We start from the raw sequence: 113,344 nt of genomic DNA, 5'->3' as shown, positions 1-113,344 counted from the left end.
GGAGATGCGGCGCACGCGCCGTTGCCGACATCGGGCCAGGGCGCTTGTCAGGCGTTGGAAGACGCTTGGCACCTTGCTAGATGCCTGGAAGGAACGAACGGCCTTGATGAAGCCTTGCAGCGCTTCGCGGAGATCCGCGGGCCGAAGACCGCCAAGCTGGCCGAGCAGGGTCGAGTCTTCGCTCGAGGTCTGTTTGCCACTGATCCTGAAACCTGCCGCATTCGCAATGAACGCGCCAAGGCGTCCGATCCCTTGCGTGACGTGCAGGCCTTGGCGACAGGATGGTCACAGGGTTTGCCGATGACGGGCTGCATGGACAGCACGCCGATGGATGGCGCTGACTTCGGCAGTCTGTACCGCCTCTGAAAGACTGTGGCAATCTGGACACCGCATGGCGTCTCCGGCCCCGAGACGCCTCACTGTAAACCGTGGCCCATGACATTGCCCGCCGCGCTGGAGCGCCAAGTCTGGCAGCTCACACTGATGCTCTTCATATGTCGGCTTCTGGCCGGTTAGCGACCGTTGCTCTGATTAGTCATCCTTGTCCTTCACCACGTGGAGGACTTGTCGTGAACATCATCGCTACCTGCAGCCGTCAGCCCTGGAACAAAGGAAAACTGGTCGGGCAGAAAACCCCACTCCGACTGAGCGATATCTGGGCCATCCGAGTAAGGCTTCAAATTGCGGAAAGAACCCGAGATCTGGCTCTCTTCGATCTGGCCATCGACAGCAAGCTTCGAGCCTGCGACTTAACCAAGCTCCGCGTGCGCGATGTCGCTCATGGCGAGCACGTATCATCACGAGCCATGGTGATGCAGCAGAAAACGCAGCGGCCTGTGCAGTTTGAGATCACTGAGCAAACACGGTCTGCTCTCGCGGCCTGGATACACCGGGCCCAGCTACACAGCGAGGACTGCCTTTTTCCTAGCCGGCTGCATACTTCAGACCATCTATCTACTCGTCAATACGCTCGTATCGTCAAAGGCTGGGTTAAAGCCGTAGGCCTTGATCCTGCGATGTATGGCACACACACAATGAGACGTACGAAAGCATCACTGATCTATCGCAGGACGAAGAACCTGCGGGCGGTTCAGTTGCTGCTCGGACATACAAAACTGGAGAGCACTGTGCGATACCTGGGGATTGAGGTCGATGACGCCCTGGAAATGGCGGAACAGACTGAGGTTTGACCATGTATAGCGACGGTCGAAGTCAGACCGTCGCGAACCGGCCAAAAGCTGACGTCACCCAAGCCGCTTCCGCTAACGTCGGACGGTCAGCCTGGGTGGCCGCGCTAACAAATGGTTATATGATCTGCCTACTAAATGAGAGCCGATTCAGGCCTATGCTTCTTCAACAACCACCTGTATGAAAAGAGCACGGCACGATGATAAATGATTCAGATTTGGCCGAAATGATTCCTTCCGCGCTAACAGGTGTAACTGTCGGGATCGGTTCGCAGATCCTGCTTTTTGGCGATATGGCTAGCGTGTTAATTCAGTGCCCATTCGCTTGTGATATCAATAGGGTATGCAAGTGGGGGCATGGTGAAGATGCTGCCACAAGCCCTTTACTTTTCGACTTTCTAAACCACGATGTAGAAGCTTTTTCAATTGATAGTTTTGGGGTTTTCACCATCACCTTCAGTACGCAAATGATCTTGCAAATCCATCCTGAGAAAAATGGATTGGAGTCTTATGTCGTGAGTACGCGGCACGATATATTTCCCATCTTGGTGTGGTAGCCAGGAACGCGATGGCTATACGACGCGAGCCCCGGCCTCCGCTCTGACTCTGGTTGCTGACACCTGTGGGTCGTCAGCTGCCGGTAGAGATAGGCTGCAACCGACCCTGTGCTGTCGCTTGTACCCCATGCACCACTTGAGCAGTGAAGGAGTCCCTATATGAAAAAGCCCCCCTTGTACCTCTTTGCCAAGGTGCGGTGCATTTGTGAGTATCGCCCCAGTGTTACGGCTATCGTGCTGTTTGGTCTCGAGGTTGAGGGTGAGGACGAACCACCGGTTTATATGGAGATTCGCTTCATTGATTACACCAGCCAGCAGATTGAAGGGGACCATCTGATGCTTTCGCTGGAGGAGGCACTTGAGTACGCTCAAGCTGATTACGGTATCCACCAGACTGATTGGCGTGCGATGAACCAAGAGGAAATTGATCGGATTACATGGTAGCTAGAGCAGCTACCGGGCCTGTTCCTGACTCGGCGTTAAAAGACGAGTGAGAACCGCAACTGATCAAGAGGAGCCCCTTCCGATGATCGCTCGCAAGACGTTGCAGCCCTCAAGGCCTCATAAGGAATCCGTTTCGGACATTGTAGAGTTCGGTAATTTGACTGCTCGCCTGCCGCTATGAGTCGAATGCCAGATCGCAGCTCGACGTTGCACTTAAAGCTGTCAAGGTTGCCTAATGCCCTAGGCAGCGTCCGATCCGAAACTGCCATTGCGTCTTTTACACGCCGAGACCAGAACGGCTTGGGCTTGGATTCGTTCGAACCTTTCGTGGATGGTTCAGTGCAGAATTTGCGCGATGGTTTGCGCGACAAAAGCCGACCATGCAAAGAGATTCTCCGACGCTTGTTCGCTCTCGCTGAGCCAGTACGTCCTGGCACCCATAAAATATCCCCTGACATTGATCCGTAAGTGGCAGCCATCGGCTAGGCGTGAATCACACGCCCTTCAGTTAACATCGATGCCAGGATAAAGATCCGCAGGTGGGTGGTAATCGGGATCTTCAAAACGACTATTGTTGTAATGCATTTTGGCAGTAGGCCCCTCGCCTTCGTACGTCACCTCAGAATTGGGAGTCAGATGCCATCCGGTCCCATCTTTGTCGCGTTCGATCAGCGACGGATACAACGTACATGTCCCGCCCGAACCGGATGTCAGCATGAATTGGTAATAGCGTCCGGCTTGGAGCGTGAACTTCGCCGAGACATAGCAGTAACGAGTGCGTGTCCCGTGGATACGCCAGCGGCTAAATCTGTGTCTCGTGCCCAAGAAGCCTCGCAATAACTGTACATATTTCTGGAAACTGTACAAATCCCTCGCGGTCGAGAAAATGTCCCCCACCACTAACGACTTCTTGCTCGGCTTTGAGGTTGCGGGACAGTTCGATAGATGCTGCCGGCTCAACAATTGAATCGTTGTCGGAAAACAGCGAGATGATTTTCTGTGTACGACGGCAAACTTCCGCGTGGTCCAGCGGTGCATCTGTGAAGGCGTGTAGCTCTGGCAACGTAGACACCGTTCTATCGAAGCCGGAGACCAGCAAGACTCCGCCAGTTAGGGTGTGTGCGGGTAAGGACAACAAGTGCCGTAGAGCAGCGATGCATCCAAGACTATGCCCTATGAGGATCGTGTTTGTGTCAGCTGCTGGCAGTGATTGCTGCAACGCCAATGCCCATTTTATTGGATCAGGATTGAACGAATCAGGCATAGCTGGAATGCTAACTTGCGCGCCTTGCTCCCGTAGCACCTCCGCCAACCAAGGAAACCAGTTCACATTGGGCGAGGCAGTATAACCATGCACAATTACAACGTGTTTACCGTCATAGCGGTTCGATGTTCTGTTGGCTGCATGCATATTGGGTATCAGAGATCAGCGGATTGATCGGTCGCTGATACTACACTTTCTGCTTTCGGCCGGCGAGGATGTCACAGCTGATAAATTGAGCGATCTGGATGATTCCCTGCAACGCGTGTCGTGGTATGCGTCCAATCGCGGCCATCGGCAATGCGGTTGTAATCTAGGGCTGATGGCAATTCGTGGCCGTCAATGACCACGACTCGTGCTGGTCACTCCGTTGAAAATGGCTGGTCAAATGCGATGCAAACGAGTGGTCAAGTGAGGGCCAATTTCGCATGAGTGACACAAGGCCTGATTTCGGCAAACTCGCCCTGCCGCAAGAAGCGATGCAGTCGTGTTTTTTGCGGCACAGGCGGCAATGGCAATGGATCACTGATTTGGATGTGGCGGATGGCTCCTAGGTGACGTCTGCGCATAAGCAGCTTCCTTGGTATACCGTTGTCGTACGCTTTTCCGATCATGCGAAAATGTCAGCGTAACCGTCCACTTAAGTCAGTCGACCTACCTGTAAAGATCCTAACAAACCAAACCGTCGAGGGCGTGGGTGGCTCACAATCACACTGCGATTTATCGGGCTGGCGAGTTGGAGGGCTGATGGGTTTTCGCGAGCAAGCTCGCGCCTACAGGCGTGAGATGTCGGGGGGACGTATGCATAGCGCCAGGTCAGCGCCTTTCCAGCCAGGCAAGCCTGAGCATTTCATGTGCCCCGGTCGGTTACGAGGCACATGGTAGCTCCCTTCAGCCACCGATATCCTGAGGCAACGCCAAGTAGAACGATAAGGCACCAAAATATACTGGCGAGCGTCTGCTTCTGGCCGAAGCACCGCCTCCGATCAGGCTTGTTTGACGCCGTTGGGTAACATCAGCAGGCAAGCATCAGCAACGGCATGGGCAAACGGGGCGAAGTCCTCGGTATTAGCGGCGATGATGTTATCAGTCGCGCCATGGACGCCCGCATAAATGAGCAATGCCACAACGTTCGGATGTTCTGGCGCCCAATTGCCGGCCAGCTTGCCCCCTTCAATAATCGCAAGCAATTGCTCGAGAATAGCGTTCTTCGAGCCGTTGGCACGATCATGATGGTGGTGGTTCACGTAGACGATATCGTGGATACGATATGTCTTGACGTAGGTTTCGATGTTGGCGTGAATCCAGGCGCGAAGACGCTCTTCCCAGTCATCGGCAGCGCAGCGCGCCATTGCATTGTCCAGGCTGAGCATGAAGCGCTCGGTATAGCGCACGGCCAGAGCGTCAAGCATTTCGTTCTTGGAAGAAAAGTAGTGATAAAACGTGCCCTTGGCCACTTGAGCTGACTCAACGATCTCGTTGATCGTGGTGGCCTCGACCCCCTGAGCTAGAAAAAGCTTCTCGGCTGCCGCCATCAGTTCATCCAGACGTACTTCGGCGGGTTTGGTCCGGGGCTTGGGAGCACGTTCTGTCGCCGGAGCTTTTACGGGGGCTTTGGTTTTCATCGTCTCGTTTCAAACAATTCGTCAAAGGAAATCAGTGTAAAGGAGGGAACCAATCGAGGTGGGAAAAAGTTGAATGATCCATTGACCGACGGTCAGTCGGCAAATATCATGAGGCATGAACATTGATCGCTCCGCCTCAGATAACCCGGTCACCCGCCGCTTTCCCCGCATAGCGGCGCTATGTGCAGCCTACCTCGGCACGTTTCTCGCTACGCTGGATATCAGCGTCGTGAACGTGGCACTACCGACACTGCAAGACGCGTTGCAAACGGATATTTCCGGTCTTCAATGGGTCGTCAATGCATACACGATCTGTTTGTCAGCCTTCATGCTGTCTTCGGGGCCAATCGCCGATCGTTATGGGCATAAGCGGGCCTGGCTGGCAGGTGTAGGGGTGTTTACTGTCGGCTCAGCAGTTTGCGCTATGGCATCCAACCTGGATTTACTGCTGTTCGGGAGGGCGGTGCAGGGAGTCGCCGGTGCGCTTCTGATCCCGGGTGCCCTGCCAATTCTCAGCCATGCATTTCCAGACGCTGAAGAGCGTGCTCACGTCATTGGTGGCTGGTCGGCGTTCAGCGCATTGGCGCTTATCCTGGGGCCATTGCTGGGTGGCTTGTTGCTCCATGGCATAGGTTGGCAGAGTATTTTTGTTATCAACCTGCCTCTTGGGATGATTGCCATAGGCCTGGGCATCTGGGGGATCAGGGAGCACAAACAGCAAGCGCGCACAGCGCTGGATCCGGCAGGGCAAGTGCTCAGCGTCGTGTGTCTTGCCAGCCTGACTTATGGGCTCATCAGTATCGGCCAGCCGGGCTTGAACTCTTTGATACCCATAGCGGCGCTGGCAGTTGCCCTGGTGGTGTTTATTTTGTTTATGTTTGTAGAGCGGTGTGTAGATCGACCGTTATTGCCACTTTCGCTGTTTCGCAGGCGTTCGTTTGCCGTGGTCAACCTGGCCTCTTTTACCCTGGGTTTTTCGTACTACAGCTGCCTGTTCTTCTTCTCGATCTATTTACAGACGATTCAAGGCTTGTCAGTGGTTGAAACGGGTTGGCGAATGATGCCGCAGTTTCTGGTCACCGGCTGCGTGTCGATTTTGTACGGGCGCTTGAGCGCAGTGATGACATCGCGAAGACTTCTGGTGGCCGGTTATGGCGTGACGGCGCTGGCGATGTCTACCATGGTGACCTTCACAGCACATACCCCTTATTGGATTGTGGGCACCCTGTTCGGGCTTCTGGGGCTCGGAGCCGGTCTCGCAGTACCTGCCACCAGCATGGCGGTTATGACCGCCGCACCGATTGATCGTATGGGGGTGGCCTCTACCACGATGAACGCGTTGCGTCAGATGGGCATGACAATCGGCGTCGCCTTTTTGGGCACGCTCATGAGCAGCGAGGCGTCACGAGTGCTAGCTGCCGCGCTGCGTGATCAAGGGGTAGCCAAAGCGCCTGAGATTGCGCGGTATGTGATTGCTCATGGTGTGGCATCAAGTGACTCGCTGATTGTTTCTACACTTTTTGTTCCCGCGATGGAGCACGGGTTTCATGTGGCAATGATGGTTTCCGGGCTCGCCTGTGCACTGGTGGCCCTGATGCTGTTAATCACCTCTTTTGAGGCCGACACCTTGCCATCGCCCCCACCGAAACACACAGATGGCGGCTGACTTTGCTTCAGAGTGGAGCCAGCCTTGAAATTCACCTGCAGTTCTGTGGTCTGTACAACAATCCCGTAAAGGACTGTTTTATGTCTATTCGCCGTACCCTCTGTTTCCTGACGCTGCCGTTGTTCGCAGGTTGCCAGTATTTGCCCCACACCAACTACTTCACCGCGCCCGAAAACGAGCCCAATCCTGCCTGGGTACGTATCGTCGACTACACGCAACATGCCGAAGTTTACCAATACGAAAACGGTAAACGTTCGGGCGGCGCTGTTCGCACCGGCCTCCTGCCGTTCACCCATACACAAGACGTGGGCATGCCCAAGGCAGGGCAAGACCTCACATGGGACTATTACGAAACGCGGATCCGACCCGGTATCGAAACGCAGGTGGATCTTTTCTGGGAGGGGTCACGCACTCGCTCCTGCCACATCTCGACGAAGTTTACTCCCCAAGCCGGACTCTATTACCAGTTCAGGCTGACATCCGGCTCATCAGGCAGCTGTAGGGTGTACGCATCGCTGATTGAGCGCGACACAGAAGGAAACGGTTGGCATCTCACGCCGAATCCGCAGGTGACCTACAACGGTGATGGACCGACGGCCCAAACCTATTACCAGAACAGTAGGTTTGAGGACCCCGATTATCATCCACCTGAAGCTCTGTATCCGGGGATGGACATTTACTAGACAGGTGCACGACTACAAGGAATCGTTAATTGGCTAGCGCGAAATACTTCCGAACGCTCGGCGAGCGAGCCTCAGAAGATGTGTTCGCATGGGCGGCATTTGTCGCGCAAACAGAATTCCAGTGGAAAGACACAGCGTCAGTCCAGGACGCCGTCGCCTGGCAGCGTATTTGGTTCGAGCTTGAAATACTCAACGGGCTTGCGTTGGCGCATTGGGAGGATGAGGGAAAGCCTATTAACTGGTCGAGCCGCTGGAATACCGACTATCGACAAGAAGCGGCGGCCCTGGCGAATGACTTGCTGGAGCTTTTGTGCGATGCAGAATCATCTGGAGGCTGAACCATCACGCTGGTCTCACGCAAAGTGCCCAGAAGTCGGATTGCGGCGAACAACGACCCGACGGTCAGCTCAATAGGCATCTAAACCGCTCTTCAGGGAGTTTCTCTGCAAAAATCGCGTCGGCTTTCAGCAGCACACCCTCAAATATGCCAGCTTATCCATCCCCATCCGCGCGCTTGTGCAATAGAGCATTTTATAAACCGCTCACACCGTATTGTTCCTCACTGCGTTGATGCTCTTTTGGCTGATACTGCGCGTAGAGGTTGTAGAGTGATCACGGGATGACTGCTTCTGGCCGATAGAGGTCGGTCAGAAAGTTTTATATTGCCCATCATAGGGCTTGCTGGAGCCCAGCTTGATACCCCCATGTTCGGTAAGGCCGCGTTCGATTCACGCGAGCGTTAATCCCGGATCCACAGCTCATTCCGGAGTGAGAACCTACTTCAGCTTTTTCACTGCTACGTTCTTAGCCTCGATCTCCATATCCCCGAAATCACCCTCCAGACTCAGCACGTCGTTTACAAAACTTATGCCTTCCAGCTCTCCGAGTTCCGTGCAGTGGTGCAGGTTGAGTGCGCCAATTCTGACTGTCAGTTTGGTGCCGTAGTCGTTCCAGGCAGTCAGCTTGTAGCGGCTATCGCCATGCAGGCTGACGATCACTTCAAAAATATGGTGAGCCTGGTCCAATGAGACTGACAGGATATTGCTTTCTTCGAGGTCTTTAACGTCCATGGTCAGGCATCTCTCGATTGCTGTTCACTTTCATCGGCCTTACTTGATATCGTCTGAGCGGGCACCGAGGAATAACGGGTCAGCTAAAATGTTGTGAATACCTGGCGACTTGTTCAGGAAAAAACTCCCGATAAAGAGGCTGGGGAATGCCAAGCACGTTAATCTCAATTAAGTCAGGTAGAAGCTCTTCTGAGTAATCCAGGATACCAACGCCTGCACACTGAATGAGTTGGCCTGTTTCGGTTTGAACCGAAAGAGCTAGAGACGTCTGATCACGATGGTTCGCCCGGCATTCGTTTTGGATTAACGAGTAGTCATCGGTTGGCTCGAATCGGCCGAAAACAACCCCCATGGGGGCGTCCCCCTCCTCGAGTGATGAGTAACCCACCAAAACCGTCCCGCTGTATATTGAAAATCGCGCCAAGTGATTACCCATTCGGTATTGGATTTAATATTGCCCATCATCAGGGTTGCCCGCCGCCACTAAAAACTCCTGACGCGCCAACGCTCACAATCCCACACTAGCCGTAGTCGACTCAGCCTCTGCCTCGGGATTCGCCCGCCACAACTGATACGCCAGATAAAACAGATACGCCGCGCCCAAAAACTTGATCCCATAAAACAACAACTCCGACGTTTGCAGCACCACCGCCAAACCCGCCGAGGCGAGGGCGATCATCCCAGCAAAGGCCAGCAGCCGACCGATACCCGCCAGGCACGAAGTGCGGTAGCCGTAGCGCGTGGCGTTGCTCACAGACAGTAAGTTGTTCGGGCCGGGCGCCATGTTCAAGGCGAAGCAGGCGGGCAGGGAAAGGGCGAGAGTGGCGAGGTCCATGGCGGCTCCGGGATCGCGTGGGCGGGGAGGTGTGAGGATAAGGGGGCAGGGGGCTGTTGGACAATGCGCGCGTTGAGTCTGCGATGAAACCAACGCGCGCGGATCAACTCAGCTATGGCGTGCCGGTGTCTCTTCTGTAGTTGACACCTCGGCACGCAAACGTTGGCCGATGCCATCCATCAGGTCAGGTGGGTCTGGCTCAGATCTCGGCCGCCGAGTTGCCTTGGCCAGGGTGACGAACATAGTAGTTGTCGAATTCGGTACTTTCGACAAACTGGAAGCCATGACGCGTGTAAAAACGATTTGACTCGCTTTCTCTGAGAGCCCCTACCCGCAATGCCATTCCTGCGGCATCCGCTTCCACACAGATTTGACTGAGGACAACGGAACCTATGCCCGCGCCTTGTGCGCTCGGCTTGATGTACAGATGATCAAGCAATAATCCGTCGATAAGCGGCTTGATGACGACGAAACCTACTCGCTCGCCGGAAACTTCAATGCAGCGAGTGGACTCGGAAGAAAAACCTTCGCGAAAACGTTCGCGTGCCCGCACAGGATCGAAGCGACCAATGCGCTCAAGGCTTTCACGCATGGCTTCAATCCGAATAGCGACAAGTGTTTCGAAATCACCGGGTTCAGTTCCAACAAGAGTAACTAAAGGGATATCCGTAGTTGCAGGCTGAAATTGCATCCCGAGTGCTCCAGTTTCTATTCAATAGAATCAGCTCTCATAGAAAGCTTGCTTGAAAAGTCCCAACGGTGGATGGGGCAATGTGGGTTAACGGATTCAGAGCGTCAAGCTATCGCGATATGCGCGACACCGCCTGCACGACATCCTCCGCCATCTGTTCTGCACTGCTCATCCCGTCAACCCGTAACACCGAGACCGCCTGCCGGGATAACCACGCCTCGTGCCACGCTCGGTTGCGTCCTGAAAAGTTCGGATCATCATACTGCGAAGCCCATTCCCGAAAAGCCTCATGTATCTGATACATGTCACCACCTGGCGCTATCCGACCGCCAAAGTGCTCCTTCTCACGTGCGGCCAGCCGTTCAAGGCGAACGGGTGTAGGTGTGACAACGAAGACAATCAGCTCCGCATCAGCGATGAGCGCATCTCCCCAGCCCATGCATGAACCGCTCAACACCCAATCGTCTTTACCGAGTGCTTGCTGCATCAATGACACGCGATCAGCGGGAGGCCGCTTGGTCGTGAAGGGAGGGTCTGTGGGCAGCCAGTAATAATCATCGACATCGACCTGCCTTACATCAAGCCGCGTGGCGAGGTTCTGACCCAAAGTCGTCACGCCCGCACACGAAGCACCTGTGATGTAAATCCGCATTTTTTCCTCCATGAATACACGCTGGTTTCGAGCTCAGGGAGCTACCCGATAAGCAGGCCGACTATGCCGTCCTGCTCTGGTATTTCAGGGCAAAGGTGCTGGGCTGACGGTGTACCATCCCGACGGCATCTGGGCACACACCTGCGGTCTCAGCGGCGTTTCAACGGTGGTATCGCCCTGCGCCGAGAGTTGGCGCAGGGCAATCACGCAACCTGCCTTGAACGTGCTGATTTTCAACATTTGAAGTTCCATTTCATCGTCCTTGCCGGGCTCGGGGATGAGCGTGAAGGGTGCGGGAAAGCAGGACATTTGCGAGCCGCCCATGGCGAACCCGGCAATGAAGGGTTTACCTGCCGGGATGACATGCTCGTCAAACACCTTGGGCGATTGGTTGATGGCTTTGTTCGCCTTGCTGGCGGGCATGCCGATGATGGTTGGTGGCCGCCACCCTACTATGAAGGGTGCTTATTCGCCCACCTGGCATGTGCGGCTGAGCGGACGCTCGCCTGTGCCTGCTTCAAGCTGAACCCGCCGGCCGTTCACCCAAACGTTCGACCAACCTTACAAGATAGCCATCGGGATCCTGGACGATGAATTCGCGCTGGCCGACTTCTACGTTGTTCGCCCGATACCAGGTGTCTTTGCATGCTCGAAAGAGTGGAAATCCAGCCTGCAAAAGGCCAGGCTGCTTTCCAGGTCAGTGACCATTAACTCTGGAACCAGTTTGCTACGTTCGAACATCAGGTGACTTCCATTTCATTAGGCTTATTCAGCGGTGAGGTTGAACACTCCAGACAGCCAGTTCATAACCATCAGGATCGGTGAAATGGAACCGGCTTCCACCGGGGAACGAAAATGTCGCGCGGGTAATTACAGCGCCCAGGGCCTTGAGCCGCTGCTGCGCGGCATCGAGGTCGTCGGTGTACAAAATGATTAAAGGACCACCCGGTCGAACCGGTTCGCCGGTGGTGAAGCCACCGGTAAGGCGGCCATCGCTGAATTCAGTGTAGGTAGGGCCGTAGTCGACGAATGTCCAGCCAAACGCGCTGGCGTAGAACGCTTTGCTGCGGGCAATGTCGCCCACATTGAACTCGATGTTGTCGATTTGCCGATCTTGACCGCGAACACTCATGCTTGCCTCCATGGCTGCTGTTTAAGCCAGCGAGTGTAACGTACTCGCACACCTTCATGAGTGTCGCTTGAGCTTTTACACTGGGCGAAACCGGGTTCGCCAAATCTGCCTATGATGCTTCGAACCTGCGCCATTATCGGCTTGAAATAAGGGAGAAAACACAGTGCTGAAGCTTGGAATCCTGGGTGTGGGTGAGCTGACGGAGAAGGTTGTGATCGGGCTGCGCCGTGGCGGGTTTAACGGGCGAGTGCTGCTTTCTCCGCGCAATCACGAACGTGCACAGCAACTCAGCCGTCAGTGCGCGTGTGAGGTGATGGCCGACAATCAACAGGTCGTTGATGAGGCGGACCTCTTATTCCTTGGTGTGCGCCCGGAGGTGGTCGAGCAGCTGTCCAATGAAATACAGCTCAAACCCCAGCAAACGCTGGTGTCGTTGGTGGCCGGTTTGAAGCGCAGCGAGTTACAACGCTGCTTCCCACAGACGTATTCCGTGCGCGCAATGCTCTCCTATGCGGCCCAGATCAATCAGTCCACGGTGGTGGTCACGCCAGGCGGTGAGCCTCATGAAACGCTGCTGGGTACGCTGGGTTCGTTGATAGTGCTCGACGACGAAGCTGCGTTCGAACTGGCCACCGTTGCGGCTTGCATGAATGGTTGGTTCTACTTCTTCCTGAGCGATCTGCAGCAATGGTTTACCGATAAGGGCTTGTCGAAAGAGCAGGCTGCGCAGCTTGTGATGGGCAACATGCAAGACTGCCTGGCCAGCGCCCGGCACACGCCGCAGGCCAGCCTGCAAGCGTTGGGTGGCGCCATTGCTACGCCAGGGACTTTTACTGCGGCTGGGTTGGAGGTACTCAGGAATAACGGCGCGACGCCGGCATGGAGAGAGGCGTTTGAAGAAGTGCTCAACCGTCTGCATAAAGGTTCGTAGTGGGGCGCTCAAGAAATCGAGTATCTTTAGCCGCCTCAGCCGCGCACGATTAATTGTTCAGGGAAGAATGGAATGGCACTCAGGGTGATGGTGATCGGTGGCTACGGTAACTTCGGCAGCATTGTATGCCGGCATTTGGCCGTAGCGCCGGGCATTGAACTGGTGCTCTCGGGGCGTGATCCCCATAAGTTGCAACGCAAACTTGATGAGTTGAACGCACAGTCGGGCAATGTGTGCGAAGGCTGGTGCGGCGATGCCATGGGGGCCGGTTTCGCTGGCGTCCTGCAGTCTCAGAACATCGGGTTGGTGGTCCATACCGGTGGCCCGTTTCAGGGGCAGTCCTATGCCGTCGCCCTGAGTTGCATCGAGGCGGGCGTGAACTACTGTGACCTGTCTGACTGCCGCACGTTCGTCAATGGCGTGGACGTGCTGGATGCACAGGCCAAGCAGGCGGGCGTCGCCATTCTCACGGGTTGCAGTTCAGTGCCGACGCTCTCGTCGGCGATCATCGATCAGTACCGGTATCGCTTCACGCGCATCGACTCGATCGAGCATGGCATTTCCTCTTCGGCCAAGATGCCGGGCTTGTCGACAGTCGAAGGTGTGCTCGCCTATGCGGGCAAGCCGATCAAGCAGCTCAGGAACGGCCAGGTGCATGAAGTGTTGGGCTGGCAAGACCTGACGCTGCGCAGGCTGCCACAGCTAGGCACACGGGTGCTGGCTAATGTGGACGTGCCCGACATGGATATTTTCGCCAGCCGCTATGGTGCCCATACCTTGAGCTTCAAGGCGGGCGCGGGACTCAAACTGGGAGGCGTCGCCAACTACTTGCTGGCCCAGGCACGGCGGCTGGGGATTGTGCGTGACCCTGCCACCTGGGCCGCACGGCTGCATCGGCTGGGTACCTGGTTCGAACGTTTGGGTGATGGCAAAAGTGCAATGTACATCGATGTGCGGGGCCTGGGTGCCGAGGGTCAACCGTTGTCACTGGCGGTGCAACTGACAGCCTTGAACGACAAAGGCCCGGAAATTCCCAGCTGCGCCGCCGTTGCGCTGGCTATCAAACTCGCCCAGGGCTATGTACCCGAACCCGGCGCGCGGCCGTGCGTCGGTGAGATAAGCGTCGACGAATACATGGCGGCCATCAACGATCCGGCGAACCTGAGCCTGGCTGTGCGTTTTTCAGACGGATATTCCAAGCCACTGCACACAGCGCCAGCCCGGCCACGTTAAGTGACATAGGGTTAAACGCCTCCCTTAGCAGCGCGGGGCTGACCACCGCCACATCCACCAGCAACCCAATCAGTGCCGTCGCCGCCACCGCGATCGGCCAGGGATTGCGTGGTGAAAGCACGATCCATAACGCCAGCGCAATCTCGCCAACCCCCGCCAGCGTTGCGAATAACTGCACCTGCTCGATCCCGTGCGCCTGAAACATCGTCCGCTCGCCGTCGCTCAGCCACAACAGCTTCGGCACCAGCCCATGATAGGCGAACATAAACGCCAGGCCGCCTCGGGCGATCCAGTTGATGCGCACCAGGGCGTTCATAACGGTCTCTTCAAAAAACGCTGCTCATGATCGGGATCCGGTAACAGGCAGGTGTTGTACTTGCCGAAGAGCCGATAGCGATTGCGTGCGATGCGATCGTAAGCCCAATCCCGAAGCCCCCGCGGGATGCCGCGCAACAGCAGAATTGGACGCCACACGGCAGGCAGTTGCGCGATGATTTCGAACACCGCGTCCGAACGCACCCAATAGTGGTGGTCGCGAATCACCGCCAGGGTGTCGAACTGATCCAGTGGCAATCCCGCCCAGGCCAGCAACGCCTGCCCCTCGGGGGATTGCACTGCCGCCAATCGAATATGGCGCGGGTGGTCATGACGAATCAGGAACCTGGCCCAACCGTTGCACAGCTTGCACACACCGTCGAACAACACGACTGTTTCGCCAGGGTTCAGCAAAGGTGCTGGAGAAGGGCGAGTTTGGGATGCGGGCATGAGCGAGGGTCCAATCGGGCGGGCTTAGGCTGGATCATACCCGTGTTCAGCGCGAATCGTGTTGGTTGGATTTCGGTTGTAGCGGCTAGCGAAATTTTAGCTGCGACGCCGATCAAGGGTGGGAGCCGTCGAGCCCCGGCGGAGCTGCGAAGGCGGCGGTAGTGCCAACCTCTTCGTCGCCTGACACACCGCTTTCGCAGCTCCGCGCCGTTGTTCTTGAACCTAACGCGAAAGCAAAGGCGCCGCGTCCTTCTCCTCCGACCCCACGTCATGCAACGAAATCCTCGATGTCTCCGGCAGCGCCAACCCGCCCGCCAGTGCCAGCAACGCCACGGCAATCAGATAAAACGCCGGTGACAGATTGCTCCCCGTAGTGCTGATCAGCCATGTCGCCATCAGCGGCGCGGTTCCGCCGAAGATCGTATAAGCCACGTTGTAAGTGATCGCCGAGGCGGTGTACCGCGTGCGCGTCGGAAAAGTCTCCGACAGCAACGCCGCCGTGACCACGCCACACAAAACTGCGCCCACCGCCAGCAACATCACCCCGACAATAGACGCCGCAAACGAACCCGAACTGGCCATCAGGAACGACGGAAACACCACCACGATCAGCAAGGCACACGCCGTCATCACCGTGACCCGGCGCCCGACTCGATCTGAATACAACCCCGCCAGCGGGCAGATCGCCGCCGCGAAGATCAACGCAATCAGCGACACCAGCAAAGCCGCCGCCCGAGTCAGTCCACCCGCCACTTGCAGGTACGTCGCGAAGTAGGTGGTGAACATATAAAACGACAGCGCCGTCAGCGACACAAACGCGCCCAGGCAGCAGATCGCCGCACCATGGTTGCGCAAGGTTTCCTTGAGCGGGGAGTGGGCGACTGCGTGCTCTTGCTTAACGGCCTGGAAGGCTGGCGTCTCATCCAGCTTCCAGCGCAAGTAAAGCCCTACCAGGCCCAGCGGTGCGGCTATCAGGAACGGCAGGCGCCAGCCCCAACTGCCCATCGCCTCGACGGATAATGACGTCTCAAGGGCGTAAGCCACCACAGCTGCGGCGGCGAAGGCGGAAAACGTCGAGACCGGTACGAAGCTGCCGTACCAGGCGCGTTTGTCACTGGGCGCGTGCTCCATCAGGTAGGCACAGGCTCCGGCGTATTCGCCCCCGGCTGAGAAACCTTGGGCGCAACGGATCAGCGACAAAAGAATCGGCGCCGCGACGCCGATGGCCGCGTACGTAGGGAGCAGGCCGATCAAGGTGGTGGCGCCTGCCATCAGCAGGATTGTCATGGCCAGCGTGCGTTTGCGGCCAATCCGATCACCGAGCATGCCGAAGAAAATTCCGCCCAAGGGCCGGAAAGCGAAGGCAACGGCGAATACGGCGAAGGTTTTCAGCAGCGCGGCGCTGGCGTTGCCGCTGGGGAAAAATTGTTGGGCGATGGTGGTGGCGAGGAAGCCGTAGACGGCAAAGTCAAACCACTCGACGAAGTTACCAATGCCGGCGGCGATGATGACCTTTCGCAGGGTTTGGGGGCTGACCTGTTCGGTGGATGGGCTCGTCATGGGGGAGGGCCTCGGAATGATCGGGGATGATCGATTATCGGGGGAGGCGGTTGGGCCGCGGGGCCCAAAAGAGTCGTCCGCGTAGTCAGTAGCGACTCTATGGGCTTATGGAGGCAGGAATTGGGCCAGGTGAGGCGACGGGCTATCGATGGGCGGGGCTGGATGAGTGTGGCTCGCGCGCAGGCCGAGGTGATCTGCGATAAGTCAGCAGCACAATCCCCGTCACCACGATGACACCGCCGGCCAACTGCCCGGCGCTGAGCATTTGATCGAGCACGATCCAGCCCATCAGCAGCGTCGCCAGCGGCTCGATGTTCATCACTGGCGCATTGCGCGGCATATCCAGTCGGGGGACGGAAATGAACAGCACGATAAAACCGGTGCCATAGAGCACGACCAGCGTCGCGAGTGCCAGCCAACCGGTACCCGTTGCCGGCAAGTTCAGGCCGCCTGGAAGGGCACCGCTCAGGCCGGCCAGGTTGACGCTGCTGAACACGATAAAGATCGTCAGCAGGCTGCGCACGGAACCACGTACCTGGGACAACTTGTGATCGGTGATCCACAGCGCGCAGGCGAATACAAACGCGGCGCAGAAGGCGAGGGTTATGCCGAGTAGCCAGTGCGGGCCGATGTCTGTATTGCTTGAGAGGCGGCCTGGTACGTCGAGGACAAACACCAGCCCCACCAGAATCAAGCCCATCAGCAAGGCGGTGCGAGCAGTGGGTCTTGGGCCGCCAAATGCCCAGGTGAGCAGCGCCAGCAAAATAGGGAAAACATTGCCCACCAACAGCGCCACCGCTACGGGTACGCGGGCTACGGCGGAATACAGGCACAGGCTTTGCGCCGCAATAAGTAGGCCCAGCAGTACTTGCCAACGCCATGCACCGGGCGGCAGGCGCAGGCTTTGACGCTGCCACAGCACTAACGCGGCCAGTACCAACAAAGTGCCGCCCGAGCGCAGCACAATGGCCAGCAACACCCCGGCGCCGTCATCAAAAGCTACGCGAGCGGCGATGTGGTTGCCTGCGAAGGCGCAACCCATGCAGAGCAGAATCAACACGGCGATGGGGCGGGGGAATAGGGCGGGTGTGGCTTGGGCAGGGGCAGTCATGGGGAACTCGAGCAATGGACGCCATCGTCGTGGATGGCTATTTATTTTTAGGTTGTCGTACAACTGGGTGGTGGGAGTTGTAGCCTGTTTGGCGCGAAGGGGCAAGGAGGCCGTTTAAATAGTGAGTTCAGGCTTTGGCTTTGCCGTCGAATCGCTGTCACCAAGTGGGCGCACATCTGCGCTCGCACGGCTCATTGATGAAACCGCCTCCCCAACGCATCCAACCTCACCGCAATCGGCGGTAACCGTTCACTGCTCCTCGCCAACATCTCCACATCATCCGCTGTGCTCTGCGCAATGGTTTGCACCGACTGCAACCGCCCGACGATCTCCAGGTTCGCCGAGGTTTGTTCGCGGGTGGTGGTCACGATCTGCCCATTCAGGTCGTCGATGTGTGCGATGTCATTGCCTACCGCGCGCAGCATATCGACCGCCACCTGGCTGTCTTCCACGCAACGTTCGACGCCTTGGCGGCTGTCGTGCATGGCTTCTACGGCTTGGCGACTGCCGTGTTGAAGGCCTTCGATGATGGTTTTGATTTCCTGGGTGGACACCGCCGTGCGCTGCGCCAGGCTGCGGACTTCGTCGGCGACCACGGCGAAGCCACGACCTTGCTCGCCGGCGCGGGCGGCTTCGATGGCGGCGTTGAGGGCGAGGAGGTTGGTTTGGTTGGCGATGCTACTGATGACTTCCAGTACGGTGCCGATGTGTTCGGCTTGTGTGGCCAGGCCTTGCACGGTCTCGTGCGTGCCGTTGATGCGTGAGGCCAATTGGGTGATTTCCTGCTGGGCGCGACTCACGCTTTCCTGGCCGCGCAGGACTTGTTGGCTGGCCTTGCCCGCGTGATCCACGGCGTGTTCGACGTGTACGGCGATGTGGCCCATGGCGACTTCCATGCGCTGCATCGAGCCGGTCATCTGGATGATTTCTGCCAACTGATGCCGCGCGCCTTTTTCCAGAGTGCCGCTGGCGTCTGCCAGTTCCTGGCCGAGTTGGCCGAGGCCGTGGGAGTCGCGGGCGACGCCGTCGATCAGGTGGGTGATCTGTTGCAGGAAGTGGTCGAAACGCTTGGCCAGGGAGACGTGCACTGTGCCTTTGTCAGCATTGTCGGCTTCAACGGTGAGCTGGGAGGTGACCGCGAGCATTTTCTCAAGCATTTCCTGGCTCTCGACTGCTTCGGCCTGGCTGTGCACGGCCAGGTAGAGCAGGGCAACGGTTTCCATCACCACGTAGAAGGCGTGAACGAACACCATGGTCCAGCTACCGTGGTGTTCCATCACGAACACCGGGAAACCTTGATGGTGCAGCGCATGGAACACCACGTGGTGCACGGCAATTGTTGCTGCTGCGATCAGGATCGGCAGCCAGTCGCGATAAAACGTCAGCACGGCCAGCAGCGCGAAGATCCCGAAGTGCGCTTCGATCATCCCCTGCGCCTGGTTGATGTGCAGTGCAGCCATCACCATCAGGCCCGCGCCTAATGCGCAGCGCATCACGCGGGTTCCGCCAAGGGCTCGATAAAGCGCAGTGAGCACCACGCCGGTGCCGCCGCCCACGATCACGGCCTGCATCAATGTGTCGTGCCAGAACGCCAGGCCCAGGGAGAACAAAAACATCAGCCAGATCAACGCCAGCATGATGCGGTCGGCTTTACGGTAGTGCTCGAAAAAACGCGCGCGGGTGTGCATTCACACTGACTCCATATGGGTTGGTTGGAACAAAACGGGGGCAGGGTGGAGCAAGTGGGGTGTTTTTGTTTTTTATTGGATTGAGTTTTGCCAAACGCATATCGGCATCATCGAGAGGAACTTTAGAGACGGCTACCCAGTCGGGTAGCCGAAAATGCGTCGATGATTAGAAGCTGTACTTGGCCGTCAGCGTCATGTTACGCGGGTTGCCGTAGGCGTCACCGCCGTAGCTCACCGAGTTGGCAATGGTTGTGTAGTAGCGTCGGTCGAAGATGTTGTTGGCGTTGAGTTGCAGGTCAAGGTGATCGTTGACCTTGTAGCCGGCCATCAGGTCGGTGACGGCGTAAGCGCCTTGTTCGAGGCGGTAGTAGCTGCCATCAGCCAGCTTAAGGTCGTTGTACATGCGGCTCTGCCAAGAGATGTTGCCACCCACGCGGAGTTTTTCCAGTGGGCCCTGGAAGTTGTAGCGGGTGGTCAGCTTGAACAGATGCTCCGGCGTATCAGTGTCGAACTGCTTGTTGACCTTCTGCGGGTTCGCTTCGTCCTTGATGGTGTGTGTACGCGCGTAGGTGTAGCCACCGCCGACCTGCCAATTCTCGGTCAACGCGCCCTGCAGTTCGACGTCGATACCCTGGCTGCGAATCTCGCCGGAGGCTTCAGAGCAGGAGGCTTGTGGGCAGTTTGCCACGGTCACGCCCACTGCACGGTTTTCCTGGTCGACGCGAAACAGCGCCAGGCTCGCATTCAGCGCGCCACCCAGGTATTCGCCCTTGATCCCCACCTCATAGTTCTTGCCGACGATCGGCTTGAGTGGGTTGCCTGAAGTATCTTTGTCGCTCTGTGGCGTGAAGATGTCGCTGTAGCTGACGTAGACCGAGTGGTGATCGTCCAGGTCGTAGATCAGGCCTGCATAACGGGTGAGGTTGCGGGTCACCTTGTAGTCGCCGGTGTCGCTGCCATGGGCATCGTAGTCATACCAATCCAAACGTCCGCCGAGGATCAGCTTCAATGGGTCGGCCAGGCTCAGGCGTGTGGTGACGTAGAGACCGTCCTGGGTGGTGACGGTGCGGTCATTGGTCGTGTGCACAAAGTCCGGCTTGCCAGCCGTGAGTGGCCAGTTGGTGTTGTACGGACTGTAATTGTGGGTGGTCATGTCGTAGATGCGGCGGCTGGCGCCTACCACCAGTTCATGGGTGCGCCCAAATGCCTGAAACGGGCCGCTGGCAAAGGCGTCAACGCCGGCCTGGTTTTCATCGTAGGCGGCCTGATAGACCGTGCGGGCCAGCGTGTTGTTGACCCAGCGTGACTGGTAGGAGCCAGAAAACAACGCGTTCTGCTCGGCGTAGTTGGCGTTGACCTGAAGCTTCCAGTCGTTGGCCAGGCGCTGACGCAGCTCGGCGAACACTGTGTTGATCTCCTGGTCCTTGTTCTCCCAGTCGGTGCCGGGGTTGTACGAGCGCGGCAGGTCCAGGTGATGGCCATCCTGGCTGACCATCGAAGAGCCCCAGAAGTAATTGGTCTTGTCCTTCTGGTTTGAGAAACCGAGGGTAAGGGTGGTGTCTTCGCTCAAGTCGGCTTCGGTGACGGCATAGAACAGGCCGTGAGTGTCCTCGGCTTTATCGATGAAACTGTTGGCGTCGCGGTATGAGGTCACCACCCGCCCGCGCCAAGTGCCACTGTCATTGAGCGGGCTGGAAGCGTCGAGCTCGCCGCGGTAGTCATCCCAACTGCCGGCGGCGCCGGTCAGGGTGACTTTCTGCTCGTCCAGTGGGCGCTTGCGGACCAGGTTGATCGCGGCCGAAGGGTTGCCCGCGCCAGTTACCAAGCCGGTGGCACCGCGCACAACCTCGACACGATCAAACATCGCCAGGTTCGGCTGAGCGCCCACCGTTGAGCCGTTATAGCCGCTGGGGATGCCGTCATACATAAGGTTGTCGATGTCAAACCCGCGCGAGGTGTAGGACTGCCGCCCAGGCCCGCTGGAGTAGTTCAGGAACAACCCGGGAGTGGCATTGACCACGTCGTTGATGCTGGTCATCGCCTGGTCGTCCATACGTTGACGCGTGATAACGGTGACAGCCTGCGGGGTCTCACGCATGGTCAATGGCAGCTTGGTCGCCGTTTTCATCGCGCCGGTGGTGTAGGACTGCGTGCCTTCGGTGGTTTCGCCAAGCTGCTGCTCCCCGGAGATTTGCGTGGCGCCCAGCTCAAGCGTGGCTGCCGGCGCTTCGGCGTCTGCGGCAAAGGCCGCTTGGGTGCTCGCAAGACAGACAGCCAACGCCATCAAACTGGGTGAAAAACCTTTGCCGCCGTGTTGTTGCACAGACATGGAACTGACTCTCCCCGAACGCCGTCCCTGGCGAATAATAAAGATGTTGATAATTATTCGCATAAGTTTGGCAGATTGAGTCTGGGGGAAAAAGCCTTCACAGAGAATTAGTTAACGAATTTTTCACATGTAGTGTGTGGGGCGTTTAGCCGTCAATCTCCAAACGCACGGCAGGTAGGGGCCGCTCAGTCGCGCTTGGGAATGGCCACCCGGCTTGTCGCTTTCACCTCTCGCAACGCCAGGCTCGACTGGATCGACGCAATCCCCAACTGGCGCCTCAGCACGCTCTCGACAAACTCGCTGTAGCTGTCCAGATCTTCCGCCAGCACTTGCAACAGGTAATCCGCATCACCCGTGATCTTGTGGCACGACAACACCTGCGGCAGCTCTTTCACCACGGCCTCGAAGGCGTCAGGCGCATGGTCGGTGTGGATGGCAAAACGCACATGCACAAAGGCCATGATGTCCAGCCCGAGCATCTTGCGATCGAGGTTGGCCTGGTAGTCCTTGATCACGCCTTCTTCTTCCAGGCGTTTGCGCCGCCGCCAGCAGGGCGTGAGGCTCAGGGATAAACGCTCGCTGAGTTGAGCGTTGGAAATACTGGCGTCTTCCTGCAGCAGGGCGAGGATGGCGAGATCAGTGTCATCAAGAGCGACCTGTTTGGTTTTATTTTTCATAATTGTGAGTCTATGAGGTAAATATTCCCGATAAAGCTAACAGTGCCGTAAGTAAAAGCAAAGAAAGCCCGGCGTAGCCAGAACAAAATAGACCCTGTCTTTTACTGGCGGATGACCCTCATGCTGACTGTTTTTAGCGAAGCCCACCGTTTGCACCATGGCACCGAACTGAAGGACGGCGTGCTCAAACCCTCGTTCGAACAACCGAGCCGCGCCGACACCGTGCGTGACCGCGTCAGGCAGGTTGGGCTGGGCGATATCATCGTACCGCGGCGCTTTGACCGGGCCTGTTATGTCAACGCCCACAGCGAACGCTACGTGACCTTCCTCGAAACTGCCTGGGCCGAATGGACCGCCATCGGCCGCAGCCATGACGCGCTGCCCCTGGTGTGGCCGGTCCGGGATTTGGCCAACCAACAGGTGCCGGATTTCATCGACGGCAAGTTGGGTTTCTTCGCCATGGACGCCGGCTCGCCGATTACCCGCACCACGTGGGATGCGGTAAAAACCAGCGCCGATATCGCCTTAACCGGCCTGGCACTGTTGGATGAAGGCCATTACAGCGCCTTCGCCCTGTGCCGCCCTCCGGGCCATCACGCGGCGCGTGAATACATGGGCGGCTATTGCTACCTCAACAACGCCGCGATTGCCGCGCAGCAAGCCATCACGAAAGGCGCCAAGCGCGTGGCGGTGCTGGATGTGGATTTTCACCACGGCAACGGCACGCAGAATATTTTCTACGACCGTCCGGACGTGATGTTCATTTCCCTGCATGGCGACCCGGCGGTGTCCTATCCGTATTTCTCCGGTGCCAGCAGTGAGCGCGGCGCAGGTGCGGGGGAGGGCTTCAACCTGAATTACCCGTTGCCAAAAAACACCACGTGGGACCACTACCAAACCGCCCTTGTCGACGCCTGCCAACAACTGCGCCGTTTTGCACCCGACGTGCTGGTGATCTCCCTCGGTGTCGACACCTTCAAGGATGACCCCATCAGCCACTTCCTCCTCGACAGCCAGGACTTCCTCGGCATGGGCGAAATCATCGCCAGCGTTGGCGTGCCCACGCTGTTCGTGATGGAAGGCGGCTACATGGTCGATGAAATCGGCATCAATGCCGTCAACGTGCTGCACGGTTTCGAAAGCAAAACCCAATAACAACAACCGTCGACTTTTTTCTGCCAAAACTCAAAAACATAAAAAGAGGTTTTGTGATGAAAACAACCACGCCTGGGCTTTGTGAAAAGCCTGCGTTGCAACGTACCCTGAGCAACCGCCATATCCAGTTGATGGCCATGGGCGGTGCGATCGGCACCGGCCTGTTCATGGGCTCCGGCAAAATCATTGCGCTGTCCGGCACCTCGATCATCCTGATCTATATGATCATTGGGCTGTTCGTGTATTTCGTGATGCGCGCCATGGGCGAACTGCTGCTGTCCAACCTCAACTTCAAGAGCTTCGCCGACTTTGCCGGGGCGTACTTGGGGCCGCGCGCGGCGTTCTTTCTCGGCTGGTCGTACTGGTTGAGCTGGAGCGTAGCGGTGGTGGGGGATGCGGTCGTGGTCGGCGGCTTTTTTCAGTACTGGTTTCCGGATGTGCCGGCGTGGATCCCAGCGGTGGGCATGTTGCTCACGCTGTTCGCGCTCAACGTGCTGACGGTCAAGCTGTTTGGCGAAGTGGAGTTCTGGTTCGCGATCATCAAAATCATCGCCGTGGTGACCTTGATTGGCGTGAGTGTGGTACTGATCGCCAGCTCGTTTGTCTCGCCGACCGGCGTCACAGCTTCGCTGACCCATTTGCTGGACAAACAGGCAGCGTTTCCCAATGGCCTGTTTGGCTTTTTTGCTGGCTTCCAGATGGCGATTTTTTCTTTCGCCGGCACCGAACTGATCGGCACGGCCGCCGCCGAAACCCGCTCGCCAGAGCGCACGTTGCCCAAGGCAATCAACTCGATCCCGCTGCGCATCATCCTGTTCTACGTGCTGGCCCTGGCATGCATCATCGCCGTGACTTCGTGGCAGCAAGTCTCGCCGAGCAAAAGCCCGTTTGTTGAGTTGTTCCTGGTCGCAGGCTTTCCGGCCGCTGCGGGCATTGTGAATTTCGTGGTACTCACTTCGGCAGCTTCATCTGCCAACAGTGGCGTTTTTTCCGCCAGCCGCATGTTGTTCGGGTTGGCCGACCTGGGTGATGCACCGGGCATTTTTGGGCGGTTGTCGAACAGCAGCGTGCCGTTTATCAGCCTGGCGTTTACCACCGTGCTGATGCTATTAGGGCTGGTATTGCTGTTTGTGGTGCCGGAGGTGATGACCGCTTTCACCATCGTGTCGACGGTGTCAGCGATCCTGGTGATTTTCACCTGGTCGACCATCCTCGCGTCCTACATCGCCTACCGTAAAAAACGCCCGGACCTGCACGCGAAATCCATCTACAAGATGCCTGGTGGTGTGCCGATGGCCTGGTTTTCCTTGGCGTTTCTCGCGTTTGTACTGGGCCTGTTGGCGTTGCGGCCGGATACACGCCTGGCGCTGTACGTGATGCCAGCCTGGTTTATCTGGCTGGGGATCGCTTACCAGTTTTCGCGATTCAAGGGTGCTAGTTGGATGAAGGGGACACACTCGGTCGCAGGTGATCCGCATCAATGATGGCCTTGGCAAACGCCTCGGGCGCCTCCTGCGGCAGGTTGTGACCCACGCCGTCATTGATCAGGCGGAACGCATACTTGCCGGTACAGCGCTTGGCGCAGTCGCCGGGCGCGGAGCGCCGTTGGCGTCACGGTCGAACATGGCGTAGCAGCCTGCAATCCCACCCTCACACCCATCAAGCACACTAGGACAGGTGAGGTTTTACGACAGCACGATCTCGTAAGGCTCGCGCATACGCTCCAGCAGCACCTGGGCCATCATGGGGGCCAGGCCGATTTCCGGATCGCCGGCCAGTTGGCTGGCGTAGGCGTGGGCGGCATGGAGTTTGCGCGCCACGCTCCAGCTGTCCAGACGCACTTTGCGCGCCCGTTGCCAGGGGATGATCGCCCCTTCTCGGGCGGGCCAGTGCCAGGCCCAGATCGGCAATTCATGCAACTGCGCGCCTACCAGGCTGCACGCCTTGGCGCTGGCACGGCCGACTGCGTCATGGTCGGCATTGCCGTCATTGCGCCAGGTGCTGAACACCACGTCGCCCGGTTGCAGGTAACGCGCGATGAACTGGCTCAGCTGTGCTTCCCGGGCGGCGAGGGCGGTATCGCAGAACCCGCCACGTATCCACTTCAGGCTGTGCAACGGCATACCCAGGCGGCGTAGGGCTTCGACACTTTCCTGCGGGCGCACCACGCTCAAGCGGCTCGCCGGCCATATGTTGGACCCCGGGTGGCTGGCACTGCCGTCGGTGAGGGAGATCAGTTGCAGCGGGTGTTCCAGGGTGCTGAGCAACTGCAGCAAGCCGCCACAGGCCAGCACTTCGTCGCCGGGATGCGGGGCGATGATGACCACGCGCGCGCCAGCGGGTACCAGTGAGGACGCGGTGATCGGGAGGATTTGCGCCAGCTGCGGGGCACTGTTCCAGATTTGCGCCGTGCCGCGACGGCCGTCGCTTAAAGAGGCAAGCTTCATGGGGGGTTACATCCTTGTCGATTGATGCTGTGGGTCGTGCCCGTTGACGGGACGACTCTCTTCTATCCACCACAGGCTCCGCCGCAGTGGCTGCATGGCACTCCAACCGTGGAATACCAGCAAGGCGTCCTCAGCATAGACAAGGATTGGTCGCTTTTACATTCAGTAACGCCGTTTTTTAAGTGGCGTGCATCAAACTCTTCAAATAATCGCCAAACCCGCCTTGTGCGCGGGCGTCCAGGCGCGCACTGGTGATCACTTGCGGCGTATGGCTCCAGGCGATGGAGGCGCCGCACCGCTCAAGGTTGCGCACCAATTGGACATCTTCATGGCACGCCAGCGGTTCGAAACCGCCGGCGCGCACATAAGCGCCAGCGCTTACGCCCAGGTTGGCACCGTGGATGTGCCGATGACCGTCACGGGCCTCATAACCTTGCAGATAACGAATGTGTGCAGCGGGATCGTAATCTTCGCTCCAGGCGTCCACCGTGACAGTGCCGCACACCGCATCCACCCCCAGTGCCAGCTGCGCCACCAGCCAGTCCGGGGCAACCCGGCTGTCGGCGTCCGTGCAGGAGATCCAGCGCGCGCCCTGATTGAGCAGGTGGCGCGCGCCAATCCCGCGCACATGCCCCACATTGCGCGCCTGGGCTTCGAGGTAATGCACCGGGTAGGCCTGGGCAATGGCGGCACTGCCATCGCTGCAACTGTCGAGCACGACCAGGATAGTGACTGTTTCGCCCATCAATCCGGGGTGGCCAGCCGCGATCAGCGCCGCTTCAAGGCAGTCGCCCAGCAACGCCTCTTCGTTGTGTACCGGGATCAGAATACCGATCATCGCAAGCCCTCAAGGGTGGCGACCGAGGTGCCATCGCGGCTCCATAGATCAAGAAGAAAGTCGTGTTCGTGATGGCTTGCGATCCGCGGCATATCCAGGCGCTGCTGGAGCAGCGCGTGCACCTGCTCGGCAGTCTGCGGGCTACCTTCGATAGGCGGGCGCCAATGGCAAGCCAGCACTTGGCCGTCATCGGTAAGCGAAGCGCGGGCGCGATCAATCAACTCGCTCAGGTCGTTTGCGTCGAGGTAGTAGCACAGCTCGCTCAATACGATCAGATCGAAATGACCGGTGGGCCAATGGCCCGGCAAACGGCTTTGCTGCACCTGCGCATGCGGGAAACCCAACAGCCGGCTACTCGCCAACGCCACGGCGGCGGCGGCGGTGTCGCAACACAGCAGGCGGTCGCAACGTGGCGCCAGCTCGAAGCTCAGCTCGCCATTCGCGCAACCGGGCTCGAACACCGAGGCATAGCGCGGCCGCGTGAGTATCGCCAGGGTCAGTGCGCGTTTGCGTCGCTCGTACCAGCGCTCGCGAAAGGCCCAGGGATCGTCGTTCTCGGCGAACAATTGGTCGAAGTAAGGCGTGGCCACACTCATACGAACACCACTTCAAAGGGCTGCAACAAGCGCTCCACCACATAGGGCGCGAGCACTGGCGCGAGGCCGACCAGCGGGTCACCTTCCAGCTGGCTGGCGAAGGCATGGATGGCATGGCGCTTGCGGGCGACGGCTTCGCAGCTCAGCGCAATCTTGCGCGCGCGGTGCCAGGGCACCAGGCTGTTTTCGGGGGTTGCCCAGTGCCAGGTCCACACCGGTACCTCATACAGGGTTGCGCCCACGGCCTCGGATGCCTTGGCGCTGGCACGGCCAACGGCCTCATGGTCGCAATGGCCGTCTTCACGCCACGTGGTGAACACTACATCGTTGGGTTTGAGATAACGCTGGATAAACGCAGCGAGTTCATCCTCGCGCGCCGCGACCTTGCTGTCGCTAAAGCCCGCGCGCAGCCATTTCAAGCTGTGGGCAGGCAGGCCGAGACGATGCAGGGCCTGTGCTGACTCCTGGGGGCGCACCACGCTCAAGCGCTCGACCGGCCAGCGTTGCGAACCGGGATGACTGGCGCTGCCATCGGTGACTGAAATCAACTGTATTGGCCGGCCCAGCGCCGCCAACCCCTGCATCAGCCCGCCGCAACCCAGCACTTCGTCATCCGGATGCGGGGCAATGATCACTGCACGATGGCCTTCAGGCACCAACTGCTCGACGCTGATCTGTGGCAACTTGGCCATTTTCGGCGACGCCTGCCAGTGATGCAGCGGCGTACCCTGGCCCACAATCGGATTGGCTTTCATAGCTGCCACCTTCCTGTGGGGGCGCCCGCGGCCAGTTCGCCAAGACCGGCCAAGTCGCGCTCGGCATGGCTTTGGCGCACATACACCGGCAGGTCCGCCATCAACTGGGCGAAGTGCGGGTCCTTGCAATACGGACCCGCACCGACGGCGCGGCCAACGTGGCGAATCACTTGCTCAACGGTGTCTTCGATGCAGGCACGCGTCTGCTGGGCCAACGCCCTGGCGTCAGCCTGCGGTTCTCGGTCGAGGTGTTTGGCACTGGCGCGCAGCACGCAGGCGGCACTGTTCAATGCACTGTCGACGGCGCCGAGATGGGCGAGGGCATGCGGTTCGGGTCGCTTGCTGCAGTGTTCGAGCAAGACTTGCGCCAGGCGTTGCGCCGCGCCGTACCAGCAGGCTGCGATGCCGATGCCGCCTTGCCAGAAACCGGGGCGGGTGAGGTAATCACCGGGGCTGCCCACGGCAAGCCCCCACGCCCCATCAAACACGACTTCCACACTGCCGGTGGCCGCCATGCCCACGGCATTCCAGCCCTGGTCAGTCACGGTGATGCCGGGTTGGTCCATGTCCACCGCCACCAACTGCTGGCGATCTTCTTCGTCCCAGGCCGTCAACAACCCATGACTGACCACCGCCGCGCCAGAGCACCAGGCTTTACGCCCTTGCACCAGCAGGCGATGGCCCTCTTTGCGCACATGCAGCTTGGCCGTGGGGGGTTCGGCTGCCCACATACCCCACGTACTGCCCAAGGGCGGCAAGGGGCTGTTGAGCTCGGCGATGATTGCCAGGGCATCGGTATGGCCTTCAAACAGCTTGCACAGGCGCAGGTCATGACCTGCCACCTGCGCCAAGCGGCTGAACCGTTCCAACGTCTGGCCGCTGCCCGGCAACGGCAGTTGGTCCAGGCCTTCCTCCTGAAGCGCCTTCAGGGCCGCGCCCAGGGCTTGCGTGTCCGCATAGCCCCGGTAGCCTTGAAGGAGTCCATGCAACGCCATCTCACACCTCGTCTTCGTGCTGCAGCTCAAACAGTAGCAACGAGCGGCCGGTCACCGCGTATTCATGTTCAAAGTCGAAACGTTCCTGACCACGCACCGCGGGCTCGTTGGTGTCGAGCATGCAGGACCAGAACTCACCCTCTGGCACAGGCGGCAGGCGGAAATTGACCATGTCGTGGTGGGCGTTGACCACCAGCAGCAAGGTCGCATCGGCGCCGGCACGGCGAATCCCGGTTTCCTGGGCGCGGCCATCCATCAACATCCCCAGGCAACGGCCGTGGCTGTCGTGCCACTGTTCGGTGGTCATCTCGGTGCCATCTGGCGATAGCCAGGTCACGTCCTTCACGCCGATATCTTCGTTGTAATCGCCCACCAGGAAGCGTCCACGACGCAGGATCGGGTAGGTCAGGCGCAGCTTGATCAGGCGCTTCACAAATTTGAGCAGCGCCTTGCCGTCGTCGTCCAAATCCCAGTTGACCCAGCCGATCTCGCTGTCTTGGCAGTAGGCATTATTGTTGCCGTGTTGGGTGCGGGCAAATTCGTCACCGGCCACGAGCATCGGCGTGCCTTGGGACAACAGCAGCGTTGCGAAGAAGTTACGCATCTGGCGCAGGCGCAGTGCGTTGATCTCCGGATCTTCGGTCGGGCCTTCTACGCCGTGGTTCCACGAAAGGTTATTGTTGCTACCGTCCTGATTGTTCTCGTCGTTGGCTTCGTTGTGTTTGTCGTTGTAGGACACCAGGTCGTGCAAGGTGAAACCATCGTGCGCGGTGATGAAGTTCACCGAGCTGTAAGGGCGGCGGCCACGATGATTGAACATCTCACCCGAGGCGGTCATGCGCGCAGCGAAATCCGCCAACTGGCCGTCATCACCTTTCCAGAACGCGCGCACGGTGTCGCGGAAGCGGTCATTCCATTCCACCCAGCCCGGCGGGAAATTGCCCACTTGGTAGCCACCAGGGCCGCAGTCCCAAGGCTCGGCGATCATTTTCAGCTGGCGCAGCACCGGGTCCTGGCGGCAGGCCACGAGAAAGCTATGGCGCTCGTCGAAACCGTCGCGATAGCGCCCGAGGATGGTCGCCAGGTCGAAGCGGAAACCGTCGACGTGCATTTCCGTCGCCCAATAACGTAGCGAGTCAGTGACCATCTGCAGCACGCAAGGGTGGCTCAGGTCCAAGGTGTTACCGGTGCCGGAATCGTTGATGTAGAAACGTTTGTCATCCGGCATCAGGCGGTAGTACGAGGCGTTGTCGATACCACGCATGGACAGGGTCGGGCCGCGTTCGTTGCCTTCGGCGGTGTGGTTGTAGACCACATCGAGGATCACCTCGAGCTTCTGTTCATGCAGGTGCGCGACCATCTCCTTGAACTCGGCGATCTTGCCGCTGGCCAGGTAGCGCGGGTCCGGGGCGAAAAACGCGATGCTGTTGTAGCCCCAGTAATTGGTCATGCCTTTTTCCAGCAGATGCTGGTCGTTGACGAATGCGTGTACCGGCAGCAATTCGACGGAGGAAATGCCCAACTGGCGGATGTGCTTGAGTACATCATCTTCCATGAGACCGGCGCAGGTGCCGCGCACGGATTCGCCCACGGAAGGGTGGCGCATGCTGATGCCGCGCAAATGGGTTTCATAAATGATCGTACGGTCCCACGGCACACGCACCGGCTGGTCGTTGCCCCAGGTGTGCGCCGGGTCGATGACCTTGCATTTGGGCACGAAGGGCGCGCTGTCGCGTTCGTCGAAGCTAAGGTCGTCGTCGGGGTGGCCGATGGTATAGCCGAACAGCGCCTCCGACCATTTGAGTTCGCCCACCAACTGTTTGGCATAGGGGTCGATCAGTAATTTGTTGTGGTTGAAGCGGTGGCCGTTGGCCGGGTCGTATGCACCGTAGACACGGTAGCCGTAAATCAGCCCAGGGTGGGCGTCGGGCAGGTAACCGTGGAAGATTTCGTCGGTGTATTCCGGCAGTTCAATACGCTCCAGCTCAACCTCACCGGTGTCATCGAACAGGCACAGCTCAACCTTGGTGGCATTTGCTGAGAACAGTGCAAAGTTGACGCCCAGACCATCCCAGGTCGCGCCAAGCGGGAAGGGCAAACCTTCACGAATCCGCGACGGTTCGCTGTCCGGCGTCGGTGAGGTTTTATCGGGTTTGCTCATTGTGTTGCTCCTGCAGGGTCTTTTTTCAGGCCGAACGCGGCCGTGCTGACGAGATTTCAGCTGACAATTTGGAATAAGAAATCACCGCTTGCCGACGGCGTCGGCAAGCGGTGTGAGGTCAAGACTTGGGCTTCTTCGGCGCCGGCGGCTTTTTAGCGGCCGCTGGTGCTGGCTTGCTGGCCGCAGGTGCCGAAGGCTTGGCCTTTGGCGACGGTTTAGGCGCGCTTGCCTTGGGTTTAGCCGCCGCCTTTGGCTTGCTTGGCGTCAAGGCCTCGGCTTCCGCCAGCTTGCGCGCCATTTCCCAGTGCCGCGCATCTTCACCGTGGGGTTTGCCTTCGGACTCCCAGATCTGATGCGCCAGCTCGCGTATGCGTTTGTCTTCAGTACTCATCACAATGCTCCTCGCAGAAAATTTTCAGCTTTCTTGATCATCAGGATTGATAAAGACATTGACCGGGAAATCCCCCAGGGCAGTGCTAACCAACAGCTCCTTGTCTGGTGTGACTGCGCCTGTCTGAAAAAGTCCCTTCCAGTTTTGGGTTGTCGCGGCGAACGGTAATTTCACCCGCGTATCGCCCCAAACCTGCGCATTGATCTGGGGATGCACACCGTTTTCAAGCAAGCGATGCGGCCAGCGTGGCACCACCACAAGAAGGCGTTTTCCCTGGTGTTCACGACAGAACGCGACCACCCGTTCAGCGTGCTTGCCCACCACGTCCAGCGGTGTGTAGGTGGCGCTGCTGAACAGCTCGGGATGGGCCTTGCGCACGGCCAGCACCTGAGCAATCAGCGCCTGTTTGATACGCCCGTCGCGCCAGTTGAACAGCAGTTCGCCAATGTCCGGTGGTGTATCCAAGGCGTGTTGCCGTGCATTGAAATCCACTGGGCGGCGGTTGTCCGGGTCTACCAGGCTGAAGTCCCAGAACTCATCGCCCTGGTACAGGTCCGGCACACCCGGCACAGTGATGCGAAGCAAGGATTGCGCCAGGGCATTCAAGGCGCCGGCCGGGGCAATCGCCTGGGCGGCGTTACCGATAGCGGTGCGCAATGGGTGGCCTTCATCGCTGAGCAACAGCCGCGACAGGAATGCCTCGACGCCTTGTTCATAGGCCTCGTTGGGCGCGCTCCAACTGCTCTGCAACTTGGCTTCGCGCAGGGCTTTTTGTTGCCACTGCCACAGGCGCTGCTGGTAACCCTCGAAGTCGCGGGCAAGGTCCAGCGGCCAACTGCCCAGCAATGCCTGATAGAGGATCAATTCATCGCCGGCTGACGGCGTGTTTGCATCGGTACGCAACGGGGCGGCGAGGCTGCGCCAGTGCTCAACTTGCTCGACGTACCACGGCGCGCATTCGCTGAGCACCGCCAGGCGCGCGCGCGTGTCTTCGCCGCGCTTGTGGTCGTGGGTGGCGGTGGCCAGCAGGTTGTCGGGGAAGCGCTGCAAGCGTTGCCCGTTTACCGCATGGAAGTCGGCCAACGGCGCGCTGAACTGCTCGGTGCTAAAGCCCACGTCATTGCGCGATAGCAATACCGCCGAACGATAGAACGCAGTGTCTTCCACCGCCTTGGCGGCCGCGGGCGAGGTCAGTTGCTGGAAGCGCACGCAGGCATGTTTGAGGATCTTGCGTTCACGGCCTACCGGGCGATTGCGCCACGGCTGGCCACCCAGCCATTTCTCCAAGTGCTCGAGTACCGGCCAGTCGCCTTCGCCCAAGGTCGTGCGAGCGCCCTCCATGGCTTGCTGGAACACCTTGTCGTCGGCGGCGCTGCGCCCACGGGCACTGATGTAGGTGCGGTACACCGGGAAGTGCACGATCAGTTCCTGCAAGGCGCGGCGGATCGCGCCCAGGGTCAGGTCGCGGGTCATCACGTCGTCGCGCGCCACTTGCAGCAGCGCGCGGGCCACGCTTTCAAAGTCGCCGCCGAGTGAACCATTGAGGATTTGCTGGCGTGCCAGTCGGGCTTCCTCGATGAAGGCCGACGGCCGTTCGCTGTGGCGAGTCCACAAGTCGGCCAGCGGCTCAAAGCCGTCCGGGTGATGTTGCAGCAGCGAGAGCTGGTTCATGAATTCGTAGCCGGTGGTGCCGTCCACTTGCCAGTCTTCGCGCAGGGTTTCGCCTTCTCCGAGGATTTTTTCCACAAAGATCGGCAGATGCCGCTCTGGCGACAGCGAATCGACGCGGCGGCGCAGCTTGCGGCAGTAACCACGCGGGTCGGCCAGGCCGTCGATATGGTCGATGCGCAGGCCATCTACCAGGCCTTCGCTGATCAGGTCAAAGATTTTACCGTGGGTGGCTTCGAACACCGCCGTGCGTTCTACGCGCAGGCCGCCGAGTTCGTTGACATCGAAGAAGCGCCGCCAGTTGATATCGTCCGCTGCGGTGCGCCAACTGGCCAGGCGGTAGGCCTGTTGTTCGAGCAACTGATGCAGGCGGTTGAAGCCCTCGGGTTGGCGCCCGTCGAACTCGGCCAGCCGTTGTTCAATGGCTGGCAACACCTCGGTGGCACGCTCGGCCAAGGCCTGCTTCAGCCACTGAGCCTCATGGTAGGCGTCATCCTGATAGGCGAGGGCGGTGAAGCGCTCCGCCAGGGGCTTGAGCAGTTCACCGGTGCCCAGGATCGCTGCGTATTCCTTTGGGCAGATCGGGAAGCGGTGTTCGTAATGCTCGACGTAGAACGCGCCGTGGGGGGCGTCGAACCGCAAGGTCAGCGCGCCGGTCTGCAGGGCTTCGCCATAATCGCTGCCTAGGAATGGCATCAGCAGTTGGCCCTTGAGCAACGGGTCGGGCGAATGCCACTGAATATCGAAGAACTCGCTGTAGGGGCTCAGGCGACCCCACTCCAGCAGGTCCAACCACCACGGGTTATCCGCGCCGCCCACCGCCATGTGGTTGGAGACGATATCGAGGATAAGCCCCATATTGTGCTCACGCAGCGCCGCGACCAGGCGGCGCAAGGCCGCTTCGCCGCCCAGTTCCGGGTTGACGCTGGTGGGGTCGACGACGTCGTAGCCATGCATGGACCCGGCGCGGGCGCTTAGCAGTGGCGAGGCATACAGATGACTGATGCCCAATTGGGCAAAATACGGCACCAAGGGCACCGCATCATCGAGGGTAAAGTCTTTATGGAATTGCAGGCGCTGGGTGGCGCGCAGGGGCAGTGCTTTCATCGGTCACGCTCATAGGCTTGGTTGCGCGCGACGGCCAACAGTTCGAGGCGGCGGGCGGCCCCGGCATTGTCGAGCAGGCTGGAGGCCTCACCCGGCAGGCGGCGGCGCCAGTTGGGGTGGGTGTCGGTGGTGCCGGGCAGGTTGGGCTGTTCTTCGACGCCCAGGGCGTCCTCCAACGGCAGCAGGACCAGCGGCGCGCGGGTGTGGCCGAGGTAGCGCACGCTGGCGTCGATCATATGGTCGGTTTCATTGCGAATTTCGTCGACGAAATTCTGCGGGTCCTGGCTCAAGGCCTGGCGCAGAGCCTGGCGTTCGCGCAGGCGGTGCTCGCTCCATTGCTCCACAGTCGGCGCATCGATAAGGCCGAGTTGGATGTTCCAGTCGATATCACGGCTGTGCCACCAGCCGTTGAGCGTAGGCAAGTCGTGGGTGCTGGTGGTGGCCAGCGCGTTGTCGGGCCAGTCGAGGATCGGCCTGAACTGGCCTTCGTGGTTTTGCTCGAACAGCAACACGCGCATGCCCAGGATCGAGCGGGCGATGAGTTTTTCGCGCAGGCCATCCGGCACCGTGCCGAGGTCTTCACCGAGCACAATCGCCTGGTGGCGCTGGGATTCCAACGCCAGCAAGCGCAACAGGTCGTCCACCGGGTAATACAGGTAGGCGCCGTCCGTGGGCGAGGCGTCCATGGGGATTACCCACAGGCGTTGCAGGCCCATCACATGGTCAATACGCAAACCGCCAGCATGGGCGAAGTTGGCACGCAGCATTTCGATGAAGGCGCGAAAACCATGGCGCTTGAGGCCTTCAGGCGAGAACGCGGATATGCCCCAGCCCTGGCCGGCACGGTTGAGAATGTCGGGCGGCGCGCCGACGGTCAGGTTGGCGAGCAACTCATCCTGGCGGCTCCAGGCCTGACTCCCACCGCCGTCGGCGCCCACGGCCAGGTCGGCGATCAAACCGACGCCCATGCCGCTGCCTCGGGCGGCCTGCTGCGCGCGCTCAAGGCAACGGGCGATCAGCCATTGGCTGAAAGCGAAGTAGCCGATTTCATCGCGGTTTTCTTCGGCGAACTGCGCCAGAGCCGGGCTCTGGGGCGTGCGCCAATCCTGCGGCCAGTGGCGCCAGTCGAGCTCTTCACCCTTCGCGGCACGAGCAGCTTGCACGGCTTCGAAGCGGCAGTGGTTTTCCAGCGCCTCGCCACCGGCCTGGCGGAAGCTCAGGAAATCGGCGTGTTGTGGGTGGTGGCCGTGGCGGAAGTCTTCATACAGCGCACGCAATAGTCGCTGCTTGGTCTTGGCGGCCGAGGGCCAGTCGATCAGGGTGTGCTGCTCCAGATCGTGCAATTCATCCGTCAGGCCGATGGCCTCGATGGCGTTGCGCACTTCGCGTTCACCCAGGATGCAGCCAGGCGAAGCGTACAAACCGTTGAGGAACAAACGACTCGATGGCGAGTAGGGGCTGTAGCGACCGGTGTCGGCGCTGAACATCGCGTGCATCGGGCTGATCGCCAGGGCGTCGGCGCCGCGTTCGGCGGCCGATCGGGCCAGTTGCTCCAGCGCCAGGGTGTCGCCAAAGCCGCCATCACCCAGGCGCCGCAAGGAATACAATTGCGCGCTCACGCCCCAGGCGCGGGCGGGTTGTGTGTCGACGGCTTCGGCCACGCTGTAGCAATGGGTGGGTGCGACGGCCAGGGTGAACGTTTGGCCGGCGATCTGCACGTGGTGGTAGCCGAGTGCAATGATGCCCGGCAGCACTGCGTCGGCATCAAGCCGCAGTTCCAGGGTTTCGCCGTCTTCAAGGCTGACCCGGCACAGGGTGTCTGGTTCAAAGTAGCGCGCCAGGTCCAGCCCTTCGCCGCTGTCGATGGTCAGCAACGGTGGCAGGTGTTTGTTCTGTTGCACCTGTTCCAGTTCGTACAGGCTGGCGTCGATCTCGGCATCGCTATCGGCCGGGTGGCCCAGGCCTTTGAGAACGGCGCGCAGGGCGTCGGCTTTCACACGTTGCGGGCGACCGTTTGCGTCGATCCAATCGACGGCCAGGCCCGCTCGGCTGGCGAGGATTTCCAGGTTCGCTTCGCTCAAGGGTGCTCTCCAGCAGGGGATAAGGTGACGCGTGCGCTATACGGCGGCAGGTGAGTGCTCGCCTCGGCATGCGTTTCAAAAAGGACGGGGGCTGTCGCCGGATGATCCAGGGCCGTGGCGCTCAGGTTGAGGTCAATCTGCAGCACGCTGCCGTTACCCAGGCGCCAACGGGCAGTGACCGCGCCCTCGGCCAACACCTCGGCGCCCAGTGTCACGCTGCCCGGCAAGTGCGGCACGATGTGGCGGTGGCGCAGGCCCAGCAGTTGGCGGTAGAGCTGGGCGTGGGGGTTGCCGGTAAACAACGGTGCCGATTGTTGAAAGGTGGACGCGTTGTTGGGGTCGGGAATGCGTTCACGTCGTTCCGGATCCTTGAACGCCGCGAAGTCAGCGAACTCATTGCGCCGACCTTCACGTACCGCTTCGGCCAACTCGCCATGGTGGTCGGTGAAGAACAGGAATGGCGCGCTGGCATTCACCTCGTCACCCATGAACATCAGCGGAATCATCGGCGACAGCAACAGCAGGGCGGTCGCGGCCTCCAACGCCCGGGGCGAGCAGAGTTGGTGCAGGCGTTCGCCCATAGCGCGGTTGCCGATCTGGTCGTGGTTCTGCAAGAACGCCAAAAATGCACTCGGTGGCAGATGCCCGCTGGGTTCACCGCGCGCATGGCCATGCCGTGTGGTGTGGCCCTGATAGATAAAACCTTCGCTCAGGCAACGGGCCAATTTGGCCGTAGGTTCGTGGGCAAAGTCGCTGTAATAAGCGTCCGTCTCGCCCGTCAGCAGGACGTGCATGACGTTGTGGAAGTCATCGTTCCATTGCGCGTCGAAATCGTGCTCGTACTCCAGGAGGCCGGCCTGGTTCAGCTCGTTTTCCAGGGTCAGCCAGACGTGCCGACCCGTGTCCACTTCCTCGCGAACCCGGTGCGCCAACTCCTTGAGAAACTCCGGATTGTCGATGGCATGCACCGCGTCCAGGCGCAGCCCATCGAAGCGGTATTCGAGCAGCCACATCAAGGCGTTATCCAGGAAGAAGTCGCGCACTTCACGTCGATCGAAGTCGATACCCGCGCCCCATGGGGTGTGCACGTCTTCCTGGAAGAAACCCTTGGCGTACTGCCCCAGGTAGTTGCCGTCTGGCCCGAAGTGGTTGTAGACCACGTCAAGGATTACCGCCAGGCCATGCCCGTGGGCGCTGTCGATCAGGTGCTTGAGCTGTTCGGGGGTGCCGTAGGAAGATTGGGGCGCGTAGGGCAGGACCCCGTCGTAGCCCCAATTGCGTTCGCCGGGAAATTGCGCCAAAGGCATCAATTCAATCGCCGTGACACCCAGCTCAGCCAGGCGTGGCAGGTGCTTCTCGACTTCTGCGTAACCGCCCAGCGCACCGACATGCAGTTCGTAGATCACTGCTTCGTGCCACGGGCGGCCTTGCCAATCGCTGTGCCGCCACTGATAGGCGAGCGGGTCGACTACCAGGCTCCAACCATGTACGTCCTCGGCTTGAGCCCTGGACGCCGGGTCGGGTACATCCATTTCTCCATCGATGTTGTAGCGGTAGCGCGTGCCCGCAGGGCACTTGATTTCTGTTTCGAACCAGCCATCTGCCTGAGGCAGCATGGCGACGGACTTGCCATCTTCCAATTCAACGCTGACATAAAACGCGTCTGGCGCCCACAAGGCAAAACGCGTGTGTTGCGCGTCCAGCATGATTGCGCCGTGGGGCCAGGTTTCCAGAGTCCGTAACGGCATCTATAGAGACCTTCCTTCGATTATTTAGCGGATTTCCCCAGTGCCTTAGCCACCAGTTGTTCGTAGAGCTCGGCGTAGGGTTCCACCGCCTGGCTCCAGTTGAATGGCTGCGTCATTGCCCGGCTGCGCATGGCGTTGAGCAGGCCTGGGAAGGCAAACACCTTGAACGCGCGGTTCAAGGCTTCTTTGTAGCTGTCGACGGTGGATTCATTGAACAGGAACCCGGTCACGCCATTTTCGATGGTGTCGGCCAAGCCACCGGTGTTACGGGCGACGGGCAGCGAACCGAAGCGCTGGGCATACATTTGGCTGAGACCGCAGGGCTCGTAGCGCGACGGCATCAACAGGAAATCGCTGCCGGCGAACATGCGTCGGGCATCCGTCTCGTTGAAACCGATGCGCACGCCGATTTGGCCAGGGAAGCGCAGCGCCAGTTCACGCATGGCATTCTCTTCTTCCGGCTCGCCGCGACCGATGATCGCGATCTGCCCACCTTGCTCGACGATAAAGCTGGCAACGGCCTCGGTGAGGTCGAGGCCTTTCTGGAACACCAGGCGCGACACGACGGCGAACAGCGGGCCGGTCGATTCATTCAAACCGAACAGGTTGCGCACTTGAGCGGCGTTGATTGCCTTGCCTTCCCAGTCGCCGATATTGAAGTTGTGCGTCAGGTGCGGATCAGTGGAGGTTTCCCAACTGTCTTCGATCCCGTTGGGAATGCCGCTGAGCAGACCTTGCTGGGTCTTGCTGGCCAAAAAGCCATCAAGGCCGCAGCCGAATTCCGGGGTGGTGATTTCCCGGGCGTAGGTCGCGCTCACAGTGGTGATATGGCTGGAATACGCCATGCCGGCCTTGAGGAACGACATCTTGCCGTAGAACTCCATGCCTTCCTGTTGCAAGGCGTGGGGGGGAATACCCAACTCTGGCGTGGAGGCCAAGCTGATCACGCCCTGGTAGGCCAGGTTGTGGATGGTGAACAGCGTCGGGGTGCGTGACCCACGCCAGTGCATATAGGCCGGCGCCAGGCCAGCGGGCCAGTCGTGGGCGTGCACCAGGTCCGGGCACCAGTGAATCTGCGCCAGGTTGGCGGCCATGTCAGCGGCGGCCAGGCCCAGGCGGGCGAAGCGAATATGGTTGTCCGGCCAGTCACGGCCGTTGTTGGCGCCGTAGGGCGTGCCTTCCCGTTCGTAAAGCTCGGGGCAGATCAAAACATAGACGACCAGACCGTCCTTGAGGTCCATGCGCCCGATCTTGCACGGCGGCAACGCGGCGTGCCCACCCAGCTCACCAATGATGTGGATCGGGTTATCGCTTTCCATCACCTGCGGGTAACCGGGGATCAGCACCCGGACATCGTGCAGATGGGCCATGGCGCGGGGCAGCGCCGCAGACACATCACCCAGGCCGCCGGTTTTGACAAGGTCGGCAAATTCGGACGTGACGAACAGCACCTTTTTACGATTTGGATTGTGGCTAGGGACGGGCCGCGCCGTGTTGAGGTCGACTAAAGAGGTCGACCCGCCAACTGGCTGACTAACACGCTCTCCCTGAATACTTGCAGCGGCACTGTTCATAGTTATCTCCAAGTGTTGGTCGGCTAATGGCACGCTGCCACTAGCTTCGATGACCGCATCCTGCGGCCAAGCGCATAAGTGCATGACAAAACTGGCAAAGCGTATGCCAGTTGCACGGTTAGCTTAAAAAGATTGGATAGACGGCATCTGGTATGAACCGCTTTTGCGCGCCTTACCCTCAACCTGACCTACGGCTGAGTTGGAAAGTTTCGATTATTTTCGCGGGGTTTTTGTTTTGAAACGGACCCATCGGTCATCAGTCTAGGACAGATCCTAGCGTCTGTAGGGTTTATACGAGAATTTTGTAGGACAAAATACTTGTAACGATATGCTTTGCGCGAAGGGAGGGGGTTGTAGTGAGCGGGCTTGTCCTGCGCTGGAGTGCGCAGCGCTCCTAATCTAGTTTGCGCGGTGCTGCAGTGAAACCCCAGTGTGACGGTTTTGGGGCCGCTTCGCGCCCCAGCGCGGGGCAAGACCGCTCACTGCAAGAGGGTTGCCCTTGAATGGTGCGTTAGCCCAGCACGCGAATGGGCAGACCGTTTGTCCAAGCGTGGATATCTTCGATCATCTGAGAATAGAACTGCCGGTAATTCTGCTGGCTTACATACCCCACGTGTGGCGTGGCCAGCACATTTGCCAAACGGCGGAACGGGTGCTCCACCGGCAACGGTTCCTCGGCGTATACATCCAGCGCCGCCCCCGCCAGGCGCCCGGTTTCCAGTGCATGCACCAGCGCTTGCTCATCCACAATCGGCCCACGTGCGGTATTGACCAAGTGGGCAGTGGGCTTCATCCAACCCAGCGCCTCGGCATCCACTAAACCACGACTGCGGTCGCTGAGTACCAGGTGCACCGTGAGGACGTCGGCCTGCTCAAACAGCTCTCTCTTGCTGACCCACGTAACGCCGGACTGTGCAGCACGCTCAGGCGTAAGGTTTTCGCTCCAGGCAATCACGCGCATGCCGAACACCTGGGCGAACTGCGCGACCTTCTGGCCAATGCTACCGAGCCCGAGAATGCCCAGGGTCTTGCCATACAGGTCGCCGCCGAGGCCAACCTGCCAGTGGCCAGCACGCAACGAATTGGCTTCGGCCACCACGTTACGGGTGGAGGCCATGATCAACGCCCAGGTCAGTTCCGGCGCCGCGTGTTTATAGCTGTCGGTGCCGCATACCGTGATGCCCAGGGCCTTGGCAGCACGAATGTCGATCGCCGCGTTGCGCATGCCGCCGGTCACCAGCAATTTGAGCGCAGGCAGGCCTTGCAGCAGGGCTTTGTCGAAGGTCGAGCGTTCGCGCATCACGCAAATCACCTCAAAGCCCTTCAAACGCTCGATCATGGTGGCAGTATCTGCCGGGTAATCGTGCAGAAAGTGCACATTGCCCACGGCCTGCAGGACCGACCAATCCACCACGCCACTGGCCACATTCTGCCAATCATCAATGACTGCGATCTGTACCGACATTCACGAGCACCTCGAAAAAGGTAGGATTAAAGCGCGTTCAGACCCTGCAACAGGGCTTTGTGAAACTGGGCCGGTTCCTCCATCTGCGGTGCATGCCCCAAGCCTGGGAATTCCACCAGGGTTGCATGGGGGATCAACTTGGCGACTTGCTTGCCCAGCACCGCATAGTTGCCGAGCTTGGCCTTGACCGCTGGCGGTGCGACGTCTTTGCCAAGGGCGGTGTTGTCGGACGTGCCGATCAGCAGCAGCGTGGGCATTTGCAGGTTCTTGAACTCGTAGTACACCGGCTGGGTGAAGATCATGTCGTAAATCAACGCCGAATTCCACGCGACCAGCGTATGCCCCGGGCCGTTGCTCAGGCCGGCGTACATGTCCACCCAGCGCTCGTACTCCGGCTTCCAGCGCCCGACGTAATAGGTGGTGAGTTGGTAGTTGCGAATGCCTTCGGCGCTGACTTTCAGCTCGCGCTCATACCATTGGTCGACGGTGAGGGAAGGCACGCCCAAGGCCTTCCAATCTTCCAGGCCAATCGGATTGACTAGCCCAAGTTGTTCGGTCTGCGCGGGGTACATCAGTGCATAGCGCGTGGCAAGCATGCCGCCGGTGGAGTGACCGATGAGGGTGGCTTTTTGAATCCCGAGCTTTTCCAGCAACTGGTGGGTGTTGGTTGCCAGCTGCTGGAAGCTGTATTGATAGTGATCGGGCTTGCTGGCGCTACAGAAGCCGATCTGGTCCGGCGCGATCACCCGGTAACCGGCGTCGCTCAGGGCTTTGATCGAGCCTTCCCATGTGGCGCCGCAGAAATTCTTGCCGTGCATCAGCACCACGCTGCGGCCGTTGGCCTGCCCTTTGGCGGGCACGTCCATATAGCCCATTTGCAAGGCCTTGCCCTGGGATTCAAATTCGAAATGCTGAAGCGGGTAGGGGTATTCGAAGCCTTGCAGCTCGGGGCCGTAGGTAGCGGCGAACGCCGGGGCGGTACTGGCCGCGAGCAGGCCGGCGATGCAAAAAGTACGGGGCAGAGGCATTGGCGGGGCTCCGAAAAAGGGTGCTCGGATGCTGTTGCGAGGGGATTAAGTGGGGATTAACACCCACTGTAAGGTGATTGCCGCGAGCACGCCATAACGCACGCTTTTGGCCAGGGTCACCAGCAGCAGGAATCGCCACAGAGGCTCACGCATCACCCCGGCGACCAACGTCAGCGGGTCGCCAATGATCGGCACCCAACTGAGCAACAGGGTCCAATGCCCCCATCGCGCGTAATGTTGACGGGCTTTGTCCAACTGCCTGTCGCTGACCGGAAACCAGCGCCGTTCCTTAAAGTGCTCAACCCAGCTTCCGAGCCACCAGTTAACCACCGACCCCAGCACGTTGCCCAACGTGGCAGCCCCCAGCAACAGCCCTAGGCTGTAATGCCCGCTGAGCAGCAGGCCGACCATCACGGCTTCCGATTGCAGTGGCAGTAAGGTCGCGGCGCCAAACGCCGCGAAGAATAATCCCAGGTAGCCCGCGATCATTGCGCCGGGTATTCAGCCACCACGACATCTTTACCCTCACGGGTCAGCCCGATGACTTGATAGGCCTCGCTGCGGCCTCCCACTTCCATGCCCGGTGAGCCCATGGGCATACCCGGTGCAGCAATGCCCAGCAGGTCGTTGCGTTTGCGCAGGGCCAGCACTTGATCGGCGTGCACATGGCCTTCAACGAATTTGCCGTCGATCACGGCGGTATGGCACGAGCCCAGGCGCGGTGCCACGCCCAGGCGTTGTTTGACGGCGCTCATATCGGCTTCCACGTGGTCGTTGACCTTGAAACCGTTACTTTCCAGATGGGTGATCCACTTTTTGCAGCAGCCGCAGTTGGCGTCACGGTGCACGTCGATGGGAATCAGGTCGGCGGCCTGGGCGAGGGTGGTGGTGAACAGGGCAGACAGCAGGGCCAAGCGTAATGTGCTTTTCATAGAGGAGACTCGCGTGCAGGCGTTAGGCTTTGGGATGGCGGCGATCATGACGACGTCATTGCAAGCAGGCCAGCTTCCACAGCTCTGCAGGCAGGGCGGGAATGTTTCAAAATTATACGACGGGGGGATTTTCCATCCGAAGCTTGAGCTGGCCGAGGGCAATCGCCGAGAGTTCGATCATGCGTTCACGCAACGTGGTCAGCTGCAATTCGGTTTCATACGTCAATACACGCTTGAACAGCGTGCCGCCTTGATGGGGCAGCAGGAAATAGTGGATGGAGCCATCAACCGCCAGGGAGGTGAACACCGTCTTGAATTCGCCGGGGCGCCGGGCGATCTGTACGCGGTAACTCATCGGCACACGCACACCCAGCAAGTCGATGAACTCGGTGAAACGTGCGCCGGCGGGCAGTGAGCCGGTGGTGCCAGTGTCGGCGCTGAGGGAGGTGGGGTGCCATTCGTGCCAGCGATCCGGTTGGGTCACATAGTCGTAAACGGCTTCGATGGGAGCCTGGATAAAGCGTTCCTGACTGATCCGCTCCAAGCGGAACGACTGCTCGGCTGCGCGCATGGCACACCTCCTGTGTGGCGTCTTCGAGCTGTCAGAATAGTCCCACTCCCGCGCTTTGGCACGGGAGTGTTTCAGCCATTTATCACCGCACTTTGAAGCGACTCATCAACGCAATCACCCGGCCATTCGCATCCAGCAGGCTCTGGGTATTGGTTTCAGTGGCGTGGCCGCTCTCTACCAGCTCTTCGACCATTTGTCGGATCTGCACCATGCTGCGGTTGATCTCCTCGGTCACTGCGCTTTGCTGCTCGGCGGCCGTGGCGATCTGGGTGCTGAGGTTGTTGATATGGCTGACGGAACCTGCCATTTCGTCCAGGCCGGTGTTCACCCGCGCCGTGGCATCCGCCGCCGACTGACAGCTGGCCTGGGTGTTTTCCATGGCGGCTACCGAGGAACTGACGCCCGCGGTCAGGCGGGTGAGCATTTCGTTGATCTGCGAGGTGCTGGCCTGAGTGCGTGCGGCGAGGGCGCGGACTTCATCGGCGACCACCGCAAAACCACGGCCTTGTTCCCCGGCCCGCGCCGCTTCAATCGCGGCGTTGAGGGCGAGCAGGTTGGTCTGGCCGGCAATTGCACCGATCACGCCGAGGGTTTCGGTGATGCGTGCGGCGTCCTGGCGCATGTTTTCCACGCTGTGGGTGGCGCTGGAGACTTCGCCGATCAAGGCGCTGACGCTGTTGGAGGCCTCACCCACAACCACACGGGAACGGTCAGCGTGCTCATTGGCGCGCTGGGTGAACGCAGCGGTTTCGGCGGCGTTTTGCGCGACGGTGTCGGCGGTGGAGCTCATTTCGGTGATGGCGGTTACCGTCTGGTCGGTTTCCGAGGCGTGCCGCACCAGAATCTGGTTGGTGTGCGCCGAGGTCCGCTGCAGTTGCTCAAGGCTCGACGACATGGCGCCGGTGGCTTGGGTGACTTCGCCGATCATGTTCTGCAAGTAGACAATAAAGTGGTTCACCGAGTGACCAATGGCACCCAGTTCGTCTTCGGCGCGGATGGTGATGCGCCGCGTCAGGTCGGCATCGCCGGCGGACAGTGCGTCGATATTGGTTTTCAGCGACTTCATGCGCTGCACCAGTTGGCGGATCGCATACACCGCGAGCAGCACCAGCAGCAATACCATGGGGATTTGCAGCAGGGCCAGGGTGCCGAGTACGTCATCGCGCTGAGCGGTAATCAGCGAGGTGGGCAGGGCGGTGGCAAGGAACCACGGCGTGCCGGCGATCGGGCGCATATAAAAGGTGCTGGCCACGCCCTGGTTGTCGAACTCGCTGCGTTGTAGCGCCTGGTCGCGCTGGGCCAGGGCCTTGCTGACCTGGGCGGCGAACGCCGAGGAGCCGCTGAGTTCGCTGATGTTTTTCAACACCACGGGGCTGCTGATGCGCGTGCTGTTGCTGATGATCTTGCCGTCGCCTTCGACGATCAGCATTTGCCCGCCGATGTCTTTTTCTTTGCTGGCCACCAGGTCGTTGAAGAAACCCAGGGTCACGTCGATGGTGGCGACGCCATACGGCACGCCGTCGCGCTGGATCGCCATGGCGCAGTTGGTACGCGGCTCCTGGCTGGCGTCATCCTTGTAGGCGGCGGCCCAGGCGCATTGGCCGCGCGGCGAGGCCAGGCCACCTTTGTACCAGCTCTGGTCGTAGTAGTTAGGTGCGGGGTCGCTGTTCCAGAACGTATTCACCGCCAGCTTGCCCGAGGCATCGCGGTGCCAGAACGTGCTGTGCTTGTTGCGTCCAGGCGTGCGTTGATTGGGTAACGGCCAGATCCCGCCGCCGAAGACTTTCAGCTCGCCGTATTGGTCGACCAGGCCTGGGAGGACTTTGTCGATGGCATCGCTGTCGAGCAAAGGGATGGTCTGAGTGATGGTGCGTTGCTGGGACTGAACCTTGTTCAGCTCGCCCTGGATTTGCTCGGCGACCTCAGCGATGCGGTTGAGCACCACCTGTTCTTCGGTGTGACGCAGCGTAGGCGCGACCAACTGGCCGATTCCCACCACGGTCAATACAAATAAGACCAGGACGAACAGCACCAGGAACAGGGTATAGCGGGCTTGGATGGAGCGCAGTGTGGGCATGAGGTCGTCCTTACGAAGCGTTTATTGTCGACGCGGCTTTATTAGAGCTTCGTAGGGCTATCGGCTTGGACATGAGGAGCTTTAGGTGCCCTCGTGCAAGAAAAAAAGAGCGCCTTTTGAGGGCGCTCCTTTGATCAGATATTCAGCATGGCCATTACCGCCTCGGGGTAGCGCAAGCCGGCGGGTGCCTCGGAGGGGAAGATCGCCTCCAGTGCCGCCAATTCTGCCTGGCTGAGGTTGATCGAAACGGCCGCCGCATTTTCTTCCAGGTACTTGCGCTGCTTGGTGCCGGGAATCGGAATGAGGTAATCGCCCTGCGCCAGCACCCAGGCCAGCGCAAGTTGCCCGGCGCTGACACCTTTATCGGCTGCCAGCGCCTGCACTTGCTGCACCAGTTGCAGGTTCTTGACGAAGTTTTCGCCTTGGAAGCGCGGGTTGAAGCGACGATAATCATCGACGCCAACGTCATCCGGACTCTTCAGTGCGCCCGTGAGGAAGCCACGGCCGAGCGGGCTATAAGGCACAAATGCGATACCCAGGCGCTGGCAGGTGGCGAGGCAACCGTTGTATTCCTGGTCGCGGCTCCACAACGAGTACTCGCTTTGCAGGGCACTGATCGGATGCACGTTGTGAGCGCGTTCCAGGGTGGCGGCGCAGGCTTCGCTCAGGCCCAAGTAACGCACCTTGCCTTGTTGCACGAGCTCGGCCATCGCGCCGATGGTTTCTTCGATGGCGACCTCCGGGTCGATACGGTGCTGGTAGTACAGGTCCAGGGTTTCTACACCCAGGCGCTGCAGTGTGCCGTTGATGGCTTCGCGGATGTACTCGGGGCGGCCATTGACGCCGCGCAACGCGGGGTTGGCCGGGTCGCGAAGGATGCCGAACTTGCTGGCCAGGAACACCTGCTCGCGCTTGCCAGCGATGGCTTTGCCGATCAGTTGTTCATTGGTGTGCGGGCCGTACATGTCAGCTGTGTCCAGGAAATTGATGCCCAGCTCCAACGCGCGATGCAGGGTGGCGGTGGCTTCCCGAGTGTCGTTGCCAGGCGTGTAGAAATCGCTCATGCCCATACAGCCGAGGCCGATGGCGGAGACGAGTGGGCCGTTTGTACCTAGAGGACGGGTGTGCATGGGGTCAGCTCCTTGATGGGGAAGGACTCCATTGTCACGCTCGACAAAAACTGGATAAACCGGCTAAAAGTGCTATCACTGTTCGTATTATCTAAATAATCCAATGGGGAGCCTGCACTTGGACCGTTTTAACGCGATGCGCGTGTTCACACGGATCGTCGAACTGCGCGGCTTTGCCAAGGCGGCCGACAGCCTGCAATTGCCACGCGCTTCGGTGACCATCCTGATCAAGCAATTGGAAGCACACCTGGGCGTGCAACTGTTGCAACGCACCACGCGTCAAGTCAGCCCTACATTGGATGGCGCCGCGTATTACCAGCGCTGCGTACAACTGCTGACAGACCTGGAAGAAACCGAAGCGGTGTTTTCCACCCAGCGCCACAACCCGCGCGGCACCCTGAGCGTGGATATGCCGTCGGGCATTGGCCGCTTGATCGTGATCCCCGCATTGCCGTCATTCACTGCGCGCTACCCGCAGATCGAACTGGAGATCCGCCTTAACGACCGCCCGGTGGACCTGATCCGCGAGGGCGTGGATTGCGTGCTGCGCGGCGGCCTGGCCCTGGACGAATCGCTGGTGGCGCGGTCTTTGGCGATGATGGATCAACTCACCCTGGCGAGTCCGGAGTACCTGGCGCGCAGAGGGGTTCCCACCTCATTCGAAGACCTGGTCGATCACCAGATGGTCGAGTACGTCTCCAGCGCCAGCGGCAAACGGTTCGGCCTGGAGTTTGAGGTGGGCGGCGAATTACAGACGGTCAACCTGCCCAAAGGGTTGGCGGTGAACAGTTCCGACGGCTACTTTGCCGCATGCGAAGCCGGGTTCGGCCTGATACAGGCGCCGAATTATCACGCAATGCGCCAATTGGCCGAAGGCACGCTGGTGAAGGTGCTACCAAGGTTGGCGGTGCCGAAGATGGCCCTGACGGCTCTGTATCCGCCGCATCGCCAGCTGTCCCAGCGCGTGCGCGTCTTCGTGGATTGGTTGGTTGAACTATGCGCCCAACCTGGCACCGGGTTGCAACGCTAGGCGTGCGCCTTGCGATAAGCGCCGGGTGGGGTATTAAATCCTCGCCGCCCCGGCGTGAGTCCGCGCAGTGTGAGCACTAAACAACTTTCCTGAAGATTTGAAAATCACCCGCCATGTCACCCTTTTGCAGTGATTGATTGGGATTAGGGATGCGGTAGGTACTTTTCGAGGCGATGGTCTGCGAGCCTTCATAAATGCCGATGCCGATGCCATTGGTGAGTTCCGCGATGCCCGGCACACCCTCACACGTCATCATGTGTGAACGGCCGACCAACACCACAGATTTTCCGCCGTTGGCATGTTGCTCGATAGTTCGTGTAGCAAAATAGTTGAATTCTTCCAGGCGCTGTTTGGATAACGCCGTATCAGGCCGGATGTTGTGGTAGGTACCCGACACGTCCTTACGTTTCGTCAGCCAGTAGTGTTCGAGCGGGATGACCTTGATGCCATTGAGCTCGGCTTTTTTCAACAAGTCGGCCAAGGTCGGAAACTTGCCCGGTGTCCGCGCATCAAGGGCGACAGTGCCCAGGCCGGCGTCGCGCCAGCCACCGTTGCTTTTGGGCAGCAGTCCTTCGCAAAAAAAAGATCTGACCCCCTTTGCCTGAAATGTGTCCATCGCATCGTAGAGCGTTTGAAAGCTCGACATGCCTTGATGGGACTCACCAAATACCAGCGTATTATTTTGGTCCAGCGCTTTCTCGATAAGGTCATTCGGGGCAGTCGAACCGTTAAGGACCGGCAGCGGTGGGCGCGTTGCTGGGACGGTGGCCGTGATATAGAACGTACTCATGTCATTAAGAAATTTTTGCCGGGTAGCCCCCAGTCGCGATGGGGTGAAATGGGCATGCACCTCTTTGGCTTGGGTATTTTTCAGGTATTCACCCGGCGTTAAATGGTCGGTTTTCTGCGGCAGGGTGGGCGCAATCGTTGGCGGGAAAGGAGGGTACGAATTCAGAGCTACCGGGTTATAGCGATGGTTGCCTACGACGGACGAGGTTCGGCTGGCCGGCATCAACATATTGGACTGCGCCCAGCTTGCAGGGGTGAAGTAGTCGAGTGGCGGGCCATAGGGTTTCTGAGTCACGGGGTCGTAGTGATACCAACGATCTTCGTGGAAAACGGCGATGGTTTCGACACGTGCGTCGCCGACCAGCAGTTCACCGCTGGCGGCGATGCCATGTTTCTTACTGGCGGCCAACAAGTCAGCTCCATCGGCGGCTCGGAACAGGGAACGATAGCTCTCCACGGCGAAGTTGGCTCCTTTGCCAATGACGTTTGCGGTACCTCTGATCACATCCGTTACGCCACTCACTGGATTAAGTTCACTTATCGCCGTGACCCCCAGTATCCTGGCCACCTTGAGGGCTTTTTGCACCCCAGAAACCGCGGCGGAGCTCGCCTTCACGACCTTCGCACCGGCACCGAGTCCGGCGGTAACGAAGCCGAAGATATCGATGGCCAGGTCCGTGAGGCCTGCGCCGTAGTTGCCGTCCTGGAAGTTATTGATAGCCGAGCGCAGGGGGATGAGGTCGAGCAGGAATTGTTTCAATCCTTCCTGTTGTCCGCGTTCTTTATCAAAGGAGGTCAGTCCCCTGGACTGCGCGTCAAGGCCAAGTGCTTCGACGTAGGCGTCGGCGATGTGGCGAGTGCGCTCACTGGAAAAACTCTGGGGCGATCGATAGCTGTCACCCACCCGTGCCTCACGCAGATGCGCGGTGTTGTTGTCCTTAGGTGTAAAGCGCTCAACTTTGTGGATCATGTTGTAGAAACGCCGACTACTTGGGATCTTCCCCTCCAGCAAGGGTCGTTCCCGGATCAGGCCATGCTCCGGGTCAAGCTCGTAGACAAAGTCTTTTTTATTGTGTTGGATTTTTACCAGCAGGCTGTTTTTTCGACGTTCAAGGGTGTCTGAAAGCAGCCCCGGCGCGTAGGTGTTTTCCTTGAAGAACTCGAGCTTCCCATTAGCAAAACGTGTGCGGTCTTCAAGTGGCAGTCGAGCCACTAATTGCTTGACCAGCGTGGCGTGAAGGTCTTTTTGCCTGTTCAATGCAGGCTCGAATTCAACTGCGATGTCGGCAGCTGCGGTTTTGCTCCACGTGTTGAATGCGTCAATCGGAATACGCCTGTCGCGGGTCTCCCAGAGATCGGAGGGACCCAGGGTATTCCCTTCCATGACGATGTCGAGCATCGAGCGCGAACCTGGGTTGAACTCTCGATCCTTGATCGACAAGCCCCTGATTTCAAACACACGCTCATCAATATCCGGAAATGCTTGCTTGAGTACGGCCAGGGCCATCGCTTTGCGGCTCGGTAGCTTGATGTCCAGCTGCTCCGAGGCCGCTTTCATTTGGTCCAGTTGCTCATTGAATGCAGTTCGCGCCAGATCAAGTTCGTCCTTGCCGTAATGCTCGTCGTTTCTGATGCGCAGATAACCGTTGCATACACCCCAGTCGATCAACGCTGCTCGCTGCGCCGCTTTGGAGGCGGGCGGCGCCAGGTTCTCCGCGTTTTCCAAGAGCTGAGCGTACGTCATCTCTTTTGCCGAGCCCGGCACGTGGGCTTCTTGCCTGGCGACCAGAATGCTCATCGTCGCCCAGGCGTGGCTGCCATAGACCACATGGTCAGGGATGTCCTTTAGCAAAAACTGCGGTGCCACCCGAGCCAGCAATAGCCGGGCCGCCAAGTCACCGGCTTCGCTACGCCGCTCACTCTCCAGGTGGCGGCTCAAACCGTCGATCACTGCTGAGGCCGGTTTACCCCAATGATCGTTTTGGGCAAGGTTGTAGCCAGCAACGGTGCTCCTGCCCGGAGCCGTCATTGACTCGGGATCCAGGCCTATCTGGATAGCCGCCAGTACATAATCCTCTCGACGGGTGGCATTTGGAAAACCCGCCAATGCTGACTCTATTGCCTTGCCCAGCGCTCGTGCGCGCGGGGTATCGAGCAGCAGTTCCAACGCCTTGGCAGGATCGCGCAGTTCCAGTGGGGACAGGCGCTGCCCTTGGAGCAGGTAGCCCAACGCACCGTGACGCCGCATGATCAGCGGTAATCCTTCCAATTGCGCGGTGTTACGGTCGACGAGGTTTTCGATTATTCGCTGTTGTTCCGCGCTCAATGGCACGGGCCAGCCCAGGGCTCCACTGATAGGGCCCGGTCTAGGCGCAGGGGAGGATGGCACAGCCTTTATCGGTTGCGTTGCAGTGACAGTGTCTGGCTGCATTGGCGATGTATAGGGGGGAGGCGAAATTGAGTGGAGCCTGGCGGCACTGCTGTTGGCGGTCATAGCGAATACCTGTGAATTCAGAGGTTCTGCGCGTGCTTTCAGACTTTCTGTCGAAAAGGCACAATTCTGATTGGCAGTGCTCGCCGTCGCCGTTCCCGTTCACAGTGTGATCGGGTGTTAATGGGATACCGCTGGTCAATGGCTAAATCCAGCCGGACATGCCAAAGTTTTTCATCACCTGTAACATGAGCGCCTGTCGGCCCGTTCACAGCGGCTATATTTTTCAGGTTCAGGAACCCGTCATGACACAAAAGCAACGTTTGAAATATTCGATTCTGATTGCCCTGGCCGTACTGGCGACGATGTTTGGCCTGTCCTACCTGCAGAACACTGGGGTTATCAGTGAGAAAACATTCCAGACCATCGCCATTGCCGTCGCAGTGGTCGTCGTGGTGATCAACGGTGTCATGCGCCGCAAGGTCAAGCTCTAAGCGCTAGATCGCGCCTCAGGTGCGACCTTCGATCACCTTGGCAGCCTCTTCGTGGAGGCTGTAGCTTTTATCTGCATTGAGGGTGATCACGCCTTCGCTGCACAGACGCTTGAGCACCTCGCGCACGCTGAGAAATGACAGCGGAATGCCCAGTTCCAGCAAATGGCTGTGCACGCCGCGCACGCCGAGGCTGCGTCGGTTGTCGGCGGCGGTGAGCAGGGCGTCAATGACCTTCAGCCGGATCAGGCTGGTGCGCAAGCCAAAACACTTGAGCAGGTGGCGAATACGCTGGTTGCCTTGCTGTTCCGGCGTTTTGCCGAACACGTGTGTACCGCTGCCGAAATGGGTGTCGGCAGCCGGTGAATGTCCATCCGTGGGCACTTGCGGGTTGTACATGCTAAAACTCCCTATCAGAGCCTGATCAGGAAAAAAATGAGCGCTCTTGGTTAATAAGACGAACGAGCGAGCGAAATCATGAAGTGCCGGATGTAGAAAATTTGTCGGTATCGGTTTTGTTACGTTCGCGCTGTCTTCAATAAACCTCGCCCCTTGCTAAATTATTCCCGGTGGTTTGCGTTCTTACGGTGGGGTTATTGCCCCGCGTGAGGCGGTTAAATCTGACTGTGGAGTCTGCGTGATTATTTCCAATGGGGTGTCCAGGGTATGTATGGCCGGGGTGTTGCTGGGATTGAGCCTGGCTGCTTTGGCGCGGGAGCAGGTGACGCAAGCGTCGGCGGATATCCGGCGTACCAGCTACGGCGTGCCGCACATCCGCGCCAATGACGAGCGTGGCCTGGGCTTCGGCATTGGCTACGCCTACGCCCAGGACAACCTGTGCTTGCTGGCAAATGAAGTGGTCACGGTGAATGGCCAGCGCGCCAACTTCTTTGGCCCGGAGCAGACGACCCTGGAAGAGCGCACCAACCTGGCCAGCGATGTGTTCTTTACCTGGCTGAATACGCCGGACGCCGTCGCCGCGTTCTGGAAAGCGCAGAGTCCACAGATCCAGCAGCGTATTGAAGGTTATGTGGCCGGCTACAACCGCTACCTGAAAGAGCAGAGCGCGCCGGCTCAGTGCCAGGCGGCGTGGGTACGGCCACTGGTGGCTGAAGACTTGGTCAAACTGACCCGTAGGCTGCTGGTGGAAGGTGGTGTAGGCCAATTCGCCGAAGCGCTGGTCGGTGCGACACCTCCACACGCGACGGCCAGTGCGCCGACCAGCGCCAAGGCGTTTGAACTGGCCGCCGCCAACCAACAGCGCTTCGCCTTCGATCGCGGCAGTAACGCGGTGGCGGTGGGGCGGGATCGCTCATTCAATGGGCGCGGTATGCTGCTGGCCAATCCGCACTTCCCGTGGGTGGGTGGCATGCGGTTTTATGAGATGCACCTGACCATCCCCGGCCAGTTGGATGTGATGGGGGCCGCGCTGCCGGGCTTGCCGGTGATCAATATCGGCTTCAATCAGCATGTGGCGTGGACCCATACGGTGGATACGTCCAAGCACTTCACCCTGTACCGCCTGACCCTGGACCCCAAGGATTCCACGCGCTACATGCTCGATGGCAAATCTGTTGCCCTGGATAAAACCACGGTGAAGGTGCGGGTCAAACAAGCCGATGGCAGCCTCAAGAACCAGTCGCACACGGTCTATAGCTCGCAGTTCGGCCCGGTGGTGCAGTGGCCGGGCAAGCTCGATTGGGATAGGCATCACGCCTACAGCCTGCGCGACGCCAACCTGGGCAACGACCGCGTGCTGCAACAGTGGTATGCGATGAACCGCGCCAGCAGCCTCAATGAACTGAAAACCTCAGTGCGCACCCTGCAAGGCATCCCGTGGGTCAACACGGTGGCGGCCGATGACCAGGGCCAGAGCCTGTACATGAACCAGTCAGTGGTGCCCAACGTCAGCGCGGCCAAACTGTCGCAATGCAGCGACCCTCGCGCCGGCCTGCAACTGATCATGCTCGACGGCGCCCGCAGCGCCTGCGCCTGGGACATCGACCCACGCGCGGCCCAGGCCGGCATCTTCCCGGCCGACCAACTGCCGCAACTGGAACGCAGCGACTACGTGCAGCATTCCAACGACTCGGCGTGGCTGGTCAACCCCAAGGCGCCACTCACCGGGTTCTCCCCGGTGATCAGCCAGGACCACATCGGCCTCGGCCCCCGCGGGCGCTTCGCGCTACAACGCCTGCAGTCCCTGAATAAACCGATCAGCGTCACCGACCTGCAAAACATGGTGATGGACAACGAGGTGTACCTGGCGGGCCAAGTCATGCCCGACCTGCTCGCGTTCTGCGCCAAACACCTCGGCGCCGACACCACCGCGCTGCAACCGCTGTGCACCAGCCTGAAAAACTGGGACCAGCGCGCCAACCTCGACAGCGGCGTGGGCCTTGTGCACTTCATCAACCTGGTGCAACAGCTGCAGCAAATCCCCGACGCCTGGCGCGTCGCCTTCGACCCGGCCCAGCCTCTCATCACCCCACGTGGCCTGGCCATCGACCGCGCACCCGTCGCCAAAGCCCTGCGAGAAGCGATGCTGACGTCTACCGCCGATGTCGCCAAACTCGGCCTGAGCGCCAACAGCACATGGGGCGATATCCAAGTCTCGGGCCAAACCCCGGTCCATGGCGGCCCGCAAGAATTGGGGGTCTACAATGCCATGCAAACCGTACCCCGCGCCGATGGCAAACGCGAAGTCGTCAGCGGCACCAGCTACCTGCAAATCGTCACCTTTGACGATCAGGGGCCGCATGCCAGGGGCGTACTTGCGTTCTCCGAGTCCAGCAACCCAGCCTCCAAACACAGCAAGGACCAGACCCTAGCGTTCTCCCAGAAAAAACTCAGCCCGCTGCCCTTCACCGAAGCCCAAATCAAGGCTGACCCGCAGTACCAACAGCTGCACATCAAGGAGCAGGGCAGGCACGCAACCCCTTGATGGCAATACGAAATATTTTTGAAATCAAGGGGTTGCACGCACTGGCAAATACGTACATAATGGCGCCCATCGAACGCAATGAGGCATTAAAAACCTCAATGTATTCAATGAGTTAGAGTAGAGGCAGGGTTTTTTAGCCCACTCAATTTTTTATGCGGTGAGTGTTAGTCGTTGAGACACTGATCGTTTGAGGCCGAGTAGCAAAATGGTTATGCAGCGGATTGCAAATCCGCCTACGCCGGTTCGATTCCGACCTCGGCCTCCACTCTTAAAGCCCCGTAGATCAATGGTCTACGGGGTTTTTTAATGCCTGTGATTTAAGAACCGTTCCGCAACTTTTGGCATGTGTTCCGCAACCCCCCCCATCACGTAAAGCGCAAGGAGGGTGATGCACTATTTTCGTCTCATGGCTTCTAGCTGTTCCAGCCTCGGATTTTCGTCACCAATTCTGCAACCTGGTGTTCAAGCTCTGCTCGAAAAGCAAGGTTCTGGCGAGTAAGATGTTCCGCGTAGGCAAATGCCTTGTTGTGCTTATTTGTGTAGCTCGTCGCTTTTGATATGCCATTAACAGTTAGATAGTCTAGGATTGATTCGTACTCGCCAATTTGCGGCAAATCTTCTAAGTTGTGAACTGCTTCGAAAGCCTCCTTAGGAATGTAATTTTCAATTTCCTTGCAACGAGTAACCCACACCATTGCCCGTGTGTCCGCCGCTTCTTTAATTAACTCTGCCACTCTCGGTTTCAACGAACCGTTGGGGTGTTTTCGATCGCTATCGCAAACAAAAGCGAAATTACGATTTATTCTAAATGCTTTGATTGCTTCTTTTGTATCGTCCTCGCTAAAGCTAGCATCGATATTTGCAAGAATACTGCCGCCGTAATAAACAAACTGATAATGCCTACCTTCACTGAGCGTACCTTCGCTCCATATATCAATCCATTTTTTTAAGAATACCCGATCGGAAGGGCCTTCGACCCAAATTAAGCCATTCGCTTGCAGTAAGTCGCTTGCCCGTACGCCGAGGTCATCCAATACGCCATGACCGGTAGCTTCTCCGGCATAAATGTGTCCAACTACTCCATCGCTACCTCGAGCAATATGTAGAATTTGTGAGTGTTCTGATCCGCCGAATATATCAATCGCAACGTTGGAGTGAGTGGTAAGAAAGATATGACAGTCGTTTGAAACAGCGAACTCCTCAAGGAAAATAAAAAGATTCCTTTGTAATGCAGGGTGTAGGTTGTTTTCAAGCTCTTCAAGAGAGAATATGTACCTTCCTAGGGAGGTTGACTCGAAGCTTGGACGGACTAATAAATTCAACAAGGTGAGCATTACGGTCTTCAAGCCACTTCCTGATGCAGAAAGGGCAATTGGACCTTTATCGGTTTCGCCCAGAAATATTTCCCACTGATCTGACTGAGAGTGATATCGAGTGGTTATTTCATTAAATACTAAATCCGGCGCAAAAATCTTATTTAATGCATCTAGTAATTTTTCTTGAATCAAAGATCTGTCGAATCCAACGTGTAGAAGGTGCTTCTGTATAACTTGCGTCGCTCCAGCACCACTGCTGGATAGTGTGATTCCGTCTTCTATTTTTTCTGCAGAGATATCGCGATCTGCATCTAGCTTGATATGCTTGTATACTCGCAAGGTTGGTGAGAGCTTGAGTTTGGAAAGGTATTTTAGTTCTGTATCAGATGCGACTCGGTCAATATCTAAGATGTCAATACTGTCTTGGGCTACATCTTGCCATGTGATTTTGGCATCTACGAATTTCGAGCCGTGATCGTCCCAGTGGTTTCCTCCTAAATCACCACTTGAAGAGTTTCTATGAAAAATCTGCAGTAGCTGATGTTGTCTAATGGGTTGTGTGATGGTGATGTAGTCGCGTATGTCGCTGTAATTTGTGTGGTCTTCACATAAATAATCTAGGGCGCGTAGTAAAGCTGATTTACCTATGTTGTTTCTACCAATAATTACGTTAATTTTTTTTATGGTTTCAAGTTTTACGCCGGACGCGCCGAAGCTTTTGTAGTTTTTTAAATGGAATCCACACTCTATTGTCATAAGGCCTCCTAGTGGCAGCAGTATTCTTACCTGAAACTAATGCTTCTTACTACTGCCTGGAAATATTTTAGGATTTTGCTCGGCGAGCTAGGTCTTTAGGTGCTTGAGGGTTGTCTCCGTAACCGTTATCTTCTGTCCGGGTTTATCTGGTAGGTTTTACTATTTCACCAACGCGGCGATAAACTTTCTTTGTGATCTCTTCCGAGGAGTGGCCCAGCAGGCGGCTGGCGTGAGTGAGTTCGATCTCGCTAGCAGCCTTCGGGCGAATGTCTTTGAACTGGAACAAGCGGATGAGCACGGCCAGGTCAGAGTCGCCATCGGCTCCAGCTTTGATGGCGGCTTTCTCACGGGCTTCGTCCCAGCGGTTTCGAAGCATCTGCTGGCTCATCCTAAGTCCGGATGTGTTGGTGATAAGCCTCGATGTTTTTATTCCACTAAGGGCGCGGCGCTCCTGTAGGTCATTGAGAAAGGCGCTCAACACGGACTGCTCGCCTTCATCCTCCAGCCGCAGACGAAGCTTCTTCGCCGTCTTTCCCTGTTTGACCATCAGAAACTCGGCGTTTAAATCAGTGGTGGCCACTTTCAATACGTCGGCTGGGCGCTGACCGGTCAAGTAGGCGAGGTCCATGGCATCCTTAAGTTCCTGCACGGCTGCGCCGTACACCGCGTTCCACACGATATCGCCAGCGTAATAGTCACGTGGGGTCTCTTTGTTGCGGCGCACACCGAAGCACGGGTTGGCGTTGTTGGTCAGGCCCCACTCGCGGGCGATCGTGAACATGTGCGACAGCAACGCGATCTCGCGGTTGGCCCTGACCTTTGCGGTCCTGGCGTCCCGGTACTGCGCGACCACCTGGGGCGTTATTGAATCAATAGGGGCTTTCTCAAAAGCTTTCCTTAGCTGTTTGAGTTCCTTCATGTTGTCGGACTGGGTGCGTACGGGGCAGACGTTTGGGACCGCGACTACTGGCCCGGCCATCAACTTGCTGCGGATAGAGGAAAATCTATCTGCTGCGTGGCAGCGGTTGTCCGGCACCTATGTTGAAAACCTGGGCTGGCTTGAGTGCGCCGAACGCTACGACCGTGCTCATACCTTCCACTACATGGATCCGCCTTACTGGCAGACGGCCGGTTATGGCGTGGATTTTCCCTTTGAAAATTACGAGCGCATGGCCGACTTCATGCGACGCTGCAAGGGAAAGGTTATGGTTAGCATCAACGATCACCCGGACATTCGGCAGGTGTTCGAGGGCTTTCATTTTGAGACCGTGGACATTCGGTACTGCAATCAAAATCAGCGGCAGGGTAAGGCCGAGGTTAGCGGCGAACTTGTGATCATGAACTGGGAGCCGGCGGCGTTAGGGGGGCTGTTCTGAAGCTCGTTAAGAGTCCTCCGGCGGCATGGGCAGCAGTAAATCAGCTCCCTGATTTTTCACGTTACCAACAGCTTTGCCTACCGCATACCACTCAAAGTCATCAACAGGCTGACAGCATTCCTTCGCTATTTCCTCGGCGCGACCCGGAGTAAGGCTGGGTTCAATCCATTCCCTAGCATGCTCGGGAGTCAGCACTAGCGGCTTGCGGTCGTGGATATCTACCATTCCCTGGTCACTGGCGGCGGTGATGATCACGAACCCATCGCCGTCGTGCGGATCCAGGCCAGGATGAACTTGGGCAAGTGCGCCAAAGAACATGGGTTTCTGACTCTTCAGGCGAATGAAGTAGGGCTGCTTTTTCTTCGGATTGTCAGGGTCTCTTACCCATTCATACCACCCTTCACTCGGGACCAGGGCTCGGCCATTCGGCCAAAGCTGTTTGAAGAACTTTCCCGTGGTGACCGTCTCTACACGTGCGTTAATTGGGTCAGGGCGCTTGCCTTTGGCCCAGAACGGCGCCCATCCCCATTTTACTGCATCAATATGCAGTCCATCCTCTGCGGCGTGCAGCAACTGCACCCGCGTCGACGGAGCGACGTTGTAGCGATCAATGGGCTGAGCGTCGTAACCGCTGAACAGCTCTATCTGCGGGCTCAATTCTTCAATGAAGATCGCCATCCCCTCGTACTGCACGAATCGTCCGCACATACGCCCCTCTCCGTCTGTCGAAATCCCCTACAGATAAATTGACCGCAAGCGTCCTACAAAGTTAACTGTACATTCGTACAGTATTTCTAAAGGCCGTATCATGAGCTTCACCATTTTAGGTCCCATTGCTGAGGTAGGCGCGAAGCTGCCTTTGTGCTCGTTCCAGGTTCCGGCCGGCTTTCCTTCGCCGGCAGCGGATCACATTGAGCAGCACATCTCATTGGATGAGGTCCTGAATATCCGCGCACCGCATGTGTACCTGGTAGCAATCACTGGGGAAAGCATGCAGGGGATTGGTATCTTCGAAGGCGATCTCGCGGTGGTGGATCGTGCCATTGAACCGGCTCACGGGCATGTGGTGGTGGCTCTGCTTAACAATGAACCCGTCTGCAAGCGCCTATGTAAGCGAGGCCGGGAGGTGATCCTTTTATCAGAGAACCCCAAATACCCGGCGCGTTATGTGCTTGAAGGCGATGAGCTCTCAATCTGGGGTGTGATCACCAGCACAGTGCGCAGCCATGTCTAAGCAAGAACCGACCTTTGCGCTGATCGACTGCAACAGCTTTTATGCCAGTTGCGAGCGGGTGTTCCGGCCGGACCTGGCGAAGGTGCCCATCGTGGTGCTGAGCAACAACGACGGCTGTGTCATCGCGCGCAGTTACGACGCGAAGCCGTTCATCAAGATGGGCGAGCCGTATTTCCAGATCAAGCACAAGCTCAAGCAACACGGCATTGTGCCGTTTTCCTCCAACTACGCACTGTACGGTGACATGAGCGAGCGCGTGATGAGTCTGATCGAGTCATTGGTGCCGGCAGTTGAGGTTTACAGCATTGATGAGGCATTCGCCGATCTGACCGGTGTGGGTGGTTTGGATACCTTAGGCCGACAGATCCGCGCCCAGGTACTTCGCTGCACCGGCATCCCTGTCGGAGTAGGTATCGCTCACACTAAGACTCTCGCTAAGTTGGCAAACCACACCGCGAAGCGTCTGCAATCGCAGACCGGTGGTGTGGTCAATATCACCGACCCGGTTAAGCGGGACTGGGTGCTGCGTAATACGGACGTGGCTGAGGTGTGGGGCGTTGGCCGAAAGATGAAACTTCACCTTGATGCGATGGGCATCAAGTCTGCAATGGACCTAGCTAAGGCGGACCCATGGACGCTCCGCAAGAAGTTCAGCGTTGTGATCGAGAAGACGGCTAGGGAGCTGGGCGGCACGCCTTGTCTGGAGCTGGACGAGCCTGATCCGCCCAAGCAGGAGATCTGCTGCAGTCGCATGTTCGGCAAGCGGCTGACGGAACTGCCTCCTATCAAGGAGGCGGTGGCCACCTACATGATGCGAGCCTCCGAGAAGCTTCGAGCTCAGAACTCACTGTGCAAGAAGGTGCGCGTGTGCATCCGTACTGGCATGTTCAACCCAGAGGAAGCCAAGTATGCGAACGGCGTTGTGGTGGATATGCCGTATCCAACTGACGACGTGCGCTTGCTCACTCAAGCAGCGGTTGGTTCGCTTGATCGCATATTTCGGCCTGGATTTAAGTACAGCAAGGCTGAGGTTATGCTGCTGAATCTTTGCCAGCCAGGTGAGTACACCGATGATTTGTTCGCCACGTCTCAGCCGGCGGAGGCAACACGGGTGATGACGGTGCTGGACCAGATCAACGAACGATGGGGCAGGGGCACTCTGCGTTCTGCGAGCGTACCGACGGATCCTAGCTGGGGCATGCGGAGAGATATGATGAGCCAGAGCTTTACTACCAAACTTGATCAGCTTTGGGTGGTGCGTTGCAGATAGTGGATAGCAGTTGACTGGATGTGGCATCTTGATGTCTACAGAGCACCTCGCACTGTTATTCTGAATTTTCGCCGGTTCAGGGTTCTAATAGTACATCTTCATTGGGTTTCAAATATGGATAGCGGTCTGTAGCAAAAAAAATACCCTCAACTTCCAGTGAATTATTATCGTTGAATTTTTCGCCGCCTTTGTAAGGTGTTACGTTCAGAGTAATTTTATCTGTATGTCCAATCTTCACTTTGTATGACGTAACTCGGCAGCGCTTATCTGCAGGTGTTTCTACAAGAGCTATGTGATCGCCTACTATGTCGCGATGAATTACTTCACAAAACATTCCCATGTACGGCTTGCCTCTAAGGTGGTCACAGATAGCGAAAGCGTCACCGCATATAGAGCAATCAAGGCTTTTAGAAATAAAACCCACGCTCAAGAAAGACTGTGGTGGAAATAAAGTGGTCTCTAGTGTTTCAAGTTTCTTAATTCGAGATGCGGCATGACAGAAACCATTATGAGCACGAAGCGCATCCATAGCCGCAATTTGTGCTCCGATTAGTTGATCCCATGCTTCGTTCCCTTTGTCGAGTTTTAACAATATCCACATTCTTAGCTCGCAAAGAACTGAGCCAATAGCGCACTCATAACCTAATAAAATATTGGACTCATTTTCGAGGCTGGCTTTAATTGCTTTGAATTTGTTTGCGGTTGCAGATTTTAAAAGCTGCTCAAGAGTATTGCAGGTCTCTAATTGCAACTCTTTTGATCGTGCGGGGGATAAGAGGTTTTCACCAGCTTTGATTTGCTCGTTGAAGTAATCAATAATTTCATCAAAAGTCATATTAATTAATCCAGTGAGCGCAATATTTCAGATAATTCGCTTAACCCTTGAGGATCTCCTTTATAAGAAATTTTGGTGTAGTTACCATTCGGAGATTCATGAATGATATTTAGTGAGGCTGTGCCAGGTGATGTGCCTTTGAAGATGTCGTAAAGGTAATTTGTTAGAAGTCCAATTATTATGGGGCTGATGTGTGGGTTTTGAAGGATAAGTGAGGCTGGTATGAGTATGGTAGGACCAAACCATTCAAAACCGTTGTTCTGAATATAGGCTGGCCGATTTTCTTGTGAAAATAATTCAGATGTAGATATACCATTGATACGTAGAATAGTGCGCATTGTATCTGCTTCGGTTTGCTGGCGCAGTTCATGTATTGCTTCGGCTGTCTCTATGTTCTCGGGAATTAATGCAATTGAAGTTATTTGCTCAATTCCGAAGTGATTAAGCTTTTCTGCGAATTCCGGAATTTTGGTGATTTCGATACTCATAAATTTGATCTTCTAGGTATCTAACTTTAATGGGTAAATTTAAACTGGTGTTTTGCATTTGGAATGCCCTCCCTATTAAATTAAGGGAGGGCGATTGAGGCTTACAGTTTGGCGACGAAGCTTTCTAAGTGTTGTAACGAATCCGCATAATTTTTTGGGGGAAGACTTACTGTTTCCCCATGAGGCATTTCATAGGAGCTCTGTAGCGGTAGTCTATGCAGCGGGATTCCGAGACTGGCAGATACTTTGCCTGAAGTATGAAAGTCTTTAACGTTAGAGACATATGCGTCCTCCCATTCTGCTTTAGTAGTGGTTACGTCCCCAGTGCCAGCGAAAATGCTAGGGTCTAGCTTGAACTGCTCCCAAGCGTATTGGATTAAGTCAGAGCGGATAGAATCATACGCTGTTGCAACCCCGGAGTTGACCGTATAGTTGTTAAAAGCTAATTCGTAGATTTTTGGCAGGTCGAGTTCAAACTGTTTAATTTGTCTGTTGAAAGTAACTACAGTCGACGCATAGTTTTTTGCGGCTGCAGATGGGAATTTCCCATAAAGGAGCATGAGAATTCCTTTTATTCCTTCAAGAGAACTAAAGTCTGCCATCATGGGGACGATTAGAAAATCTGATGAAACGAGCGCCATCTGTGTATAAATGGAAAAGCTTGGATTGCAGTCGATAAAGACTGTCATATTTTCATATTCGGACTTTTGAAGTTCCAGTTCGCATAAGCGTCTAATGGCCGTAACATATTCTTGCCAGGCATTGGTGTTGCCGGGGTTCATTGTTGCAAAATTTAGTGCGAGAGTTTGAGACTCGAGAAATGAGTCGCCAGCGATTAGGAATAGATTTTTGGATATGTCAGAGTTGTATGGTCGTACTTGAGTCATGTAGCTGCCGGTTAAGCTAGTGAAGGCCGAGTTGCCTTTCAGAAGCCAATCCATAAATCCAACTACATTTCGGCGTGTGGCGGATGATTGCAGCTTTTGATTTGCGGCATACCCTTCATGTGCACCGCCTAAAAAGAACTGTGAAATATTAGCCTGCGGGCAGAGGTCGATAACTAAAACAAGTTCATTGGGGTTTTTTGCAGCATATAAGCTCGCGGAGTTCTGGCAGAGCGTAGTCTTTCCCACACCGCCTTTGTTATTGTAATAAGCATAGATCCGATTAACTGCCATAACGCCACATCCTTGATGAGCAAAAAGCCATCATGATGGCTTTTACCTTCATCATGCAAGGTCCATTACGGCACACCGCGTTCGAGAATTAATATTTACCATCGTAGGATTGCCTGGCGCGACCGCGAGCTACGGGCGAAGCGGCTGGCTGGTCAAGAGGTGATTTCTGAGAAATTGCCACTGGAGCTGGCGCTTAACACGTTGTAAGCAGGACTTGTGGGGCGTTTGGGTAGGGCTACGTTCAATCCATCATCGGTCGGCGGGATAGGCTAAGCCCTAGCGGTACCCATGGGGCAAAAATGTGGCAAACCGTACCCCAATCTATGCCATTCAATGCCAATTATGCATATATGCAACCTGATACGGGCGGACAGTAGAGCCCGGAACCACGGCCCTTTCCGTCAAGATCACCCATATACCCCAAACACAATCGGGGTGTGCTGGAGTGCACCAATTGCTTGTCGATACGGAGTGTGTGATGATCGAGGCAGGTGCTGATGGGCGCCTGCCTGCTTGCAATGGCATAGCACTGCACCATCGTTCAACTGCATTACACCAATTTAGCACCTACCCAAGGCGCACCTGGTGAGCAAGCAATCAGCTAGAGCGTCGTTCTTGGAGAAAGTGCTATGTCTAATTATTCCTATGTAAGCATCCTCAAGCGTCGTGCTAAATCGCTGTCAAGGGACACATCGATATCTCTAGCAGTGGCTCAGGGGCACGTGTCTCTGGCGGCTGGTTTTGCTCATTTTCATGAGTTGAACGTAATCGCGAAGCGGAAACCAGATGACCCACGTTTAATGAAGGCCGCTCTCGGGATTGTCATTCTGAGTGATGCTATCTATGAAGATGATGTGTATTCCGCCTTCGAGAGTGAAATAGACGATTTGCTCTCTGATGCAGTTGGTGAAACCAACGCCACTGGATTCACGGTAAAAGGGCTGTCAATTACTGACTCTACTTACGATATCGAGGTGGGCGTTCTAACCCTGCGTGTGTCTTTTGCCTATGAAGGGGAGCAAGACCAAGACCGCATGTATCACGGTAGTGCGTTCTATCTTGATGCTCAGGTTCGATTGGTGCGTCGTGACGACGAGTGGCGGATTGCTGAAGAGGGTGTGGAGATTCTTGCAGGAGAGAGCGACAAGGACCGGGATCGCGAAATGGGACTGGATGATCAATACGCCCAGTGGCTTGATGAGCAGAACGGTAGCGACGGCTTAGGGCAAATTTAGGGCATAAGCTGGGCCGCTGTAGGCCGTTTCTGTCCTTGCAGCTTACCCATAACCCAATATAATTGCGGCCTAGAGCGGGTTGGGGGGTGGGCAGGTCGGGTTCGAATCCCTATCTCGGACCTTTGAATGGAAGGTTTGATAGGGCCACCCGTAGGGCTATTCGGCTGTACTCGACGAGGCATAGAAATCCATTCCGCAACTGAAATAGAACCTCCCGATTTTACAGGGCTCCAGCGAGGAAGAAATGTTAGTGATGCGGAATAGATTTTCATATAACTTATTGAAAATAATGAGGAAATTAGTGGATTGCAAATCCGCCTACGCCGGTTCGATTCCGACCTCGGCCTCCACTCTTAGAAACCCCGTAGATTAACGTCTACGGGGTTTTTTATTGTCTGCGGTTTGGTCATCGCTTCCGCAATTTTTCGGATCGCTTCCGCATCCCTACCTTTTTTCGGGAAATTTAAGACGCCGTTATCGTTATGCCTCTCCCGATTGGACGTGGGATTGTGATCGATACTACGGAGCCTGAGCGGCTACTAATGGCCGATTCTGTTGAAAAAGTCGGCTTCGAATTCCACGGCAGAAAAGTAAGCGCCTGAGATTGAAATCTGAAATATGGGCAGAAGGTTCAGGGCTCGAATTTGACGTAGCAGCGTGCACCAGGGGTGTTTTCAACCATCAATATTCGAGCGTTTTGGGAAACCGGCTTTTTCAACAGAATCGGCCAAAAGCAGACGCTCAAAAATGGCAGGTATTGCAAAAATGGGGTCAGACCCTAGGGTTGCTAGGGAAATGGCCCCCGATGTTGTGGCAGGACTCTGACCATTACCTGCGTCCTGCGTCTAACTGGGGGGCATTTCTGGCAGCAACGCGGCTCGCGATGAAACGGCAACAGACCCTAGAGCTGAAAGCGCGAGATGTTCTCTCGCAATGTGACGCTGGTGCGTGCCAGTCCTTCGCTTTCCTGCTGAGCGCTGCGGAAGGCTGCAGCGGATTGCTCGGCGCTTTCGCTGACGGTCACGATGCCCCGGCTGATCTGCTCGGCAACGGTACTCTGCTGTTCGGCGGCAGCGGCGATTTGGTGGTTCATGCCGTTGATCCGCTCGATCATGGTTACGATCGTGCTTACCGCGTCACCGGCCTCGGAAACGCCGGACACCGACTGCGCACTGGAGCGCTTGCAGCGTTGCATATGCTGCGAGGTCTCGTCGGCAATTTTCTGCAGACTGGCGATCAGCCCTTCAATCTCTGAGGTGGCCTTCTGGGTACGCTGTGCCAGGCTGCGCACCTCGTCGGCTACCACCGCGAAGCCGCGTCCGGCCTCGCCAGCACGAGCAGCTTCGATGGCCGCATTGAGGGCCAGCAGATTGGTCTGGTCGGCCACCGACTTGATCACTTCAAGCACGCCGCCGATATTGCCGGTTTCATTCTTCAGCCGGCCCATGGCCATGTTGGACTGTTCGATTGTCTCGGCCAGCTCGCCGATCATGTTGACAGCATCTTTGGCCTTCTGCTGGCTGTAGAGGGCCGCGCTATCGGCCGCGCTATCGGCCTCGCTGGCGGCACTGGCAGCGGATTCGGCGTTGCGCGCGACATCCTGCACGGTGGCGGCCATTTGGTGAACGGCGGTGACGATCTGCTCGACCTCGCACTGTGCCATGGCCACGCTTTCGGCGTTTCTCAGGCTCGATTGGCTAAGCTCCTGGCTGGATTCGGCTACGGTCTGTGAGGACAGGTTTATCCCCTTGGCCATGTCCCGCAGGTTCTCCTGCATACTCAGCAGGGCGGCCATGATGCTGGCTTGTGGTGGCTCAATCGTGCGCTCGCTAGCGCGCAAATCGCCCTTGGCAACCCGTTGGGCGAGCTGGTTGAGTTCACTCGGTTCGGCACCCAGCGCGCGCAGCAGGTTGCGGCTGATGACGTAGCCCAGTACCGCTGCTAGTAAGACGGCCAGCGCAGTAATGGCGAGCAGAAGGTCGCGTTGTGACAGATAGTGTGCGTCATTTTCGCTGACCTGCAGGTCTGCCTTCTGGTTGGTGTAGCGCAGGTATTCGCCAATTGCCTGGGTCAGCTCGGCCAGTAAGGGTGTGCACTGCTCGCTGACCATGCGCAGGGCCTCATCGTTTTCACCCTTGAACAGGTGTTCGGCAATGGTGTGCGCTACCGGTTTGTAGCGGCTCTCGACTTGCTCGAAGGTTGAAAACAGTTCACGTTCTTTGGGCGACACATCATCATGGTTATCAATTGCCTGGCGTAGCGCGGCGAGGCTGCTGGCCACCATTTGTTCGTTGGCGGCAATAGCACCCCGCTGCTGTCCTCTCGCGGTGATATTGCTGTTCAAGGCGATGTTACGCAGGGCAATCGCGCGCTGGGCGGCGGCGTCGTTCAGTGTGTTGGCCAGGCGGGTGCGTGCATCAACGCCATTAATGTAGAGGAAAAAGTCCTTATTGCTGTTAGCCAGGGCGTACAGCGAGATAGCGGCGATCAGCAACATAAACGCTAGCAGGCTGGCATAGCCGGCATAGAGACTGGTCCGTGTAGAGAGTCGCGGAGTGTGCGATGGCATGATGAACCTGCGTAATGGGAGGGGCAATTGGGGGCACCTGCAAGGGTATGTATTCGCCCTTGGTCCGCATCCTGCGCAGGTATTCTTTTGTTCGACAGCAACGAGTAGCGGCGTCATTTCCTGGCTGGTTTAGGCTTGTACAAGTTTTTATGTTTGTACAAGTCTTGTACAACCATATCGGCGTGATGTCGTCATGACATCATGCAATCCAGATGAACGGTCGGTAACCTTCGGTTGCTGGCAGGCGCGAGAAATAGAGGCCTGGCTATCGGGCTGACTACTGTTTGGCGGCGATACAGCCCAAGGCCATCTTTGGGCCGATAGAATCCTGAGAGCGCTGTAAAAATGCGTAGCGCTATTTCTGTACAGGTATTTTGTATGGGAGAGCGCTAGGGCGTGCTAATTGTGGGCAGGCTTTTCGCTAGGGGCTGTTGCCGTTTCATCGCGAGCCTCGTTGCTGCGAGAAATGGGTCCCGGTTATGGGGGGCGAGTTCATTATCGGATCTCCATGCGCGATGGCGGGGCAGGTTTGCCCAACGTGCGGCGAGGGGGTTATGCAAATGGCGAGCGATGGCGTTGACCGCCCCACTTGCGGGACATTCATGCCGGCTGGAAGAGCATGAGAGGGACTAGCGGATTGATCAGTGTCTCGACCCGAGCGATCTACGCCATTACCTCGCCGATGCTGGCGTGGATGGTGGAGGAAAAATACATCGAGCCGCACGTGGCTGAGCAGAACAATCTGTCTGTGCAAGATCTTCTGCGCACCAGCAATGATTTGAATCAGTTGGCGATAGGACTTAAACAGGACGTGCGTTGGTTTCGCTTGTAACGGAGAGTCAGAAATTGTTGTTCGGTTTGAGTCGCAGCTAATTCCCTAGATTGAATCGCCGATCACCGGCAGGCCCGTAGCGGGATTGTAGTTACTTGCTCCGATATCTGCTGTTACAGCCGGGCACGGTTGGTATGGAAAGCTGATCTTTCCAGAGGCTATTGAGATCAGTTCAGACTAGTGTCTGCACGGACGCAGGTCGGCGGGCATCGCGGAGCTCGGCGAGGTTGAGGCTGGGCAGCCGATCGTGGGGCACTCAAGTCAATCCGTTTCACGGGGAGTCCGGGTCATTTCCGGGCGGTGGGCGGATTGATTTGAACTGCTGATTCCTCCAGGTGCCGAAATAGCACCATCCAGAGGACATAGCAATGACTGAAGAAAAGAAGAAAGAACCTGAACAACAAACTCCAGCGCACTCCACCGAGGAAGAGCGCGAGCGCCTGAAGGACTTCAACAAAAACGGCATTCCGCCCGGCACTTGCTGAGTATTACGCGATCCGTGCCGTAAGGCGTGAGAGGACGGCGGATGTAAATCCGCCTCCTACTCGATCTGTGATTTGGGATCGTGCGCGCAACCGTGATCCTTTACGGAACAAGGCTATCGTCGAAGTCTTCACGCTCGATGGTTGTGTAGGCCTGCTCGCGAATGCCGCCTTCGGAATAGGTGCATAGTCGACTTGTCGCTTTTTTACCCGGCAGACGCACGACGATGCCCTCGCTGAATTCGGTGTCGTTAGGTTCTCCTGGGGTAAAGTTTGTGCGCACCGTGCGGTCGAAAACGGCGTAGGTTACGCCATGATTGGTGAAGCGCAGATGTGCCTCGGCGCCACCTGAGTAGCCCGTAGAGCTGAGCCAGAAATGACCGTTTGGTGGACTCAGCTTCTGGGGGTAGCTCAATTCAATTTTGCCGGGCGTACCAAATCGATATTGCACGTGGCCTGTTGTCGCTGAGAAGCCTGGCGATGCGCACACCGAAATCATCTTTGGGCCGGAGTTGCATCCGAATAATAGTGTTTCTTGCGTCGAACATAGAAAGCGCTGTTCCGACGTCGCAGCGAGCGAGTCGAGCGCTATGGCACTCATGGTCAGGAAGCAAAGGCCCTTTAGCATCGTGACTTTAATTCCCATGAGGGTTCCCGTTTTATTCGATGAAAATTCATCCGTATTTGTTTGTGTTGTCGCAAATGCGGGATTTTGGGTGCAGATATCGGAAGTGTGTCGCAGTCTACAGGCCCGTGTAACCGTAGTGCCCCACACCTACACATCCGCCAAAAATCATCCAATCATGGCGATTCACTCATTGTTTCGCGAATAAAGTCAGCGATCTTCGGGTGGGACAAGCGTGCAATCAAGACGCTTTGACTGACGACGCCGAGTTGCACAAATCCTCTTTTGGGATGTTTGGTGAATACAGGGCCACCGGAGTCGCCGCTGTCCGGTATCAAGCCATCAGCCCCCACACAGAAAGTGTTTTGCAGGTTCACGTTTGGCGCGAGTGATGTGCACAGTGCGTCCGTCATTCTGGGCAAGTGTGCGCGCTGCAGATGGTCCGGCTGTGCGTCGGGGGCTGGGTTGCGCGCCGTGTTTCCCCAGCCAAGGGCGGTGGGGCGCTTGATGCGATCTTCAAGCCCTTCTTCGCGTGTTACCAGCGTGATGGCCTGGATGTCGGTGATGTCGCGATCGAGTTTGAGTAGCGCGACATCAAGGGTCAGCGAGCGCAGGAATTCAGGGTGAAGGGCGATTTGTTGTACGCCGACGGTATGCCCCTGCAGTGTATTGCTCAACTGGGTGCGCCCGAGGATCACCTCGACGTCAGCCGGTTGCGTGTTCACCAGGCAATGGGCCGCGGTCAGTACCCATCGAGGTGCTACCAAGGCCGCGCCACAACCGTGACGCTCCAGCGACGTCGTGCCTGCCGCTTTGAATTGGAGCGAAGCCATAAACGGATAGCGCCCATCCTGCGCATCCGCGCCGCCCACGATGGCGAAAGCGGCCATTGGAACGATCAGCAGGGCGACGACACAGGCTTTTTGCAGGAAGCGGGTTATCGGTTGTAATACGGAGTAACAGCTGCTGTCGAACATAGCGACCTCTTTAAAGGCTATTGAGAAGAGGTCAAGTAGCCCATGGGCGATGGCACCTGCAAAATGAGAAGAGGGCTAAAAAGTTGAGCGATGTTTCTGTGGTTGGATAGCGAAACCTCGACAGTCCTCCCGCTGCCTATGGTCACAACTGCATCGGGCTATCGTCAGTCCTGACGATCCTCTTGTCTTTGGCCTCATTCGAATAGGCGCCAATTTTTTCCTGTTGCGCGGCCAGCAGTGCGCATATTTTCATCAGCGTCACGGCCTCATCCGGCGTCCTGCCGCTGGCCGCCATAGCGGTCAACTCAACCACCGACCAGCCAATAACTGCCGCCGCATCTTCCAGGTCGTAAAACAATTCCTGCTGGGCAGTCCTGGGACCATCGAGCCCTTGTATCAAGTCGTCCACTCAGCCCTCCAGCTGCTTCAGTTCAAAACCCATGGCGTTCATCCCGATTTATGCCAAGTTCGTGTGCTCGACGAGGCAATGTGTCTTCCACACCAAGCATGTGTAAAGAGGTCACTTGCCCCAGCCACATCCAGAAACGTCCCAGTAATAAACGACGCCTCTGCACCGGCCAACCACAGCACGGCCCGCGCCACCTCTTCGGGCTCTCCTCCACGGCCCATCGGGATGCTGTCCTTCACGCGATCGACGCGGCCAGGTTCTCCGCCGCAGGCGTACATTTCTGTGTAGATGTGCCCCGGGCGTACGCAGTTGATGTGTATGCCTTCGCGCGCGACTTCCTTGGACAGCCAGCCCGATGGTGAACGTCTCCAGGGCGCCTTTTGACGCTGCGTAGTCCACATACTCATTCGGGCTGCCGAGGCGGGCGGCGCCCGAGGATACGTTGATCACACTGCCGCCTTTGACGATGCGACGAAACGACATGCGTTTGACGGCTTACTGCGCGCAACAGCGCATTCCAGCTTGCGTGCAAGAGGGCGGCGAAGAGAATGAGTAACACAATAGGAAAAGGCGTGCGCCATGTTAAGCAACACAGTGGCCAGACGGAAGTCGGTTGTTACTCATGAAGTGACGCCACGTTGTACCGTCACGCATACAAACCCTACCATCAGGTTACACGATAGCCGTGACGCACTTCCTCTTGCACTGTCCTATCAAACGAGAAGTTAATCTCGTCAAGTAAGAGAGTGATCTCATGAAGTTGAAGTGTCTAACCAAGGCGGCTGTTGTCGTCGCGCTGTTGTCGAGCTTGTCGGGCTGCTGGATATTCATGCCGCCGGGTGGTGGCGGCGGTGGTCACGGTGGCGGACATGGTCAGGGCGGTGGCCCAGGCCCGCGTTAAATCATTAGCGCCGCAGGCAAGTCATGAACAATGGCTAGCCTGTTTTTTTGCCTGGGATAAACCCCAGGCAAAGAAAAGCCCGCGTGGGGCGCGCGGGCTAAAAGGATGTTCATTAGGAGCTGGGTTCACCATAGGGGGTCATCTGTGAAAGGTTTGTGAAAACGTTGGCAAAAAAGTGTATGCCTCAATCGTGCCGTTGCTGTACGGGGCAGGGTGCGCCATAACTCTTTAATGTCGCAGGCATACCCCCGTTGGATGCCGCATCATGTACATGTCTACCAGTCTGTTGTCAGCGTTCGTGCTGTTCGCCTTCGTGTCTTCGATCACGCCAGGGCCCAATAACACCATGTTGCTCGCCTCGGGCGTGAATTTCGGGTTCCGTCGGTCGATGCCCCATGCGTTGGGGATCAGCATCGGGTTCATGGTGCTGGTGATCGCGGTGGGCCTTGGCTTGGGCGAAGTGTTCAAGGTGTTTCCATCGGCTTATACGCTGTTGCGCTACGTGGGCGCGGCGTACCTGCTGTACCTGGCGTGGAAAATCGCGACGGCGGGCGGCCTATCCGACAGCAACGATGAGCAGGGCAAGCCCATGACTTTCCTCGGCGCGGCGGCGTTCCAGTGGGTGAACCCCAAGGCCTGGATCATGGCGCTCGGGGCCATCACCACCTATACGCCGGCTGAAGGCTATGTCACCAATGTGCTGGTGATTGCGCTGGTGTTCGCTGTGGTCAACTTGCCCAGCGTGTGCGTGTGGGTCGGCTGTGGCAGCGGCTTGCGCAGTGTATTGCGTGAGCCGCGCTGGCTAAGACTGTTCAACGGGTCGATGGCCGGCTTGCTGGTGTTGTCGCTGTACCCGATGCTGTTTGCCGGCTGAGTGTCAGACCGGCGAGATGGTCGCCAGCAAGCCAATGCCGATGGTCAACACCAAAAAGCCGAACAGGAAAAGTGCCATCTTGGCCATAAGGCCTCCGAAGAGTGGGTTGGGAATGGGGCCATTGTCCGCCTCACCCGCACTTCAATACAGGCGCAGATAGCAAAGAAAAAACCGTATCAGATGGCTCGCCCCCTGTTCTGCCACGGGCTTTGAGCGTTTGCGGTTTTCTCAAGATCAGTGCCTGAGACAGCCATCGCGTTTCCCCCTAAGATGACACCCACTGCATCAACAATAAGAGTGGGCCAACCCTCGATGGAAAGACGTCAATTCAGCGGAGGCATGAAAGGCAAGAACCTGCGCTACCTCAATGAAACCCGGCAGCCAGCGTCGGTGACCCGTGTCGGCTTCTTGCTGCTTGAGCACTTTTCCCTGCCCGCATTCACCCAGACCCTCGACACCCTCGTCACCGCCAACCTGCTGCGTCCGGAATTATTCGCTTCGCGCACCTTCGGCTGGGACGCTGGCGAAGTCAACAGCGACCTGGGCCTGGTGATCCGCCCCGACGCACGTCTCGACATGGCGGCCCTGCAAGACCTGGCGTTGCTGGTGATCTGCGGCGGTTTTCGCACTGAACTCAAGGCGAGCGAAGACTTCATCCACCTGCTGCGCAGCGCTGCCGAACACGGCGTCGGCCTCGCCGGCCTGTGGAACGGCGCCTGGTTCCTCGGTCGCGCCGGCCTGCTGCAAGGCTATCGTTGCGCCATTCACCCCGAACATCGCCCGGCCCTGGCGGAAGTGTCCAAGGCTGCCCACGTCACCAGCGAACCCTACGTGATCGACCGCGACCGCCTCACCGCGTCAAGCCCTTCCGGCGCCTTCCATATGGCGCTGGACTGGATCAAGGGCCTGCACGACAAAGCCCTGGTCGAAGGTATCGAAGACATCCTGGCCTTCGAAGAATCCCGCTACCGGCGTATCAAACCCACCGAAAACGTCAGCGTCAGCGCGCCCTTGCGTGAAGTCGTAAAACTCATGGACGCCAACCTCGAAGAGCCCCTGGAACTCGACCAGTTGGCCGTCTACGCCGGCCGCTCCCGCCGCCAGCTTGAGCGGTTGTTCAAGGAACAACTGGGCACCACGCCGCAGCGTTACTACATGGAACTGCGTGTCACCGAAGCGCGCCGGTTGCTGCAACACACCGAGTTGTCTCAAGTGGAGGTGCTGGTGGCGTGCGGGTTTGTCTCACCGAGCCATTTCAGCAAGTGCTATAGCTCGTATTTCGGATATCGCCCCTCCAAGGAGAAGCGGTTGGTCAAGTAGAGTTACGGCTGACTCATTTTTTCAAGGAAGAGCTATGTCTCTTACACGTTTGGACCGTTACCGCGGCAGCTTGCTGGGCCTGGCGTGCGGTGATGCAGTGGGCACTACCGTTGAATTCATGCCGCGCGGCACATTCACGCCGCTCACCGATATCGTGGGGGGCGGGCCGTTCAACCTGAAGCCGGGTCAATGGACTGACGACACCTCAATGGCGTTGTGTTTGGCGGAAAGCTTGGTGCGTAAAGGTGGGTTTGATGCCGCCGACCAGATGGGCCGGTATTTGAACTGGTGGAAGTGGGGCTACTTGAGCTCCACGGGCGATTGTTTTGATATCGGCATGACCGTGCGTTCCGCCTTGGCGGCTTTTGAGGCACACGGTGATCCGTTTGCAGGTTCTACCGATCCTTTTTCCGCGGGCAACGGTTCGATGATGCGTCTCGCGCCGATCGTGCTGTTTTACTTTCCAGACCTTCAGCGCGTCGACGATTTTTCCCGTCAAAGTTCCCGTACGACCCATGGCGCCCAAGAGGCAATCGAGTGCTGTGTGGTGTTGGCGCGGGCAATCAGTAACGCCTTGAATGGGGCGACAAAGGCGCAAATGTTGAGTGTTTCATGCACCGGCCTTTCTGCGCCCAAAGTCGTGGCAATTGCCCAGGGGGCGTATAGCAGCAAAACCCGCGAGCAGATCACTGGCAACGGTTACGCCGTTGCATCGTTGGAGGCCGCGTTGTGGTGCGTATTGCACACTGACAGCTTCGCCGACGCCGTGTTGGCGGCCGCGAACCTGGGCGATGACGCCGACACCACCGCTGCCATCGTCGGCCAATTGGCCGGTGCGCATTATGGGGTGCAAGGTATTCCGGCGGGATGGCTGGAAAAGCTCTGGATGCGGGAGGATATTCAGGAAATGGCCGATGCCTTATTCAAGGTTTCTACTGAAACCGCGCCAATCAAGCGGACACCAAGCTATAGATAAACACGTTTAAATGTGGGCTTGCTCGCGAATGCGGTGTATCAGTCACAGCGTTAGTCACTGACCCAACGCATTCGCGCTCCTACATTTGCACTACTTACACCCCATAAATCGTTATCGGAAATAAGCCGTTGAATTTTTAGAATCGGTCCAGGCGATAAGCCTCCAATGCCGGTGCCGCGGCCCCCCGATCCGCGTTCGCCAACTCCCCAACGATCTCCGCCGTCACCGCCGCCTGCGTCAACCCCAAATGCTGATGCCCAAACGCAAGCAGCACCTTCCCGTCGCAGACCCGGTCAATCACCGGCAGCGAATCCGGCAACGACGGCCGGAATCCCATCCACGGCGTTGCACCTTCCGCACTCAGGTCCTGCCTAAACAACCCTTTACTCAACCGATGCAACTGCCAGGCGCGCTCCATATTCGCCGGGCGGTCGAGGCCGGCGAATTCCACAGTGCCGGCCAGTCGCAGGCCGTCGGCCATAGGCGTCAGGATGAATTTGCGTTCCAGGGAGGTGACGGCAAACGGCAGGCGCTGCTGTTCGTGAGGCAGCATGAGGTGATAGCCGCGCTCGGTGTCCAGCGGGACTTTTTTACCGGTCAGTGCGGCGGTGAGTTTGGCTGAGTGGGCACCGCAGGCGACCAGCACCTGCCGTGCGGTCAGCGGGCCTTGGTCGGTGGTGAGTGAGACGCCGTGTTGTTCCAAGCGTCCATCCAGCACCTGGCGCTTCAGGAATTGCACGCCACTGGCCTTGGCTGCCTGGACCAGCTCGCACACCACTTGGTAGGGGTCAAGGAAGTGCCCGGTGCTGGGAAAGAACAGCCCGCCTCGGATGTTGTCGCTCAACTGCGGTGCAGCCTGGCGTATCGCGTCGCCGGACCAGAATGCGACGGGCACCTGTTGCGCTTGCATACGCTGCTGCAAGGCATCCAGGGCGTCCCGTGAATCCGCCCGTTCAAACACCAGCAGTGAGCCCTCTTCGCGCAACAACTCCGGGCGCCCGATGCTGTGCAGCAGGCGCTGCCAAGCGCCCTGGCTGCCCTCGTTCAGCGCGCGGATACCCGCGACCGTGCGCTGATAGCTGGCCGGGCGCAGGTTCAATAACAGGCGCAGGAACCAGGGCAGGGCGCGCGGCAGGTATTTCCAATCCAGGCGCAGCGGGCCCATGGGGTCGAGCAGCATGCCGGGCAAGCGTTTGAGGATCGACAGGTCGGCAATCGGAAACACCTGTTCGGTCGCCAGGTGCCCGGCGTTGCCATAGGACGCGCCCATGCCGGGTTCCTGCTGGTCGACCACTACCACGTGCCGGCCCTGACGCGCCAGTTGCAGTGCACAGGCGACGCCGATAATGCCGGCGCCGACCACTACGATATCGGGATCGGACATGGTCTGCGCTGCACAGTTCGGCAGTCGATCAGCCGCCCTGCGGATGAAGCGATCCAGATCCGGCCCTTGTACCGCGATCACCAGCCCTGGGTTGGTACAAAATTGTCCGGCCCCCTGGGTCAAGGAACTCACAAAACCCTGGGCCAGTGCCTCACTCCGATCCGCCAGCGCTGCCGGGAACAGGTACACCGGGTTGATCGAGCTCATTTGCGCATACACCGGAATCGGCTCGGGCCGCGCCTGCGCCACCGCCCGGCCCACCACCCCACTGGTGTCCGGGTGAGCACCATGGGCCTTGACCACTACCGGACAACCGGCGGCCAGTGCCGAAGCGGTGTCGCCACCGGCCACGGAAAACGCCAGCGGAAAGTTACTTGCACCAAACACGGCCACCGGGCCCAACGCGATGTGGCGCTGACGCAGGTCTGGCCGAGGCAGTGGCTGACGCTGCGGCTGCGCGGTATCTACCCGCACATCCAGCCATTCCCCGGCACGCACGGTGCGGGCAAAGGTGCGCAGTTGCCCGCAGGTGCGGCCGCGTTCGCCGTCGCCGCCCAGGTAGGCGGGCTCCAGGGCTGCGTGGGTGGCGGGATTGATCGCCCGGATCGCTTCGCGATTGCCGCAACTGAGTTGCTGACCGATCAGCATCTTGCCCGTCAGAGTATGGAATCGTCCTGGAAAAAAGTGGGCTTGGCCGCTACGAGAACCACAGCGGCGCGCAAGGGGTCAGGCGACGTTCTGTTCTGCTGACCAGTTGGCGTACCACTGGCGGAACAGCGCGTACTGGTGCTCGGCGTAACGGCGCTGGGCGTCGCTGAGGGCGTCGGTCTCGTTGAAGTGCAGCGCGTAGCCCTGGTCGCCGTTGAGCACCATCAGGTGCTTGTAATACAGCACCAGGTCGCAGCCTTCATCGAACGATGACAGCACTGCCAGCGCGGCTTCCAGTTCACGGGCCTGTCGGCGCGCCTTGGCATCGCCCTTGGCGGCTTTTTTGCTCAGCGCCACCAGTTGCAGAACTTCCCGAGGCAGTGCATTGCCGATACCGGTGATGGCGCCGGTCGCGTTGCAGTTGACGAAGCCGTGCACCACCTGGGTGTCTACGCCAACCATCAGCGTCACGTTATCGTCCTGGGAGGTGATGTGTTCGGCTGCGTAGCGCAGGTCGGCAGCGCCACCGAATTCCTTGAAGCCGATCAGGTTCGGGTGTTCGCGGCGCAGTTCGAAGAACAGGTCGGCGCGGGTGGCGAAGCCGTAGTACGGGCTGTTGTAGATCACCGCCGGCAGGTTGGGCGCAGCCTTGAGGATTGCCGAGAAGTGCGCCTTTTGCGCGGCGGCGCAGGCGCCTCGGGACAGGACGCGCGGGATCACCATCAGGCCATGGGCGCCGACTTTGGCGGCGTGGGCCGCATGCGCTACCGCTTCACGGCTGTTCACTGCGCCAGTGCCAACGATGGTCGGCACGCCCGCCGTCACCAGGCGTGCCACGCCTTCCTGGCGTTCCGCTTCGGTCAGCAGCGGCCAGTCGCCCATGGAGCCGCAGTACACCACGGCGCTCATGCCGATATCGATCAACTCGCGGCCCTTGGCGACCAAGGCGTCGAAGTCCGGTTTGCGCTCAGCGGTGCACGGGGTCATCAGGGCGGGGATGCAGCCGGTGAAAATGTTGTCGCTCATTGTTCTAACTCCTGAAGTCGATCAGTTGAATACGGTCGGGGCTTATATGCCCCAGGCAAAAGGGTCGCGCTCGTCGATCAGCAAGGTGCTGTCGGCGGTCATGTAGGCGCTGCCGGTGATGAAGGGGCGGATGCGCTCGCCGTCCCATTCGTAGCGAGCGTCGAATTGGCTGCCGGTGATGCTGGCTTGAGTCCAGGTTTCACCGGGCGCGAGTTTTCCATCGGCGGCCAGGCAGGCCAGCTTGGCGCTGGTACCGGTGCCGCAGGGTGAGCGGTCGTAAGCTTTGCCGGGGCATATCACGAAGTTGCGGCTGTCGGCCAGGTCGTCGTCGGCGAACAGTTCGATATGGTCGATCAGCGCGCCGCCTTCACCGTGGATGCCCTGGTCTTCAAGGGCCTTGAGCATTGCCCAGGTGTAATCGGTCAGCGCGTCGACGTTGTCCATCTGCAACAGCTGGCCGTGCTGCGACACCAGGAAAAACCAGTTGCCGCCCCAGGCGATATCGCCGTAGACCACGCCATGGCCCGGCACGTCCACCGGCACCTGTTGGCGAAAACGGTAGGCGGGCACGTTGCGCAGGGTCACGCTGCCGTCCTCGTGCAACGTTGCCGCAACCGGGCCGACCGGTGTGTCGATGGTATGTACGCCGGGCTGGATGCGACCCAAGTGATGCAGGGAGGCGACCAGGCCGATGGTGCCGTGGCCGCACATGCCGAGGTAGCCGGCGTTGTTGAAGAAGATCACCCCACAGACCGCGCCGGGGGTGACGGGCTCGCAGTACAGCGCACCGACCAGTACGTCATTGCCACGCGGCTCCAGCAGGCAGGCGCGGCGCCATTGATCGTGCTCGGTACGCAGGTGCCCCCGTTGTTCAGCGATGGTGTCGCCGTTCAGCGCAGGGAAGCCGCTCATCACTAGGCGCGTCGGTTCGCCGCCAGTGTGGGAGTCGATCACATGCAATCGCTTCATAAAACGCTCCAATCAATGGGTGGCTGGGGTCAGCGCGGCGACGGTGACAGGGGCGACCGCGCCGGCCGACACCGCCATCTCGATGCCCGACAGGCGAAACGGCGCGAAACCCTGGACCTGGAAGTTCGCTGGCTTGAAGAAGGTGAACAGCACGACAATTTTGAACTTGCCTTGACCTGACATAGCGTCGCCTTCTTGTGAGTTATTGGATAGGTATGCAGTGGCCCTACAATGAACTCATGGACGGCGGCACTATTGATGTTTTTTGCCCGCATCGATGACGAAATCAGCACAGTTTGCACCGCTCGACAGCGCCCAGGGCATCGGGCAATCTGCTACGCATCGAGGCAATTTGCGTGGGGCGACAGTCATGATGCAGAGCGCGTTTGTGACCCTTTGCCAAGGGAGCGAGGCGAATCGCCCCCACACTATCGAGCAATTATTGGCCGGTGTGATGCAGCTATTGCCGATGCTGGATGTGATCCCCAATGCGGCGATTTTCATCAAGGACACCCACGCCCGTTACGTCCTCGCCAACCGCACCCTGGTGCAACGCTGCGGCCTCAAACACCTGCAACCCCTGCTGGGCAAGACCAGCGCTGAAGTCTTCCCCGCGCAGTTGGGACCGGGTTACACCGAACAGGACCGGCGCGTGCTGGAGCAGGGCTTGGTGCTGGGGGACCAGCTTGAATTGCACCTGTACGGCACCCGAGAACCCGGCTGGTGTTTGACCCACAAGTGGCCTTTATACAACCACGCGGGCGAGATCATTGGCCTGGCGGGTATCTCCGTAGACCTGCAAACCGCCAGCGAAAGCCACCCGGCCTACCAACGCCTGGCTGCCGTGGACGCGCATATCCGCGCGCACTTCAACCGCCGCGTCACGCTGGGTGAACTGACACGCATCGCCGGGATTTCTGTCGCGCAGCTGGAGCGTTACTGCAAACGCGTGTTCCACCTGACACCTCGGCAAATGATCCAGAAAGTGCGACTGGAGCACGCCCATCGGTTGCTGCATACCGACATGCCGATTACCGAAGTCGCGTTGCAGTGCGGGTATACCGACCACAGCGCGTTCACCCGGCAGTTCAAGGCCTCGACAGGGTTTACGCCGAAGCAGTACAGGGAAACCTGCTAAGTCTCCAGACGGTGCTTTTCTGTGGGTGGCTTGCCTGCCAAGCAGAGAATTCGCTCAAGTGGGCAGGGGGCTAATCCCAATGCAACGAATGGCCCACACAACCCTCATATGTTCACGAGTAATGCTTCACGACGACAGGTAACAGGCTTATGACGGCGGCTGAAAACAACCATGTGAACTGGCTGGTGGAACAATCGATGCTGCACGCGGCACGCCAGCGCGCCAAGCTCTATTCGGGGCAGGGGCGGTTGTGGCAGCAGCCTTACGCACAGACCCGGCCCCGTGATGCCACGGCTTTGTCGTCGGTGTGGTTCACCGCCTACCCGGCCTCGATTGTGACCCGCGAGGGTGGCACGGTGCTGGAGGCGCTGGGGGATGAGGCGCTGTGGCACGCCCTTTCGAAGATCGGCATTCAAGGTATACACAACGGCCCGCTGAAGAAGTCTGGCGGACTGAGCGGTACCGAGCACACGCCGACCATTGATGGCAATTTCGACCGTATCAGCTTTGAAATCGACCCTGAATTGGGCACCGAAGCGCAGTTACAGGCGTTGACGCGCATGGCGGCGGCGCACAATGCGGTGATCATCGACGATGTGATCCCGTCCCACACCGGCAAGGGCGCGGACTTTCGCTTGGCCGAGATGGCGTACGAGGACTATCCCGGCCTTTTCCACATGGTGGAAATCCGCGAAGAAGACTGGCCGTTGCTGCCCGACGTGGTCGAGGGGCGCGATGCGCAGAACCTCAGCCCAGTGCAGGTCGATGCGTTGCGTGACAAACACTACATCGTCGGCCAGTTGCAGCGGGTGATTTTCTTCGAACCCGGCGTCAAGGAAACCGACTGGAGTGCAACCAATGTCGTGCTGGGCGTGGATGGCAAGCCGCGTCGCTGGGTGTACCTGCATTACTTCAAGGAAGGCCAGCCTTCGCTGAATTGGCTGGACCCGACCTTTGCCGCGCAGCAGATGATCATCGGCGATGCGCTGCATGCCATTGACGTGATGGGCGCAAAGATCCTGCGCCTGGACGCCAACGGCTTCCTCGGTGTAGAGCGCAAGCTGGATGGCACGGCGTGGTCCGAGAGCCATCCGCTGTCGATCACCGGCAACCAGTTGTTGGGCGGCGCGATCCGCAAGGCAGGCGGTTTCAGCTTCCAGGAGCTGAACCTCACTGTGGATGACATCGCCTCCATGTCCCATGGCGGTGCCGACCTGTCCTATGACTTCATTACCCGCCCGGCGTACCAGCATGCGCTGTTGATGGGCGACGCCGAGTTTCTGCGCTTGATGCTGCGCGAGATGCACCACCAGGGCATCGACCCCGGCTCGCTGATCCACGCGTTGCAGAACCACGATGAACTGACCCTGGAACTGGTGCATTTCTGGACCTTGCATGCCCATGACACCTTCCTTTACCAGGGCCAGACCTTTCCCGGCAATATCCTGCGCGAGCACATTCGCGAGCAGATGTACGAACGCCTGGCCGGCGAGCATGCGCCGTACAACCTCAAGTTCGTGACCAATGGCGTGTCGTGCACCACCGCCAGCATCATCACGGCGGCGCTGGGGATTCGTGACCTCGACGCGATTACCCCGGCGGACATCCAGCAGATCCGCCAGATCCATCTGCTGCTGGTGATGTACAACGCGATGCAGCCTGGGGTGTTTGCCTTGTCCGGCTGGGACCTGGTCGGCGCGCTGCCGCTGGCGGCCGAAGAAGTCGAGCATCTGATGCGCGATGGCGATACGCGCTGGATTCATCGCGGTGCGTATGACCTGGTGGATTTGAACCCCGAGGCGCAGCTGTCTGCCGGCCAAATGCCGCGTTCGAAAAGCCTTTACGGCAGCTTGAACAGTCAGCTGCAGGACCCCGAGTCCTTCGCTTCACAACTGCAGAAAATCCTCGCGGTACGCCGCGCCTACGATATCGCTGCCAGTCGCCAGATCCAGGTGCCGGAAGTCGAAAACCCCGGGCTGCTGGTGATGGTTCACGAATTGCCGGCCGGTAAAGGCACGCAAATCACCGCGCTGAACTTCGGCGCCACGCCGATCACCGAAACCCTGCATTTGCCTGATATTGCTGCCGGGATGGTGGTGGATATCATCAATGAGCGGGTTGAGGGGGATCTGACGGCGGAGGGGGAGTTCACCATCACCCTGGACGCATATGAGGGGTTGGCGCTGCGGGTGGTCAGCAGTTCACCCCTCTAACGTGGCCGCATCGTGTAGTCAGCGGGCTTGCCCAGCGCCGGCAAGCCCGCTCACCACAACAGTGCGAGCAAGTGATGTTAACTATAAGGGAAGGGCGTTAACAGATCGCGAACGCTTTCAGAGTTTCCTTACCGTGCCTATATAAAACTGCATGTTAGTGTCTTGCTTACTACGTGCTGGTTAATAGCGCGGTGACTCAAAGGAACAGGAATGCGATCTCAGCCGGTCTCCCGTGATGAACATTCAGTTGCACCCGAGCAACGTGCACAGTTAGTGGTCAGTCTCGCCACGACTCAAGATGAAGTACGTGAAGTGCAACGTCTGCGTCATCGTGTGTTCACCGACACGTTTAAACTGTCCACACTGGCAAGCCCCGAGGCGTTAAACGCCGATGAGTTCGATGACTATTGCGACCACCTGCTGGTTCGCGACACCCGGACTTCGGCTGTGGTGGGCGCCTATCGCCTGATGGGCCCGGCAGCGGCGCAAAGCATGGGGCACTATTACTCGGAGAGAGAATTCGATCTCAGTGGATTAAAGTCTTTACGCCCCAGAACCGTTGAAGCCATGCATGCGTGTGTTCACCCCGAGTACCGCAGTGGCAGTGTGATCATGATGCTGTGGTCAGGCTTGGCGCGTTATATGGAGCGTGCGGGCTGCGACCATTTGATGGGGTGCGCGAGCGTGAGCCTGTCCGGTGGGGGCCACAATGCGGCAGCGTTGTACCGCAGTTTCACTCCGGAAAATCTGGCGCCTGCCGACTATCGGGTACTCCCCTACATACCCTTTCCTATTGATGCGTTCGAGCCTGGGCATATACCGCGCATGCCACCGTTGCTCAAAGGTTATTTACGCAGCGGTGGCTGGGTATGTGGTGCGCCTGCGTGGGATAAAGAATTTAACGTTGCGGACTTCTTTATGTTATTGCCGCTGTCAAAGTTGGACAGTCGTTATGCACGGCATTACTTGAAGCCGCCACAGTCGTTTTGAGGCTCGGTTGATAGTTTAAGGGTTTAATGAATATGGTATTGAAAGAAGAAAGAGCTGCCGCGTTAATCTGTATTCCCGAGTTAGTGCCTGTTCTCGAAGCCGCCTCACTAATTGAACTTGAGCGGGGAGCGTCCAAACAACTGGCGACGCTGTTTCGTACGTTGGGTGCTCCCGGGCTATCCATTGCCCGAGCATTGGGCGGTGGGGGTGTCAGCGCGGCGAACCTGGCACAGGTCCATACGTGGGTCGGCGCGCATTGTCCTTCCCTGGCGGTGATGATGACGATGCATCACCATACCGTTGCCGGCATGATGGCGGCGAATCAGTTTTTCCCCGACATTCAAGGGCTGTTAAGCGTGATTGCACGCGACAGCCTGCTGGTCGCCTCGGGATTTTCCGAGGGGCGGGCGCACGCCAATATCCTGGAATCCACGTTATCCGTTGAGAAGACAGCGGCGGGCTACGTGGTAAGCGGCAGCAAAAAGCCGTGCACGATGACGCATCACTTCGACGCGATCACGTTTGGCGTCAACTACCTCGACCCTGAAGGTAAAACCCATATCGGCATCGGTATGGGGCTGGCGGGTGACCCGAATATCCAACGCAAAAAGTTCTGGTCGGTACAGCACTTGCAGGCAGCCGACAGCCATGAAGTGATCTTCAATAATCTGCTGGTGCCAGAGTCGATGATGTACTTCAGCAAAGCCGTCGATAATCAGTTGGACGATGTTCAACAGGGTACCGGTGAACACCTGTTTGCCATCTGGTTCCAGTTGCTTGTCTCGGCGTCGTATCTGGGCATGGCGTCTGCATTGGCATCCAGGGCATTGTCATCCAACAAAGGCTCGCAGGATGATCGCGCGATGTTGCTGATTGATCTGCAGGGCGCCTCCATGGCTGTGCGCGGCCTGGCGGTGTCGATCGATCAGAACCGCTTTCTGCGCGCTGACCTGGCGCGCGCGCAGGCCACCCGGTTTGCCGTGCAGGAGGCGATCAATCGCATCAGCACGCGTGCGTTCGAAATCCTCGGAGGCATGGCGTTCATGTCATCCGAGGAGGTCGCTTACCTGTTGGTTGCAACGCGGGTACTGGCATTTCACCCCACGTCCAGGCTTGCCAGTGTGCCGTTCTTGTGTGAGCAACTGAGCTAGTACCGTTGTGGCACGATGAGTTCCGGTGGCGTCGGGCTGCGCGAATAATCTTCCTGGCGCACACGCCGCGGCAGTTCGATCACCGGCAGCTCGACTTCTTCATACGGCATCTGCCCGAGCAAGTGATGGATGCAGTTGAGCCGCGCTTTCTTCTTGTCATCGGCCTGCACCACCCACCACGGGGCTTCGGCGATGTGGGTGCGTTCGAGCATGACTTCCTTGGCTTTGGTATAGGCTTCCCAGCGCCGACGCGACTCCAGGTCCATGGGGCTGAGTTTCCACTGCTTGAGCGGGTCATGAATGCGGCTGAGAAAGCGCAGGTGCTGTTCCTGGTCAGAAATCGAAAACCAGTACTTGATCAGTTGGATACCGGAGCGGGCGAGCATGCGCTCGAACTCCGGTACGGTGCGGAAGAACTCTTCGTATTGTTCGTCGTTGCAAAACCCCATGACTTGCTCGACACCCGCGCGGTTGTACCAGCTGCGGTCGAACAGCACGATTTCGCCGGCCGCCGGCAAATGTGAAACATAACGCTGGAAGTACCACTGGGTCTGTTCGCGGTCATTCGGCGCAGGCAAGGCGGCAACCCGGCAAACCCTGGGGTTCAGGCGCTGGGTGATGCGTTTGATCACGCCACCTTTGCCGGCGGCATCACGCCCTTCGAATAGAATCACCACCTTGTGGCCGGTTTTCACCACCCAGCTCTGCAATTTCACCAGTTCGCCCTGCAGGCGGAACAGTTCGCTGAAATAAATCCTGCGGGCTGCTTTTTCGCAGCTCTCACCGACGTGCTCGTCGAACAGCGCATTCAGGTCATGGCCATCTTCGGCTAATTCCAGTTCCAGCTCTTCATCACTGTGATCAAGCAGTTCACGGTGGATGCGCTGCATCAAGGCGTCTTCTACTGAGGACATGGGCCGAACTCGCGTGGTGGGAGATGGCAAAGTCATAGACGCAATTTGTTACGAGCCAATTACACCAAAATGCGTTATTGCGGCGGGAGAGGGGGACAACAAGGCGTTTTGCCATTCCGCATTCATAAAACCGTAACAAGAATGTTGCAGAGTGCGTGAGCCCGTAATCACAAGGATTTTCTGAATGAAACGTCTGATGAAGTCTGCTGCACTCGCCGTCGCGGTTTCTCTTAGCGCCACCTCGGTATTTGCCGCCGAAAGCGTCCGCCTGACAGGTTCTGGTGCAAGTTTCCCGGCCCCTATCTACCTCACCTGGTTCAAGGACTTCAGCAAGAAGACCGAAGGTGTCACGGTTGACTACCAGTCCAAGGGCAGCGGTGCGGGCGTACAGGACTTCCTGAACAAGACCGTCGATTTCGCCGCCAGTGACTCGGCAATGAAAGACGAAGACATTGCCAAGGTGGCCGAAGGCGTGCAGCTGCTGCCGATGACCGCGGGTGAGATCGTGTTGGCGTTCAACCTGCCGGGCAATCCTAAAGAACTCAAGTTGCCGCGCGATGTTTACTCCAACATCTTCTTGGGCAAGATCACCAAGTGGAACGATCCGAAGATCGTCGCCGCCAACCCAGGCCTGAAACTGCCTGACATGCCGATCACCGTCGTTGTGCGTGCAGACTCCAGCGGCACCACCGCTGTGTTCACCAAGCACTTGTCTGCGATCAACCCTGAGTTCCAGAAGGACTTGGGCGAAGGCAACACGGTCAACTGGCCAGCCAGCGACAAATTCATCAAATCGCCGAAAAACGATGGCGTAACCGCTACCGTTCGCCAGACTCCAGGCGCAATCGGCTACATCGAATACGGCTTCGCCAAACTGGCAAAGGTTGACTTCGCCCAGTTGCAGAACAAGGCCGGTAAATACGTAGTACCTAACGCCGAAAGCGGTGCAGAAGCCCTGGCTGCGGTGAAGATGCCGGAAAGCCTGGTGGCCTGGCTGCCAGATCCGGATGGCGCCAAGTCCTACCCGATCACTTCCTACACCTGGATGATCTTCCGCAAGAAAAACGAGAGCCCGGCCAAAGCCAAGGCCATGCGTGAAATGGTCGAGTACAGCCTGACCGAAGGCCAAAAAATTGCCGATTCGATGGGCTACATCCCGCTGCCGCCATCGGTTGTCGATCAAGTTCGCAAAGCTTCCGCCAACATTCAGTAAGGCTTGCCAGACCACCCCCGGCATGGGCTGTCAGCCATGCCGGGCGTGTTCCCCTCTTGTTCCGGAATTAGCCAATGAACTCACCTTTTGTCGTACCGGTTAACCCGGACTCTGCGTGCCAGCCACCTTCTAAGAAGGACTTCCTGGTTGACCGCACCTTCCGTGCGCTTGCACGCATAGGCGTAGTGCTGGTGCTGGCGCTGGTTTTTGCGCTGGTGTTCGAAGTAGGGCGCAAGGCACTTCCCGGCATGGAAAAGCACGGTTTTGATGTGCTGTTTGGCAGTGTCTGGGACGTAAATCAAGGTAAATACGGCATTCTGCCAGCTATTTGGGGCACGCTTTACAGTGCCTTCATCGCGTTGCTGATCGCAGGTTTTTTCGGCGTCAGCATGGCGATTTTCCTAACCCAGGATTTTTTACCGGCCAAGCTGGCGGCGGTGTTTCGCACCATCGTTGAACTGCTCGCCGCGATCCCCAGCGTCGTTTACGGCCTTTGGGGCATTTATGTGGTGATCCCGGCCATCCGCCCGCTGACGGCGTGGCTGAATACCGAACTCGGCTGGATTCCTTTTTTCGGCACTTCCTTGAGCGGGCCGGGCCTGTTACCGGCAGCACTGGTACTGGCCATCATGATTCTGCCGACCATCGCCGCCGTTTCCCAGGACGCCCTCACGGCTGTGCCGATGAAAACCAAGCAAGCTGCCTACGGCATGGGCACCACCCACTGGGAAGCGATTCTCAAGGTGATGGTGCCATCTGCCGCCACCGGCATCTTTGGTTCCCTGGTACTGGGCCTCGGCCGCGCATTGGGTGAAACCATGGCGCTGGCCATGCTGGTCGGCAACGCGAACAACATCTCCCTTTCTCTGTTTGCACCGGCCAATACGCTGGCGGCCTTGTTGGCGCTGAACTTCCCCGAAGCCGGGCCGAACGAGATCGAAGTGTTGATGTACGCCGCACTGGTGCTGATGTTCATCACGCTGCTGGTGAACATCATCGGCTCGATGATCATGCTCTACGCCCAGCGGGGTACCAAGCAATGACTGACCTTTCTTCTCCTATCACCGCCATGCCGAGCCTGCAGCGCCGGTTCGAAGGTCGTGCGTTGCGCAGCTTGGTGTTGACCACCTTGGTGTGGTTCGGCGCATTGCTGGCGAGTGTGCCGCTGATTTCCGTGCTCTACATGCTGATCACCCGCGGCGGCGCTCGCCTGAGCCTGGAAGTGTTCACTGAGCTGCCACCGACTGGGTTCGAGACCGGCGGTGGCTTCGGCAACGCGATGGCAGGTACGTTCGTCATGGTTGGTATCGCTGCCGCGATCGCGGTGCCAGTCGGCATCATGGCGGCGATTTTCCTGGCGGAACTGGGCCCGGACAGCAAGCTGGCGAACGCCTCACGCTTTGCCGCAAAAATGCTCACCGGCTTGCCTTCGATCCTGGCGGGTGTGTTTGCCTACGCGCTGGTGGTGATGACCACCGGGACTTACTCGGCACCGGCGGGTGGCGTTGCGCTGGCCGTGCTGATGCTGCCAATCGTGGTACTGACGGCTGAAGAGTCGATGAGGATGGTGCCCAAGATCATGAAGGATGCCGCCTACGGTATGGGCTGCACCCGTTCGCAGGTGATCTGGAAAATCGTCTTGCCCACCGGCATGCCAGCGATCCTTACCGGCGTTATGCTCGCCGTGGCCCGCGCCGCCGGCGAAACCGCGCCGCTGTTGTTCACTGCGCTGTTCAGCAACTACTGGATCTACCACGACGGCAGCCTGGCGGTGATGAACCCGACGGCCTCCCTTGCCGTGCTTATCTACAACTTCTCCGGCATGCCCTTCGACAACCAGCTTGAGCTCGCATGGGCGGCCTCGTTGGTGCTGGTGATGATCGTGCTGGTCGTGAATATCGTGAGCCGTATTTTCGGCAAGCCCAAGTATTAAGAACGGGAGCACCTGTATTTTGAACGTATCATCTGCGCAAATAGCCGCTCCGTTTATCACCCAGGCGCCTGTGGTCATGGACTGCAAGCTGGACAAGATTTTCTACGGCAACTTCATGGCGGTGCGTGATAGCCATGTGCCGATCGAGAAAAACAAGATCACTGGCTTTATCGGCCCGTCCGGCTGTGGCAAATCAACCGTGTTGCGTAGCCTCAACCGCATGAACGACCTGGTTAAGGGCTTCCGCTTCGAAGGCCACGTGCATTTCCTGGGCCAGGACGTGTATGGCAAGGGCGTTGACCCGGTGGTCGTGCGCCGCTACATCGGCATGGTGTTCCAACAGCCGAACCCGTTCTCGATGAGCATTTTCGACAACGTAGCCTTTGGCCTGCGCCTCAACCGCTACAAGGGCGACATCGGCGACCGCGTCAAGCACGCGCTGCAAGGCGCTGCCTTGTGGGATGAGGTCAAGGACAAGCTCAAGGTCAGCGGCCTGTCGCTCTCCGGCGGCCAGCAGCAACGCCTGTGTATCGCCCGCGCCATCGCCACCGAGCCGGAAGTATTGTTGCTGGATGAGCCGTGCTCGGCGCTTGACCCGATTGCCACTCGCCGGGTCGAGGAGCTGATGGTTGAGTTGAAGAAGGATTACACCATCGCCCTGGTGACGCACAACATGCAGCAGGCGATTCGTGTGGCAGATACCACCGCGTTTTTTTCGGTGGACATCTCCCAGGGCACCCGCACCGGCTATCTGGTGGAAATGGGCCCCACCGCGCAGATTTTCGAGAATCCGCGTGAACAAATGACCGGGGATTACATCAGCGGCAAGTTCAGCTGACCCATGCACCGTTTTTCAGGATTGCCAATGACTGCAACACGTCGTCTTGATTTGCCCGCGATCGAACGCGCACTGCGTAAGGTACAGAGCCGTTTTGCCCAGCTCAGCCAGGACTTTACCGAGCCACGCGACCCGCTGACAGACGAAGTGCTGCAGAATGTGCTTGATGGCTATGCCCTGATTGACGACTATGTGGCGCGGGGTGTCGACCTGTTCGACCTTCAGCAACTGAACCTGATGCTGGAGATCAATGCCACCGTGCTTTGTGGCAAAGACCCGCTACGCCGGCAGGAATACGCACAGCACCTGCTGGCTACCGAAGTGCATTTTTTCAACAATGTCGAGGGCGGCATCAAGGACTTGTATAACTGGTACTGCAAGCACCACAGTGAATCGGTGTGGAAGCGCGCAGCGGGTGTCTACGTGCGAGTCCTCAGCAAGCCGCAATTGTTCATTGAAGGCAATCACCGCAGTGGGTCGCTGATCGTCAGCTACCTGCTGATGCGCGAGGGGTTGCCGCCCTTCGTATTGACACTGGACAACGCCGAGGGCTACTTCAACCCGTCCTCGGTTATACGCAACTCCGCCAAGCATGGCGTCATGGCGCTGTATGAGTTGCCCAAGATCAAGAAAAAGTATGCCGCGTTCCTGGAAGATAAGGCCCCTGATCCAATGGAGTTTTTCCTGAGCGACACACCAGCGCCCGTCCATCAGGGGGGGCATTAATGGGAACGTATCCAGTGCTCGATACAATCAAGCATGTGTTCAAGCGCCAGCGCATCCGTATCTCGTTCGATATCGATGACACGCTGGCTTGCCAGCTTCACCACAGCGCGGCCGAACACAGCCGTTTGCCGGCGTGTGTGCACCGATGGCTGGGCGAGCCGCTGCGCAGCGGAACCCGCGCACTGACCCGGGAACTGCGTCGCCAAGGCTGCAGCGTCTGGGTCTACACCTCATCCGGGCGCACCCCGTCCTACATACGCCGCTGGTTGTTGCTGTATGGCATCCACATCGACGGCGTGGTCAACAGCGTGCGGCACAACCAGGCTCTCACCGAGCGCGGACTGTTGAATACCCCGTCAAAATTGCCGTCGGCGTTCGACATCGACTTGCATGTCGATGATTCCGAGGGCGTTCAGCTTGAAGGTGTCGATCACGGTTTCCGCGTCGTGGTCGTGGACCCGGAAGACGAGCAATGGGCGCAACGCGTGCTGGATGCCGTCGCACACCTGCAGGCACAACTCGCCCGGCAACAACCGCAGAGGCACAAGCTGCCAGTGCCGGCTTATCGGGGGCTGACGTTAAACGGGTAAGTTGGAATGGCGGTGCATGCCGAGCGTTAAGCAAAGGGGGCGACTGATCAATCCGTCGCCCCCTTTTTGCTTATTTGGCGCTCAACGCCCCGAGAAATGCGGTATGCCGCAATGCCTGCGAAAACATCGGCAACGTGAAGTTTTCAGCGGCCTTTTGTTGCTCATCGGTGAACGTCGCCGTGCAGTCGGTCAAGGTCACTACGTTGTAGCCCTTCTCATAACCGGATCGAACCGTGCCTTCGACACAGCAATTGGTTAGAAACCCCGCCACCACCAGGTTCTGGATGCCATTGTTGCGTAGCACAAGGTCCAGGCCAGTGGTGGCAAAGCCATCCAGTCCGCGCTTGCCTTCCACGAGAATATCGCCGGGCTCACGCGTCACGGCGTCGGTGATCTCTGCACCCCAACTGCCGGTGCGAAAGGCGCTGCCGTCGGCAACACCCTTGAGAATCCCGTAATCGCGTGTTGTCAGTTCCGGATAGCCCTCGGCGAACTGGATCGGCAGGTGGATGATCTTCACGCCCAGCTTGCGCGCTTGCTGCACGGTGGTTGCAGTGTTGGCCAGCATGTCTGACTGGTGCATCACCTCTTTGACTGCGTCATGGAACACGCCACCAGGGGTGGTGAAATCGTTCTGGAATTCGATCAAAACAAGGGCGGTGGCGTGTGGGTTCATGGTGAGTCTCCAAATAAGGGAGCGGCTGGTGTTCAACGCCAATGACTCACCACACGGTGAGTGGGGGACGTCGACGCATAAGATGATGCGTTGGGAGCGTAGAGCCATCTGAGCATATCTGCGTCCGTCGGAACAGATTTTTGAGTCACGCTGTCTTAGCGAAGTGATCCTTTTAAGCTGCGCTCGGTTAATAAAAAGGGCTGTTGGAGAATACGTGTGAAGTCTTACTGGCTCAGGCAGGACATGATGATGGCGGAAAAATGGACGCTTGGCGACGATCTAACTTCAAGAAGTTCGAACCCAATGACCCTGTAAGACCCGATCTGGCGGGTGAGTATCGAGCATTCACCCGGCTTGTGATTGACCCTGGAAAAATCGGCGATCAGCACATTTTCAGAGTGAAAAAATATTCGGGCGCGATAGTCGTCAGTGAAGAGGTCAAGCACCGGCTGGAGACGGTCGGTGCCGTGGGGATGCTCTTTGAGTCCGTGTCGGGTGACGACATAGGTGGGAATGCCTGAAGCACCTGGCCGCACAAGTGATGGTCTAAAACAGTGCGTGTAGGTAGCTGGAGCAATTCATTATCGAGGAACCCGACGTCACCGTTCGTCCAGGCCTTGGCACTCGCCGTGACCGGCCCACTCTTATGTTGGCGCGCGGATGTTCCGAGCCTAGAACGGAGAGCCAGCATGGAAATCGACAGAAACGCCCCCGGGAACATTTCACAGCAGGACGTAACCCGCGGCACAGATAATGAAGCAGGGTACGACCCGAAGCGTGATGGGGACAACATCCCGCTGCCGCCGGACGACGAGGCACCTCTTGAAGAAGATATGTCTGACGTGGATGCTGCCGATTCGGTAGCGAGCGAGCATCCCGACAACTGATCGGCCTCTCAGAACAACAATCCCGACGTTTGCGTCGGGATTGTTGTTTGTACGTTGAGCGCTATGAAACCTCAGTGGAGCAAGGCTTCGACGGCGGCCTCGAATTCGAAGTGTGGATGTACCTGCCAAGTATCCACTAGCCACTGCGGCCAATACGCCAGAGAAGAGCAAATCAGCCAGGCCTTCTCCGGTCTTATCGGGTGTCACACATCTGGAGAGTATTTTCACCCAGGCAGGGGCGTTATTCATCAGCCATTACATCCTTGTTGCTCTGGGAGGCCAGAAGGCTGTGGCGATTGCGAGCCCTGCGTGAGTCCATTCTGCGTTGCTTGCATTTCGTTGCGAGGGCGTGAAGATAGCAGAGTGGGCAACGCATCGAGGCACGAAAATCTCAGTTTTTCCTTCGTTATCCTCATCTAGATCACTGATCTAACGAGCTTTTTCGCCTGTGTCGTGGTGCAAGAAAGCTGCCTTGCGACCTTGCGTCGACGCGACTGGATCTATATATTCCCAACCCTGCAACACGCGCTGCCGCCCGAATGGCGAAACTGGTAGACGCATGGGACTTAAAATCCCCCGCTCGTAAGGGCGTCCCGGTTCGATTCCGGGTTCGGGCACCATGAATATCAAGGGCTTGCATGACATACCTCATGCAAGCCCTTAGTTCTTTTTTCCGCAATCAAAAAATCTTTTCCGCCATTCGTGACCGTTAGTCACCTCGTAGGGGTGACCTTCATGCCCTCTCGCATACGGATGTACCGTTCTGTCATCCCTACGGTGGTGTGCTCAAGTTGGTCTCGAGCTTCTCTGATGTTCCCTGTTGACTCCTCTTTATCCGTGGCCGCTTTTGCTGGCTGACATGTTTCGGTTCGATTGCTTCTAGAGGGGCCGGTGGCTCGTTGAAGAATAGGAGAAGATTTTTCAGTTCGCGCGCGTTGTCCTTCTGGGTGGCATGGGCTTTCGTGGGAACCACCTCATTCATATAAAGCTCGGCCACGTATGCAAAGGTAAGTATGGTTTGTGTCAGAGCTTGTGAAACGCGGCTTTTTTCGAGCTTTGCGTACTCCAAGATGGCTAGGATCTCTCTGGCAAAGATCTCGTCCGGAAAATGATTACCTAGTACATGAAAGTGAGACCTTTTCATAATTCAAAGCCTTATTACGCTCTGGCAATAAGTAAGACGCCTCGCACCGATGGCCCTGCCAACTGATGATCAGGGTACCGGTGTCGGCTTCCACCAGCGCCAGTGCCTTGCCGCCCGGATCAGAGATTGCCAGTTGCTTGCCGGCGCTGTCTTCTAGCGAGGCGCCAAATGGGATCGGCTGGTTCTGCGCGTCGAACAAGGCGAACTGCACGCGGCGTCCGGTCTTGCTGGTGTAGCGCGCCAGCACCACGGCACCGCGGCGTGGCACCACTTGCCGGGTCGCATTGTCGATCTCGACATCGCCGCCCAGATCGCGGGTGTCGAGATTGATCCAGTTCACGCGATAGGGCTGCGCATTGGGCACCACGGCGAAGCCGTTACTGCCGGTCTTGGCCCCGGTGAAACTGCCGATTTTCACTCCTTCCACGCCTTCGACCTGGGCCAGTGCGAACGTCTCGCCCACGGTTTGTCCGAGGTTGATCCCGCCGGCATGGCCGACGATCGAACCTGCCAGGTTCAGGTTCTGCGAGTGGTAACCGCGGCCCTGACTGTAACCGGCACTGATATCCATCATCGAGGTGCGGGTGCTGAGGTTGACCGAACCGGAGCTGCCACCGGTGCTGCTGTTGCCGGCTTGTACCGAGTAATAGGTGTCGCTGTCTTCCGACAGATAGCCGTTGATGCCCATTTGCGTGGTGTCGCTGGATTTCTGCGTGCTGGCCGAGACAAACGCCCGAGGAGCGCGGGGCTTGGAACCCAGCGGGAACGACACCGACAGGTTGACCAGTGTGTCGTTGTTCGCCGGTCCGTAATTGCCGACATCCTTGGTATACGTCGCGCCGAGGTTGTAACTCACATCCCCCCAATAGTTGCTGTAACCGGCCGACAGACTTTGTGAACCTCCGCGCCCCCAGTAACGCTGGTCGCTGGCGTTCACGTAGACGCTGCCATATTCCTGGTTGCGCCCCAGGCTCTGATTGACGGTCAGGTCGGTACGGGTTTTCGAGTTGCCGGTACGTTGCTGGCCATCGCGGCTCAACTCCTCGACGTGCTCGGTGAGGGTGCGATAGCCCTCGGTCGAGTAGCGGTAGGCGGCGAGGGTGAAGTTGGTGTCGGTCCCAGTGAACGTCTTCGCATATAGGGCACGCAAGCTGTTGCCGGTGACCGTTTCGCCGAAGGTGTTGCTCATGGAGTGGGTCAAGTCCAGTGAGATCGCACCGATAGCGGTATTGCGGCCAGCGCCGACGGACAGCGCCTTGAAGTTGTCAGTGGCCTGCACCCCGACAATCCCGGACAAGTTGCTGCTGATGCCATACGCCAGTGTGCTGCTGACAAACTGCGGGGTCTTCTGATCTTCGCTGTTGCTGTTGTACTGGCCGGCCGAGACGCTGTACTTCAACTGGCCCTGGCGGACCATGATCGGCAGGCTGGAAAACGCTTGCACCGTCACTCGGCGCCGACCATCGGCTTCGATAATCGTCACTTCCAAGTCGCCGTTGGAGCCGCTGGGATAGATATCGCTGATCTCGAACGGCCCCGGCGGCACGTTTGCGTTGTAGAGAATGTAGTTGTTCTGGCGAATCTCCACGGTCGCGCTGGACTGCGCAATGCCGCGAATCACTGGCGCATAACCGCGCTCGCTGTCGGCACGCATGCCGTCGTCGGACGCCAGTTTCACGCCGCGGTAGTGCACGCTGTCGAACAGGTCGGCATCGGAGAAAATATCTCCGGCGCTGAACTGGCCTTTCACGGCGGTTACGTCATGTTGCAGGTAACTGCGGTTGCTTTTGAACGTGCTGGGGCGGCCGGTGCTGCTGTTGAAGTTCGATTCGTTGCGCAGGCGCCAGCCACCGAGGTTGATCCCGTTGCGCAAGCCGAGGTTGTTGGACACGGTATTGTCGGCCTGGGTGCTGTTGCGGCTGCTGCTCAACTGATAATTGATGAACGCAGCGGGTACGCCTTCGTCCCACAGCGCCGGGTCGACGTAACCCCGTCGGCCACGCTCCATGGCGCTTTGCGGGACACTGACCATCAGCCGCAGACGCGGCACGTCATAACGGACGGTAGCGTGATCGATCAACGCGGGCAGATCGACGCAGGCGTTCGGGTCATCGCCGAGCAGCTTGCCAGCGGCCTGCAGTTTGCCGATGTCGACACCCAGTTGCTGCACCATCTCCAGGGTCAGACAGGCCTCGACCTTGCCCGTACCGGGATGGCGACGGAAATCGATACCGCGTCGGCCAACCAATGTGTTGTTGCCGTAGAGGTCGACCCGGTAGATGCCGGGCAGCACGCGACTGCTGGCGAGCAGCGATTGCAGGTCGACAGAGGAGGAAGCACCTTGCAGAAACGATGTATTGAATTGTTCTTCGTCATCGGCAAGGCAGGTGCAACTGATAACCAGTGCGACTGAAAATGGCGCCCATCTGTCGCATTTGAGTAAAAACATTCAGGAACCCTATATCACCTCCGGTACGAACTAACGGAGCGAAGAGAAATACAGTGAAAGTGTGGCCATGACAGCGGCGCGAAAGTTATGGTGCTTCTTTATTCAAACGGGCTCGAGTATCGGCGCTGCTGGAAAGTTGTGCGCTATAACGGTCTTGTGCGCCGTAGTCATTAATGCTGCTGAATAACAGGCGTGCTGTATTGGTGTTATGAAGTTGTTTTAGGCTGAACTCTTTCTGTTCGCCGGGCGCGATCATCATTGAATCAAAGGGCTGTTCGTTGATTGCGCCGGATTGCAGATTGATATCGGCAATCGACACGTGATACTGGCCGGGATTGTTCACCACCAATAGGCTCTTTCCGGCGCGTTCGGTCAGGCGCCAGGTCAGTTCACTTGGTGCCAGATACGCGTTGTTTTTCAGTGCCGGCGGGCGGAAGAACACCTTGATGCGCTGGCGCACAGCCAGCTGAAAAGTGTTGGCGGATTTCGCAGATTGGGGGATTTCCTGCACGTTGAGCCAGACCACCGACTCGCGGTCGGTCGGCATGCCAGCGCCTTCGTAGATCACACGCAAGATCTGCTGTTCGTCGCCGCTGACGCGCACCAGTGGTGGGGTGACGGCAAACGGTACGGCGGCGGTTTCGCTGGAATCGGTGTCGATCCATGACTGAATCAATACATCTGCACCGCTGTTACGCACGGTGATTCCGGATTCCTTGTGCTGGCCGTCGAAGACCAGGCGGGTACTGCTCAAGGAAATGCCGGCCATGGCCTGATTGGTCACGAGCAGGCCCAAAAGGCCCGCGCAAAGGGACAATGAGTGACGATAAAACATAAGGGCTACCGCGCTGTTGATTGAGGGTGCAGGGCCGGCCGGCCCTGCACCAGGTGTGAGTGTTCGCGCGGGTTATTCGTATTGCAGCGTGAACGGCAGGGTGGCGTCACCGCGACCGGCAACGGCGGTTTTCACGTCGCCAGTGGTAACGTAGGCGGCCGAGAATTTCAGCGTGGTGTTGCTGTCTTGCAGAGTATTTTCGATCTTCGCAGTGGACGGCGAGCTCAGGTCGATCAACGCGCCGTTGGAGTCGAGCAAGGCGATACCGATGTTCTTCGCAGCGCCAAGACCGTCGATCAGCTTCAGCACTTTGGTTCCAGCAACGATGCCCGAACCTGCGCCCTTGGTCGGTTCGAAGATCATTGCAACCTTGGTCCCGGCATTGCAGTTGATCTTCATGTCGAAGTTCTCGACGCTCAGGGTGCCGTTGCCTTTAGGCGCAGTGGCGGTGCCCATGTCCTTGATCGACACTTCGCCCATGTCGACCGAAATGGTTTTGTTTTTGCCGATGCCTTCAACCGAGCAGGCATCGTTGTTGATGTTGCCGGTGAAGTTGATCGTGCCGCTGCCAGCCTTGGTGGGTGTAACCGGATCGGCTGCCAGTGAATGACTGGAAGCGGCGATGAACGAAAGTGCGAGAAGTGCGCGAGTCAGCTTTTTCATGTTGTTTTCCAATGGTTGGGATTCAAGCAACAACACGATATAACGCGAACTTTTTCTGGAGCATCAGACGATTCCTAGAAGTCGTCTTTAACTGGCGAATGATTGCCAGTTAGTTGAACAAGTTGCGTTCTATGCAATAAACCAGCAAGTCCTGATCGCTGCTGACTTCAAGTTTGCGCATGGCCGATATTTTTTGCGTGCTGATGGTCTTGGCGCTTCTGTTCAAATTCCGGGCTATATCATTGACGCCCATTCCCGAAACGAACAAACGCAATATTTCATGTTCCTTGGGTGACAGTCGGGTAAAGCGTTCGTCGAGATCAGCGTTGTCGACGAGCACCGAAGTCGGCGGCGGGCCGTTGCTGCGCACCGGATTACCCCGGGCAATAGACTTTAGCGCTGTTTCGATTTCGTTGTGCAGCTGGTTTTTCTGAATGATCGCCAGCACCCCGAGTTCTTGCAGGCGCGTCAGGATCAGCGGGTTGGAAATCATCGTCAGCACCAGCACGCGGACGCCGGGGTAGTGCCGCGTCAGGTACTCCACCAGTTTCAGGCCGTCGCCGTAGGTCGAGTCGCCGGGCATGTTGAAATCGGTGATGACCAGATCCACCTGGCGGGTTTCGAGTAGGTTGATCAGTTCGCTGGAGCAAACGGCTTCGCCCACCACGCGAAAGCGTCGGTCACGCTCAACCAGCTCACGCACCCCCACAAGAACGATGGGATGGTCATCGGCAATGACAACGTTGAGCGTTTCCATGGGTGATTATCCAGAGTGAAATTATTCAAGGGTATCCAACAGATCGTTCAATCGAGCCAGATTCTGGCGGACTTCCAGGTCCAGGGCGCTGGTCACGGCCATGCCGTGCAAACGGCACTCCAGCTCGACAAAAATTGTGGCCATGGCTTCGATCTGCACTGCACCCAGCGCGCCAGCCATGCTGTGCAGTTGCTGCGCCACGCGATGGGCGTCGGCGCTGTCCAGTGCCGTCAGGGTGGTGTGAATGTCCTGACGCAGGGTGGTGACAAACAGTTCGCGCATTTTCGCCGACAGCTGGATCGGTGCCGTGGCTGCTTCCGGCAAGGCGATTTTGCAGTGTTTTTCCAGATGCGTGCGCAAGGTAGCCAGGTTCAGCGGTTTGACCATCCAGGCGTTCATGCCGACAGCGGCGCAGCGTTGACCTTCTTCGCGCAGGGCATTGGCGGTGACGCCGATGATCGGCAGGGTCTGGTCCAGTTGGCGTAGCGCCGTTGCCAATTGATAGCCGTTCATGATCGGCATATTGACGTCGGTCAGCAGCAGATCGAAGCGCCCCGGTGTCCATTGCGCCAGAGCCTGTTCGCCATTGGCCGCGACGACCACCGAGCAGCCCAGCACCTCCAGTTGCTCCTTGATGATGGCCGAGTTGATCACGTTGTCTTCTGCCACCAGCACGTGCAACTTCAATGGTCGGGGCTTTTCCGCCGCTGCAGGCTGACTGTCGCTGCTAGCGCCGTGTTGTGCCAGATAAACCACCCAGGCGATCGCGCGCACATCGTGGGCGTCGACGTGATGATCGATCCCGCGTAAGTGCGCTGGATTGGGGCCATCCGTGGTGGCGATGATCCTCGGCCCGGACCAGGCGCTGGTGCTGGCCAAAGGTGCGAGCTCGACCAGCAGCGCCGATGACGCTGAGGTATCGGGCGTCAGCGGCCGGCAATCGACGCCGAATCGGTTGAGCCAGGCGATCAGGTGTTGCGCCTGCTCAGCGACCTGCGCACGCACGTAGACAGCGGGGGAGGCGGGGCTGAACGGCGGGCAATCGGCCAGCTCGCCGGGCGCGTGTTCCAGCGCAAGTTGCAGAGTGAAACTGCTGCCGAGTCCCGGTTCGCTGACCACGTTCAACTGGCCTTCCATCAGCTCGCACAGCCATTTGCAAATGGCCAGACCCAGTCCGGCACCCGCCTGCTCGGTGGCGTCGTTGACCTGATAGAAGGGATCGAACAGCTGCTGTTGTTGCGTCTGAGAAATCCCCACACCCGAGTCGCTGACCTGCCACTGCACGCTGGCGCGGCCGTCGACACTTTCCAGCATCCGTACCCGCAGTACCACGCGACCGTTATCGGTGAACTTGATCGCGTTGCTCAGCAGGTTGTTGAGAATCTGCCGAATCCGTATCGGGTCACCGCGCAACCGATCCGGAAGCGTCGCGTCGATGCAGGCATACAGTTGCAGGCCTTTGGAACGGGCGAAGGCGCTGTAGGTGCGCACGCTGTCTTCGGTCAGTTCCAGCGGGCAGAATTCCTGCAGTTCGAGGGTCATCTGCCCGGCTTCGATTTTCGACACATCCAGCACATCGCTGATCAGTTGGAACAACGTCGCGGATGAGCGCTGGATTGTCTGCAGGTAGTTCTCCTGACGCGGGGTGAGCGGGGTCAGACCGAGCAGTTCCAGAGTGCCGAGTACACCATACAGCGGTGTGCGGATTTCATGGCTCATGGTGGCGAGGAAACGACTCTTGGCCTTATTCGCCGAGTCGGCGGCTTCGCGCGCGTCCTCCAGTGCTGCGGCATCTTCGACATGCCGGGTGACGTCATGCAACGCACATAACCAGGCATCCTGGCCCAGGTAGCGAGTGGGCACGAAGGCGACGTGCAGGTGGCGCCCGTGGAGCTCAAGGTCGGCGTGACCGGGGTCGGTGCGTGAGGTGAGCAGGCTCATCAACTGGCCGTTGTCATGCCACTGTCGGGCGCGCTGGTTTTGCAGCAGTACATGGTGATCGCTGCGGCGGATAACGCACAGGCCGGTTGGCGCCGTGTCGATTACTGCGCGGCTGAACGCCTCGCTTTCGGCGATGCTTGCGAGCGCACTTTGTGCAGGCATGATGACCCGCGTCTGGTACCAGCGATTGATCGCCCGGCTGCAACCGAGCAGTGCCAGAACCAGTGCAACCAGACATAGCATAGGCCACAGTGCGTAATCGAGGAAACTGCGCACACTGATAACGTAGATTGCCGTCCAGTGTTGCTCGCCGGGGCTGCTCAGTTTGAACACCAGGCCGTCACGCTTGAAGTTCACCCCTTCATCCAGCAAATCGTCGGGTTTCACGGCGCCGGTCAAGACTACGCCGCGTGGGCTGATCAAGGTGAAGTCGTCGTAGATCGACCATTGCATCAGCCGCTCGATGTTATTGACCTGAGATAGGTTCATCAGCGAGCCCAATACCACCCAGGTATCGGCACCTTCGACGGTCAGCGCGGTGCTGGCCAGATTGATATTCACGTAGGCCAGCAGGGGCGGCGCGCTCTTGTCATCCTCGGCAGAGACATAGGGTTCCCAGCGCACCTGAAGATCCGGCGGCGGCAAGTTCTGCCCGCGCAGACGCTTGTTCAGTTGGGTCATCACGTCGACCAGATGGCCGATCTGCGTCTGTCCGTTACCGCGCAAGCGCCCGGCAGAAGGTACGGCAAGATCAAAATTGTCGGGTCCATTGACCAGTAAGACCTGTGGCGACTGATAATGCGACGCTGACCAGAACGCGCTGTAGTAAGCGGCCAGGTGGGTGCCGAGTGCAAAGATTTTCCGGTATTGGCTGGGGGCTATCCTGTCCGGATTGATCTTCAGGCTGTAAGGCAGCGAAAACGGCAGGCCGCGGCCCTCATAAATGTTCCGCCCTTCATCAGGCAGAGGCTTTTGTGTGTAGGGCGGCAAGAGGGCCGCGGGCAGTCGCTCACCCTTGGCGCTTTCCCGGGCGATATCCTGCAGGAAAACTTCCTGTTCGCGGACATTCTCCATCAGTCGGGTAAAGTGAAACTGCACGGTATCGCGCCGCTCCTCAACCATGCGCTTGACCCCCACGTAACTGATGCCCAGCAACAGCAACAACAGGGCGCCGAGCACCAGCAACGTCTTGTTTAGGCGCGATGAGCTGTTGGCGAGCTTTTCCATGAAAGCATTGGGATGTGGCATCAGTGGACCTGGGCAGTAGAGATAAGCGGGCCTTTGAGCACAGTGACTTCGATAGCAAGTGACAGTTGTCAACACCCGCTTGCGGGTCAGTACGCGTTCGCCGGCCCGTCATGGGTCAGCAACTGCTGGAATTGATCCGAAGACACGGCGTGGGAGATCAGGAAACCCTGAACCTGAGTGCAGTCGATTTTACGCAGCATAGCAAGTTCTTGCGCGGTCTCGACGCCTTCGGCCACCACCGTCAGACCCAACTGCCGTCCTAGGCTGACAATGCTGGTCAGGGCCTGGGCCAGCTCCTCATTGGCGTTGCAGCCTTGCACCAACGTGCGGTCGATCTTCAATTCAGTGAACGGCGCTGACACCAGATTCATGTACGAGCTGTAACCCTTGCCGAAATCATCCTGGGACAGGTCGAACCCCTTGATCCGCAAGCGGCAGGCACCGGCATAGAAGTTGCTGATGTCGTCGGGCACCGAGCACTCCATCAGTTCGAAACAGATCCGTGCCGGCAAGCCTTGATGGGCCAGCACGAACTCGTGGATACGGTCGGGCAAGTCGTGGCTGTTGAGCAGGTGCGTCGGCAGGTTGATCGAGACCGGAATGTCATAGCCCTGCTGGCGCCAACAGGCCTGGGCGGCAAGCGCTTGTTCTAACACTCGCCACAACAGTTGCTCTTCGAAGCCACACGCGGCCAACTCCGGGAGGAATTCGCCTGGCAGCAACGTGCCATGCTCGGGATGAATCCAGCGCACCAGGGCTTCGGCGGCGACGATGCGGCCATTGTTCAGGGCTTTCTTGGGCTGGAACCAGGCTTGCAGTTCACCGTTGTCCAGCGCGTGTAAAATACGCTCGCAGTCGATGCCTTCGCGGGCCTCGACCGGAACCGACTGGCGCAGTGCCTGCAGTTGATTGATCAGGCAGAACAGAGCGGCGGTGGTCACCGGTTTGGAAATCAGCCCGATCACTTTTACCTGCAGATTACTCGCAACCAGACTGGCGCCCATCAACATCCGTCGCGAGGCCGCGCTCATGATCGCCAGTGCGGGGCGCGAACGTTGCGCAGCGAGGCCCTGAATGAACTGCACGCCGTCCATGCCGGGCATTAGCAGGTCGGTGAGTACCAGGTCGAAGTCACGCTGTTTCAGGCAGGCCAGTGCGGCTTCGCCGTCTCGGGCGCCGAGTACCTCAAAATTGCCCAACTCGTTAAACAGATTCTGCAAATATCGGTGCTGGAAAGGGTGGTCTTCGACTATCAAAATGCTATAGGGCTTCATGAGCGACTCTTTCGTGAGGAGCCAGGGCCGCAAACAAGGCTCGCAACGTAAAAGGTTTGACCAGACAGTTATTCATTCCGGCCGCCAGACACAGGGCATCTTCACCGCGCAGAGCGTTAGCGGTGGCACCGATGATCGGAGTGACGCAACCCGCGCCGCGCAGGGCTGCGGTCAGTTCGTAGCCGTTGAGTTGAGGCATGTTGATGTCGGTGAGGACAATGTCGAACTCACCCTCACGCCAAAGCGACAAGGCCTCTTCGCCATTGCGGGCCAACGCCACCGCGCAACCCAGTTCTTCGAGCTGGTCGCGCAGGATCAGTTGATTGATGACGTTATCCTCGGCCACCAGAATGTGCAGGTGTAATGGACGCAGCATATGGGGTTCGCGTTGTTCGGGGGGAGGGAGAATCTGACCGCCTTGCGCTTGGCGTACGGCGCGCTGGATCGCCACCAGATCGTTCAGATTGACCTTCCAGCCACCTGCGCCGAACTGCGGCTCATGGGCGCCATCGCCACTGGCCAGCACCCGCGGCCCGTCCCATGCCTGGCCGGGACGTTGCTCGAAGGGCGTGGGATACAGCTCAAGCAGCACAGCGCTGGTGTCGGGTTCCGTGCAATCGGGTGCGCCAATCTGCGGACGGGCGCCCCAGCGCCGCAACCACCCGCTGAGACTTTCTGCCAGTTCGCGCACGGGCGAAACCACGTAAATGAGGTCCGGCGCCAATGCCGGCACGACGGCCGGTGAGGTTTTGTTTGAGGGTTGTTCCAGCGGTACGCTCAAGGAAAAACTGCTGCCCAGCCCCGGTTCGCTGACCATGCGCAGGGTGCCGTTCATCAAGTGCGTCAGCCGCTGACAGATGGGTAGACCCAGGCCCGTGCCGGCCACCACGTTGGTGTTGCCTTCAGTCTGGTAGAACGGTTCGAAAATGAACGCCTGATCATCATGAGCGATGCCTTTGCCGGTGTCCGAGATCTGCCATTGCAGGAACACCCGTTCGCCTTCTCGACCAAGCAATTTGACCCGCAGTACCACACGCCCGGAATCGGTGAACTTGACCGCGTTGCTCAGCAGATTGTTGAGGATCTGCCGCACACGGCTAGCATCGCCGATCAACCGTTCCGGCGTTTGCGGGTCTAGGCAGGCGTACAGTTGCAGGCCTTTGCTCTGCGCCGCTGCCGCGTAGCCTTGTACCACTTCCTGTACCAGCGTCGTCGGGCGGAACTCGATCAATTCCAGCGCCAGTTGCCCGGCTTCGATTTTCGACACATCAAGCACGTCGCAAATCAATTGCAGCAGGGTGGCGGATGAACCTTCGATGGCTTGCAGGTAACTTTTCTGCTGGGTATCGAGTTGAGTGCGCGCGAGCAATTCCAGGGTACCCAGCACGCCGTACAACGGTGTGCGGATTTCGTGGCTCATGGTCGCGAGGAACAAGGTCTTTGCCTCATTGGCGGCGTCGGCCGACTGGCGAGCCTGTTCCAGCGCCGCTTCGATTTGCCTGCGTGCGCTGATGTCGCTGAAGGCACAAAGCAACACGTCTTCGCCTTTATAGCGTGTCGGCGCGCAGCTCAGGTATAGGTGACGACCATCGGTGCTCGCGAAGTAATCAGTGAGAGTGGGTTCATGCTCGTCAAACGCCGCGCGAATCCAGCCCGGCCCCAGTTGTTCGCCACGGCAGCCCAACCATTGGCGGGCGAGGGTGTTTTCCAGCACCACCCTAGCGTCGGTGCGGCGCAGTACGCACAGTGCCACCGGGGCGGTCTGGATCACGTCGCGGCTGAACAGCTCACTTTCTACCAACGCTTGGATCCGGTGAATCGCCGGGTTGATAACGCGGTGTTCCAGACGCCGGATCAGCAGGTACACCAGGCTGATGCTCAGCAGGCAGAACAGCAGCGCGCCAAGTATTTGCGGCCACAGTGCTCCCAGTACCGCCAGCAGATCGATGGAGTAAATGAGTTGCCAATCCGACGATTTCAGCTGCTTGCGTAACACCAACTGTTCAGGCAGCCAGCCGTCACCGACAAAACCGAAAAAATCCTTTTGCTGCACCAACGGCAGGTTCTGCCCCGGCGGCGGGTTGTGGCTGTTGCTGAACAGCGGCATGCCCTGCGAATTGAACATGGTGAACTCGCCGGCGCTGTGATCGCTCAAGGCGCTGGATATTTCACGGTCGTCCATTTCCAGACCGAGCCAGCCGGAGTTGATGTCACGCTCGTCCAGACGGATGAATATGTATAACTGCGAGTGCCCGTCGGAGGCGTGGGTCAGCCAGAGTTCCTTCAGGTTGTCGCTGTTGGGGTGCTCGAGGGTCTGCAGATGCTCAAGCGTGGCCCGTCCAAAAGCACTGGTCACCGACGTCGCGTTGTACAGGCGCCACACTTGAGGCTGGGGGCCGCTGCTGACATAGACCAGGTTGAGTTGCCGAGCCTTGAGATTGTCGCGCATGCGTTGGGTCAGCCAGATGCTCCATTGGTGTCCCGGCGCTTGGCCAAGGAGCAGGCGGATTTCTTCTTCGGAGACTGGCAGGTTCATGTTGGCCATACGCGTGGCCGACAGGCTGAGGCTTTCCAGCAGCGCTTCCCGGGTGGTGAAAAAGGTATGCGCTTCGGCGATTGCGCTGCTCATGTAGCTGCGCCGCTGGGACACTTCATTCTTGAAGGTAAAGAGTAGGAAGCTGTACACGCCGCCGAGAATACCTACCAGCAGCACCATAGCAAAAATGCGCAGCAGACGACGCGCGGCATTGGGCGAGGATAGGATCGGGCTGATCTGATGGAGGTAGTTTTTTAATCTCATTCCGGCACTTTAGGGGAGGCCAGATGCTGGAAAAATCAGACGAACCTTATTATTCACATGAAGTAGATTGGTTACAAAAAGTCCAAGAGGGAACCCAGGCCAGATAACTCCCAATCCAAGATCGCTACGGCGGATGCGCTGACTTTGTTGCTCACCATCAGCATGCCATCGGTGCAGTGATAGACGATTTCACCAAATGGCTTTTAAAGAATGGCGTCGGGGATGTTGCATTAAACACAAGCATTACCATGGAAATGTTTGAAGCTAACGCTCAGGCATCTAACGGACGCAATCTTGCGACTGTGCAGTCGAAGTGAGTCACCTCAGTGTTTTGTGGGCCATGTGGTAACGATTACGTGTAGTCATAGGGGGGTATAAACTACAGGCCGCATTAAGCCGCGAACATAGAACGTTTCTGAGTTTTAATGCTTATCCCACACGTTTTTAACTTCAATGTATATCTTCGCTGCCTTCCTATGGTTTTACAGATTGATGGCATGACGCCGAGCAGGGACCATGGTCGGGCGCTGTTGCCCTGTGAAAAGACCATCGTCATGTTTGCACCTCGTGCCTAGGATCTGCATCGCATGAGTCCTATGCGAGGTTTGTCCTGGGGTTAGAACCAATCGGGGCGCTGAATTCTGCAAGTGATGGTTTGAACGGCGTCTTCGACGAAGCGGCCATGACGCGCCGACTGGTGGATGCACAGTGATCGCTGACGGTGTTCACGAAAAATCTTGCGTGCCCAAGTCGAATAATATGCCGTGCGTGAATGTCTGGGCGGCCGTATGGAAGGTGGTCCCGACTGGGGCCTGTCGATCCCTTGGGTGGCCACGACAATCGTTGGGCACCGATGCACTCTCGGCGTGCGCTCCTATTTACCTGAGCCACCCTGACGTCCGTAGGGCGTTTTGCTGAAGCCGTTGGGCCTATTTCAAGACTATCGCCAACTTCCGAAAAGACAACAGCAAGGCCATCCGAGATGTCTGCCGCCAGTTCGTGGTGCTGTGCCAGCAACTAGGACTGTTCGAAGAAAATCTGGTCGCCATTGACGGCAGTAAATTCAAGGCCATCAATAACCGCGGCCGCAATTTCACCAGTGCTAAGCTGAAACGGCGGATGGAAGAAATTGAATCGAGTATCAATCGCTGCCTGACTGCGCTCGGCGAAAGCGATCGGGAAGAACCCTCGGTCGCTCAGCCCATGGCTACTCGGCTGCAAGAGCTAATCGACTAGCTCAAAGCTCAGATGAAAAAATTGCAGTTCATTGAAAGTCAGCTCAACGAATCATCGGATAAATCGGCCTCACTGACCGATCCAGACGCCCATTCCATGATGACACGCGGCATTGGAGTCGTCCGTTACAACCAGCGATAGCGCTTCGAACTGCCAAGATAATCCAGTCCCGTGACTGGTGGCCCTTGAGATGAAAATTTGGCCAGCCGTCGCAGGTTCTGCACCGCAGCGGCCAGCGTGAACTCATCCGTCGCGCCACTCATGCGACGTAGCCGCAGGCGATCCAATTTCAGGATGCGCTTGAGATGGGCAAACAACATTTCGACCTTTTTACGTTCGTGACGAGAGCGCTGATATGCCGGCGTTGCGGCAATGAACCGAGCCACATCGCGAGCGGCTTCATGGACGCTGCGAGCGATCTTGCGAATCGAAGTGTTCGGGCAGCACCTGGCTTTCATCGGACATGTCGCGCAGTCGGTCTGTCTGGATCGGAAGATGATGGTGTTGGCTTTAGTGACGTGCGAACGTTCGTTCTTGAAGGCTCGCCATTCGCTGCGCAATGGGTTGCCGGCTGGGCAGCGGTATTCCTCCGCCTCTTCATTCCAGTGGAAATCGTTACTCGAAAAGCTGTCGTTCTTGCGCTCAGTTTTGTCCCACACCGGCACATGCGGCTCGATGCCTTTTTCCTCCACCATCCAGGCCAGCATCGGCGCGGTACCGTAAGCGGTGTCGCCAATGAGGCGTTCCGGCTTGATGTCGAACTGCGCTTCGACCCGATCGATCATCGTCTTGGTGCTCTCGACTTCTGCGGTTCGATGAGCCGGTGTGGGTTCCACATCCATGATCACGCCGTGCTCGGTATCGATCAGATAATTCGTGGAGTAAGCGTAGAAAGCAGGGCCGCCTGGAGCAGCCGTCCAGCGTGCCTGAGGATCCGTCAGCGACAGGCGTTTCGGTAGCGTTTCGGCCAAAGCCTCCTCATCGAGGCCTTCAAGGTACTCACGCACGGCGCGAGTGCTCAGGGCCGGATCGCTCCAGTTGATCTGTTCATCACCCGGTACGCCGCGCTGCCGACTCGCATCCGCCTTGATGATGCTGGCGTCCACGGCAAAGCCTTCACCTTTGACCAAGCCTGCGTCCATGCAACGGCGCAGCACTTCATTGAACAACCAGCGAAACAGATCGCTGTCCCGAAAACGGTCGTGTCTATTTTTGGAAAACGTCGAGTGGTTGGGGACTTCATCTTCAAGGCTTAATCGGGAGAACCAGCGATACGCCAGGTTCAAATGGGCCTCTTCGCACAGCCGCCGCTCTGAGCGAATGCCGTAGCAATAGCCCACGATCAGCATGCGGATCATCAGTTCAGGATCAATCGACGGACGCCCGATAGGGCTATAGAAATCGGCGAGGTAATGGCGCAGGTCACTCAGATCGAGACACTGATCAATGCTGCGCAGAAGATGATTGGCTGGGATGTGATCTTCAAGGTTGAACGAGTAAAACAGTCGCTCCTGCCCACTCGATAATTGTCCCATCATGCTCTGTGATCCCCCACCGGCCAATGAAGCAATTTTGCCGCAGGTCAAACAGGGGAGCTACTTTTTCAACAGAATCGGTCGATAGCGGCCTTTGACGGCTGATACACGGAATTCCAGCCTATGTTCGATCGGCCCCCACACCTGCCTCAGGTGTGGGGGCCTTTTCGTTGGGGTACGGGAGCCACCGACGCCTAAACTGGCCTGCCGACCCTGGGTACTGTGGTCTCACGCACAGGCACTTACTTGAACAAAAACTCTCACCATGTCGACACCCAAAGAATGCAGTTACCCGTACCCGATCCCGACCGCCGCAACGCGAGGCGTCACCCCAGTTGAGCACCTGTCGGTCATGGCCGGGTACACCCCGGAGTTCGGCACGCTGAATACTCCGGATTGCTGGGTGGCAGATCATGAGTGAGGATTATGGGCAGGCCTCATTGGCGGCGCTGAACCTGACAGGCGCGACCCGCGCCCAGGCCGACAAGCTGCTGCAGACTATTCTCAGTAGCGCAACGACCCCCGCCACATTGCGCGCGATTGATCGTGCTGAAGGGTTCATTCTGGGCTTGGAGACCGTCGGTGCGCTGAGCGCCGATGCGATTGAGCGGCTGTACCTCGCCTTCTATGATGCAGCGCAGACGCGGCTGACGGAGCTCACATGATCAACGAGTCAATCCATGAAGAGGTGCTGCGCGTCCTGGTGCAGCAAAACGTGGTGCGCGAGTGCCTGGTGGCAAAGATCGATGGCGCATCACATTGGAGTCTGTCGATTCGCCTGGGCGGCAACGGTGCGCGCTGGGTGCCGGTACGCTCTCGACGTTAACGGCTACGCACCTGGGCCAGCCTCACAGCGGTGAGGCGCTTTGCCGACAGCGTGGGGATCAGAGGATTCAGTGTCGGGCTGTAACCGGTAATAGCTTTGAGGCCATTTCTGCAGACCTATATCCGACAGCCTTCGCTTGAAATACGGGATTCCGGCGACCCGAATTCTTTCCGCAATTTGTTTTGTAGTCCTGGTTTCACTACCCTAAAACGAACAGAGAATTTGTTTGAAGCGGAAAAATAACCACAATAAGGCTATGATTTATAAGGAAAAAATAATGGACTTAAAATCCCCCGCTCGTAAGGGCGTCCCGGTTCGATTCCGGGTTCGGGCACCATCTAAAATCAAGGGTTTGCGGGCGAAAGCTGATGCAAACCCTTGTTTGTTTCCGGTCCGCAATTTCAAATGTTGCTCCGCAACTCACTTAGTTGGCGTGACCTTTTTGTCGATCCGTTTGTGGATGTAATACTCGGTCATCACCACGGTGGTGTGCCCAAGTGGGTCCCTCGCTTTTAGCATGTCTTCACTGGATTGTGCTTTGTCGGTACCAGCCTTTGCACGTAAGTCGCGCATCTGAAAGTCTACTTTTCAACACCGGCCGCCTCACGGACCGCATCAAACAGTCCTCGCAACTTGGATGGTGGCAGTTTGGGTTGGGTTGGGTTGGGGTATTGCGGGTGACCGGCATGGAGTCGGATCAAGGAGGTATGTATGCGTGATGACGACTACGAAGCAGGCCTTCAACTTGCAAAGGACGAAGCTGAGGCAGCGGCGAAAGACTTCTACAAGAACTACTGGCCGTTCCAGGCTGATGAGACAGCCGCTCAGTACGGGGAGCTGCAGTTCACGGCGGTTATCATGCTCGCCGAGTTTGAACGATTCGCTCAGCAAGGCAGCATTAAGCCCGCACGGTAACGCTTCTTAAGGTGCGTTGTCCGGCGGTCTTCCCGATAGCGCTGCGCGCCGCTGATGAATCGGCGGTAGCCATTGCAATTGAACACCATCATTTTTGGCCCCTTCGGCTTGGCCAGCTTGATACCTGTGCCGCGCAGGGCGTCTTTGATATTTACGTCGTCACGCTCAACAAGGCGTCGGGCTTGGGCATCGATGTAGGCCTTTGGCCACGGAATGTCGGTGTCGCGGTGATCACAAGCACCGTCCTTGGTGAACACCTCGGCCTGGGCCTTGGTCAGATCAGTGACATATCCAGAACCACCGAAGCCCCAGAACGACAAACCTTCGAAACAGTGGCGCACAGTGATGATCGACTAACACCCAAGCGCCCCGGTTTTGCCGGGGCTTTTGTTTGTGTGGCTTACACGAAGGGCTGACCGCTGAAGCCCCGTGGCAAACGCTGCATACCGGGCAGGTCGGTGAGGCGTTGCGTCCACGCGCTGCGCCAGTCGATCACGGTGCGGGTCTTGGCGTTACGATTGGCGCGGCGGGCAGCATTGCGCTGGGTGCGGCGCGCTTCCTTGTAGGCATCGGTGTTGCGGCAGGTACGGCACTTGACTCGGTTCAGCTCGACGCTGGAAGGGAGGTTGGTGCCGTGATGGCCACAGGCTAAATGACCTGCGACCTTGAAGTGAATGACCATGTAAGCGTCTCCTTCTCGGGGTACGCGCATCGGTAGACTCCCAATGCACGCGGGGAGGGCGGGTGCAGCAAAAATCCCGACACCTAAGGTTTACGACCCCAGTGACGATGCAGCGTTCGGTTTTGGGGCTGGCCTGTTCAACTCTGCGCCCGGACGCTAACCTGCCACGCTACCCATCAATAAAAGGAAGCAATGATGAGCGTCGACACCCTGCCGTACGAAGGCAGCTGCCGTTGTGACCGTGTGCGCTTCAGCGTGAGTGCGGCCCCAGTGATCACCATGGCCTGCCACTGCACCGGTTGCCAGAAGATGTCTTCCAGCGCCTTCTCCCTGAGCGCATTGATTCCGGCCAGCGGTTTTACGATCACCCAGGGCTGCCCGGTGATCGGCGGCCTGCAGGGGGAGGACCGCCACTACTTTTGCCCGCATTGCATGAGCTGGCTGTTCACCCGCCCTCATGGCATCGATGAGTTCGTCAACGTGCGCGCGGCGTTGCTGGACAATGCCAGCAGTTATGTACCCTTCATGGAGACCTGGACCAGCGAGAAATTGCCTTGGGCCTCCACCCCGGCCGTTGAACGCTTTGCGCAGTTGCCAGAGCCCGCGGCGTTCCCGCGCTTGATGCAGGCGTACGCCGAGTTCAGTCGATTAACGCCAGCAAATCCGTAGTGCCCACGTCCAGCCCCGCCTGGCTCAGCAAGGTGGTTGCCTGGCCCCGGTGGTGGGTCTGGTGATTGAAAAAGTGCACCAGCAGGCTAAAGCAGTTTTTATCGGCGGCCACACCGCGCATGTCGCGGTAATGCAGGCGCTGATCCAGGTCGGGCGCCTCTACGGTCTGCGCCCAGTCGAGGATGAGTTGATCCAGCCAGGCTCGGCGGGCGGCCAGTTCTCGGACGTTGGCAAAGGCCAACTGCGTCAAATCAACAGGTGTGGCGACCGCGTTCAGCGGAGCCAGTGCCGCATAGCCAGCAGGATGCAGGGCAAAGCGCTTGAGCCAGACGGTGTCGCCTAATACCAGGTGGTTCAACGTGCCGAGAATCGAGCCGAAAAACGCCTTGCGGTCCATGAGCAACTCCGCGTCCGACAGCGTGCCGGCCGCTTCATAGAGCTTGCGGTTCATCCACTGGTTGTAGCGGGCCATCAACACGACATGCTCAATTCGGTTCACTTGGGTTTTCTCTCAGAGGCACGGTGACGCCATGATAGGCCGTGCCCGCCCGGCGGTCATGGTGTTCCGGCAGGGCCGGGCTATGGTTGTTAGACGCCAACGTTGCGCCCTGGGAGGGCGAGATCATGAACACCAGCGACTTACTGGAACAACTGCTGCGCGCCGGGCAAGGGGCCAGTGCCTCCTCGGGTGGCGGTTTGGGCGGACTGCTCGGCGGCTTATTGAAAGGCACTAGCACCGGCAATGCCTCGGGCGGTGCTGGTCTGGGTGGCTTGTTGGGTGGGCTTGGCGGCCTCTTGGGCGGTGCCGCTGGCGCGCGTCCAGCCCAGGGACGTGCTGGCGGGATGAACTACGCGGCGCTGGCTTCCTTGGGCATGGCGGCGTTCCGGGCCTACCAAGCCTGGCAACGCCAGCAAGGCAGTGCTCCGCAGCAAGCCTTCCAGACGGTCGACCAGCTTGACGGTCCCGCAGCCGAAGCCCACAGCCATGCCGTTTTGCGTGCGTTGATCGCCGCCGCGAAAGCTGATGGCCACATCGATGAAAAAGAGCAGCAACTGATTTCCATTGAACTGGGCCGGCATACCGACGATTCGCAACTGCAAGCGTGGCTCGACGCTGAAGTCGCCAAGCCCCTGGACGCTGCGGATTTCGCCGAGTTCGCCAGCGACCCGGCAGTGGCGGCGGAGGTTTACCTGGCCAGTGTGATGTTGGTGGACGATCAGCAGGACGCCGAACGCAATTACCTGGACGACTTGGCAGGTCAACTGCAAATCGATCCGCAATTGCAGCTGCACTTGGAACAACAGGTCAAGGCCTGATTGGACGCTGACCCCCAGGTTTGCGAGAGTAGGCCCTCGATAAGGCCACCCACACCGATAACACGTTGCTATAACGTCATATCCCTTGCGCGGCCAGAATTGCCAGATAGATCAATACCACACCGCAAGAGCCATAACTGATGCGCTGCCCCAACGGTGATGCGTTCTTGCGCAGCACGTTGACCAGCGCTGCAATCAGAAAGCATGACAACACTGAAGCCAGCATGAACCCGGCGAAAAACATCAAGGTTTGCCCATGGCTGGGCGTGGCGCCGACGATGCCTGACAACGCGCTGCCCAGCGCGCCCCAGTAAACGATATTCTTCGGGTTGGCCAGGGAGATCGCTGCGCCGACCGCCAGCGCATTTTGCCGAGTGCTGGCGGGTGCGGCGTCTGATTCAGGCAGCGTCCAGGCATCGATCAGGCTGCGCACACCCAGCCAGGCGAGGTACAACGCACAGACTACCGTTAGTGGCACGCGCACTGCGTCATGCTGGATCAGTAGGGCGATCCCGGTCAGGCCGATCACCGCCCACACCGCGTCGCCCACCAGCGAGCCAAACTGCACCAGAAGGGCCGGCGTGAAGCCATGGAGCAAACCACGGCGCAGGGTCTCCGCCAGCACGGCGCCGGGAGAGAGGCAAAACACGAAACCGAATATCAGTGCGTAGAAAAAGATCGTCAGCATGCCCGCGTCCTTTCAGGAAAGTGCGAAAGCATACGCTGGCACCAGCAGGCGAATCCACATCGCTAAGCGATGCTCACATCAGCGCAATACGGTCGAACTCCGCTTTGATTTCAGCAGGGCTAAGGCAATCAAAAGGCACGGCGAAAAACGCCCTGCAGCGTTTGGCGATAATGTCCAGGGTTGTGTTGAAGGCCGCCTGGATGTCTGCGTCGTTGCCCTTTACATCAGATGGATCTTCCAACCCCCAATGCGCCTTCACTGCCGGCCCGAAATACAGCGGGCACGCTTCACCGGCAGCCTTGTCGCACACGGTGATGACCACGTCTGGTGGGCTGCCTTCGAAAGCGTCATTGCCTTTGCTGTACAGCCCTTCAGTGCTGATACCCGCCGCCTGCAGCGTACTGAGGCTGCGCGGCAGGACCTGGCCCTTGGGAAAGCTGCCGGCGCTTATCGCCGCAAAACCTTGCGGCGCCAAATGGTTGAACACAGCTTCGGACAAAATGCTGCGGCAGCTATTGGCGGTACACATGAACAGGACTTTCATTGGGTTATCTCCTTCAAAGGCTCAGGCGAAAGGCGAGGGCGGCGAGCGTGATCAACAACACCGGTAGCGTGAGTACGATCCCGACCTTGAAGTAGTAGCCCCAGGTGATGGTGATGCCCTTGCGCGCCAGGATGTGCAGCCACAGCAAGGTGGCCAGGCTGCCAATCGGGGTGATTTTAGGGCCCAGGTCGCTGCCGATCACGTTGGCGTAGATCATTGCGTCCTTGACCACGCCCACGGCATGGCTGGATTCGATGGACAGCGCCCCGATCAACACCGTCGGCAAGTTGTTCATCGCCGAGGACAGCAGCGCCGTCAGCACTCCCGTGCCCATCGCCGCGCCCCACACGCCGTAAGTGGCGAACGTATCG

Annotated in this window: 105 protein-coding genes, 2 tRNA genes and 6 pseudogenes (2 of these 113 only partly in view); 45 read left to right on the top strand and 68 right to left on the bottom strand. The window is 58.1% G+C overall.

The features are described from left to right. The 4 genes from AACY44_RS10725 to AACY44_RS10710 all read left to right on the top strand — a co-directional run. Positions 1-366 carry the 3' portion of an FAD-dependent monooxygenase gene (locus tag AACY44_RS10725; protein ID WP_137203668.1) on the top strand. The gene continues 855 nt to the left of window position 1, outside the view, so only the last 366 of its 1,221 coding nucleotides appear in the window; its start codon lies beyond the left edge, outside the window; it ends in the stop codon at positions 364-366. 203 nt (positions 367-569) lie between these two features. After that, on the top strand, positions 570-1,190 hold the full coding sequence (locus tag AACY44_RS10720) for a tyrosine-type recombinase/integrase (protein WP_065935688.1): 621 nt from the start codon (positions 570-572) through the stop codon (positions 1,188-1,190). A gap of 197 nt (positions 1,191-1,387) precedes the next feature. After that, complete coding sequence (locus AACY44_RS10715) at positions 1,388-1,744, top strand: hypothetical protein (protein WP_003192646.1); 357 nt, start codon at positions 1,388-1,390, stop codon at positions 1,742-1,744. Positions 1,745-1,903: 159 nt separating this feature from the next. Then, entirely contained in the window at positions 1,904-2,188 is a 285-nt protein-coding gene (locus AACY44_RS10710; protein ID WP_032900782.1) for a hypothetical protein, read from the top strand. An 802-nt stretch (positions 2,189-2,990) separates the two neighbouring features. Here the strand turns inward: AACY44_RS10710 and AACY44_RS10700 are convergent. Both AACY44_RS10700 and AACY44_RS10695 read right to left on the bottom strand, forming a co-directional pair. After that, positions 2,991-3,599: an RBBP9/YdeN family alpha/beta hydrolase gene (locus tag AACY44_RS10700; protein WP_003192641.1), complete on the bottom strand. Its 609-nt coding sequence runs from the start codon at positions 3,597-3,599 to the stop codon at positions 2,991-2,993. 836 nt (positions 3,600-4,435) lie between these two features. Then, a complete protein-coding gene (locus tag AACY44_RS10695) occupies positions 4,436-5,074 on the bottom strand; it encodes a TetR/AcrR family transcriptional regulator (RefSeq protein ID WP_003192639.1) in 639 nt (212 codons plus the stop codon). Positions 5,075-5,189: 115 nt separating this feature from the next. Here AACY44_RS10695 and AACY44_RS10690 point away from each other — a divergent pair, with 115 nt between their 5' ends. The 3 genes from AACY44_RS10690 (at position 5,190) to AACY44_RS10680 (ending at position 7,761) form a co-directional block, all read left to right on the top strand. After that, a complete protein-coding gene (locus AACY44_RS10690; protein ID WP_015885950.1) occupies positions 5,190-6,740 on the top strand; it encodes an MFS transporter in 1,551 nt (516 codons plus the stop codon). Between the two features lie 80 nt (positions 6,741-6,820). Beyond that, on the top strand, positions 6,821-7,423 hold the full coding sequence (locus AACY44_RS10685) for a hypothetical protein (RefSeq protein ID WP_003192635.1): 603 nt from the start codon (positions 6,821-6,823) through the stop codon (positions 7,421-7,423). A gap of 29 nt (positions 7,424-7,452) precedes the next feature. Continuing rightward, positions 7,453-7,761, top strand: coding sequence for a hypothetical protein (locus AACY44_RS10680; protein ID WP_015885952.1), 309 nt, complete (start codon positions 7,453-7,455; stop codon positions 7,759-7,761). Positions 7,762-8,199: 438 nt separating this feature from the next. Here the strand turns inward: AACY44_RS10680 and AACY44_RS10675 are convergent, their stop codons facing one another. From AACY44_RS10675 to AACY44_RS10645, 7 genes and pseudogenes are all read right to left on the bottom strand, one after another. Further along, positions 8,200-8,493, bottom strand: a complete 294-nt coding sequence (locus tag AACY44_RS10675; RefSeq protein ID WP_339436554.1) for a hypothetical protein — start codon at positions 8,491-8,493, stop codon at positions 8,200-8,202. Positions 8,494-9,004: 511 nt separating this feature from the next. Further along, positions 9,005-9,328, bottom strand: a pseudogene (locus AACY44_RS10670) (LysE family translocator); the annotation flags it as partial. 199 nt (positions 9,329-9,527) lie between these two features. Beyond that, complete coding sequence (locus tag AACY44_RS10665) at positions 9,528-10,019, bottom strand: GNAT family N-acetyltransferase (protein WP_339439115.1); 492 nt, start codon at positions 10,017-10,019, stop codon at positions 9,528-9,530. A 109-nt stretch (positions 10,020-10,128) separates the two neighbouring features. Continuing rightward, the gene (locus tag AACY44_RS10660) at positions 10,129-10,671 is read right to left on the bottom strand and encodes an ATP-binding protein (protein ID WP_339416025.1); all 543 of its coding nucleotides are present in this window, start codon (positions 10,669-10,671) and stop codon (positions 10,129-10,131) included. An 84-nt stretch (positions 10,672-10,755) separates the two neighbouring features. Beyond that, complete coding sequence (locus tag AACY44_RS10655; protein WP_339427557.1) at positions 10,756-11,094, bottom strand: hypothetical protein; 339 nt, start codon at positions 11,092-11,094, stop codon at positions 10,756-10,758. 94 nt (positions 11,095-11,188) lie between these two features. Continuing rightward, a pseudogene (locus tag AACY44_RS10650) lies at positions 11,189-11,344 on the bottom strand (VOC family protein); the annotation flags it as partial. Between the two features lie 96 nt (positions 11,345-11,440). Continuing rightward, on the bottom strand, positions 11,441-11,803 hold the full coding sequence (locus tag AACY44_RS10645; protein ID WP_339416027.1) for a VOC family protein: 363 nt from the start codon (positions 11,801-11,803) through the stop codon (positions 11,441-11,443). A 163-nt stretch (positions 11,804-11,966) separates the two neighbouring features. On the opposite strand from AACY44_RS10645, the gene AACY44_RS10640 reads away from it, so the two are divergent. After that, positions 11,967-12,734, top strand: a complete 768-nt coding sequence (locus AACY44_RS10640) for an NAD(P)-binding domain-containing protein (protein ID WP_339427556.1) — start codon at positions 11,967-11,969, stop codon at positions 12,732-12,734. Between the two features lie 72 nt (positions 12,735-12,806). Further along, positions 12,807-13,967, top strand: coding sequence for a saccharopine dehydrogenase family protein (locus AACY44_RS10635; protein ID WP_339439119.1), 1,161 nt, complete (start codon positions 12,807-12,809; stop codon positions 13,965-13,967). Here AACY44_RS10635 and AACY44_RS10630 read toward each other — a convergent pair. From AACY44_RS10630 to AACY44_RS10600, 7 genes are all read right to left on the bottom strand, one after another. Beyond that, positions 13,879-14,283 carry a DoxX-like family protein gene (locus tag AACY44_RS10630; protein WP_339416031.1) on the bottom strand — a complete coding sequence of 135 codons (405 nt, stop codon included), beginning with the start codon at positions 14,281-14,283 and terminating at the stop codon, positions 13,879-13,881. The two genes, AACY44_RS10635 and AACY44_RS10630, sit on opposite strands and share 89 nt — an antisense overlap. Further along, the gene (locus AACY44_RS10625) at positions 14,280-14,732 is read right to left on the bottom strand and encodes a thiol-disulfide oxidoreductase DCC family protein (protein ID WP_339456072.1); all 453 of its coding nucleotides are present in this window, start codon (positions 14,730-14,732) and stop codon (positions 14,280-14,282) included. The genes AACY44_RS10630 and AACY44_RS10625 overlap by 4 nt, the downstream gene beginning before the upstream one ends. A 222-nt stretch (positions 14,733-14,954) precedes the next feature. After that, positions 14,955-16,292: an MFS transporter gene (locus AACY44_RS10620; protein WP_339416035.1), complete on the bottom strand. Its 1,338-nt coding sequence runs from the start codon at positions 16,290-16,292 to the stop codon at positions 14,955-14,957. Between the two features lie 142 nt (positions 16,293-16,434). Next, on the bottom strand, positions 16,435-17,403 hold the full coding sequence (locus AACY44_RS10615) for a DMT family transporter (protein ID WP_339436412.1): 969 nt from the start codon (positions 17,401-17,403) through the stop codon (positions 16,435-16,437). A 191-nt stretch (positions 17,404-17,594) separates the two neighbouring features. Next, positions 17,595-19,091 (bottom strand): methyl-accepting chemotaxis protein, encoded by a 1,497-nt coding sequence (locus AACY44_RS10610; RefSeq protein WP_339439124.1) that lies wholly within the window; start codon positions 19,089-19,091, stop codon positions 17,595-17,597. Between the two features lie 166 nt (positions 19,092-19,257). Next, positions 19,258-21,420: a TonB-dependent siderophore receptor gene (locus AACY44_RS10605; RefSeq protein ID WP_339530237.1), complete on the bottom strand. Its 2,163-nt coding sequence runs from the start codon at positions 21,418-21,420 to the stop codon at positions 19,258-19,260. A 185-nt stretch (positions 21,421-21,605) separates the two neighbouring features. After that, positions 21,606-22,097 (bottom strand): Lrp/AsnC family transcriptional regulator, encoded by a 492-nt coding sequence (locus AACY44_RS10600; protein WP_049713114.1) that lies wholly within the window; start codon positions 22,095-22,097, stop codon positions 21,606-21,608. Between the two features lie 120 nt (positions 22,098-22,217). On the opposite strand from AACY44_RS10600, the gene AACY44_RS10595 reads away from it, so the two are divergent. Together AACY44_RS10595 and AACY44_RS10590 are read left to right on the top strand one after the other, a co-directional pair. Then, complete coding sequence (locus AACY44_RS10595; protein ID WP_339530235.1) at positions 22,218-23,252, top strand: histone deacetylase family protein; 1,035 nt, start codon at positions 22,218-22,220, stop codon at positions 23,250-23,252. Between the two features lie 56 nt (positions 23,253-23,308). Then, on the top strand, positions 23,309-24,736 hold the full coding sequence (locus AACY44_RS10590) for an amino acid permease (protein ID WP_339416045.1): 1,428 nt from the start codon (positions 23,309-23,311) through the stop codon (positions 24,734-24,736). Positions 24,737-24,937: 201 nt separating this feature from the next. Here the strand turns inward: AACY44_RS10590 and AACY44_RS10585 are convergent, their stop codons facing one another. The 18 genes from AACY44_RS10585 to AACY44_RS10500 all read right to left on the bottom strand — a co-directional run bounded on the left by AACY44_RS10585 (position 24,938) and on the right by AACY44_RS10500 (position 46,816). Continuing rightward, positions 24,938-25,699, bottom strand: a complete 762-nt coding sequence (locus AACY44_RS10585) for a PIG-L deacetylase family protein (RefSeq protein WP_339416047.1) — start codon at positions 25,697-25,699, stop codon at positions 24,938-24,940. Positions 25,700-25,877: 178 nt separating this feature from the next. Continuing rightward, entirely contained in the window at positions 25,878-26,537 is a 660-nt protein-coding gene (locus tag AACY44_RS10580; protein ID WP_339416048.1) for a glycosyltransferase, read from the bottom strand. Further along, the gene (locus AACY44_RS10575; protein WP_339416049.1) at positions 26,534-27,133 is read right to left on the bottom strand and encodes an SAM-dependent methyltransferase; all 600 of its coding nucleotides are present in this window, start codon (positions 27,131-27,133) and stop codon (positions 26,534-26,536) included. The genes AACY44_RS10580 and AACY44_RS10575 overlap by 4 nt, the downstream gene beginning before the upstream one ends. Then, on the bottom strand, positions 27,130-27,888 hold the full coding sequence (locus AACY44_RS10570; protein WP_339416050.1) for a PIG-L deacetylase family protein: 759 nt from the start codon (positions 27,886-27,888) through the stop codon (positions 27,130-27,132). The genes AACY44_RS10575 and AACY44_RS10570 overlap by 4 nt, the downstream gene beginning before the upstream one ends. Further along, positions 27,885-28,883: an acyl-CoA dehydrogenase family protein gene (locus tag AACY44_RS10565; RefSeq protein ID WP_339416051.1), complete on the bottom strand. Its 999-nt coding sequence runs from the start codon at positions 28,881-28,883 to the stop codon at positions 27,885-27,887. The genes AACY44_RS10570 and AACY44_RS10565 overlap by 4 nt, the downstream gene beginning before the upstream one ends. A gap of 1 nt (position 28,884) precedes the next feature. Further along, positions 28,885-31,044, bottom strand: a complete 2,160-nt coding sequence (glgX, locus tag AACY44_RS10560; protein WP_339416053.1) for a glycogen debranching protein GlgX — start codon at positions 31,042-31,044, stop codon at positions 28,885-28,887. A gap of 118 nt (positions 31,045-31,162) precedes the next feature. Then, on the bottom strand, positions 31,163-31,435 hold the full coding sequence (locus tag AACY44_RS10555) for a DUF2934 domain-containing protein (protein ID WP_339416055.1): 273 nt from the start codon (positions 31,433-31,435) through the stop codon (positions 31,163-31,165). A 24-nt stretch (positions 31,436-31,459) separates the two neighbouring features. Beyond that, positions 31,460-34,210 carry a malto-oligosyltrehalose synthase gene (locus tag AACY44_RS10550; RefSeq protein ID WP_339530231.1) on the bottom strand — a complete coding sequence of 917 codons (2,751 nt, stop codon included), beginning with the start codon at positions 34,208-34,210 and terminating at the stop codon, positions 31,460-31,462. Next, the gene (gene malQ / locus AACY44_RS10545; protein WP_339494657.1) at positions 34,207-36,291 is read right to left on the bottom strand and encodes a 4-alpha-glucanotransferase; all 2,085 of its coding nucleotides are present in this window, start codon (positions 36,289-36,291) and stop codon (positions 34,207-34,209) included. Before malQ ends, AACY44_RS10550 begins: the two co-directional genes overlap by 4 nt. Then, on the bottom strand, positions 36,288-38,039 hold the full coding sequence (treZ, locus tag AACY44_RS10540; RefSeq protein WP_339530229.1) for a malto-oligosyltrehalose trehalohydrolase: 1,752 nt from the start codon (positions 38,037-38,039) through the stop codon (positions 36,288-36,290). The genes malQ and treZ overlap by 4 nt, the downstream gene beginning before the upstream one ends. A 20-nt stretch (positions 38,040-38,059) precedes the next feature. Then, positions 38,060-39,613, bottom strand: coding sequence for a glycogen synthase GlgA (gene glgA, locus AACY44_RS10535; RefSeq protein WP_339416060.1), 1,554 nt, complete (start codon positions 39,611-39,613; stop codon positions 38,060-38,062). A gap of 511 nt (positions 39,614-40,124) precedes the next feature. Continuing rightward, a complete protein-coding gene (locus AACY44_RS10530) occupies positions 40,125-41,078 on the bottom strand; it encodes a D-2-hydroxyacid dehydrogenase family protein (RefSeq protein WP_339427548.1) in 954 nt (317 codons plus the stop codon). Positions 41,079-41,104: 26 nt separating this feature from the next. Beyond that, the gene (locus AACY44_RS10525) at positions 41,105-42,106 is read right to left on the bottom strand and encodes an alpha/beta fold hydrolase (protein WP_339436406.1); all 1,002 of its coding nucleotides are present in this window, start codon (positions 42,104-42,106) and stop codon (positions 41,105-41,107) included. Positions 42,107-42,151: 45 nt separating this feature from the next. Continuing rightward, positions 42,152-42,595 carry a YqaA family protein gene (locus AACY44_RS10520; RefSeq protein ID WP_339530228.1) on the bottom strand — a complete coding sequence of 148 codons (444 nt, stop codon included), beginning with the start codon at positions 42,593-42,595 and terminating at the stop codon, positions 42,152-42,154. Then, the gene (locus AACY44_RS10515; RefSeq protein WP_339416064.1) at positions 42,592-43,038 is read right to left on the bottom strand and encodes a DUF411 domain-containing protein; all 447 of its coding nucleotides are present in this window, start codon (positions 43,036-43,038) and stop codon (positions 42,592-42,594) included. The genes AACY44_RS10520 and AACY44_RS10515 overlap by 4 nt, the downstream gene beginning before the upstream one ends. A 112-nt stretch (positions 43,039-43,150) precedes the next feature. Next, entirely contained in the window at positions 43,151-43,609 is a 459-nt protein-coding gene (locus tag AACY44_RS10510) for an SRPBCC family protein (protein ID WP_339416065.1), read from the bottom strand. 82 nt (positions 43,610-43,691) lie between these two features. Further along, the gene (locus AACY44_RS10505) at positions 43,692-45,686 is read right to left on the bottom strand and encodes a methyl-accepting chemotaxis protein (protein ID WP_339416067.1); all 1,995 of its coding nucleotides are present in this window, start codon (positions 45,684-45,686) and stop codon (positions 43,692-43,694) included. 134 nt (positions 45,687-45,820) lie between these two features. Continuing rightward, the gene (locus tag AACY44_RS10500) at positions 45,821-46,816 is read right to left on the bottom strand and encodes an aldo/keto reductase (protein WP_339416068.1); all 996 of its coding nucleotides are present in this window, start codon (positions 46,814-46,816) and stop codon (positions 45,821-45,823) included. Positions 46,817-46,934: 118 nt separating this feature from the next. Here AACY44_RS10500 and AACY44_RS10495 point away from each other — a divergent pair, with 118 nt between their 5' ends. After that, a complete protein-coding gene (locus tag AACY44_RS10495) occupies positions 46,935-47,846 on the top strand; it encodes a LysR family transcriptional regulator (RefSeq protein WP_339530225.1) in 912 nt (303 codons plus the stop codon). 76 nt (positions 47,847-47,922) lie between these two features. Here AACY44_RS10495 and AACY44_RS10490 read toward each other — a convergent pair whose 3' ends face one another. Further along, positions 47,923-50,961, bottom strand: a complete 3,039-nt coding sequence (locus AACY44_RS10490; RefSeq protein ID WP_339530223.1) for a membrane-targeted effector domain-containing toxin — start codon at positions 50,959-50,961, stop codon at positions 47,923-47,925. A 410-nt stretch (positions 50,962-51,371) separates the two neighbouring features. Between AACY44_RS10490 and AACY44_RS10485 the strand changes: the two genes are divergently transcribed. Then, the gene (locus tag AACY44_RS10485; protein WP_049713137.1) at positions 51,372-51,560 is read left to right on the top strand and encodes a hypothetical protein; all 189 of its coding nucleotides are present in this window, start codon (positions 51,372-51,374) and stop codon (positions 51,558-51,560) included. Positions 51,561-51,575: 15 nt separating this feature from the next. On the opposite strand, the gene AACY44_RS10480 is transcribed toward AACY44_RS10485, so the two are convergent. Beyond that, positions 51,576-51,956, bottom strand: coding sequence for a fe2+ zn2+ uptake regulation protein (locus tag AACY44_RS10480; RefSeq protein ID WP_339416075.1), 381 nt, complete (start codon positions 51,954-51,956; stop codon positions 51,576-51,578). A gap of 238 nt (positions 51,957-52,194) precedes the next feature. Between AACY44_RS10480 and pvdQ the strand changes: the two genes are divergently transcribed. Both pvdQ and AACY44_RS10470 read left to right on the top strand, forming a co-directional pair. Continuing rightward, positions 52,195-54,501 (top strand): bifunctional acylase PvdQ, encoded by a 2,307-nt coding sequence (pvdQ, locus tag AACY44_RS10475; protein WP_339530221.1) that lies wholly within the window; start codon positions 52,195-52,197, stop codon positions 54,499-54,501. Between the two features lie 191 nt (positions 54,502-54,692). Continuing rightward, positions 54,693-54,766, top strand: a tRNA-Cys gene (locus AACY44_RS10470). 148 nt (positions 54,767-54,914) lie between these two features. On the opposite strand, the gene AACY44_RS10465 is transcribed toward AACY44_RS10470, so the two are convergent. Then, positions 54,915-56,573 carry an ATP-dependent nuclease gene (locus tag AACY44_RS10465; RefSeq protein WP_339530219.1) on the bottom strand — a complete coding sequence of 553 codons (1,659 nt, stop codon included), beginning with the start codon at positions 56,571-56,573 and terminating at the stop codon, positions 54,915-54,917. A 142-nt stretch (positions 56,574-56,715) separates the two neighbouring features. Next, the gene (locus AACY44_RS10460) at positions 56,716-57,552 is read right to left on the bottom strand and encodes a tyrosine-type recombinase/integrase (RefSeq protein WP_339530217.1); all 837 of its coding nucleotides are present in this window, start codon (positions 57,550-57,552) and stop codon (positions 56,716-56,718) included. On the opposite strand from AACY44_RS10460, the pseudogene AACY44_RS10455 reads away from it, so the two are divergent. After that, a pseudogene (locus tag AACY44_RS10455) lies at positions 57,512-57,949 on the top strand (DNA adenine methylase); the annotation flags it as partial. The gene AACY44_RS10460 and the pseudogene AACY44_RS10455 sit on opposite strands and share 41 nt — an antisense overlap. Positions 57,950-57,955: 6 nt before the next feature. Here the strand turns inward: AACY44_RS10455 and AACY44_RS10450 are convergent. Then, positions 57,956-58,657, bottom strand: a complete 702-nt coding sequence (locus AACY44_RS10450) for an SOS response-associated peptidase family protein (protein WP_339530215.1) — start codon at positions 58,655-58,657, stop codon at positions 57,956-57,958. A gap of 100 nt (positions 58,658-58,757) precedes the next feature. Here AACY44_RS10450 and AACY44_RS10445 point away from each other — a divergent pair, with 100 nt between their 5' ends. Then, positions 58,758-59,183: a LexA family protein gene (locus AACY44_RS10445; RefSeq protein WP_338500877.1), complete on the top strand. Its 426-nt coding sequence runs from the start codon at positions 58,758-58,760 to the stop codon at positions 59,181-59,183. Then, positions 59,176-60,453, top strand: coding sequence for a translesion error-prone DNA polymerase V subunit UmuC (gene umuC / locus AACY44_RS10440; protein WP_339530213.1), 1,278 nt, complete (start codon positions 59,176-59,178; stop codon positions 60,451-60,453). Before AACY44_RS10445 ends, umuC begins: the two co-directional genes overlap by 8 nt. 76 nt (positions 60,454-60,529) lie before the next feature. Here the strand turns inward: umuC and AACY44_RS10435 are convergent, their stop codons facing one another. From AACY44_RS10435 to AACY44_RS10425, 3 genes are all read right to left on the bottom strand, one after another. Continuing rightward, positions 60,530-61,288, bottom strand: coding sequence for a hypothetical protein (locus AACY44_RS10435; protein ID WP_339530211.1), 759 nt, complete (start codon positions 61,286-61,288; stop codon positions 60,530-60,532). Between the two features lie 5 nt (positions 61,289-61,293). After that, entirely contained in the window at positions 61,294-61,776 is a 483-nt protein-coding gene (locus tag AACY44_RS10430; RefSeq protein ID WP_339530209.1) for a hypothetical protein, read from the bottom strand. Positions 61,777-61,877: 101 nt separating this feature from the next. Next, a complete protein-coding gene (locus AACY44_RS10425; protein WP_339530207.1) occupies positions 61,878-62,954 on the bottom strand; it encodes a ParA family protein in 1,077 nt (358 codons plus the stop codon). 629 nt (positions 62,955-63,583) lie between these two features. Between AACY44_RS10425 and AACY44_RS10420 the strand changes: the two genes are divergently transcribed. Next, a complete protein-coding gene (locus tag AACY44_RS10420) occupies positions 63,584-64,189 on the top strand; it encodes a hypothetical protein (protein ID WP_339530205.1) in 606 nt (201 codons plus the stop codon). Positions 64,190-65,090: 901 nt separating this feature from the next. Here AACY44_RS10420 and AACY44_RS10415 read toward each other — a convergent pair. Next, on the bottom strand, positions 65,091-66,758 hold the full coding sequence (locus AACY44_RS10415) for a methyl-accepting chemotaxis protein (protein ID WP_339530203.1): 1,668 nt from the start codon (positions 66,756-66,758) through the stop codon (positions 65,091-65,093). Between the two features lie 619 nt (positions 66,759-67,377). On the opposite strand from AACY44_RS10415, the gene AACY44_RS10410 reads away from it, so the two are divergent. Further along, on the top strand, positions 67,378-67,590 hold the full coding sequence (locus tag AACY44_RS10410) for a hypothetical protein (RefSeq protein ID WP_339530201.1): 213 nt from the start codon (positions 67,378-67,380) through the stop codon (positions 67,588-67,590). A 585-nt stretch (positions 67,591-68,175) separates the two neighbouring features. Here the strand turns inward: AACY44_RS10410 and AACY44_RS10405 are convergent. The 4 genes and pseudogenes from AACY44_RS10405 to AACY44_RS10390 all read right to left on the bottom strand — a co-directional run. Beyond that, complete coding sequence (locus AACY44_RS10405) at positions 68,176-68,718, bottom strand: hypothetical protein (protein WP_339530200.1); 543 nt, start codon at positions 68,716-68,718, stop codon at positions 68,176-68,178. Positions 68,719-68,873: 155 nt separating this feature from the next. Next, entirely contained in the window at positions 68,874-69,674 is an 801-nt protein-coding gene (locus AACY44_RS10400) for a S1 family peptidase (RefSeq protein WP_339436396.1), read from the bottom strand. 142 nt (positions 69,675-69,816) lie between these two features. After that, on the bottom strand, positions 69,817-70,083 hold the full coding sequence (locus AACY44_RS10395) for a hypothetical protein (protein WP_339416158.1): 267 nt from the start codon (positions 70,081-70,083) through the stop codon (positions 69,817-69,819). Positions 70,084-70,202: 119 nt separating this feature from the next. After that, positions 70,203-70,578: pseudogene (locus tag AACY44_RS10390) on the bottom strand (SDR family oxidoreductase); the annotation flags it as partial. Between the two features lie 259 nt (positions 70,579-70,837). Between AACY44_RS10390 and AACY44_RS10385 the strand changes: the two are divergent. The 4 genes from AACY44_RS10385 to AACY44_RS10370 all read left to right on the top strand — a co-directional run bounded on the left by AACY44_RS10385 (position 70,838) and on the right by AACY44_RS10370 (position 74,154). Then, positions 70,838-70,984: a hypothetical protein gene (locus AACY44_RS10385; RefSeq protein WP_339416160.1), complete on the top strand. Its 147-nt coding sequence runs from the start codon at positions 70,838-70,840 to the stop codon at positions 70,982-70,984. Positions 70,985-71,249: 265 nt separating this feature from the next. After that, complete coding sequence (locus tag AACY44_RS10380) at positions 71,250-71,858, top strand: LysE family translocator (protein ID WP_339416162.1); 609 nt, start codon at positions 71,250-71,252, stop codon at positions 71,856-71,858. Positions 71,859-72,170: 312 nt separating this feature from the next. Further along, positions 72,171-73,178 carry a GlxA family transcriptional regulator gene (locus AACY44_RS10375; RefSeq protein WP_370467870.1) on the top strand — a complete coding sequence of 336 codons (1,008 nt, stop codon included), beginning with the start codon at positions 72,171-72,173 and terminating at the stop codon, positions 73,176-73,178. Positions 73,179-73,212: 34 nt separating this feature from the next. Further along, complete coding sequence (locus tag AACY44_RS10370; protein WP_339439055.1) at positions 73,213-74,154, top strand: ADP-ribosylglycohydrolase family protein; 942 nt, start codon at positions 73,213-73,215, stop codon at positions 74,152-74,154. A 136-nt stretch (positions 74,155-74,290) separates the two neighbouring features. On the opposite strand, the gene AACY44_RS10365 is transcribed toward AACY44_RS10370, so the two are convergent. The 4 genes from AACY44_RS10365 to AACY44_RS10345 form a co-directional block, all read right to left on the bottom strand. Next, positions 74,291-76,186 carry an FAD-dependent oxidoreductase gene (locus AACY44_RS10365; RefSeq protein ID WP_445261114.1) on the bottom strand — a complete coding sequence of 632 codons (1,896 nt, stop codon included), beginning with the start codon at positions 76,184-76,186 and terminating at the stop codon, positions 74,291-74,293. A gap of 78 nt (positions 76,187-76,264) precedes the next feature. Next, positions 76,265-77,212 (bottom strand): dihydrodipicolinate synthase family protein, encoded by a 948-nt coding sequence (locus AACY44_RS10355; protein WP_339416177.1) that lies wholly within the window; start codon positions 77,210-77,212, stop codon positions 76,265-76,267. A 42-nt stretch (positions 77,213-77,254) separates the two neighbouring features. After that, complete coding sequence (locus tag AACY44_RS10350) at positions 77,255-78,181, bottom strand: 4-hydroxyproline epimerase (protein ID WP_339416178.1); 927 nt, start codon at positions 78,179-78,181, stop codon at positions 77,255-77,257. Between the two features lie 12 nt (positions 78,182-78,193). After that, positions 78,194-78,364: a hypothetical protein gene (locus tag AACY44_RS10345; protein WP_339416343.1), complete on the bottom strand. Its 171-nt coding sequence runs from the start codon at positions 78,362-78,364 to the stop codon at positions 78,194-78,196. A gap of 187 nt (positions 78,365-78,551) precedes the next feature. On the opposite strand from AACY44_RS10345, the gene AACY44_RS10340 reads away from it, so the two are divergent. The 4 genes from AACY44_RS10340 to AACY44_RS10325 all read left to right on the top strand — a co-directional run bounded on the left by AACY44_RS10340 (position 78,552) and on the right by AACY44_RS10325 (position 83,673). Then, entirely contained in the window at positions 78,552-79,319 is a 768-nt protein-coding gene (locus AACY44_RS10340) for an AraC family transcriptional regulator (protein WP_339530197.1), read from the top strand. A gap of 149 nt (positions 79,320-79,468) precedes the next feature. Next, the gene (treS, locus tag AACY44_RS10335) at positions 79,469-81,532 is read left to right on the top strand and encodes a maltose alpha-D-glucosyltransferase (RefSeq protein WP_339416180.1); all 2,064 of its coding nucleotides are present in this window, start codon (positions 79,469-79,471) and stop codon (positions 81,530-81,532) included. A 210-nt stretch (positions 81,533-81,742) separates the two neighbouring features. Continuing rightward, positions 81,743-82,522 (top strand): GNAT family N-acetyltransferase, encoded by a 780-nt coding sequence (locus AACY44_RS10330; protein WP_339416181.1) that lies wholly within the window; start codon positions 81,743-81,745, stop codon positions 82,520-82,522. Between the two features lie 32 nt (positions 82,523-82,554). Then, on the top strand, positions 82,555-83,673 hold the full coding sequence (locus tag AACY44_RS10325) for an acyl-CoA dehydrogenase family protein (RefSeq protein ID WP_339416183.1): 1,119 nt from the start codon (positions 82,555-82,557) through the stop codon (positions 83,671-83,673). Here the strand turns inward: AACY44_RS10325 and ppk2 are convergent. Next, positions 83,670-84,587, bottom strand: coding sequence for a polyphosphate kinase 2 (gene ppk2, locus AACY44_RS10320; RefSeq protein WP_339416184.1), 918 nt, complete (start codon positions 84,585-84,587; stop codon positions 83,670-83,672). The two genes, AACY44_RS10325 and ppk2, sit on opposite strands and share 4 nt — an antisense overlap. A gap of 184 nt (positions 84,588-84,771) precedes the next feature. Between ppk2 and pstS the strand changes: the two genes are divergently transcribed. The 6 genes from pstS to AACY44_RS10290 all read left to right on the top strand — a co-directional run bounded on the left by pstS (position 84,772) and on the right by AACY44_RS10290 (position 89,887). Next, on the top strand, positions 84,772-85,800 hold the full coding sequence (gene pstS / locus AACY44_RS10315) for a phosphate ABC transporter substrate-binding protein PstS (RefSeq protein ID WP_339416185.1): 1,029 nt from the start codon (positions 84,772-84,774) through the stop codon (positions 85,798-85,800). Positions 85,801-85,874: 74 nt separating this feature from the next. Further along, positions 85,875-86,843 carry a phosphate ABC transporter permease subunit PstC gene (pstC, locus tag AACY44_RS10310; RefSeq protein ID WP_339427542.1) on the top strand — a complete coding sequence of 323 codons (969 nt, stop codon included), beginning with the start codon at positions 85,875-85,877 and terminating at the stop codon, positions 86,841-86,843. After that, on the top strand, positions 86,840-87,733 hold the full coding sequence (gene pstA, locus AACY44_RS10305; RefSeq protein ID WP_339416188.1) for a phosphate ABC transporter permease PstA: 894 nt from the start codon (positions 86,840-86,842) through the stop codon (positions 87,731-87,733). Before pstC ends, pstA begins: the two co-directional genes overlap by 4 nt. Before the next feature lie 76 nt (positions 87,734-87,809). Continuing rightward, the gene (gene pstB, locus AACY44_RS10300) at positions 87,810-88,571 is read left to right on the top strand and encodes a phosphate ABC transporter ATP-binding protein PstB (RefSeq protein ID WP_339416337.1); all 762 of its coding nucleotides are present in this window, start codon (positions 87,810-87,812) and stop codon (positions 88,569-88,571) included. A gap of 27 nt (positions 88,572-88,598) precedes the next feature. After that, complete coding sequence (locus AACY44_RS10295; protein ID WP_339416190.1) at positions 88,599-89,297, top strand: hypothetical protein; 699 nt, start codon at positions 88,599-88,601, stop codon at positions 89,295-89,297. Then, complete coding sequence (locus tag AACY44_RS10290; RefSeq protein ID WP_339530195.1) at positions 89,297-89,887, top strand: hypothetical protein; 591 nt, start codon at positions 89,297-89,299, stop codon at positions 89,885-89,887. The genes AACY44_RS10295 and AACY44_RS10290 overlap by 1 nt, the downstream gene beginning before the upstream one ends. 70 nt (positions 89,888-89,957) lie before the next feature. Here the strand turns inward: AACY44_RS10290 and AACY44_RS10285 are convergent, their stop codons facing one another. Continuing rightward, complete coding sequence (locus tag AACY44_RS10285) at positions 89,958-90,563, bottom strand: cysteine hydrolase (protein WP_339436386.1); 606 nt, start codon at positions 90,561-90,563, stop codon at positions 89,958-89,960. Positions 90,564-90,823: 260 nt separating this feature from the next. On the opposite strand from AACY44_RS10285, the gene AACY44_RS10280 reads away from it, so the two are divergent. From AACY44_RS10280 to AACY44_RS10270, 3 genes are all read left to right on the top strand, one after another. Further along, complete coding sequence (locus AACY44_RS10280) at positions 90,824-91,084, top strand: imm11 family protein (protein ID WP_339427541.1); 261 nt, start codon at positions 90,824-90,826, stop codon at positions 91,082-91,084. Between the two features lie 168 nt (positions 91,085-91,252). Then, positions 91,253-91,450: a hypothetical protein gene (locus AACY44_RS10275; RefSeq protein ID WP_339416196.1), complete on the top strand. Its 198-nt coding sequence runs from the start codon at positions 91,253-91,255 to the stop codon at positions 91,448-91,450. Positions 91,451-91,983: 533 nt separating this feature from the next. Beyond that, positions 91,984-92,070, top strand: a tRNA-Leu gene (locus AACY44_RS10270). A gap of 492 nt (positions 92,071-92,562) precedes the next feature. Here the strand turns inward: AACY44_RS10270 and AACY44_RS10265 are convergent. The 7 genes from AACY44_RS10265 to AACY44_RS10235 form a co-directional block, all read right to left on the bottom strand. Beyond that, the gene (locus AACY44_RS10265) at positions 92,563-95,043 is read right to left on the bottom strand and encodes a fimbria/pilus outer membrane usher protein (protein ID WP_339530193.1); all 2,481 of its coding nucleotides are present in this window, start codon (positions 95,041-95,043) and stop codon (positions 92,563-92,565) included. 85 nt (positions 95,044-95,128) lie between these two features. Further along, positions 95,129-95,878 carry a fimbrial biogenesis chaperone gene (locus AACY44_RS10260; protein WP_339427539.1) on the bottom strand — a complete coding sequence of 250 codons (750 nt, stop codon included), beginning with the start codon at positions 95,876-95,878 and terminating at the stop codon, positions 95,129-95,131. A gap of 72 nt (positions 95,879-95,950) precedes the next feature. After that, positions 95,951-96,541: a fimbrial protein gene (locus AACY44_RS10255; RefSeq protein WP_339427538.1), complete on the bottom strand. Its 591-nt coding sequence runs from the start codon at positions 96,539-96,541 to the stop codon at positions 95,951-95,953. Between the two features lie 109 nt (positions 96,542-96,650). Further along, positions 96,651-97,298, bottom strand: a complete 648-nt coding sequence (locus tag AACY44_RS10250; RefSeq protein WP_339456050.1) for a response regulator — start codon at positions 97,296-97,298, stop codon at positions 96,651-96,653. A 21-nt stretch (positions 97,299-97,319) separates the two neighbouring features. After that, positions 97,320-100,487, bottom strand: a complete 3,168-nt coding sequence (locus AACY44_RS10245) for a hybrid sensor histidine kinase/response regulator (protein WP_339506775.1) — start codon at positions 100,485-100,487, stop codon at positions 97,320-97,322. Positions 100,488-100,573: 86 nt separating this feature from the next. Continuing rightward, positions 100,574-101,761 carry an EAL domain-containing response regulator gene (locus tag AACY44_RS10240; protein ID WP_339427535.1) on the bottom strand — a complete coding sequence of 396 codons (1,188 nt, stop codon included), beginning with the start codon at positions 101,759-101,761 and terminating at the stop codon, positions 100,574-100,576. Next, positions 101,748-104,561: an ATP-binding protein gene (locus tag AACY44_RS10235; protein ID WP_339530191.1), complete on the bottom strand. Its 2,814-nt coding sequence runs from the start codon at positions 104,559-104,561 to the stop codon at positions 101,748-101,750. Before AACY44_RS10235 ends, AACY44_RS10240 begins: the two co-directional genes overlap by 14 nt. 66 nt (positions 104,562-104,627) lie before the next feature. On the opposite strand from AACY44_RS10235, the pseudogene AACY44_RS10230 reads away from it, so the two are divergent. Continuing rightward, positions 104,628-104,864 (top strand): annotated as a pseudogene (locus AACY44_RS10230) (hypothetical protein); the annotation flags it as partial. 630 nt (positions 104,865-105,494) lie between these two features. Next, a pseudogene (locus tag AACY44_RS10225) lies at positions 105,495-105,929 on the top strand (IS5/IS1182 family transposase); the annotation flags it as partial. Here the strand turns inward: AACY44_RS10225 and AACY44_RS10220 are convergent. Continuing rightward, on the bottom strand, positions 105,923-107,335 hold the full coding sequence (locus AACY44_RS10220) for an IS1182 family transposase (RefSeq protein ID WP_339427611.1): 1,413 nt from the start codon (positions 107,333-107,335) through the stop codon (positions 105,923-105,925). The pseudogene AACY44_RS10225 and the gene AACY44_RS10220 sit on opposite strands and share 7 nt — an antisense overlap. Positions 107,336-107,597: 262 nt before the next feature. Between AACY44_RS10220 and AACY44_RS10215 the strand changes: the two genes are divergently transcribed. From AACY44_RS10215 to AACY44_RS10205, 3 genes are read left to right on the top strand one after another with little or no spacing between them, the layout of a single operon-like run. Then, positions 107,598-107,753, top strand: a complete 156-nt coding sequence (locus AACY44_RS10215; protein WP_339427533.1) for a hypothetical protein — start codon at positions 107,598-107,600, stop codon at positions 107,751-107,753. Next, positions 107,746-107,997 carry a hypothetical protein gene (locus AACY44_RS10210; protein ID WP_339530189.1) on the top strand — a complete coding sequence of 84 codons (252 nt, stop codon included), beginning with the start codon at positions 107,746-107,748 and terminating at the stop codon, positions 107,995-107,997. Before AACY44_RS10215 ends, AACY44_RS10210 begins: the two co-directional genes overlap by 8 nt. Further along, positions 107,994-108,158: a hypothetical protein gene (locus AACY44_RS10205; RefSeq protein WP_370468003.1), complete on the top strand. Its 165-nt coding sequence runs from the start codon at positions 107,994-107,996 to the stop codon at positions 108,156-108,158. Before AACY44_RS10210 ends, AACY44_RS10205 begins: the two co-directional genes overlap by 4 nt. A gap of 420 nt (positions 108,159-108,578) precedes the next feature. Here AACY44_RS10205 and AACY44_RS10200 read toward each other — a convergent pair whose 3' ends face one another. Next, positions 108,579-108,731, bottom strand: a complete 153-nt coding sequence (locus AACY44_RS10200; protein ID WP_370468004.1) for a hypothetical protein — start codon at positions 108,729-108,731, stop codon at positions 108,579-108,581. A gap of 138 nt (positions 108,732-108,869) precedes the next feature. Here AACY44_RS10200 and AACY44_RS10195 point away from each other — a divergent pair, with 138 nt between their 5' ends. Next, complete coding sequence (locus tag AACY44_RS10195; RefSeq protein ID WP_339496967.1) at positions 108,870-109,073, top strand: hypothetical protein; 204 nt, start codon at positions 108,870-108,872, stop codon at positions 109,071-109,073. Here the strand turns inward: AACY44_RS10195 and AACY44_RS10190 are convergent. Together AACY44_RS10190 and AACY44_RS10185 are read right to left on the bottom strand one after the other, a co-directional pair. Then, positions 109,043-109,414, bottom strand: a complete 372-nt coding sequence (locus AACY44_RS10190) for a hypothetical protein (protein ID WP_339416198.1) — start codon at positions 109,412-109,414, stop codon at positions 109,043-109,045. The genes AACY44_RS10195 and AACY44_RS10190 overlap by 31 nt on opposite strands. Before the next feature lie 59 nt (positions 109,415-109,473). Continuing rightward, positions 109,474-109,755, bottom strand: a complete 282-nt coding sequence (locus AACY44_RS10185) for a hypothetical protein (RefSeq protein ID WP_339416338.1) — start codon at positions 109,753-109,755, stop codon at positions 109,474-109,476. A 195-nt stretch (positions 109,756-109,950) separates the two neighbouring features. On the opposite strand from AACY44_RS10185, the gene AACY44_RS10180 reads away from it, so the two are divergent. After that, positions 109,951-110,424: a GFA family protein gene (locus AACY44_RS10180; RefSeq protein WP_339416200.1), complete on the top strand. Its 474-nt coding sequence runs from the start codon at positions 109,951-109,953 to the stop codon at positions 110,422-110,424. On the opposite strand, the gene AACY44_RS10175 is transcribed toward AACY44_RS10180, so the two are convergent. Continuing rightward, complete coding sequence (locus tag AACY44_RS10175) at positions 110,396-110,923, bottom strand: DinB family protein (RefSeq protein WP_339416202.1); 528 nt, start codon at positions 110,921-110,923, stop codon at positions 110,396-110,398. The genes AACY44_RS10180 and AACY44_RS10175 overlap by 29 nt on opposite strands. A 125-nt stretch (positions 110,924-111,048) precedes the next feature. Here AACY44_RS10175 and AACY44_RS10170 point away from each other — a divergent pair, with 125 nt between their 5' ends. After that, a complete protein-coding gene (locus AACY44_RS10170; RefSeq protein ID WP_339416204.1) occupies positions 111,049-111,741 on the top strand; it encodes a tellurite resistance TerB family protein in 693 nt (230 codons plus the stop codon). Between the two features lie 76 nt (positions 111,742-111,817). On the opposite strand, the gene AACY44_RS10165 is transcribed toward AACY44_RS10170, so the two are convergent. From AACY44_RS10165 to AACY44_RS10155, 3 genes are all read right to left on the bottom strand, one after another. Then, entirely contained in the window at positions 111,818-112,429 is a 612-nt protein-coding gene (locus tag AACY44_RS10165) for a LysE family transporter (protein WP_339416206.1), read from the bottom strand. Positions 112,430-112,502: 73 nt separating this feature from the next. Next, positions 112,503-112,973 (bottom strand): arsenate reductase ArsC, encoded by a 471-nt coding sequence (locus tag AACY44_RS10160; RefSeq protein ID WP_339436382.1) that lies wholly within the window; start codon positions 112,971-112,973, stop codon positions 112,503-112,505. Between the two features lie 13 nt (positions 112,974-112,986). Further along, positions 112,987-113,344: the 3' portion of an arsenic transporter gene (locus AACY44_RS10155; RefSeq protein ID WP_339436381.1), read on the bottom strand. It continues 926 nt past the right edge of the window; only the last 358 of its 1,284 coding nucleotides appear in the window; its start codon lies off the right edge, out of view; the stop codon is at positions 112,987-112,989.

It is taken from the genome of Pseudomonas sp. RA_15y_Pfl1_P11 (genome assembly GCF_963970975.1).
Classification (GTDB): Bacteria; Pseudomonadota; Gammaproteobacteria; order Pseudomonadales; family Pseudomonadaceae; genus Aquipseudomonas; species Aquipseudomonas tritici.
The sequence above is the reverse complement of the archived record's forward strand: the minus strand, read 5'-3'. Positions and strand labels throughout refer to the sequence as shown.

What these genes read in the sequence shown, in the direction of transcription:
- AACY44_RS10445 (WP_338500877.1), top strand. Translation starts at nt 58,758, where the DNA reads ATGAGCTTCACCATTTTAGGTCCCATTGCTGAGGTAGGCGCGAAGCTG.
- AACY44_RS10250 (WP_339456050.1), bottom strand. Translation starts at nt 97,298, where the DNA reads ATGGAAACGCTCAACGTTGTCATTGCCGATGACCATCCCATCGTTCTT.
- AACY44_RS10645 (WP_339416027.1), bottom strand. Translation starts at nt 11,803, where the DNA reads ATGAGTGTTCGCGGTCAAGATCGGCAAATCGACAACATCGAGTTCAAT.
- pstS (WP_339416185.1), top strand. Translation starts at nt 84,772, where the DNA reads ATGAAACGTCTGATGAAGTCTGCTGCACTCGCCGTCGCGGTTTCTCTT.
- AACY44_RS10600 (WP_049713114.1), bottom strand. Translation starts at nt 22,097, where the DNA reads ATGAAAAATAAAACCAAACAGGTCGCTCTTGATGACACTGATCTCGCC.
- AACY44_RS10210 (WP_339530189.1), top strand. Translation starts at nt 107,746, where the DNA reads ATGAGTGAGGATTATGGGCAGGCCTCATTGGCGGCGCTGAACCTGACA.
- AACY44_RS10160 (WP_339436382.1), bottom strand. Translation starts at nt 112,973, where the DNA reads ATGAAAGTCCTGTTCATGTGTACCGCCAATAGCTGCCGCAGCATTTTG.
- AACY44_RS10245 (WP_339506775.1), bottom strand. Translation starts at nt 100,487, where the DNA reads ATGCCACATCCCAATGCTTTCATGGAAAAGCTCGCCAACAGCTCATCG.
- AACY44_RS10630 (WP_339416031.1), bottom strand. Translation starts at nt 14,283, where the DNA reads ATGAACGCCCTGGTGCGCATCAACTGGATCGCCCGAGGCGGCCTGGCG.
- AACY44_RS10435 (WP_339530211.1), bottom strand. Translation starts at nt 61,288, where the DNA reads ATGACTTTTGATGAAATTATTGATTACTTCAACGAGCAAATCAAAGCT.
- AACY44_RS10710 (WP_032900782.1), top strand. Translation starts at nt 1,904, where the DNA reads ATGAAAAAGCCCCCCTTGTACCTCTTTGCCAAGGTGCGGTGCATTTGT.
- AACY44_RS10465 (WP_339530219.1), bottom strand. Translation starts at nt 56,573, where the DNA reads ATGACAATAGAGTGTGGATTCCATTTAAAAAACTACAAAAGCTTCGGC.
- AACY44_RS10375 (WP_370467870.1), top strand. Translation starts at nt 72,171, where the DNA reads ATGGAAAGACGTCAATTCAGCGGAGGCATGAAAGGCAAGAACCTGCGC.
- AACY44_RS10430 (WP_339530209.1), bottom strand. Translation starts at nt 61,776, where the DNA reads ATGAGTATCGAAATCACCAAAATTCCGGAATTCGCAGAAAAGCTTAAT.
- AACY44_RS10520 (WP_339530228.1), bottom strand. Translation starts at nt 42,595, where the DNA reads ATGATCGCGGGCTACCTGGGATTATTCTTCGCGGCGTTTGGCGCCGCG.
- AACY44_RS10575 (WP_339416049.1), bottom strand. Translation starts at nt 27,133, where the DNA reads ATGAGTGTGGCCACGCCTTACTTCGACCAATTGTTCGCCGAGAACGAC.
- AACY44_RS10280 (WP_339427541.1), top strand. Translation starts at nt 90,824, where the DNA reads ATGGACGCTTGGCGACGATCTAACTTCAAGAAGTTCGAACCCAATGAC.
- AACY44_RS10235 (WP_339530191.1), bottom strand. Translation starts at nt 104,561, where the DNA reads ATGAGATTAAAAAACTACCTCCATCAGATCAGCCCGATCCTATCCTCG.
- AACY44_RS10570 (WP_339416050.1), bottom strand. Translation starts at nt 27,888, where the DNA reads ATGAAAGCCAATCCGATTGTGGGCCAGGGTACGCCGCTGCATCACTGG.
- AACY44_RS10370 (WP_339439055.1), top strand. Translation starts at nt 73,213, where the DNA reads ATGTCTCTTACACGTTTGGACCGTTACCGCGGCAGCTTGCTGGGCCTG.
- AACY44_RS10500 (WP_339416068.1), bottom strand. Translation starts at nt 46,816, where the DNA reads ATGCACACCCGTCCTCTAGGTACAAACGGCCCACTCGTCTCCGCCATC.
- AACY44_RS10285 (WP_339436386.1), bottom strand. Translation starts at nt 90,563, where the DNA reads ATGAACCCACACGCCACCGCCCTTGTTTTGATCGAATTCCAGAACGAT.
- glgX (WP_339416053.1), bottom strand. Translation starts at nt 31,044, where the DNA reads ATGAGCAAACCCGATAAAACCTCACCGACGCCGGACAGCGAACCGTCG.
- AACY44_RS10675 (WP_339436554.1), bottom strand. Translation starts at nt 8,493, where the DNA reads ATGGACGTTAAAGACCTCGAAGAAAGCAATATCCTGTCAGTCTCATTG.
- AACY44_RS10350 (WP_339416178.1), bottom strand. Translation starts at nt 78,181, where the DNA reads ATGAAGCGATTGCATGTGATCGACTCCCACACTGGCGGCGAACCGACG.
- AACY44_RS10580 (WP_339416048.1), bottom strand. Translation starts at nt 26,537, where the DNA reads ATGATCGGTATTCTGATCCCGGTACACAACGAAGAGGCGTTGCTGGGC.
- AACY44_RS10400 (WP_339436396.1), bottom strand. Translation starts at nt 69,674, where the DNA reads ATGTTCGACAGCAGCTGTTACTCCGTATTACAACCGATAACCCGCTTC.
- AACY44_RS10715 (WP_003192646.1), top strand. Translation starts at nt 1,388, where the DNA reads ATGATAAATGATTCAGATTTGGCCGAAATGATTCCTTCCGCGCTAACA.
- AACY44_RS10265 (WP_339530193.1), bottom strand. Translation starts at nt 95,043, where the DNA reads ATGTTTTTACTCAAATGCGACAGATGGGCGCCATTTTCAGTCGCACTG.
- AACY44_RS10215 (WP_339427533.1), top strand. Translation starts at nt 107,598, where the DNA reads ATGTCGACACCCAAAGAATGCAGTTACCCGTACCCGATCCCGACCGCC.
- AACY44_RS10220 (WP_339427611.1), bottom strand. Translation starts at nt 107,335, where the DNA reads ATGATGGGACAATTATCGAGTGGGCAGGAGCGACTGTTTTACTCGTTC.
- AACY44_RS10195 (WP_339496967.1), top strand. Translation starts at nt 108,870, where the DNA reads ATGCGTGATGACGACTACGAAGCAGGCCTTCAACTTGCAAAGGACGAA.
- AACY44_RS10330 (WP_339416181.1), top strand. Translation starts at nt 81,743, where the DNA reads ATGCGATCTCAGCCGGTCTCCCGTGATGAACATTCAGTTGCACCCGAG.
- AACY44_RS10345 (WP_339416343.1), bottom strand. Translation starts at nt 78,364, where the DNA reads ATGTCAGGTCAAGGCAAGTTCAAAATTGTCGTGCTGTTCACCTTCTTC.
- treS (WP_339416180.1), top strand. Translation starts at nt 79,469, where the DNA reads ATGACGGCGGCTGAAAACAACCATGTGAACTGGCTGGTGGAACAATCG.
- AACY44_RS10405 (WP_339530200.1), bottom strand. Translation starts at nt 68,718, where the DNA reads ATGGGAATTAAAGTCACGATGCTAAAGGGCCTTTGCTTCCTGACCATG.
- AACY44_RS10240 (WP_339427535.1), bottom strand. Translation starts at nt 101,761, where the DNA reads ATGAAGCCCTATAGCATTTTGATAGTCGAAGACCACCCTTTCCAGCAC.
- AACY44_RS10620 (WP_339416035.1), bottom strand. Translation starts at nt 16,292, where the DNA reads ATGACGAGCCCATCCACCGAACAGGTCAGCCCCCAAACCCTGCGAAAG.
- AACY44_RS10420 (WP_339530205.1), top strand. Translation starts at nt 63,584, where the DNA reads ATGTCTAATTATTCCTATGTAAGCATCCTCAAGCGTCGTGCTAAATCG.
- AACY44_RS10700 (WP_003192641.1), bottom strand. Translation starts at nt 3,599, where the DNA reads ATGCATGCAGCCAACAGAACATCGAACCGCTATGACGGTAAACACGTT.
- AACY44_RS10550 (WP_339530231.1), bottom strand. Translation starts at nt 34,210, where the DNA reads ATGAAAGCACTGCCCCTGCGCGCCACCCAGCGCCTGCAATTCCATAAA.
- AACY44_RS10530 (WP_339427548.1), bottom strand. Translation starts at nt 41,078, where the DNA reads ATGTCGGTACAGATCGCAGTCATTGATGATTGGCAGAATGTGGCCAGT.
- AACY44_RS10665 (WP_339439115.1), bottom strand. Translation starts at nt 10,019, where the DNA reads ATGCAATTTCAGCCTGCAACTACGGATATCCCTTTAGTTACTCTTGTT.
- AACY44_RS10555 (WP_339416055.1), bottom strand. Translation starts at nt 31,435, where the DNA reads ATGAGTACTGAAGACAAACGCATACGCGAGCTGGCGCATCAGATCTGG.
- AACY44_RS10460 (WP_339530217.1), bottom strand. Translation starts at nt 57,552, where the DNA reads ATGGCCGGGCCAGTAGTCGCGGTCCCAAACGTCTGCCCCGTACGCACC.
- AACY44_RS10690 (WP_015885950.1), top strand. Translation starts at nt 5,190, where the DNA reads ATGAACATTGATCGCTCCGCCTCAGATAACCCGGTCACCCGCCGCTTT.
- AACY44_RS10565 (WP_339416051.1), bottom strand. Translation starts at nt 28,883, where the DNA reads ATGGCGTTGCATGGACTCCTTCAAGGCTACCGGGGCTATGCGGACACG.
- AACY44_RS10185 (WP_339416338.1), bottom strand. Translation starts at nt 109,755, where the DNA reads ATGGTCATTCACTTCAAGGTCGCAGGTCATTTAGCCTGTGGCCATCAC.
- AACY44_RS10450 (WP_339530215.1), bottom strand. Translation starts at nt 58,657, where the DNA reads ATGTGCGGACGATTCGTGCAGTACGAGGGGATGGCGATCTTCATTGAA.
- AACY44_RS10610 (WP_339439124.1), bottom strand. Translation starts at nt 19,091, where the DNA reads ATGCACACCCGCGCGCGTTTTTTCGAGCACTACCGTAAAGCCGACCGC.
- AACY44_RS10205 (WP_370468003.1), top strand. Translation starts at nt 107,994, where the DNA reads ATGATCAACGAGTCAATCCATGAAGAGGTGCTGCGCGTCCTGGTGCAG.
- pstB (WP_339416337.1), top strand. Translation starts at nt 87,810, where the DNA reads ATGGACTGCAAGCTGGACAAGATTTTCTACGGCAACTTCATGGCGGTG.
- AACY44_RS10385 (WP_339416160.1), top strand. Translation starts at nt 70,838, where the DNA reads ATGAAGTTGAAGTGTCTAACCAAGGCGGCTGTTGTCGTCGCGCTGTTG.
- AACY44_RS10585 (WP_339416047.1), bottom strand. Translation starts at nt 25,699, where the DNA reads ATGAAGCTTGCCTCTTTAAGCGACGGCCGTCGCGGCACGGCGCAAATC.
- AACY44_RS10655 (WP_339427557.1), bottom strand. Translation starts at nt 11,094, where the DNA reads ATGCCCGCCAGCAAGGCGAACAAAGCCATCAACCAATCGCCCAAGGTG.
- AACY44_RS10355 (WP_339416177.1), bottom strand. Translation starts at nt 77,212, where the DNA reads ATGAGCGACAACATTTTCACCGGCTGCATCCCCGCCCTGATGACCCCG.
- glgA (WP_339416060.1), bottom strand. Translation starts at nt 39,613, where the DNA reads ATGAACAGTGCCGCTGCAAGTATTCAGGGAGAGCGTGTTAGTCAGCCA.
- AACY44_RS10415 (WP_339530203.1), bottom strand. Translation starts at nt 66,758, where the DNA reads ATGCCATCGCACACTCCGCGACTCTCTACACGGACCAGTCTCTATGCC.
- AACY44_RS10260 (WP_339427539.1), bottom strand. Translation starts at nt 95,878, where the DNA reads ATGTTTTATCGTCACTCATTGTCCCTTTGCGCGGGCCTTTTGGGCCTG.
- AACY44_RS10180 (WP_339416200.1), top strand. Translation starts at nt 109,951, where the DNA reads ATGAGCGTCGACACCCTGCCGTACGAAGGCAGCTGCCGTTGTGACCGT.
- pstA (WP_339416188.1), top strand. Translation starts at nt 86,840, where the DNA reads ATGACTGACCTTTCTTCTCCTATCACCGCCATGCCGAGCCTGCAGCGC.
- AACY44_RS10660 (WP_339416025.1), bottom strand. Translation starts at nt 10,671, where the DNA reads ATGCGGATTTACATCACAGGTGCTTCGTGTGCGGGCGTGACGACTTTG.
- AACY44_RS10170 (WP_339416204.1), top strand. Translation starts at nt 111,049, where the DNA reads ATGAACACCAGCGACTTACTGGAACAACTGCTGCGCGCCGGGCAAGGG.
- AACY44_RS10605 (WP_339530237.1), bottom strand. Translation starts at nt 21,420, where the DNA reads ATGTCTGTGCAACAACACGGCGGCAAAGGTTTTTCACCCAGTTTGATG.
- AACY44_RS10525 (WP_339436406.1), bottom strand. Translation starts at nt 42,106, where the DNA reads ATGCCTCTGCCCCGTACTTTTTGCATCGCCGGCCTGCTCGCGGCCAGT.
- AACY44_RS10255 (WP_339427538.1), bottom strand. Translation starts at nt 96,541, where the DNA reads ATGAAAAAGCTGACTCGCGCACTTCTCGCACTTTCGTTCATCGCCGCT.
- AACY44_RS10510 (WP_339416065.1), bottom strand. Translation starts at nt 43,609, where the DNA reads ATGCGCGCAGCCGAGCAGTCGTTCCGCTTGGAGCGGATCAGTCAGGAA.
- ppk2 (WP_339416184.1), bottom strand. Translation starts at nt 84,587, where the DNA reads ATGTCCTCAGTAGAAGACGCCTTGATGCAGCGCATCCACCGTGAACTG.
- AACY44_RS10480 (WP_339416075.1), bottom strand. Translation starts at nt 51,956, where the DNA reads ATGTACAACCCGCAAGTGCCCACGGATGGACATTCACCGGCTGCCGAC.
- AACY44_RS10365 (WP_445261114.1), bottom strand. Translation starts at nt 76,186, where the DNA reads ATGCTGATCGGTCAGCAACTCAGTTGCGGCAATCGCGAAGCGATCCGG.
- AACY44_RS10635 (WP_339439119.1), top strand. Translation starts at nt 12,807, where the DNA reads ATGGCACTCAGGGTGATGGTGATCGGTGGCTACGGTAACTTCGGCAGC.
- AACY44_RS10685 (WP_003192635.1), top strand. Translation starts at nt 6,821, where the DNA reads ATGTCTATTCGCCGTACCCTCTGTTTCCTGACGCTGCCGTTGTTCGCA.
- AACY44_RS10425 (WP_339530207.1), bottom strand. Translation starts at nt 62,954, where the DNA reads ATGGCAGTTAATCGGATCTATGCTTATTACAATAACAAAGGCGGTGTG.
- AACY44_RS10485 (WP_049713137.1), top strand. Translation starts at nt 51,372, where the DNA reads ATGACACAAAAGCAACGTTTGAAATATTCGATTCTGATTGCCCTGGCC.
- AACY44_RS10290 (WP_339530195.1), top strand. Translation starts at nt 89,297, where the DNA reads ATGGGAACGTATCCAGTGCTCGATACAATCAAGCATGTGTTCAAGCGC.
- AACY44_RS10695 (WP_003192639.1), bottom strand. Translation starts at nt 5,074, where the DNA reads ATGAAAACCAAAGCCCCCGTAAAAGCTCCGGCGACAGAACGTGCTCCC.
- AACY44_RS10505 (WP_339416067.1), bottom strand. Translation starts at nt 45,686, where the DNA reads ATGCCCACACTGCGCTCCATCCAAGCCCGCTATACCCTGTTCCTGGTG.
- treZ (WP_339530229.1), bottom strand. Translation starts at nt 38,039, where the DNA reads ATGCCGTTACGGACTCTGGAAACCTGGCCCCACGGCGCAATCATGCTG.
- AACY44_RS10275 (WP_339416196.1), top strand. Translation starts at nt 91,253, where the DNA reads ATGGAAATCGACAGAAACGCCCCCGGGAACATTTCACAGCAGGACGTA.
- AACY44_RS10295 (WP_339416190.1), top strand. Translation starts at nt 88,599, where the DNA reads ATGACTGCAACACGTCGTCTTGATTTGCCCGCGATCGAACGCGCACTG.
- AACY44_RS10595 (WP_339530235.1), top strand. Translation starts at nt 22,218, where the DNA reads ATGCTGACTGTTTTTAGCGAAGCCCACCGTTTGCACCATGGCACCGAA.
- AACY44_RS10515 (WP_339416064.1), bottom strand. Translation starts at nt 43,038, where the DNA reads ATGAAAAGCACATTACGCTTGGCCCTGCTGTCTGCCCTGTTCACCACC.
- AACY44_RS10410 (WP_339530201.1), top strand. Translation starts at nt 67,378, where the DNA reads ATGAGAGGGACTAGCGGATTGATCAGTGTCTCGACCCGAGCGATCTAC.
- AACY44_RS10590 (WP_339416045.1), top strand. Translation starts at nt 23,309, where the DNA reads ATGAAAACAACCACGCCTGGGCTTTGTGAAAAGCCTGCGTTGCAACGT.
- pstC (WP_339427542.1), top strand. Translation starts at nt 85,875, where the DNA reads ATGAACTCACCTTTTGTCGTACCGGTTAACCCGGACTCTGCGTGCCAG.
- AACY44_RS10615 (WP_339436412.1), bottom strand. Translation starts at nt 17,403, where the DNA reads ATGACTGCCCCTGCCCAAGCCACACCCGCCCTATTCCCCCGCCCCATC.
- AACY44_RS10625 (WP_339456072.1), bottom strand. Translation starts at nt 14,732, where the DNA reads ATGCCCGCATCCCAAACTCGCCCTTCTCCAGCACCTTTGCTGAACCCT.
- AACY44_RS10325 (WP_339416183.1), top strand. Translation starts at nt 82,555, where the DNA reads ATGGTATTGAAAGAAGAAAGAGCTGCCGCGTTAATCTGTATTCCCGAG.
- AACY44_RS10165 (WP_339416206.1), bottom strand. Translation starts at nt 112,429, where the DNA reads ATGCTGACGATCTTTTTCTACGCACTGATATTCGGTTTCGTGTTTTGC.
- AACY44_RS10380 (WP_339416162.1), top strand. Translation starts at nt 71,250, where the DNA reads ATGTACATGTCTACCAGTCTGTTGTCAGCGTTCGTGCTGTTCGCCTTC.
- AACY44_RS10340 (WP_339530197.1), top strand. Translation starts at nt 78,552, where the DNA reads ATGATGCAGAGCGCGTTTGTGACCCTTTGCCAAGGGAGCGAGGCGAAT.
- AACY44_RS10200 (WP_370468004.1), bottom strand. Translation starts at nt 108,731, where the DNA reads ATGCGCGACTTACGTGCAAAGGCTGGTACCGACAAAGCACAATCCAGT.
- umuC (WP_339530213.1), top strand. Translation starts at nt 59,176, where the DNA reads ATGTCTAAGCAAGAACCGACCTTTGCGCTGATCGACTGCAACAGCTTT.